Source organism: Arthrobacter sp. V1I7 (genome assembly GCF_030817015.1).
Classification (GTDB): Bacteria; Actinomycetota; Actinomycetes; order Actinomycetales; family Micrococcaceae; genus Arthrobacter.
On sequence record NZ_JAUSYS010000001.1, the window covers coordinates 4,560,781 to 4,675,479 of the forward strand.

At 65.7% G+C, this 114,699-nt stretch carries 102 protein-coding genes, 3 tRNA genes and 3 pseudogenes (2 of these 108 cut by a window edge); 54 read left to right on the plus strand and 54 right to left on the minus strand.

The window, feature by feature from the left end; translation table 11 throughout:
• The 8 genes and pseudogenes from QFZ69_RS21015 to QFZ69_RS21050 form a co-directional block, all read right to left on the minus strand.
• Positions 1 to 814 carry the 5' portion of an aldose 1-epimerase family protein gene (locus QFZ69_RS21015; RefSeq protein ID WP_306914214.1) on the minus strand. It extends 107 nt beyond the left edge of the window, so 814 of the gene's 921 nt are visible here — the first part of the coding sequence; it begins with the start codon at positions 812 to 814; its stop codon lies off the left edge, out of view.
• On the minus strand, positions 811 to 2,331 hold the full coding sequence (gene araA, locus QFZ69_RS21020; protein ID WP_306914216.1) for an L-arabinose isomerase: 1,521 nt from the start codon (positions 2,329 to 2,331) through the stop codon (positions 811 to 813). Before araA ends, QFZ69_RS21015 begins: the two co-directional genes overlap by 4 nt.
• Before the next feature lie 44 nt (positions 2,332 to 2,375).
• Positions 2,376 to 3,086 (minus strand): L-ribulose-5-phosphate 4-epimerase, encoded by a 711-nt coding sequence (locus QFZ69_RS21025; protein WP_306914218.1) that lies wholly within the window; start codon positions 3,084 to 3,086, stop codon positions 2,376 to 2,378.
• Positions 3,083 to 4,798: a ribulokinase gene (gene araB, locus QFZ69_RS21030; protein ID WP_306914219.1), complete on the minus strand. Its 1,716-nt coding sequence runs from the start codon at positions 4,796 to 4,798 to the stop codon at positions 3,083 to 3,085. Before araB ends, QFZ69_RS21025 begins: the two co-directional genes overlap by 4 nt.
• A 109-nt stretch (positions 4,799 to 4,907) precedes the next feature.
• On the minus strand, positions 4,908 to 5,930 hold the full coding sequence (locus QFZ69_RS21035; protein ID WP_306914221.1) for a LacI family DNA-binding transcriptional regulator: 1,023 nt from the start codon (positions 5,928 to 5,930) through the stop codon (positions 4,908 to 4,910).
• A gap of 255 nt (positions 5,931 to 6,185) precedes the next feature.
• On the minus strand, positions 6,186 to 6,419 hold the full coding sequence (locus QFZ69_RS21040; protein WP_306914223.1) for a zinc-ribbon domain-containing protein: 234 nt from the start codon (positions 6,417 to 6,419) through the stop codon (positions 6,186 to 6,188).
• 177 nt (positions 6,420 to 6,596) lie between these two features.
• A complete protein-coding gene (locus tag QFZ69_RS21045; protein ID WP_306919725.1) occupies positions 6,597 to 6,827 on the minus strand; it encodes a hypothetical protein in 231 nt (76 codons plus the stop codon).
• Positions 6,796 to 6,967 (minus strand): annotated as a pseudogene (locus tag QFZ69_RS21050) (SDR family oxidoreductase); the annotation flags it as partial. The pseudogene QFZ69_RS21050 and the gene QFZ69_RS21045, both read right to left, overlap by 32 nt.
• Positions 6,968 to 6,979: 12 nt before the next feature.
• Between QFZ69_RS21050 and QFZ69_RS21055 the strand changes: the two are divergent.
• Positions 6,980 to 7,405 (plus strand): annotated as a pseudogene (locus QFZ69_RS21055) (DUF4862 family protein); the annotation flags it as partial.
• Here the strand turns inward: QFZ69_RS21055 and QFZ69_RS21060 are convergent.
• The 8 genes from QFZ69_RS21060 to QFZ69_RS21095 form a co-directional block, all read right to left on the minus strand.
• Entirely contained in the window at positions 7,394 to 8,443 is a 1,050-nt protein-coding gene (locus QFZ69_RS21060; RefSeq protein ID WP_306914225.1) for a HoxN/HupN/NixA family nickel/cobalt transporter, read from the minus strand. The pseudogene QFZ69_RS21055 and the gene QFZ69_RS21060 overlap by 12 nt on opposite strands.
• Entirely contained in the window at positions 8,443 to 9,273 is an 831-nt protein-coding gene (locus QFZ69_RS21065; protein WP_306914227.1) for an urease accessory protein UreD, read from the minus strand. Before QFZ69_RS21065 ends, QFZ69_RS21060 begins: the two co-directional genes overlap by 1 nt.
• Positions 9,274 to 9,467: 194 nt before the next feature.
• Positions 9,468 to 10,085, minus strand: a complete 618-nt coding sequence (gene ureG, locus QFZ69_RS21070; RefSeq protein ID WP_306914229.1) for an urease accessory protein UreG — start codon at positions 10,083 to 10,085, stop codon at positions 9,468 to 9,470.
• Between the two features lie 34 nt (positions 10,086 to 10,119).
• Positions 10,120 to 10,809, minus strand: a complete 690-nt coding sequence (locus QFZ69_RS21075; protein ID WP_306914231.1) for an urease accessory protein UreF — start codon at positions 10,807 to 10,809, stop codon at positions 10,120 to 10,122.
• Complete coding sequence (gene ureE, locus QFZ69_RS21080; RefSeq protein WP_306914234.1) at positions 10,790 to 11,272, minus strand: urease accessory protein UreE; 483 nt, start codon at positions 11,270 to 11,272, stop codon at positions 10,790 to 10,792. The genes QFZ69_RS21075 and ureE overlap by 20 nt, the downstream gene beginning before the upstream one ends.
• A gap of 19 nt (positions 11,273 to 11,291) precedes the next feature.
• The gene (gene ureC / locus QFZ69_RS21085) at positions 11,292 to 13,037 is read right to left on the minus strand and encodes an urease subunit alpha (protein WP_306914236.1); all 1,746 of its coding nucleotides are present in this window, start codon (positions 13,035 to 13,037) and stop codon (positions 11,292 to 11,294) included.
• Positions 13,034 to 13,378 (minus strand): urease subunit beta, encoded by a 345-nt coding sequence (locus QFZ69_RS21090; RefSeq protein WP_306914237.1) that lies wholly within the window; start codon positions 13,376 to 13,378, stop codon positions 13,034 to 13,036. The genes ureC and QFZ69_RS21090 overlap by 4 nt, the downstream gene beginning before the upstream one ends.
• A 9-nt stretch (positions 13,379 to 13,387) precedes the next feature.
• On the minus strand, positions 13,388 to 13,690 hold the full coding sequence (locus QFZ69_RS21095; RefSeq protein WP_306914239.1) for an urease subunit gamma: 303 nt from the start codon (positions 13,688 to 13,690) through the stop codon (positions 13,388 to 13,390).
• A gap of 329 nt (positions 13,691 to 14,019) precedes the next feature.
• Between QFZ69_RS21095 and QFZ69_RS21100 the strand changes: the two genes are divergently transcribed.
• The gene (locus QFZ69_RS21100; protein ID WP_306914240.1) at positions 14,020 to 14,355 is read left to right on the plus strand and encodes a hypothetical protein; all 336 of its coding nucleotides are present in this window, start codon (positions 14,020 to 14,022) and stop codon (positions 14,353 to 14,355) included.
• A 27-nt stretch (positions 14,356 to 14,382) separates the two neighbouring features.
• Here the strand turns inward: QFZ69_RS21100 and QFZ69_RS21105 are convergent, their stop codons facing one another.
• Positions 14,383 to 15,060, minus strand: coding sequence for a LysR family substrate-binding domain-containing protein (locus QFZ69_RS21105; RefSeq protein ID WP_373461918.1), 678 nt, complete (start codon positions 15,058 to 15,060; stop codon positions 14,383 to 14,385).
• A 155-nt stretch (positions 15,061 to 15,215) separates the two neighbouring features.
• Between QFZ69_RS21105 and QFZ69_RS21110 the strand changes: the two genes are divergently transcribed.
• Positions 15,216 to 15,620, plus strand: a complete 405-nt coding sequence (locus QFZ69_RS21110) for a DUF5997 family protein (RefSeq protein WP_306914244.1) — start codon at positions 15,216 to 15,218, stop codon at positions 15,618 to 15,620.
• Between the two features lie 51 nt (positions 15,621 to 15,671).
• Here QFZ69_RS21110 and QFZ69_RS21115 read toward each other — a convergent pair whose 3' ends face one another.
• Positions 15,672 to 16,055 (minus strand): VOC family protein, encoded by a 384-nt coding sequence (locus QFZ69_RS21115; RefSeq protein ID WP_306914246.1) that lies wholly within the window; start codon positions 16,053 to 16,055, stop codon positions 15,672 to 15,674.
• A gap of 147 nt (positions 16,056 to 16,202) precedes the next feature.
• Between QFZ69_RS21115 and QFZ69_RS21120 the strand changes: the two genes are divergently transcribed.
• Complete coding sequence (locus QFZ69_RS21120) at positions 16,203 to 16,964, plus strand: hypothetical protein (protein WP_307000417.1); 762 nt, start codon at positions 16,203 to 16,205, stop codon at positions 16,962 to 16,964.
• The gene (locus tag QFZ69_RS21125; protein WP_307000418.1) at positions 16,870 to 17,475 is read left to right on the plus strand and encodes an NADPH-dependent F420 reductase; all 606 of its coding nucleotides are present in this window, start codon (positions 16,870 to 16,872) and stop codon (positions 17,473 to 17,475) included. The genes QFZ69_RS21120 and QFZ69_RS21125 overlap by 95 nt, the downstream gene beginning before the upstream one ends.
• A gap of 33 nt (positions 17,476 to 17,508) precedes the next feature.
• On the opposite strand, the gene QFZ69_RS21130 is transcribed toward QFZ69_RS21125, so the two are convergent.
• Both QFZ69_RS21130 and QFZ69_RS21135 read right to left on the minus strand, forming a co-directional pair.
• Positions 17,509 to 19,035: an APC family permease gene (locus QFZ69_RS21130; protein ID WP_306914251.1), complete on the minus strand. Its 1,527-nt coding sequence runs from the start codon at positions 19,033 to 19,035 to the stop codon at positions 17,509 to 17,511.
• A gap of 113 nt (positions 19,036 to 19,148) precedes the next feature.
• Positions 19,149 to 20,585, minus strand: a complete 1,437-nt coding sequence (locus QFZ69_RS21135; protein ID WP_306914252.1) for an NAD(P)/FAD-dependent oxidoreductase — start codon at positions 20,583 to 20,585, stop codon at positions 19,149 to 19,151.
• Positions 20,586 to 20,773: 188 nt separating this feature from the next.
• On the opposite strand from QFZ69_RS21135, the gene QFZ69_RS21140 reads away from it, so the two are divergent.
• The gene (locus QFZ69_RS21140; protein WP_306914254.1) at positions 20,774 to 21,466 is read left to right on the plus strand and encodes a TetR/AcrR family transcriptional regulator; all 693 of its coding nucleotides are present in this window, start codon (positions 20,774 to 20,776) and stop codon (positions 21,464 to 21,466) included.
• Positions 21,467 to 21,530: 64 nt separating this feature from the next.
• On the opposite strand, the gene QFZ69_RS21145 is transcribed toward QFZ69_RS21140, so the two are convergent.
• From QFZ69_RS21145 to QFZ69_RS21175, 7 genes are all read right to left on the minus strand, one after another.
• On the minus strand, positions 21,531 to 22,307 hold the full coding sequence (locus QFZ69_RS21145) for an SDR family NAD(P)-dependent oxidoreductase (RefSeq protein WP_306914255.1): 777 nt from the start codon (positions 22,305 to 22,307) through the stop codon (positions 21,531 to 21,533).
• Positions 22,308 to 22,334: 27 nt separating this feature from the next.
• On the minus strand, positions 22,335 to 23,714 hold the full coding sequence (locus QFZ69_RS21150; RefSeq protein ID WP_306914257.1) for an MFS transporter: 1,380 nt from the start codon (positions 23,712 to 23,714) through the stop codon (positions 22,335 to 22,337).
• 116 nt (positions 23,715 to 23,830) lie between these two features.
• A complete protein-coding gene (locus QFZ69_RS21155; RefSeq protein ID WP_306914259.1) occupies positions 23,831 to 24,799 on the minus strand; it encodes a 3-hydroxyacyl-CoA dehydrogenase family protein in 969 nt (322 codons plus the stop codon).
• Positions 24,800 to 24,816: 17 nt separating this feature from the next.
• On the minus strand, positions 24,817 to 25,284 hold the full coding sequence (locus QFZ69_RS21160) for a ribose-5-phosphate isomerase (protein WP_306914261.1): 468 nt from the start codon (positions 25,282 to 25,284) through the stop codon (positions 24,817 to 24,819).
• Positions 25,277 to 27,055, minus strand: coding sequence for a dihydroxyacetone kinase subunit DhaL (dhaL, locus tag QFZ69_RS21165; protein WP_306914263.1), 1,779 nt, complete (start codon positions 27,053 to 27,055; stop codon positions 25,277 to 25,279). The genes QFZ69_RS21160 and dhaL overlap by 8 nt, the downstream gene beginning before the upstream one ends.
• A gap of 74 nt (positions 27,056 to 27,129) precedes the next feature.
• Complete coding sequence (locus tag QFZ69_RS21170; RefSeq protein WP_306914265.1) at positions 27,130 to 28,134, minus strand: sugar phosphate isomerase/epimerase; 1,005 nt, start codon at positions 28,132 to 28,134, stop codon at positions 27,130 to 27,132.
• A gap of 394 nt (positions 28,135 to 28,528) precedes the next feature.
• Positions 28,529 to 28,611: transfer RNA gene (locus QFZ69_RS21175), tRNA-Leu, on the minus strand.
• 288 nt (positions 28,612 to 28,899) lie between these two features.
• Between QFZ69_RS21175 and QFZ69_RS21180 the strand changes: the two genes are divergently transcribed.
• Genes QFZ69_RS21180 through pknB form a run of 7 tightly spaced genes read left to right on the plus strand, consistent with a single transcriptional unit; the run spans position 28,900 to position 38,542 of the window.
• Positions 28,900 to 29,649, plus strand: a complete 750-nt coding sequence (locus QFZ69_RS21180) for a DUF3662 and FHA domain-containing protein (RefSeq protein WP_306914268.1) — start codon at positions 28,900 to 28,902, stop codon at positions 29,647 to 29,649.
• Positions 29,646 to 30,122, plus strand: a complete 477-nt coding sequence (locus QFZ69_RS21185) for an FHA domain-containing protein (RefSeq protein ID WP_306914270.1) — start codon at positions 29,646 to 29,648, stop codon at positions 30,120 to 30,122. The genes QFZ69_RS21180 and QFZ69_RS21185 overlap by 4 nt, the downstream gene beginning before the upstream one ends.
• Positions 30,123 to 30,124: 2 nt before the next feature.
• Complete coding sequence (locus tag QFZ69_RS21190) at positions 30,125 to 31,864, plus strand: PP2C family serine/threonine-protein phosphatase (protein ID WP_306914272.1); 1,740 nt, start codon at positions 30,125 to 30,127, stop codon at positions 31,862 to 31,864.
• Positions 31,861 to 33,312 (plus strand): FtsW/RodA/SpoVE family cell cycle protein, encoded by a 1,452-nt coding sequence (locus tag QFZ69_RS21195; RefSeq protein ID WP_306914274.1) that lies wholly within the window; start codon positions 31,861 to 31,863, stop codon positions 33,310 to 33,312. Before QFZ69_RS21190 ends, QFZ69_RS21195 begins: the two co-directional genes overlap by 4 nt.
• Entirely contained in the window at positions 33,309 to 34,763 is a 1,455-nt protein-coding gene (locus QFZ69_RS21200; protein WP_306914276.1) for a penicillin-binding protein 2, read from the plus strand. The genes QFZ69_RS21195 and QFZ69_RS21200 overlap by 4 nt, the downstream gene beginning before the upstream one ends.
• Positions 34,760 to 36,589, plus strand: coding sequence for a protein kinase (locus QFZ69_RS21205; RefSeq protein ID WP_306914277.1), 1,830 nt, complete (start codon positions 34,760 to 34,762; stop codon positions 36,587 to 36,589). Before QFZ69_RS21200 ends, QFZ69_RS21205 begins: the two co-directional genes overlap by 4 nt.
• Positions 36,590 to 36,595: 6 nt before the next feature.
• Positions 36,596 to 38,542, plus strand: a complete 1,947-nt coding sequence (gene pknB / locus QFZ69_RS21210) for a Stk1 family PASTA domain-containing Ser/Thr kinase (RefSeq protein WP_306914279.1) — start codon at positions 36,596 to 36,598, stop codon at positions 38,540 to 38,542.
• A gap of 82 nt (positions 38,543 to 38,624) precedes the next feature.
• Here the strand turns inward: pknB and QFZ69_RS21215 are convergent, their stop codons facing one another.
• The 3 genes from QFZ69_RS21215 to QFZ69_RS21225 are packed head-to-tail and all read right to left on the minus strand — an operon-like array spanning position 38,625 to position 40,235.
• Positions 38,625 to 39,266: an aminodeoxychorismate/anthranilate synthase component II gene (locus QFZ69_RS21215; RefSeq protein ID WP_306914281.1), complete on the minus strand. Its 642-nt coding sequence runs from the start codon at positions 39,264 to 39,266 to the stop codon at positions 38,625 to 38,627.
• Positions 39,263 to 39,433, minus strand: coding sequence for a hypothetical protein (locus tag QFZ69_RS21220; RefSeq protein ID WP_306914283.1), 171 nt, complete (start codon positions 39,431 to 39,433; stop codon positions 39,263 to 39,265). The genes QFZ69_RS21215 and QFZ69_RS21220 overlap by 4 nt, the downstream gene beginning before the upstream one ends.
• Before the next feature lie 4 nt (positions 39,434 to 39,437).
• Positions 39,438 to 40,235: a class E sortase gene (locus tag QFZ69_RS21225; protein ID WP_306919531.1), complete on the minus strand. Its 798-nt coding sequence runs from the start codon at positions 40,233 to 40,235 to the stop codon at positions 39,438 to 39,440.
• Positions 40,236 to 40,422: 187 nt separating this feature from the next.
• On the opposite strand from QFZ69_RS21225, the gene QFZ69_RS21230 reads away from it, so the two are divergent.
• A complete protein-coding gene (locus tag QFZ69_RS21230) occupies positions 40,423 to 40,674 on the plus strand; it encodes a cell division protein CrgA (RefSeq protein ID WP_306914284.1) in 252 nt (83 codons plus the stop codon).
• Between the two features lie 173 nt (positions 40,675 to 40,847).
• Positions 40,848 to 41,453 (plus strand): DNA-3-methyladenine glycosylase I, encoded by a 606-nt coding sequence (locus QFZ69_RS21235; protein WP_307000420.1) that lies wholly within the window; start codon positions 40,848 to 40,850, stop codon positions 41,451 to 41,453.
• A 979-nt stretch (positions 41,454 to 42,432) separates the two neighbouring features.
• Here the strand turns inward: QFZ69_RS21235 and QFZ69_RS21240 are convergent.
• Positions 42,433 to 43,314 (minus strand): rhomboid family intramembrane serine protease, encoded by an 882-nt coding sequence (locus QFZ69_RS21240; RefSeq protein ID WP_306914288.1) that lies wholly within the window; start codon positions 43,312 to 43,314, stop codon positions 42,433 to 42,435.
• Positions 43,315 to 43,323: 9 nt separating this feature from the next.
• Positions 43,324 to 43,869 (minus strand): peptidylprolyl isomerase, encoded by a 546-nt coding sequence (locus QFZ69_RS21245; RefSeq protein WP_306914290.1) that lies wholly within the window; start codon positions 43,867 to 43,869, stop codon positions 43,324 to 43,326.
• 154 nt (positions 43,870 to 44,023) lie between these two features.
• Here QFZ69_RS21245 and QFZ69_RS21250 point away from each other — a divergent pair, with 154 nt between their 5' ends.
• Positions 44,024 to 44,989 carry a hypothetical protein gene (locus QFZ69_RS21250; protein ID WP_307000422.1) on the plus strand — a complete coding sequence of 322 codons (966 nt, stop codon included), beginning with the start codon at positions 44,024 to 44,026 and terminating at the stop codon, positions 44,987 to 44,989.
• A gap of 181 nt (positions 44,990 to 45,170) precedes the next feature.
• Positions 45,171 to 46,046: a glycosyltransferase family 2 protein gene (locus tag QFZ69_RS21255; protein ID WP_306914292.1), complete on the plus strand. Its 876-nt coding sequence runs from the start codon at positions 45,171 to 45,173 to the stop codon at positions 46,044 to 46,046.
• Positions 46,047 to 46,067: 21 nt separating this feature from the next.
• Here the strand turns inward: QFZ69_RS21255 and QFZ69_RS21260 are convergent, their stop codons facing one another.
• Positions 46,068 to 46,982 (minus strand): DMT family transporter, encoded by a 915-nt coding sequence (locus tag QFZ69_RS21260; RefSeq protein WP_306914293.1) that lies wholly within the window; start codon positions 46,980 to 46,982, stop codon positions 46,068 to 46,070.
• Between the two features lie 116 nt (positions 46,983 to 47,098).
• Between QFZ69_RS21260 and QFZ69_RS21265 the strand changes: the two genes are divergently transcribed.
• A complete protein-coding gene (locus tag QFZ69_RS21265) occupies positions 47,099 to 47,467 on the plus strand; it encodes a cupin domain-containing protein (RefSeq protein WP_306914295.1) in 369 nt (122 codons plus the stop codon).
• A 76-nt stretch (positions 47,468 to 47,543) separates the two neighbouring features.
• Here the strand turns inward: QFZ69_RS21265 and QFZ69_RS21270 are convergent.
• From QFZ69_RS21270 to dnaA, 11 genes are all read right to left on the minus strand, one after another.
• Positions 47,544 to 47,619 (minus strand) — tRNA-Ala (locus QFZ69_RS21270).
• Between the two features lie 72 nt (positions 47,620 to 47,691).
• A complete protein-coding gene (locus QFZ69_RS21275; RefSeq protein WP_306914297.1) occupies positions 47,692 to 47,844 on the minus strand; it encodes a DLW-39 family protein in 153 nt (50 codons plus the stop codon).
• 35 nt (positions 47,845 to 47,879) lie between these two features.
• A tRNA-Ile gene (locus QFZ69_RS21280) sits at positions 47,880 to 47,953 on the minus strand.
• 112 nt (positions 47,954 to 48,065) lie between these two features.
• Positions 48,066 to 48,671, minus strand: coding sequence for a DUF3566 domain-containing protein (locus QFZ69_RS21285; protein WP_306914299.1), 606 nt, complete (start codon positions 48,669 to 48,671; stop codon positions 48,066 to 48,068).
• A complete protein-coding gene (gene gyrA, locus QFZ69_RS21290) occupies positions 48,668 to 51,358 on the minus strand; it encodes a DNA gyrase subunit A (protein WP_306914300.1) in 2,691 nt (896 codons plus the stop codon). Before gyrA ends, QFZ69_RS21285 begins: the two co-directional genes overlap by 4 nt.
• A gap of 61 nt (positions 51,359 to 51,419) precedes the next feature.
• Positions 51,420 to 53,501, minus strand: a complete 2,082-nt coding sequence (gene gyrB / locus QFZ69_RS21295) for a DNA topoisomerase (ATP-hydrolyzing) subunit B (protein WP_373461748.1) — start codon at positions 53,499 to 53,501, stop codon at positions 51,420 to 51,422.
• Between the two features lie 412 nt (positions 53,502 to 53,913).
• Positions 53,914 to 54,477 (minus strand): DUF721 domain-containing protein, encoded by a 564-nt coding sequence (locus QFZ69_RS21300; protein WP_306914301.1) that lies wholly within the window; start codon positions 54,475 to 54,477, stop codon positions 53,914 to 53,916.
• The gene (recF, locus tag QFZ69_RS21305; protein WP_306914304.1) at positions 54,474 to 55,694 is read right to left on the minus strand and encodes a DNA replication/repair protein RecF; all 1,221 of its coding nucleotides are present in this window, start codon (positions 55,692 to 55,694) and stop codon (positions 54,474 to 54,476) included. The genes QFZ69_RS21300 and recF overlap by 4 nt, the downstream gene beginning before the upstream one ends.
• Positions 55,695 to 55,720: 26 nt before the next feature.
• The gene (gene gnd / locus QFZ69_RS21310) at positions 55,721 to 56,605 is read right to left on the minus strand and encodes a phosphogluconate dehydrogenase (NAD(+)-dependent, decarboxylating) (protein ID WP_306914305.1); all 885 of its coding nucleotides are present in this window, start codon (positions 56,603 to 56,605) and stop codon (positions 55,721 to 55,723) included.
• Between the two features lie 110 nt (positions 56,606 to 56,715).
• On the minus strand, positions 56,716 to 57,840 hold the full coding sequence (gene dnaN / locus QFZ69_RS21315; protein ID WP_306914307.1) for a DNA polymerase III subunit beta: 1,125 nt from the start codon (positions 57,838 to 57,840) through the stop codon (positions 56,716 to 56,718).
• A gap of 586 nt (positions 57,841 to 58,426) precedes the next feature.
• A complete protein-coding gene (gene dnaA, locus QFZ69_RS21320) occupies positions 58,427 to 59,848 on the minus strand; it encodes a chromosomal replication initiator protein DnaA (protein ID WP_306914310.1) in 1,422 nt (473 codons plus the stop codon).
• Positions 59,849 to 60,311: 463 nt separating this feature from the next.
• On the opposite strand from dnaA, the gene rpmH reads away from it, so the two are divergent.
• The 9 genes from rpmH (at position 60,312) to QFZ69_RS21365 (ending at position 72,238) form a co-directional block, all read left to right on the plus strand.
• A complete protein-coding gene (gene rpmH / locus QFZ69_RS21325) occupies positions 60,312 to 60,449 on the plus strand; it encodes a 50S ribosomal protein L34 (protein ID WP_003800212.1) in 138 nt (45 codons plus the stop codon).
• A 41-nt stretch (positions 60,450 to 60,490) separates the two neighbouring features.
• A complete protein-coding gene (gene rnpA, locus QFZ69_RS21330; protein ID WP_306914313.1) occupies positions 60,491 to 60,901 on the plus strand; it encodes a ribonuclease P protein component in 411 nt (136 codons plus the stop codon).
• The gene (gene yidD, locus QFZ69_RS21335) at positions 60,894 to 61,301 is read left to right on the plus strand and encodes a membrane protein insertion efficiency factor YidD (RefSeq protein ID WP_373461749.1); all 408 of its coding nucleotides are present in this window, start codon (positions 60,894 to 60,896) and stop codon (positions 61,299 to 61,301) included. The genes rnpA and yidD overlap by 8 nt, the downstream gene beginning before the upstream one ends.
• 16 nt (positions 61,302 to 61,317) lie before the next feature.
• Complete coding sequence (gene yidC / locus QFZ69_RS21340; RefSeq protein ID WP_306914315.1) at positions 61,318 to 62,298, plus strand: membrane protein insertase YidC; 981 nt, start codon at positions 61,318 to 61,320, stop codon at positions 62,296 to 62,298.
• Positions 62,298 to 62,876, plus strand: a complete 579-nt coding sequence (locus QFZ69_RS21345; RefSeq protein ID WP_306914317.1) for a R3H domain-containing nucleic acid-binding protein — start codon at positions 62,298 to 62,300, stop codon at positions 62,874 to 62,876. The genes yidC and QFZ69_RS21345 overlap by 1 nt, the downstream gene beginning before the upstream one ends.
• 17 nt (positions 62,877 to 62,893) lie before the next feature.
• Positions 62,894 to 63,544 carry a 16S rRNA (guanine(527)-N(7))-methyltransferase RsmG gene (rsmG, locus tag QFZ69_RS21350; RefSeq protein ID WP_306914319.1) on the plus strand — a complete coding sequence of 217 codons (651 nt, stop codon included), beginning with the start codon at positions 62,894 to 62,896 and terminating at the stop codon, positions 63,542 to 63,544.
• An 86-nt stretch (positions 63,545 to 63,630) separates the two neighbouring features.
• Positions 63,631 to 64,698, plus strand: a complete 1,068-nt coding sequence (locus QFZ69_RS21355; RefSeq protein WP_306914320.1) for a ParA family protein — start codon at positions 63,631 to 63,633, stop codon at positions 64,696 to 64,698.
• A 69-nt stretch (positions 64,699 to 64,767) separates the two neighbouring features.
• Positions 64,768 to 66,033, plus strand: a complete 1,266-nt coding sequence (locus tag QFZ69_RS21360; protein ID WP_307000424.1) for a ParB/RepB/Spo0J family partition protein — start codon at positions 64,768 to 64,770, stop codon at positions 66,031 to 66,033.
• 5,509 nt (positions 66,034 to 71,542) lie between these two features.
• Positions 71,543 to 72,238, plus strand: a complete 696-nt coding sequence (locus QFZ69_RS21365) for a transposase (RefSeq protein ID WP_306914323.1) — start codon at positions 71,543 to 71,545, stop codon at positions 72,236 to 72,238.
• A gap of 524 nt (positions 72,239 to 72,762) precedes the next feature.
• Here QFZ69_RS21365 and trxA read toward each other — a convergent pair.
• The 5 genes from trxA to QFZ69_RS21390 form a co-directional block, all read right to left on the minus strand.
• Positions 72,763 to 73,089 carry a thioredoxin gene (gene trxA, locus QFZ69_RS21370; RefSeq protein WP_306914325.1) on the minus strand — a complete coding sequence of 109 codons (327 nt, stop codon included), beginning with the start codon at positions 73,087 to 73,089 and terminating at the stop codon, positions 72,763 to 72,765.
• A 37-nt stretch (positions 73,090 to 73,126) separates the two neighbouring features.
• Positions 73,127 to 74,083, minus strand: a complete 957-nt coding sequence (gene trxB / locus QFZ69_RS21375; protein ID WP_306914327.1) for a thioredoxin-disulfide reductase — start codon at positions 74,081 to 74,083, stop codon at positions 73,127 to 73,129.
• Between the two features lie 178 nt (positions 74,084 to 74,261).
• Complete coding sequence (locus QFZ69_RS21380; RefSeq protein ID WP_306914329.1) at positions 74,262 to 75,857, minus strand: ABC transporter substrate-binding protein; 1,596 nt, start codon at positions 75,855 to 75,857, stop codon at positions 74,262 to 74,264.
• A gap of 170 nt (positions 75,858 to 76,027) precedes the next feature.
• Positions 76,028 to 78,136: a murein biosynthesis integral membrane protein MurJ gene (gene murJ / locus QFZ69_RS21385; RefSeq protein ID WP_373461750.1), complete on the minus strand. Its 2,109-nt coding sequence runs from the start codon at positions 78,134 to 78,136 to the stop codon at positions 76,028 to 76,030.
• A 60-nt stretch (positions 78,137 to 78,196) separates the two neighbouring features.
• Complete coding sequence (locus QFZ69_RS21390) at positions 78,197 to 78,697, minus strand: NUDIX hydrolase (protein ID WP_306919534.1); 501 nt, start codon at positions 78,695 to 78,697, stop codon at positions 78,197 to 78,199.
• A 230-nt stretch (positions 78,698 to 78,927) separates the two neighbouring features.
• Between QFZ69_RS21390 and QFZ69_RS21395 the strand changes: the two genes are divergently transcribed.
• The 6 genes and pseudogenes from QFZ69_RS21395 (at position 78,928) to QFZ69_RS21420 (ending at position 86,641) form a co-directional block, all read left to right on the plus strand.
• On the plus strand, positions 78,928 to 80,427 hold the full coding sequence (locus QFZ69_RS21395; protein ID WP_307000426.1) for a CCA tRNA nucleotidyltransferase: 1,500 nt from the start codon (positions 78,928 to 78,930) through the stop codon (positions 80,425 to 80,427).
• Positions 80,428 to 81,012, plus strand: coding sequence for a histidine phosphatase family protein (locus QFZ69_RS21400; RefSeq protein WP_306914332.1), 585 nt, complete (start codon positions 80,428 to 80,430; stop codon positions 81,010 to 81,012).
• 102 nt (positions 81,013 to 81,114) lie between these two features.
• Positions 81,115 to 82,586 (plus strand): annotated as a pseudogene (locus QFZ69_RS21405) (glycosyltransferase family 87 protein).
• Positions 82,579 to 84,018: an NAD(P)/FAD-dependent oxidoreductase gene (locus QFZ69_RS21410; RefSeq protein ID WP_307000428.1), complete on the plus strand. Its 1,440-nt coding sequence runs from the start codon at positions 82,579 to 82,581 to the stop codon at positions 84,016 to 84,018. Before QFZ69_RS21405 ends, QFZ69_RS21410 begins: the two are co-directional and overlap by 8 nt.
• A gap of 67 nt (positions 84,019 to 84,085) precedes the next feature.
• The gene (locus tag QFZ69_RS21415) at positions 84,086 to 84,547 is read left to right on the plus strand and encodes a response regulator transcription factor (protein WP_306914335.1); all 462 of its coding nucleotides are present in this window, start codon (positions 84,086 to 84,088) and stop codon (positions 84,545 to 84,547) included.
• A 108-nt stretch (positions 84,548 to 84,655) separates the two neighbouring features.
• Entirely contained in the window at positions 84,656 to 86,641 is a 1,986-nt protein-coding gene (locus tag QFZ69_RS21420; protein ID WP_306914338.1) for a penicillin-binding transpeptidase domain-containing protein, read from the plus strand.
• Between the two features lie 100 nt (positions 86,642 to 86,741).
• Here QFZ69_RS21420 and QFZ69_RS21425 read toward each other — a convergent pair whose 3' ends face one another.
• Both QFZ69_RS21425 and QFZ69_RS21430 read right to left on the minus strand, forming a co-directional pair.
• Positions 86,742 to 88,115 (minus strand): aspartate aminotransferase family protein, encoded by a 1,374-nt coding sequence (locus QFZ69_RS21425; RefSeq protein ID WP_306914340.1) that lies wholly within the window; start codon positions 88,113 to 88,115, stop codon positions 86,742 to 86,744.
• Positions 88,116 to 88,141: 26 nt separating this feature from the next.
• Positions 88,142 to 89,629, minus strand: coding sequence for a CoA-acylating methylmalonate-semialdehyde dehydrogenase (locus QFZ69_RS21430; RefSeq protein ID WP_306914342.1), 1,488 nt, complete (start codon positions 89,627 to 89,629; stop codon positions 88,142 to 88,144).
• Between the two features lie 111 nt (positions 89,630 to 89,740).
• On the opposite strand from QFZ69_RS21430, the gene QFZ69_RS21435 reads away from it, so the two are divergent.
• From QFZ69_RS21435 to QFZ69_RS21505, 15 genes are all read left to right on the plus strand, one after another.
• Entirely contained in the window at positions 89,741 to 91,465 is a 1,725-nt protein-coding gene (locus tag QFZ69_RS21435) for a PucR family transcriptional regulator (protein ID WP_306914343.1), read from the plus strand.
• Positions 91,466 to 91,500: 35 nt separating this feature from the next.
• Complete coding sequence (locus QFZ69_RS21440; RefSeq protein ID WP_306914345.1) at positions 91,501 to 92,418, plus strand: LysR family transcriptional regulator; 918 nt, start codon at positions 91,501 to 91,503, stop codon at positions 92,416 to 92,418.
• 380 nt (positions 92,419 to 92,798) lie between these two features.
• Positions 92,799 to 94,169 carry an MFS transporter gene (locus QFZ69_RS21445; protein ID WP_306914347.1) on the plus strand — a complete coding sequence of 457 codons (1,371 nt, stop codon included), beginning with the start codon at positions 92,799 to 92,801 and terminating at the stop codon, positions 94,167 to 94,169.
• Positions 94,170 to 94,214: 45 nt separating this feature from the next.
• A complete protein-coding gene (locus QFZ69_RS21450) occupies positions 94,215 to 95,480 on the plus strand; it encodes a M20 family metallo-hydrolase (RefSeq protein WP_306914350.1) in 1,266 nt (421 codons plus the stop codon).
• Positions 95,477 to 96,916 carry an amidase gene (locus QFZ69_RS21455; RefSeq protein ID WP_306914352.1) on the plus strand — a complete coding sequence of 480 codons (1,440 nt, stop codon included), beginning with the start codon at positions 95,477 to 95,479 and terminating at the stop codon, positions 96,914 to 96,916. Before QFZ69_RS21450 ends, QFZ69_RS21455 begins: the two co-directional genes overlap by 4 nt.
• 48 nt (positions 96,917 to 96,964) lie before the next feature.
• Entirely contained in the window at positions 96,965 to 98,647 is a 1,683-nt protein-coding gene (locus QFZ69_RS21460; protein WP_306914354.1) for an ATP-binding cassette domain-containing protein, read from the plus strand.
• Positions 98,648 to 98,805: 158 nt separating this feature from the next.
• Positions 98,806 to 99,576, plus strand: coding sequence for a DeoR/GlpR family DNA-binding transcription regulator (locus tag QFZ69_RS21465; protein ID WP_306914355.1), 771 nt, complete (start codon positions 98,806 to 98,808; stop codon positions 99,574 to 99,576).
• Positions 99,573 to 100,760 (plus strand): MFS transporter, encoded by a 1,188-nt coding sequence (locus QFZ69_RS21470; RefSeq protein ID WP_306914357.1) that lies wholly within the window; start codon positions 99,573 to 99,575, stop codon positions 100,758 to 100,760. Before QFZ69_RS21465 ends, QFZ69_RS21470 begins: the two co-directional genes overlap by 4 nt.
• Before the next feature lie 105 nt (positions 100,761 to 100,865).
• Positions 100,866 to 102,362, plus strand: a complete 1,497-nt coding sequence (locus QFZ69_RS21475; protein ID WP_306914359.1) for a bifunctional phosphatase PAP2/diacylglycerol kinase family protein — start codon at positions 100,866 to 100,868, stop codon at positions 102,360 to 102,362.
• A gap of 126 nt (positions 102,363 to 102,488) precedes the next feature.
• A complete protein-coding gene (locus QFZ69_RS21480) occupies positions 102,489 to 103,439 on the plus strand; it encodes an ABC transporter ATP-binding protein (protein ID WP_306914361.1) in 951 nt (316 codons plus the stop codon).
• Positions 103,436 to 104,350 carry an ABC transporter permease gene (locus QFZ69_RS21485; protein ID WP_306914364.1) on the plus strand — a complete coding sequence of 305 codons (915 nt, stop codon included), beginning with the start codon at positions 103,436 to 103,438 and terminating at the stop codon, positions 104,348 to 104,350. Before QFZ69_RS21480 ends, QFZ69_RS21485 begins: the two co-directional genes overlap by 4 nt.
• Before the next feature lie 100 nt (positions 104,351 to 104,450).
• Complete coding sequence (locus tag QFZ69_RS21490; RefSeq protein ID WP_306914366.1) at positions 104,451 to 104,939, plus strand: hypothetical protein; 489 nt, start codon at positions 104,451 to 104,453, stop codon at positions 104,937 to 104,939.
• A gap of 11 nt (positions 104,940 to 104,950) precedes the next feature.
• Entirely contained in the window at positions 104,951 to 106,369 is a 1,419-nt protein-coding gene (locus tag QFZ69_RS21495) for an amino acid permease (protein ID WP_306914368.1), read from the plus strand.
• A 276-nt stretch (positions 106,370 to 106,645) separates the two neighbouring features.
• Positions 106,646 to 107,554: an intradiol ring-cleavage dioxygenase gene (locus QFZ69_RS21500; protein ID WP_306914370.1), complete on the plus strand. Its 909-nt coding sequence runs from the start codon at positions 106,646 to 106,648 to the stop codon at positions 107,552 to 107,554.
• An 85-nt stretch (positions 107,555 to 107,639) separates the two neighbouring features.
• The gene (locus tag QFZ69_RS21505) at positions 107,640 to 108,953 is read left to right on the plus strand and encodes a M18 family aminopeptidase (RefSeq protein WP_306914372.1); all 1,314 of its coding nucleotides are present in this window, start codon (positions 107,640 to 107,642) and stop codon (positions 108,951 to 108,953) included.
• 18 nt (positions 108,954 to 108,971) lie between these two features.
• On the opposite strand, the gene QFZ69_RS21510 is transcribed toward QFZ69_RS21505, so the two are convergent.
• Complete coding sequence (locus tag QFZ69_RS21510) at positions 108,972 to 109,931, minus strand: IS481 family transposase (RefSeq protein WP_306913683.1); 960 nt, start codon at positions 109,929 to 109,931, stop codon at positions 108,972 to 108,974.
• 111 nt (positions 109,932 to 110,042) lie between these two features.
• Complete coding sequence (locus QFZ69_RS21515) at positions 110,043 to 110,726, minus strand: DUF1345 domain-containing protein (protein WP_306914373.1); 684 nt, start codon at positions 110,724 to 110,726, stop codon at positions 110,043 to 110,045.
• Positions 110,727 to 110,988: 262 nt separating this feature from the next.
• On the opposite strand from QFZ69_RS21515, the gene rpsF reads away from it, so the two are divergent.
• The 4 genes from rpsF (at position 110,989) to rplI (ending at position 112,776) form a co-directional block, all read left to right on the plus strand.
• On the plus strand, positions 110,989 to 111,294 hold the full coding sequence (gene rpsF, locus QFZ69_RS21520; protein WP_306914374.1) for a 30S ribosomal protein S6: 306 nt from the start codon (positions 110,989 to 110,991) through the stop codon (positions 111,292 to 111,294).
• 56 nt (positions 111,295 to 111,350) lie between these two features.
• The gene (locus tag QFZ69_RS21525) at positions 111,351 to 111,941 is read left to right on the plus strand and encodes a single-stranded DNA-binding protein (RefSeq protein WP_224048018.1); all 591 of its coding nucleotides are present in this window, start codon (positions 111,351 to 111,353) and stop codon (positions 111,939 to 111,941) included.
• A 125-nt stretch (positions 111,942 to 112,066) separates the two neighbouring features.
• Complete coding sequence (gene rpsR / locus QFZ69_RS21530; protein WP_003800144.1) at positions 112,067 to 112,306, plus strand: 30S ribosomal protein S18; 240 nt, start codon at positions 112,067 to 112,069, stop codon at positions 112,304 to 112,306.
• A gap of 17 nt (positions 112,307 to 112,323) precedes the next feature.
• A complete protein-coding gene (rplI, locus tag QFZ69_RS21535) occupies positions 112,324 to 112,776 on the plus strand; it encodes a 50S ribosomal protein L9 (protein ID WP_306914377.1) in 453 nt (150 codons plus the stop codon).
• Between the two features lie 160 nt (positions 112,777 to 112,936).
• Here the strand turns inward: rplI and QFZ69_RS21540 are convergent, their stop codons facing one another.
• Positions 112,937 to 113,371, minus strand: coding sequence for a DUF1801 domain-containing protein (locus QFZ69_RS21540; protein ID WP_306914379.1), 435 nt, complete (start codon positions 113,369 to 113,371; stop codon positions 112,937 to 112,939).
• A gap of 66 nt (positions 113,372 to 113,437) precedes the next feature.
• On the opposite strand from QFZ69_RS21540, the gene QFZ69_RS21545 reads away from it, so the two are divergent.
• Positions 113,438 to 114,298: a PhzF family phenazine biosynthesis protein gene (locus QFZ69_RS21545; RefSeq protein WP_373461754.1), complete on the plus strand. Its 861-nt coding sequence runs from the start codon at positions 113,438 to 113,440 to the stop codon at positions 114,296 to 114,298.
• 201 nt (positions 114,299 to 114,499) lie between these two features.
• Positions 114,500 to 114,699, plus strand: partial view of an FMN reductase gene (locus QFZ69_RS21550; protein WP_306914381.1) — the 5' end (the start) only. The gene runs 427 nt beyond the window's last position; the window shows 200 of its 627 coding nt (coding positions 1-200); its start codon is at positions 114,500 to 114,502; its stop codon lies off the right edge, out of view.

Here is a 114,699-nt window from a genome sequence, read left to right on the forward strand (position 1 = left end):
CGGCCAGCCCCAGCCGGTTGGGCAGCGGGGGCTCCTTGTCGCCGGTATGGAGCTGCAGCCAGGGAAGGCTCCGGTCCCAGGCCATCCCGACGCCGGTCCCGCCCGGATCACGGGCCACGACGCGTGCGCGCCCGTCGCCGTCGCCGTCGAACGCAATGTCTGTGAAGGCATGGTCGATCTCGGTGGCACCGATCACGCGGGCGGCGCGGAAGTCGTATTCGTGTCCGTCAACGGGTCGGTTGGCGACCGGCAGCAGCCGGTCCGGGGTCACCTCAAGAAACGTCCGCGCGGGGACCTCGAGGCTCCACCGATCCAGCGGAGCGGGTCCCGCCAGCAGATAAGGGTGCGGGCAGACACCGTACGGAGCGGTCCTTTCACCCGTGTTGCGGGCTGTGACGCCGCTGTGCAGACCGTCCCCGTCCAGCGAGTACGCGGCGGTGAGCGCCAGCGCGAACGGGTACCCCGGCGTCGGCGCAATCGCGCAGGAGAGCACCACGGCCGATTCCGTCCGGGAGTCCAGCTGCCAGTCCAGCTCCGGGGTGAAGCCGTGCAGGGCGCACTGCCGGCCGGGCTCGTTGACCGGCACGCCGTAGTCAACCGAGTCGAAGGTGTACCTGCCGTCCGGAATCCGGTTGGGCCAGGGCGCCACGATGACGCCCCGGAAGTCCGGATTCGGCCCTCCGGCCGGGAACGGGACAACAAGGTCCCGTCCCCGGTGCTGCAGTTCGCGGACGGCGGCTCCCCGGGCCGTGATGACGGCGGTGTACTCCCCCGCCTCGATTTTGAATTCGATCGCAGCCCCGTATTCGGTCACAGGCCGCCGGCCAGCTTGTAGTAGGCGGCGTTCCACGCCAGTTCCTTTTTGAACTGTTTGATTGTGGTGTCTTGATCGATGGTCAGCAGCTCCGTGCGGGCGATCTCGGCGAAGTCCTCGAACACGTCCATGCCGACGGCAGTGGTCAGGACGGTGTGGTGGGCGGCGCCGGCGGTCAGCCAGGCGGCCGCCGAGGTGGCGAAGTCCGGCTTGGGCGACCAGAGCGCGCGTGCCACCGGCAGGTTGGGCAGCGGCTCGTCCAGATCCACGACGTCGACAGCGTTTGCCACCAGGCGGAAGCGGTCGCGCATGTCGGACAGTGCCACGACGACGCCGGGCCCGGCGTCGGTGTCAAAGACCATCCGGACCGGATCTTCCTTGCCGCCGATGCCCAACGGGTGGATTTCGACGCGGGGCTTGGTGGCGGTCAGGGAGGGGCAGACCTCGAGCATGTGCGCCCCCAGGATCTTTTCCTGGCCCGGCGCGAGGTGGTAGGTGTAATCCTCCATGAGCGAGGCGCCGCCGGGCAGTCCGGCGCCCATGACCTTGGCCGCGCGGACCAGGATGGCGGTCTTCCAGTCTCCCTCGGCGCCGAAGCCGTAGCCGTCGGCCATGAGCCGCTGGACGGCCATGCCCGGCAGCTGGCGGAGTTCGCCGAGGTCCTCGAAGGAGGTGGTGAAGGCGGCGGAGCGGTTGGCTTCCAGGAATCTGCGCAGGCCCAGTTCGATCCGTGCGCTGTAGCGCAGGGACTCGTGGCGGGGTCCGCCGGCCTTCAGCTCGGGGGCGACGTCGTAGAGCCGCTCGTACTCCGCGACGAGGGAGTCGACGTCGGCGTCCGCAGCACCGTGCACGGCGTCGGCGAGTTCGTTCACGGACCAGGTGTTCACGGAGACACCGAAACGCAGTTCGGCCTCGGTCTTGTCCCCTTCGGTGACGGCGACGTTGCGCATGTTGTCGCCGAACCGGGTGAGCTTGAGCGTGCGGACGGCGGCCCAGCCCGCGGAGGCGCGCTGCCACGATCCCACCTGGCGGGACACCTCGGGGTTGGACACATGGCCCACCACGGTCTTGCGCGGAATGCCCAGGCGCGACTGGATGTAGCCAAATTCGCGGTCGCCGTGCGCGGCCTGGTTCAGGTTCATGAAGTCGAAGTCGATGTCCGCCCACGGCAGTTCGACGTTGGCCTGGGTGTGCAGGTGCAGGAGCGGCTTGCGGAGCAGGTCGAGTCCCTGGATCCACATCTTGGCCGGCGAAAAGGTGTGCATCCAGGCGGTCACGCCGATCACCGAGTCGTCCGCGTTGGCCTCGAGCGCGGTGCGGCGGATGGCTTCCGAGTCCGTCAGCACTGGCTTCCAGACCAGCTTGACGGGCACCTCGGAGGAGGCGTTGAGGGCCGCGGCGATCTCCTGTGATTGCGCGGCCACCTGCTTGAGGACGTCCTCGCCGTAGAGGTGCTGGCTGCCGGTGAGGAACCAGACCTCGTACTGCTCAAGGGAGGTGTTATTGGCGTTCGTCATGTTTTCTCCTGCGGAAGGTAAGGGGCGACGGCGGGTGGCGCGGCCTAGCGGCCGTAGACGTTCTGGTAGCGGGCGTAGAGGGAGTCGATCTGGGCCGCGTCGATCGGCAGCGGTTCACCGAGCTGGCGGGAGACGTGGACCGTGCGGGCCACTTCCTCGCACATGACCGCGGCCTTGACGGCCGAGCGGGCGTCCTTCCCCACGGTGAAGGGGCCGTGGTTCTGCATGAGCACGGCCGGCGAGGTGGAGTTGGCCAGGGTCTCCACGATGCCACGGCCGATCGAATCGTCCCCGATCAGTGCGAAGGGGCCCACGGGGATGGGGCCACCGAATTCGTCACCCATCATGGTGAGCACGCACGGGATGGCTTCTCCGCGGGCGGCCCAGGCGGTTGCGTAGGTGGAGTGGGTGTGGACCACTCCCCCGATCTCGGGCATGTTCCGGTAGACGTAGGCATGCGCCGCGGTGTCCGAGGACGGCGTGAGGTCCGGGTTCCCCCATTCCGCCGCCCCACCGTCCGCAGCGGCGGAAAACCCGCTGACCGGAGTGCCGTACAGGTCGGTGACCACTATCAGCTCCGGGCTGAGATCGTCATAGGAGACGCCGGACGGCTTGATCACCATGAGGTCATGTCCGGGGACCCGCGCGGACACGTTTCCCGCCGTCCAGACGACCAGCTGGTAGCGCGTGAGTTCGGCGTGCAGGGCGCAGACCTCGCCGCGGAGCCGTGCGATGGATTCCAGCAGCGCGCTCATGCGGACACCCCGGCGGTGAAGAGCGGGCGGACGGCGTTGCGCTGGATCGTCTTGAGCCGGTGCATGACTTCGTTGGTTCCCCTGCCGAAGTAGTCGTGGAGCGTCCGGTACTCACGGAACAGCTCCTCGTAGGCGGCGACGTTCTCCAGGATAGGAGTGAAGACGGCTCCCGGCTCGGAGCCCATGGCGGCGGCCGCGGCCCTGATGTCCGGGTATTTACCGGCGGCCACCGCTGCGTGGATGGCGGAGCCCAGCGCCGGTCCCTGGCTGGAGCCGATAGTGGACAACTGCAGGCCGGTGACGTCGGCGTAGATCTGCATCAGGAGCTCGTTCTTCAGCAGCCCGCCGGCGACGATGAATTCCGTCACCGGAACGCCGGAGTCGCGGAAGGCGTCGACGATGGTCCGAGTGCCGAAGGCGGTGGCTTCCAGCAGGGCCCGGTAGGTGTCCTCGGGCCGGGTGGCCAGGGTCTGGCCCACCACGATGCCGGAGAGCTCGTGGTCCACCAGCACCGACCGGTTGCCGGAGTGCCAGTCGAGGGCGATCAGGCCGTGCTGGCCAATCGCCTGGTGGGATGCCAGTTCGGTGAGGTATTCGTGGATGCCCAGCCCTGCGGCTTCGGCAGCCCGGTGGTATTCCGGCGGAACGCCGTACTTGGTGAACCAGCCGAAGATGTCACCCACTCCGCTCTGTCCCGCCTCGTAGCCCCAGAGCCCGTCCACGATTCCGCCGTCCACCACGCCGCACATGCCGGGCACTTCGTGCAGTTCAGCCCCGTTCAGGACGTGGCAGGTGGAGGTACCCATGATGGCGACGAGCTGCCCGGGCTCCACGGCCCGGGCCGCAGGCGCGGTGACGTGGGCATCGACGTTACCGACCGCCACGGCGATGCCTTCGGGCAGTCCGGTCCACGCGGCCGCTTCGGCCGTGAGGTAACCGGCGGCGTCGCCCAGCCGGCCGATGGTGTGCTTCAGCTTGGTGCTCACAAAGTCCTTGAACTGCGGGTTCAGGGCGGCCAGGAACTCCTCCGAGGGGTAGCGGCCGTCCTGGTAGATCCCCTTGTAGCCGGCCGTGCAGGCGTTGCGGACGTAGTTGCCGCAGAGCTGCCAGACGATCCAGTCGGCTGCTTCCACCCAGCAGTCCATGGCGGCGTAGCATTCCGGGTCTTCCTCGAGCAGCTGAAGCCCCTTGGCGAATTCCCATTCCGAGGAAATCAGTCCCCCATAGCGCGGGAGCCAGTGTTCGCCCCTCTCGGCTGCCAGTGCATTGATCCGGTCCGCCTGCGCCTGCGCTGCATGGTGCCGCCACAGCTTGACGTAGGCGTGCGGACGGCGGGCGAATTCCGCCACTTCGTTCAGCGGGGTGCCGTCAGCCTTGACCGGAACCATCGTGCAGGCGGTGAAGTCGGTCGCGATTCCGACGACGGCGGCGGGGTCGATCCCGGCGTCGGCGATCGCGGCCGGAACGGCGTGCCGGAGTACGTCCCGGTAGTCGTTGGGCACCTGAAGGGCCCATTCCCCGGGAAGCCGGATGCCGGCGTCGCCCGCGGTGTCCTCGGGCAGTTCGTCGGTGACCACGGCGTGGGGGTAGGCGAAAACGCCGCTGCCGATTTCCTTGCCGTCCCGGACCCGCACGACGACGGCCCGTCCTGAGAGGGTGCCGTAGTCGACGCCAATGACAAAGTTTTCGGTTCCGTCCACTGAGACGTCCATCAAATCCTCCAATAGGTTCCGCAGCGTTGCGAACCACTCCATTGTTAGCGCTAACAAACATACTGTCAAGAAATTTCTCGCAAGGAGTTACTTGGCGGAGGGTCCGTCCCTAGCCGCGCGGGGTTCGGGGTGCCGTACTGGCGCGCACCACGAGCTCGGGTTCGACCACCCGGATGCCGCGGGCCGCGCCGTCCTCGATCTGTGCGCGCATCAGATCCATGCAGCGTCTGCCGAGTTCCTCAAAGTCCTGGCGGACCGTGGTAAGCGGCGGCATGAAGTAGGCGGATTCCGGCTGGTCATCGAAGCCGACCAGCGAGACATCCTCGGGCACACGGACACCCTTTTCTCCGAACGCGCGCAACAACCCCAGCGCCATCTGGTCGTTGCTGACGAAGACCGCCGTCGCCGCGCGCTGTTCTGCCAGCTGCTGCCCGATCCGGTAGCCGCTGCCCGCGCTCCAGTCACCCTCCACCAGGAGCTCGGCGGCGAGGCCGGCTTCCACCAGCTCTTCGCGCCATCCGTCGACGCGGGCCCGGCCGTCGATCCAGTCCAGCGGCCCGGAGACATGACCGATCCGTTGGTGGCCAAGGCTGATCAGGTGGGCGACGGCGAGCCGCGCCCCGAGCTTCTGGTCGACCATGGCTCCGCTCAGCCGCCCTTCCCCGGCTCCGCCCACGACCACCACGGGGACATCCAGGTTCAGTTCCTCCAGCGCCTGAAGCGTCCCGGCGTGCGGCACGATCACAATCATCCCGTCCGCGCCCTGGTCCGTCAGGTGGCGGACCGCATCGGCTATGGCGTCGGCTCCGGCGCCCTTGATGGCCGCGATGCTCACGAAATAGCCGGCCTCCCGGGCGGCCTGCTGGACTCCGAGCAGCGTATTCGCCGGGCCGTACTGGCCCAGTTCTGAGGCCAGCACCCCGATGGTCTGGGTACGCCGGGTCACCAGGCTCCGGGCGGCGGTGTTGCGCCGGTAGCCAAGTTCGGCGATCGCCGCCTCGACCCGCTCCCGCGTTGCCTTGCTGACATTCGGGTGGTTGTTGATCACCCGCGAGACCGTCTGGTGGGACACCTTGGCCCGGGCTGCGACATCTTCGAGGCGCGGCAGCCGCCGGTCATTGCTGTTCCCCATGCGGGGCACCTTCCCTCCGTATGCAGCCGCGCCGCCTGATCTCCGGACGACCCGAGGATTTCGACGCCCGCAACTCCGCGCCGCTACTGTTAGCGCTAACGCTAGTCTATTTCGTCTTCCATGGCGGAGGAATCCCTGCTTCTCGTTGTCCGTGACGGACGCTGCTCGCGTGGCTCGCGGCTCACGCGGGACTGCAGGTGCTGAACGCCTGGACAAGGTCGGGGCAGATCTGGAACCCGCGCGAACGGGGGCACCCTATCGGCGGACCAAGGCGTTCTTCTGACGGGCGCTGATGCTGGACATTCGCCCGCAGTTGGAGCACGTGATCCGGTAGGAACGGCTGGTGGTGAACACCGGGATGAAGAACACCGTGAACCTGGTCGACCGTTCCTCAAGGTGGTGGTGCGCGAAGGCGTGGCAGTACTGACAGCTCGCAGGCCGCCCCGGCAACTCCCTGGTAATGGTCTTGAGCCCGAAAAGTAACAGCATTGTTGGTGCCTTTCAGTGCCGGCCAGGAGCGGTAAGTAAGCCTGCTTGTCAATTTACCTTAGCCTGCAGTCTAAAACATCGTCAGGGACCAGGCGCGGTGCGGCCAGCCGGGCGCGTGACCGGCAGCCGCATTCCCGTCGGTGTAGTCCCGGAGTTGGGCCAGGGGGGCCTCCTGGTTCAGACAGTAGCCCACAGATCTTCCACGGTATGGCATTGCCAGGTTGCCCCGAAGGGGCGGGACATCATCCAGCCATCGCTTAGGGCCGTGACTTTGGGGGCTCCGCGCATGCCGCTGCACACGCTGTTGATCGTGCCCGCCACGATCAAGTGTTGGCGCACGGTCCGGACCGCCCCCAGGACCGGATCGACCAGGTCGTCCTTGGGTTTGCCCCAGGAAGAGGTTTCCACCCGGGACGCTTGCCAGCAGCAGCGCCACGGGGCGCCACCTCCGCGGGCGTTCCGAAGCGTCCCAGCGGAAGTTCCGCACGTTTGGCGGCCTTCCAGTCTTCAGAAATGCCCTCAACGAGCGGCGTTTCAAACGGGCCAGGGCAGCAGGGGCTACCACGGAGGCCCTGCGCGCATCATTAACCGACCTGGCCGGTTTTGAGTGGGACGGTGCACGGCCTGTGCTGGAACACTGTGACGCCGCCGGCAGCAGCCATCCCCCGGTCAAGGGATTCCTGTCCCTCGAGGCCGAAATCGACGCCGTCCTTGGCGCCGGGGCAGGGACCGGGATCACGGTGAACTGGGCCCGCTCGGTAATCGAACAGCGCGACGTCGCGGCACCGCTCCGGCATGTCAAGCTGGCGCTGGAGGCGGGCGTACTGGCCGGGGCCGTCCTCTCCGGGTGTGCCCCTGTTGCTACGGAATTCGGTGCCGCCTGGGATGACGTCCACCTCCCGCCCGGCTCCCAGTGGCAGGAACGCGTCGCCGTCGTGGCGTTATCGCTGGCCGCCGCCCAGACCGCCGGATGGCTATCCCGCTGATCGCCACCGCAGGGAGGCCGCTCCCCAGACGGCCAGCAATCCCGCGACCAGCAGCAGCCCGGCGTCGCCCAGATCCACGGCAGCCAGCCACGTGGTCAGCGGATCCCGGAGGCCAAAGGCCGAAGAGAGCACACCGCCCAGGGTGATGACCGCGATGAAGAGGGCGGACACGGCGGAAATGCCCGTGATGGCGGCATTGAAGACCAGCTTGCCGCGGGGATCGGCCAGGGCCGAACGGTACATCCGCATCATGGCCACGCCGTTGATGGTGTCGCACAGCGTCATGGCAGCGGCAAAGGCCAGCGGCAACGCCAGCAAGGCGAACGGGGAAACACCAGCCAGCGATGCCGCCGTGGCCATGATCAGCACTCCGATGGTGGTGGCGGTATCAAAACCCAGCCCGAACAGGAAGCCGATCAGGTAGATGTGCCGGGGACGACGGACCCGGGCCAACGGCTTCGTGAGGAGCCGGGCCACGAAGCCTCCCGCCGCCAGATCGGCGTGAACAACCGCCGCGCCGGTGCGGACGCTCCGGTAGGCCTTCACCGTCCGGGCGAAGGCCGAGCCGTTAAAAATGCCCATCGCCAGCAGGAAGAGCCCGGACACCCCGCTGCCGATCAGCCCCAGCAGCAGGTTCCCGGCGGTCCCCTCGGCCATGAAGCTGCCCACCAGGGACACTCCCGCCACGAGCAGCACCCCGGCCAGGACCACCACGGAGCTGTGGCCCAGGCTGAAGGCGAAGCCGATACTCACCGGATCCTTGTGCTCGGCGGCGAACTTCCGGCTCGCATTGTCGATGGCCGCGAGGTGGTCCCAGTCGTAGCTGTGCTTCACGCCCGCCAGGTAGGCGGTCAGCACGAGCCCCGCCGCCAGCGGCTGGCCGCCTCCGGCCGTGCCGGAGAACAAAAGCACGACGGCGGCGGCATGGAGCACTGCCACCGCACCGAAGGTGACCAACAGGCGCGTCCGGAACGGTAACTGCTCCCGGTCGCGGTACAGCGCCGCCATCTGGTCCGCGACCCGGATCGGGGCGGCCATCAGTACTTCCTCAGATTCAAGGGTTCCTGCCCGTACCAGCGCTTCCGCAGCAGGGCCGTGGCATCCCCCAGCATGCGCTTCAGTTCCTCGGTGCTGTTGGAGAGCGATCTCAGGACCAGGCCGGCGGTTCCCAGCAATGTGGCGGTGAGGGAAAGGCCTGTGTGGGCGTCGCGGCCGGCGGTAATCGCGTGCAGTTCGTCGGCGAGGGCCTGGTCCACGCGCGGGTCCACCACGATCAGCGACCCCAGATGGCTGAATCCCTCCATGAACGCCATTCCGGAGACGTCGGCCAGGGGCGGGCGGATCAGCACGTTATCGAGGGCCAGCAGTCCACTTTTTTCGCCGGTTTCGACCTGGATCTCGGTCCGGAGCCGCAGTTCCTCGTACCGGAACGGCGCCCCGTCCGGTGACCAGCCCGGCGTGATGACTTCCGCCATCACCAGGCTCGACGACGGCCGCAGCCTGATGTGGGTGTTCTGCCGGTAACTGGCCTCCCGGTAGGCGATCAGCTGCTCCGGGGCCAGCTCCAGCCGCGCCCCCTCCCCCAGCCGCACGCGCATCCGCTGCTCAGCAAAGGACCCGGGAGTCCGGTAGATCTTGGTGGCCGACTGGGTAGTGAGGAGCAGCTTCGCCCCGTCCCCCACCTCCACGTCGATCACATAGAGATCAGCCCCCAGATAAGCTCCGCCAGGATTCACCAGAACATAACAAACCTGCCCGCTCTCATCCAAGTAATGAGGCCGCAAAACCCGCAATGCGCCCCGATGGTACTGGTGCTCGGCCACCGATCTATCTCCACGGACGGCCACCCGCAACTCAAGTTCCCCCATCGGTGACTCGACAGCGCGAGCGGAGCCGGGGATAAGGGGCCGCGGCGTGGCGGGCACCGCGGGGGTCCCACTGCCGCGTGGGCCCCGACTCGAGCTTGCGAGAGTTGGGAGCGGCTGGGGACGGGCACTGCCCTCTATATCCGGCGAAGAGCCGGGAGCGGCGTCAGCCCGAGGGGAGATAGCCGCCGTCGAGCTCATGATGCGAGGTCGAGCATCAGGACGTCGCGCCGCACCCACTCGATGACGCGCTCCAGCCCTTCGTCCGTCTTCAGGTTCGTAAGGCAGAACGGCTTTTCGCCCCGGAATTCGCGCGAGTCCCGTTCCATGACGGACAGGTCCGCGCCGACGTGGGGTGCGAGGTCGGTTTTGTTGATGATGAACAGGTCGGACTTGATCATGCCCTGGCCTGCTTTGCGGGGGATCTTCTCGCCCTGGGCGACGTCGATGATGTAGATGGAGAAGTCCACCAGTTCCGGGCTGAACGTCGCCGAGAGGTTGTCGCCGCCGGATTCGACGAAGATCACCTGCAGGTCCGGGTGCCGCTTCTTGAGCTCCTCAATGGCCGCCATGTTCATGGAGGTGTCCTCGCGGATCGCGGTGTGCGGGCAGCCGCCGGTTTCAACGCCGATGATCCTGTCCTCGGGCAGGACGCCGTTCCGGGCCAGGATCTTGGCGTCCTCGATGGTGTAGATGTCGTTGGTGATGGCCGCCATGGAAATTTCCCGGCTCATGTGGCGGGTAAGCCGCTCCACGAGCTGGGTCTTCCCCGCGCCCACCGGGCCGCCGACGCCGATCTTGATGGGTTCAGACATATTCTTCTCCAGACATATTTCTCGTATAGCTCGGTCAGCTCATGAACATCCGCGCGCGTTGGCGCTCGTGCCGCATCTGTGAAATTTCCAGTCCGGGGCTGACGGCCCCGAAGTCGTCGGGCGTGAGGAGTCCAATCCGGTCGACGGCAGCAGCCACGTCGTGGGAGGCCTTGCGCAGCAGCCGCTGGCCGGCGTTCTGCCCCAGCGGGATGGCCCGCACCGCGTTCTGCGTCAGCGACGTGACCGTGGCGAACAGGTACGCGGCGAAGGCCTCGGGCAACGGAACGCCCAGCGAACGTGCGACGACGGCGAACGCCAGCGGCTGGTGGCCGGCGGCGCGGCCTGCGGCCACCAGCTCCCGGTAGTCCGCCAGCCCGGGTGAGGGAAAGACCTCGGCGCCGATCTCCAGAAGCCGGGTTCCCATCTTGATGCTGGCTTCGCGCAACTGCCGGGGCAGGAGCTGCGCCGTCAGCTGCGCATCCAGCTCGACAAGCGGGACACCTTCATAGAGGAACCGGATGGCCGCCCCGTCGGAGTACGTCAGCTGCTGCCCCACGAAGGCGGACAACCACACCCCGAAGGACTCCTCGTCGAGCACCAGCCCGCGATCGATATAGGTCTCAAATCCGAGCGAGTGCGCAAACGCCCCGGTCGGCAGGGCGGAGTCGGTCAGCTGCTGCAGGGCGAGCTGCCAGGACGCCAGGCTAGTGGCTGTGTTCGGCATGGCGGAACGGCACGGGCATTACGCGCTCCTGGCGGTCGTAGGGCACCCCGACGTGCTTGAGGTAGTCCTCCACGGTGTGGTCATACTGGCAGACCATGACGTCGGCGCCGTACTCGGAGGTGGCGTCAAAGAACTGGGCCTGCAGGTGCCGGTTGCCCAGGGAGTGTGCCACCACCCCCATCTCGTGGACGGACCGGGGCGCAATCACCAGCACGTCGGTGGGCAGCACGGACACCACAATCATGTTGGATCCGGCGACGTGCAGGATGTCCCCGTCGCGCAGGTCGCCTGAGCCGGCCGGCAGGCGGATTCCAAGTTCCTTGCCGTGGTCGGTGGTGACGCGCAGGATTCGTTTCACAAGCTGGGCGCTGGGCAGCACGACATTTTCCCGGTGCAGACCGGCGTACGGGTCCGGTCCAGGGGGTAGGTCGTGCGTGTTGGCGAGGACCTTTTCGATGATCATATTCGTCTCCTCTGGAGGCCTAGAAAAGGAAGTAGCGTTGCGCCATGGGCAGCACGTCTGAGGGCTCGCAGGTGACATCCTCGCCGTCCACGCTCACCTGGTACGTCTCCGGATCCACCTCGATGGCCGGCGTGGCGCCGTTGTATTTGAGGCCCGATTTGGTCAGGCTGCGGATGCCGGAGACAGGCCGGATGACCTTCTGAAGTCCGAGTTCCGCCGGGACGCCGGCCTCAATGGCGGCCTGTGACAGGAAGGTGATGGAGGACTGCTGCACCGCCTTGCCGTAGGCGGCGAACATCGGCCGCATCGTGCGCGGCTGCGGGGTCGGGATGGAGGCGTTGGCGTCCCCCATCAGCGCGTAGGCGATCTGGCCGCCCTTGAGCACGAGCTCAGGCTTCACCCCGAAGAAGGCCGGGTCCCAGAGCACCAGGTCCGCGAACTTTCCCGCTTCGACCGAGCCGATGGAGTCGGCCATGCCCTGCGCGATCGCCGGGTTGATGGTGTATTTCGCCACGTAGCGCTTCAGGCGGAAGTTGTCGCTCTCAGGTCCCAACCCGGACGCAGCGCCGTGGGCACCGCCGTCGGGGTCCTTCAGGACGCCGCGCTGTTTCTTCATCTTGTCCGCCACCTGCCAGGTGCGGGTGACCACTTCGCCCACCCGGCCCATGGCCTGCGAGTCCGAGGAGGTGATCGCGAAGATGCCCAGGTCTTGCAGGACGTCCTCGGCGGCGATGGTCTCGGCCCGGATGCGGGAGTCCGCGAACGCCACGTCCTCCGGAATATCCGGGTTTAGGTGGTGGCACACCATGAGCATGTCCAGGTGCTCTTCGATGGTGTTGCGCGTGTAGGGCAACGTGGGGTTTGTGGAGGCGGGCAGGACGTTGGACAGCCCGGCGATCTTGATGATGTCCGGGGCGTGGCCGCCGCCGGCGCCCTCGGTGTGGAAGGTGTGGATCACCCGGCCGTCAATGGCCCGGATCGTGTCCTCCACGAAGCCGCACTCGTTGAGGGTGTCCGTGTGGATGGCCACCTGGACGTCGTACTCGTCCGCCACCTTCAGGGAGGTGTCGATTGACGAGGCCGTCGAGCCCCAGTCCTCGTGGACTTTCAGTCCGATGGCACCGGCGCGGATCTGTTCGGCCAGGGGTTCGACGGCGGACGCATGCCCCTTGCCGAACAGGCCGATGTTGATCGGGAGCCCTTCGGCCGCCTGCAGCATCCGCTGGATATGCCACTTCCCGGGGGTCACGGTGGTGGCCTTGGTGCCTTCCGCCGGGCCCGTGCCGCCGCCCAGCATCGTGGTCACGCCGCTGCACAGGGCCGCCGGGACCTGGCCCGGGGAAATGAAATGGATGTGGGAGTCCACGCCGCCGGCCGTCAGGATCTTCCGTTCTCCCGCAATGATCTCGGTGCTGGCACCGATCACGATGTCCACGCCATCGGTGATCTGCGGGTTGCCGGCCTTGCCGATCCGGAAGATGTGGCCGTCCCGGAGCGCGACGTCGGCCTTGTAGATGCCGGAGTAGTCCAGCACCACAACGTTGGTGATCACGGTGTCCGGAACGTCCTCATCGCGGGTTACTTGCCCGTTCTGGCCCATGCCGTCACGGATCACCTTGCCGCCGCCGAACACCAGTTCCTCGCCGTAGACGGTGAGGTCCTTCTCGATCTCGAGGAAGAGCTCAGTGTCGGCGAGGCGGATGGCGTCGCCCGTCGTCGGGCCGTACAGGTCCGCGTATTGCCGACGGGACAATTCGGAACTCACTGCGCTTCCCCTGCCTGGCCGGCATGGCGGGCCTCGTTGAGTTTCCCGTTGACCGCGTTGCTGAGGCCGTAAACTTCCCGGCTGCCCGCGAGTTCGATCAGCCGGACGGTCCTGCTGTCACCCGGTTCAAACCGTGCCGCGGTGCCTGCCGGGATGTCCAGCCGCCGACCATGCGCGGCCTGCCGGTCGAACTTCAGGGCGGGATTGGCCTCGGCAAAGTGGTAATGCGAGCCCACCTGCACGGGGCGGTCACCGGTGTTGGTCACGGCGATATCGATCGCCTCGCGGCCGGCATTGATGACCACCGGCGCGGCACTGAGAACGTACTCTCCTGGAATCATCGAAGCTCCCTAGCGGATGGGGTCGTGGACGGTGACGAGCTTTGTGCCGTCCGGGAAAGTGGCTTCGACCTGGACGTCGTGGATCATTTCCGGCACGCCCTCCATCACGTCGTCGCGGCCCAGTAACGTGGAGCCGTAACTCATGAGCTCCGCCACGGTCCTGCCGTCCCGCGCGCCCTCGATCAGCTCATAGCTGATGACGGCGACCGACTCCGGGAAATTGAGTTTCAGGCCGCGCGCCTGGCGGCGGCGGGCGAGGTCCGCTGCGACGACGATCATGAGCTTTTCCTGCTCTCGGGGTAACAGGTGCATTACGGAATCCCTTCTGGAACGGCCAGCGCCGCGGCCTGCAGGCGCCGCGGTGCTGCCCAGCGTAGCCGGGGGACGTTTCCTGCAGGTTTCCGGCGTTACAACCCGACAACCCGCGGGCCGGCAGCCGTCCGTCGACTGAGCTGCACCCGGCCCGCGTGTGTCCTGAACACCCGCGAAACGTGGCGACGCCATCATCGTCGGCGAGACGGCCGCTGGCCTGCAGGACCAGCCGGCACCATCATCGGCCCCAGACGCAATCCTAGGAGAAGCGACCCGGGTTGGCCCATGCTGGGCGAACCCGGGTCGCTTCCGCTTGTTAGGCTGGACGAATGAAACCACGTCTCGCCGCCCTGTCCGCTGCTGCCCTCATGATCGTCCTGACCGGCTGCGGCCAGGTGCAGGAAGCCGCCGAAAAGGCCGTCAGCGACGGCGCCTCCCAGGTGGCCACGGCCGCCGGCAATGAAGTGAAGAAGCAGGCCTGTGCTCTCGTTGAGGACGGACTCGTGAGCATCCAGGACAAGGAACTCCTCGGCGGACTCGTCGCCGGGGCGGAGACCGCCGGCCTCCCCTCGGACATCACCACTCCACTGCGGCAGATCGCCGAATCCGGCGATCAAGTTCCGGCCGAGTCCGTCAAGGCCCTCCAGGATGCCTGCGCCAAGTAGCGGTTCCGCCCAAAAAAGCCCGGCAGCCTAGCGCTTGCCCTTTTTCCGTGATCCCTTGCCGCGGCCCTTGTCCGGGTTCGGCGCGTAACGTTGCGCCACCTTCGGTTTCTTGACTGCGGGTCCGCGCCGGTCCGGTTTCGGTTCCCGCTTGGGTTTCTCCTGCTGCGCGGAAGGCTGCCGGGAGCTCGCGGCCGTCCGGCCGCGCACGATCCCGATGAACTCCTCAATCACCTCATCCGTGGTGCCGCTGGGCCAGGCCAGGGCAATCTCCGTGCCGGGCGCGCCGGTAAGCTTCCGGGCCACGGTGTCCTTGACGTTGAAATGCCGCGCCACGGACATCGGCAGGATCACCAGCCCGGCACCGGAGGCCACCACCTGCAGGGCCGTCTCCGGTCCGCCGATTCCGGCCACATCCAGGAAGGTCTCCTGGGACAGGTCCGCCAGCGCCACTTCCTCGAACACCGAAATCTCGTGGCCCTTCGGCGCCACAACCACCGGCTGTTCCTCGTAAAGCGGGATGACGTTCAGGCCTTCGCGTTCCACCGGCAGCCGGACGAAGCTCAAATCCGCGGAACCGTCGTGGAGCACCGCGAGCTGGGCGCCGTCGTCGGACATAAAGGAGTGCAGCGGCACGTCGGGCATCCGCTCTTCCCAGCGCCGGATCCATTTGCCGGGGGTCACGCCGGGGACGTAGGCGAAGCGCAGCTCCCGTGCTGCTTTTTCAGCCGGGGCGTCGGCGGTTTCGTCACGGGTCTGGGGGGCTTCATCTTGTTGGGACACAAGTTCACAGTACCGCCAGAGCAGGCGTAGGGTTCCGCCGCTTGGTGCCACGCAACCGCCGCGCCGGATACCCTTGAAACATGACCTCTGCAAACTCCCAGTCCATGAAGCCGGCCACCGTTGCCAAGAAGCTTGGCATCTACCTGCCCGCAACACCCCAGGAGTTCCAGGATTCGGTTATCACCCGATCCGATTTCGCCGAGCTCCAGGCCAACCCGCCGGAGTGGCTGGCGGAACTGCGCCGCAACGGCCCCCACCCCCGCCCGGTGGTGGCGCAGAAGCTGAACGTGTCCATCGCCGGCCTGGCCCGCGGCGGCGTCGAGGAAGCGCTCACGACGGCGGAGATCACCGCGCTGCTGCAGGCTCCCCCGGCATGGCTCGTGGCCGAGCGCTCCACCCACGCTGCCGTCCGTGCCGAGGCCCAGCGGGTCAAGGACGAGGCCGCGAAGAAGGACGCCAAGAAGGCCCGCGCCAAGGCCGAGTAGCCTTCCCGCCACGCCACCCCGCCCGGGGACGGGTCGGCGTATCCGAACCCCTCAATCCTGGTGCAGCTGGACGAAGTTGCCGCAGCCGTCGTCCATCACAACGGACGTGCCGCCGGGACCCTCGCTCGGTTCGCCCTGGAAGATCACGCCCCTGGCGGTGAGCCGCTTGTGCTCGGCCCGGACATCGGGCACGCCGAAGACGATCGCGGGAATCCCGGCGTCGTGAAGACCGTTCATGTAGGCCGCGCCGATCGGGTTGTCGCTGGGCTCCAGCAGCAGCCCCACCGATCCGCCCCCGGTACCGGACGGATCCTTGACGATGTACAGGTTGTGCTCGGGCATGACCATGAGGCTCTCAAAACCGAGGATCCCGGTGTAGAACTCGTGGGCTGCCGCGGGATCCTTGACGTGGATGCTGCACATTTTCAGTCGCATGGGCCCAAGGCTACGCCGGAGACCGCCCGGCTGTGAACCTGCCCTGCGCCCGGCGCCACGGACCATTGACGCCCCGCCCGCCAGGGATTCCAATGGAATCAGCGGAACTGCGCCCGCCCCGGGCAGCTTCCCTGGAGGTGTTTGGAAATGCCGGCTCTCTTTGAATCCGCCGCCCTCGCGGTTTGGCAACTGCTTGTGCTGGCAACCATCGTGGTAGGGACGGTTGCAGGCTCCGTTTACCTGGCACGGAAGCACCTGGCGTCCGACGCCGGGCTGCCGGACGCCGTGTTCTGGGACAGCTTCGCCGGGCTCGCCGTCGTGGTGCCCGCCGTCATTGTGCCGTCCCTGGTCTCGCCGTGGGCCGGACTGATGCTCGGACTTCTCGCCGCGGGCACCGCCGGGGCAGCGTACCGATGGGCTCCACGCCTGTTCAGCTGGCAGCACGCCCGCCGCTCGTCCCGCGAAATTCAGGCATCCAATGCGGCGGCGGCCGTCCGGCACCAGAACGCCCTGGCCCGATGGCGGCGCTATGAGCTGGACCCCGCGTACTGCATCGACTACCCCGCCATGAGCGACCCCGCCCGGCCCGAGACGGCGGCCTTCCTCCGGGCGATGAAGGCCGCCGAGCAGCTGCGCGGCGGGACCGACGTCGGCTACGGCCCCGCGCCGTCGACCGGCTGGAGCGCGCCCTGGCCGAGGCGGAGCGCGCGGCCGGAGCTCCTGCTTTCTCCAGCCCCGGAGTTTCCCGGCGGGCTTCGCACCTTGCCGCTGAGGGTTCACGATGACAGACCTCACGATTATTGGCGGCGGCAACATGGCACGCGCTCTCGGGACCCGCGCCGTGGCCGCCGGGCGTTCGGTCCAGATCCTGGACCGCACGCCGGAGAACGCCGCCAACCTCGCTGCTGAACTTGGCGGCGGCGCTACCTCCGGCGGGCTGAATGAAATACCGGCCGGAGATCTTGTGGTTCTGGCCCTCTACTTCGGGCCAGCCAAGGAGGTGGCCACGCATTATGGCGACACTCTCAGCGGTAAAACCGTGATTGAGATCAGCAACCCGGTCAATTCGGAGACCTTCGACTCCCTCCAGGTCCCCGCCGGCTCGTCCGCCGCGGAGGAAATCGCCGCCCTGCTGCCCGGTGCCGTCGTGGTGAAGGCCTTCAACACCACCTTCGCCGGACCGTTGACGGCGGGCACCGCCGGCGGCCTGCCGCTGGATGTCTTCATTGCTTCCGACTCCGCACAGGCCCGGGCCGAGGTCGCTGCCTTCGCCGCGGCGGCGGGTCTGCGGCCGCTCCAGGTCGGCGGGCTCCACCATGCCCGGGAGCTCGAAGGCTTCCAGCTGCTCGTGGTGGGACTCCAGCTCAACCCGGACTACGAGGCCTTCAACTGGGCCACCGGGCTGAAGATCATCGACTGAGCCACCCCGAGGGTAGCCGTAAGCCTGCCGGGCTCAGTTTCCCTTCGCGATGACCTGTCCTTTGAAGAATTCCGGCCGGATCCTGGCCATCACCAGCATGAGGACAACGCCCAGCAGGATGACGCCCATGCCAAGGATGAAGACGAGCCCCAGGCCCCCGACCGACGATCCGGAGCCGTACTCCGGGTCCATCGAGTCGTAGGCGGTTTTGAAGAACATCACCAGCAGGATGATGCCGCCCAGCAGCGGTGAGAGGAACTTGAAGAAAAACGCCCGCGCCCCGCCGAACGCCTCGGCCCGGAAGAACCAGACACAGGCCAGGGCCGTGATGCCGTAGTAGAAGCAGATCATCATGCCCAGGGCGGTGATGGTGTCCCAGAGTGCATTCTCCGAGGTGGTCCTGGTGATCACGTAGAACCCTGCGGCGGCTGCGCCAGCCGCGATCGTGGCGTAGCTCGGGGATTTGTAGTTCGGGCTGACCTTGCCGAACCTCTGCGGCAGGGCCTGGTAGTGGCCCATGGCGAGCAGGGTCCGCGCCGGGGAAACAAAGGTGGACTGCAGGGAAGCGGCCGAGCTGCTGAGGATCGCCAGGGACATCAGGATGGCGAAGGGGCCCATCACCGGGCCTGCTAGGACGGCGAAGATGCTGCCCTGGTTCTCCGGGTTTCCGGCGCCCAGTCCCTCTTCACCGATGCCGGCGAAGGCCAGCGTGGAAAGAGCAACGGTCATGTAGATGACCACAATGGCCAGCACCGTGACGGTGGCGGCACGGCCCGGCGTCTTCTCCGGGTTCCGGGTCTCCTCGTTCATGGTAAGCGTGACGTCCCATCCCCAATAGATGAAAATGGAGAGCGAGACGCCGGCGGCGAAAGCCGAGAAGGAACCCACCGCGAACGGGTTGAACCAGTCCGGCGAGATGGCGGTGGCGTCGAAGGCCGTGCCGTTGGCGACGTGGCTGAAGGCCGCCACGGCGAACCACCCGAGCACCAGGAGCTGGAACGCCACCAGGACGTACTGCACGCCCTTGGTGGTCTCCATGCCACGGTAGGAAACCCAGCAGGCCAGCGCAATGAACACCAGGGTCGTGACGATATTCAGCGGCAGATTGGTGGACAATTCGGCCAGTTCCGGGTTTCCGAACAGCTGCGCCAGCATGAGGTAGAAGAAGTCCACCGCCACCGCCGCGAGGTTGGACAGCACGATGATGGTCGCCGCAATCAGTCCCCAGCCGCCCATCCAGCCGATCCACGGACCGAAGGCCCGGGAGGCCCAGGTGAAGGAGGTCCCGGCGTCGGGCATGGCGTTGTTCAGTTCGCGGTAGCCGAAGGCCACCAGCAGCATGGGGACGAAGCCGACGAGGAAGATTGCCGGGAGCTGGACCCCCACCTCGGCGACGGTTGGACCCAGGGCCGCGGTCAGCGTGTACGCGGGGGCGATGCAGGACACCCCGATCACGACGGCGCCGATCAGCCCCACCGATCCGGCCTTGAGTCCCTTGGCGCTCAGTCCTTTGTGCTCTTCGTGGTGCGAGGTCTGTGACGTCGCGTGGTCGGTGGTCATTTCTGTGCCTCTCCGCAGGTTTCATTCGAGCTGAATGGGTGGGTGCTTCAGTTCATGGCCGCTGGTCATAACGATCGTGGACATTGGCAGGGCGCGCAGGAAGCGGGCCGCTCCTAAGGGCTGACGGACGCACGGTCAGCCGCCTCGACGATCCGGGCCGCGGTCTGGCGACCCATCCGCACCGCACCGTCGACATGCTGGTAGCCCTCGGCGGCGAGGTCGGAGGAGGACCAATAGATCGGCCCGACGGGCGCGTGCTGGTCCTTGCCGTAGCGGTGCAGGCCGCCCAGGTCGTAGCTCGAGGCGTAGGCGCCGCGGGTCCATTCCTCCGATCCCCAGTCAGATTCGTAGTAGACCTCGGGATCGAGGGCCTTCGGGCCGAGGAAACCGGCGATCGATTCGAGGACGGCGCGGCGGCGGTCCTCCGCGCCGAGCTCGAACACGGCATCGGCCTTTTCGTCCGAGATGAAACCGACCAGGGTGCCCCGCGGGTCCTCGTGGTTGGTGTTGTCGTAAACCTCCTGGACCAGGGCACCGGCACCGAAACAGGTTCCGGACAGGCCCTCCTCCCGCCAGAACGGCGCACTGTAGACGGCGTGGACCTTGATGACCAGGCCCAGCGACTGGTGCTGGTGCATCTGGTGCTGGCGGCGCGGCAGCGGTGGATTGAACGAAACGCGGGAGTAGAGGTTCGGTGGCACCGCCATGATGACGAACCGGGCGCGCACGGTGGCGCGTTCGGAAACGGCGGTCACCCGGCATCCGGTGTCGTTCCCGTCGGCATCTCCGGCACCGTTTCCGGCACCGTTTCCGTCTGCGGAGGACATCTCCCAGTTGATCGTGCGTACCGGGCTGCCCAGGACGACGTCGTCGCCCAGTTCGGCGGCGATCAGCTGGGAAACCTGCTGCATTCCGCCGACAACGCGCTTGTCGAGGATGAAGTCCTCGTCGGTGAGGTGCGTGAATGACCCGGCGGACGCCGCCATCAGCACGGCTTGCAGTACCGAGAAGGCATGGGCGGGCTTGGTCAGCATGCCGCCGGCGATGAAGAGGCCGATGTTGTTACAGGCTTCCTCGTCGGAGGAGTTCTGCCGCAGCCAGTGGTGGAAGGAGATGGTGTCCAGTTCGCGCGCCTTGGGGTGTGCCCACGGCTCCGTGGCCCCGATTTCCGCTGCGAGCGAATCCAGCAGGGCGGTGAGCCTGTCCATTTCCGCGGCGGTGGTCTCGCTGACCGGGAAGGTGTCCCCCGCGTACAGCGTGCGTTTGCCGTCCGCGCCGATATAGACGGACCGGCCGTCGCGGTAGCGGGAGTAGGTCTGCAGCCCCAGCTCCCCGAGCAGCGCGAGCAATTCGGTCTGATCCGGGGAGACCCACTGGCCGCCGATTTCGAGCATGGCGCCCTCAACGGTATCCGTCCAGGTCCGGCCGCCGACGCGGTCCCGCGCCTCCAGCACGGCCACGCTCAGGCCGGCCCTTTTCAGTTCCCGGGCTGCAGTAAGCCCGGTGGGGCCGGCTCCGACGATGACGACGTCGCGGTCAATTTCCAGCATGATGTCCTCTCTGCGGCCGCTGCAGTGCTGCGGGCCACTAAATGAATTCCATTCATTTAGGTTCGACTATAGACCTTCCGCGCGCCGCGGGGAAGAGGGCGGCGGGAAGAAGTTTCCGTTGGGAGAAATGTGCCGGGAAGGAGGGCACAATGGAGTCACCCCTGCAACCGCCAGCAGAAAGGCCAGGAATGCCGGCAGCCACAAGCGCCACCGCGGACCCCCAACGCCCCGAGGCCAAACCACGCCGCCGGGTGGGCAGGCCGGCCGCCGCCGTGCTGGACCAGGACGGAATCACGTCGGCGGCCCTCCAGCTCATCCGAACGAGCGGCTACGACGGTTTCACCATGGCCGCCCTCGCCCGGACGCTGAACGTGGCACCCTCGGCGCTCTACAATCACGTCTCATCCAAACGGGACGTGCTGGTCCTCGTCCAGGACCACCTGACCTCGTTCGTGGATGTCTCCGCCTTCGAGGCCGAGCCCTGGGACCAGGCCGTGCGGGACTGGGCCTGGAGTTACCGGGAGGTGTTCTCCAAGCACACTCCCCTGATTCCCGTCATCGCCGTGCTGCCCGTGACCGATGCGCCGAAGACGCTTGCCATGTACGAAGCCGTCAGCGCCGGCTTCAGCCGCGCGGGCTTCCCGCCCGAGCGCATCGTCTCGGCGATTGTCGCGCTGGAATCCTTCATCTTCGGATCCGCCTATGACGTCACGGCACCGGCGGACATCTTCGATTCCGGCAGCATGGCAGCGTCGACGCCGCACTTCACGGCCGCCGTCGACCGCCTCGCGGAGCAGGGCTTTGAACGACCGGCCGACGTCGCCTTCAGCCTGGGACTCGAGGCACTGATCGCCGGCTTCGGCGCACTGCGGAGGACGTAGCGGTCGCTGCGGGCCGTCCGGGGCATACCGCAGATCCAGCTGTTCGACGAGCAACTTCCGAGGGTCAGGAAAGCTGCAGTCCCCCGTTGATGTCGTACGTGGCGCCGGTAATGTAGCCGGCATCCTCGCCCAGCAGGAACACCATCAGCGCGGCGATGTCCCGCACGGTTCCCACCCTCCCGACCAGGATGTCCGCCGACATGGCGGCCTTGCGCTCATCCGTCAGCGTTCCACCCATGATGTCCGTGTCCACGGGACCGGGAGCCACACAGTTGACGGTGATTCCGTGCTGGCCCATTTCCCGGGCCAGCGCCCTCGTGAAGCCGATGATGGCAGCCTTCGAGGCGCTGTAAGCCACCTTGGAATACGTGCCGCCTCCGCGCTGGGCGGAGATGGAGGAGACACTCACGATCCTTCCGAGCTTCCGTTCGATCATGCCCCTGAGCACGCGCTGGGTGACCAGGAACGTGCCGGTCATGTTGATTTTGAACACCCGCTCCCATGCCTCGAGCGTCTCGTCCATGAACTCCGTGGGTGAGCTGATGCCCGCCAGGTTGGCAAGGGCGACGATCGGCGGCAGCGCGGCTTCGACCTCGTCTATGGCGGCGTTGACGGTTGCCTGGTCGGAGACGTCGGCGCCTACCCCAATCGCCTGGACGCCGTAGACGTCGGTGATTTCCGCCGCGGCCTTCCGTGCCGCGTCGCCGTCGATATCCAAAATCGCCACCGCCCAGCCTTGGCTGGCGAGCATCTCCGCCGTCGCCCGTCCGATGCCGCGCGGAGAAGCGGCGCCGGTCAGCACCGCCGTTCGCTCAGCCGGGAACGTTTCATGAGGTGCCATGTCCGTTAGCCTCTCGTCGCCTGGTTATCAGCTCTTAATGTCAAACTCGTCGGCAGCTACAGCTTCCTCTCCGACCGCGGCCGGCGTACCCGGCTTCACATGTCCCTCCGGGCGCTTGCGCGCGTAGAGGTAGGTGGCAACGGCCGTGATGCCGAGGCAGGCGGCGAGGAACACGAGGCCGGAACGGTTGTCTCCTGTGGCGTCGTTGAGCAGCCCAACGGCGTAGGGAGCCACGAACCCGCCCAGATTACCGAGCGAATTCACCATGGCGAGCCCGGCTGCCGCGGCAGCGCCCACCAGGGCCGTCGAGGGCATGGCCAGGAACGGGGCGATGGCGGAGTAAATGCCCATGGCCGCCAGCGTCAGGGCAATCAGTGCCAGGATCGCGTTGACCTGTACCAGGTAGCCGGCCGCCAGGAGGCCGACGGCGGCCATGACCATGCTGATGCTCGCATGCATCACCCGGTTCCCGGTGCGGTCGGAGCGCCGGCCCCAGAAGTACACGAAGACGGCCGCAATCGTGTAGGGGATGGCCACGATGAAGCCGACCTCCGTGGTGGTGAATCTCCCGAGTGCGGCAACGATGGTCGGCATCCACAGGCCGAGGCCGTAGATGCCGCAGACCAGTCCGAAGTACAGCGCCGAGTAGGCGATGGTCCGCGAGTCCTTGAGGCCTGCGAGGAAGTGGTGCGGCTGGCCCTTCTGCTTGTGGGCAAGCTCCTCGTCCATGGTCCTGGTCAGCCACTCCCGCTCATCGTCCGCCAGCCAATGCGCATGGCCGGGACGGTCGGTCATCAGGAACGGGGTCAGCAGGCCAAGGAGAATGGCCGGGATGCCTTCAATGATGTAAAGCCACTGCCAGCCGTGCAGGCCCATGATGCCGTCCATCTGCAGCAGCAGGCCCGAGACCGGGGCGCCCAACGCGTTGGAGATGGGCTGGGCGAGGATGAAGATGCCCAGCACGGTGACGCGCTGAGCCGCCGGGAACCACAGCGTCAGGTAGAACAGGATGGCCGGGAAGAACCCTGCCTCCGCAGCACCGAGCAGGAACCGGATAACGTAGAACGTGGCCTCGCCGTTCACCAGCGCCATGGCCGTGGCGAAGATGCCCCACGAGATGAGGATGCGGGCGATCCATTTACGGGCACCGAACTTGTACATGCCGGCGTTACTCGGGATTTCCAGCAGAGCGTAGCCGAGGAAGAAGATGCCGGCGCCGAGGCCATAGGCCGAAGCACTCAGGCCGATGTCCTCGCTCATGGTCAGCTTTGCGAAGCCGACATTGTTCCGGTCCAGGTAAGCGATGAAGTACAGCAGGACGATCAGCGGCATGAGGCGGTTGCGCACCTTGCGCAGTGTCCGCTGGCCCAGCTCGTCGAGTTGATTGGCAGGATTCATTGAAGTCATCGTGCACCTCGCTGTGAGTAACGAGCCCGCCGGGTCCCGCAGCGGAACAGTTAAGGTTTACCACTCTGATATGCAATAGTCACCACGGTGGGTGCGCGCAGACGTGCCGAGGGTGCTCAGTTAATGGGCGCCGGACCGAGCTCTTCGAGGAGCTTCTGCATGGCCACGTAGGCCTTGTTCCGGTACGCGACCAGCTCGGGGGTGCGCTCCGCCGGGACGTTGAGGAAGCCGCCGCCGGTCTTGGTGCCCAGCTTGCCGGCCTCCACCAGGTCGGTGAGGATCTTCGGGGTGGCGAAGCGTTCCGGGAAGTCCGTCTGGAGGGATTTGTAGCAGAAGTTGTAGACGTCCAGGCCTGCCATGTCGGCGATCGCGAAGGGCCCGAAGAACGGCAGCCGGAAGCCGAACGTGGTGCGGACCAGGGTGTCCACGTCTTCCGCCGTCGCGATGCCCTGTTCCACCAGCTGTGCGGCCTCGTGGAAGAGTGCGTACTGCAGGCGGTTGAGCACGAAGCCGGTGACGTCCTTGACGACGGCGGTCTGCTTGTTGGCCGCATGCACGAGGTCGCGGGCTGCACGCACCGTCTCAGCCGAGGTCCCGGCGTGGGGGATGATCTCCACGCCCGGGATGAACGGTGACGGGTTGGAGAAGTGCACGCCCAGGAAGCGTTCCGGGTTACTGACCGGCTGCGCGAGTTCCGCGATGGAAATCGTCGAAGTGTTGGAACCGATGATGGCGTCGGGACGGGCGGCCGCGCTGATGCGGGCGAGCGTCTGGTGCTTGATCCCGATGACCTCGGGCACGGCTTCCTCGATGAAATCGGCGTCGGCCACGGCCTCCTCGATGTCCTGGGCGGCCCAGAGGTTTCGCTGCAAAATGCTGGTCGAGCCTTCGGGGAACAGACCGTCGGCCACGAACTGGTCGGATTCCGTGAGCAGACGCTCGTAGTTCGTCCGCGCCACGTCTGCGGAAACGTCGGCCAGGGCAACCCGCGCCCCGCCCAACGCCAGGACCTGGGCGATCCCGCCGCCCATGTATCCGGATCCGACGACGGCGATCCTGCCCGGGCTGTTGGGGTTTTCCGTCATGGTCAGTCAGCCTCCGTTCAGTCGGCTTCGTAGGAGTGGATGGCGTCCACCTTGGCAGCAGAGGACGAGTTCTCATCGAAGCGGTGGCTGAGCCATTCGCCCACCAGCTTCTTGGCCAGTTCCAGGCCGATCACGCGCTGGCCCATGGTGAGGACCTGGGCGTTGTTGCTCAGGACCGAGCGTTCGATCGAGTAGCTGTCGTGGGCGGTGACGGCCCGGATGCCAGGCACTTTGTTGGCCGCGATTGCCACGCCGAGGCCCGTTCCGCAGATCAGGAGCGCGCGGTCGGCTTCGCCTTCGGCCACCTTCCGGGCGGCGTTGACCGCAAGGTGCGGGTACGCTGTGGCGTCATTGGCGCCGACGCCGATGTCCACCACGGACGCGACCCGGCTATCCGCCTCGAGCAGGGATTTCAGGGCTTCCTTGTATTCGACGCCTGCCTCGTCGTTGCCGATGACAATGCGCAAACCTTCGGGGTTAGTCATTTTGTGCTCCCTTTCCGGCCGCTGCGGCCTTGTCGGATGTGGCCGGTTCTGGCCCGGCCGGCTCTGCCTGGATGTGGCGGGCGATCCGTTCGCTGATCAGTCCGAAGGAAACCGCTCCGGGATCGCGGTGACCCAGGCTCTTTTCAGCCAGCGGACGGGCGCGGCCCTTGAGCGGACGGAGATCAGCCGTCCGGCGCGCCGCCTGGGCCGCTGCGGAAGCAGCGGCGGCGAGGGCGCCAGCCAGGGAGGCCCCGCCGTCGAGCTCGTTGAGGAAAGTCTCCCGGAACGGCAGCAGGGCGTCCACCATGGTCTTGTCCCCGGGTTCGGCCTTGCCAAGTTCGGTGATGGCGTTGGTGAAGGCGTTGACCGCGGCGACCGCGTCATCGGCCCGGTAGGACTCGCGGTTTCCCAGCGCGAGGCCCGCCGCGATGACCGCCGATCCCCAGAGGGCACCGGAGGTTCCGCCCGCACGCTCGCTCCAGGCCTCGCCGGCCGCGGTGAGCACCCGTCCAACGGACGCTCCGGCCACCGCGTTCCGCTCGGCTGCCGCAGCGGCTGCCTCCACACCACGGCGCATGCCGATGCCGTGGTCGCCGTCGCCGGCGATGGCATCCAGGTTGCCCAGTTCCACTTCGTGCTCGACGACGACGTCCCGCACCTGCCCGAGGACGGAGGCGGCCAGCCTGCCTGCGGCAGCGGCCGCGAGGGTGGGGTTCTCGGTCTCCTCAGCCGCCGCCTCGTCGGTTTCGGCCAGTTCGCGGCGGACGCGCGGCGCCAGGTTGCCCTTGCGGTAGGCCGGGGTGTCAGCCGGGGCCGCCCAGTACTGCTCGATCTCGTCGTCAAGCCACAGCAGGGTGAGGGAGAGCCCGGACATATCCAGACTGGTGACCAGCTCGCCGCATTCGGGCTCCACCACGGTCAGACCGGCCTTGTTGAGCAGCTTTTCGATCTTGCCGAACAGCAGGAACAGTTCGTCGTACTTGACCGTGCCGAGACCGTTGACGATGGCCACCACACGGGTGCCGGCGTCCTCGGGTTTGTCCTCCAGAAGCTTGGAAACGAGCAGTTCGGCCAGCTCTGAAGCGGTTGGCAGGGGATGCTCAGAGATGCCCGGTTCGCCGTGGATGCCCAGACCCAGCGACATCTGACCGGCCGGCACGCGGAAGAGCGGTTCGCTGGCACCGGGCAAGGTACAGCCGTCGAAGGCTACGCCGAGGGAGCGGGTACGGTGGTTGGTCTTGATCGCCAGCCGCTCCACGTCAGCCAGGTTCGCGCCGGCTTCTGCCGCGGCGCCCGCAACTTTGAAGACTGTCAGGTCGCCGGCGATGCCGCGGCGCTTCCCGATCTGGTTCAGCGGTGCGCTGGCGATGTCGTCAGTGACCAAAACAGTGCGGGTTTCAATGCCCTCAGCATTAAGTCGGAGTTGGGCCTGGCCGAAGTGCAGGACGTCGCCCGCGTAGTTGCCGTAGCTAAGGAGCACTCCGCCGCCTGCGTTGGCCGCCTTGGCCACGCGGTAGACCTGCCCGGCGGCGGGCGAGGCGAACATGTTGCCGCAGGCGGAAGCCGCTGCCAGGCCCGGTCCCACGAGCCCGGCAAAGGCGGGGTAGTGTCCGGAGCCGCCGCCGATCACGAGTGCCACCTGGCCGGCTGTCATCTCGGTGGACCGGACCACGCCGCCGTCCACGCGGGCTACATAGCCGCGGTTGGCAGCGACGAAGCCGTCCAACGCCTCATCCGCGAAATCAGCGGGATTGTCGAAGATCTGGGTCATGGTTCCTCATTGAATCCGTGTTGGAATCAGTTTCTGGTGAGTACGGGCCCGCTTCATTGGGCGCGCCGGTCGGTTCAGGAGCCGGCCGGTCCGGTGCCGGCGGGCTGCTGCCGTCCCTGCGCAACCTTGCTCGTGCCCAGGGCGTAGCCATCCTCTTTAGGAAGGACATGGCGGCGCAGGTAGTCCTGGTTGCTTGCGGTGACGGACAAGCCGTCGCCGCCGTAGTGCTCGGTGCAGATGATGCCCTGAAAACCGGCTGCGATGGCTGCCTTGAATGCCTCACGGTAGTTGATGAGGCCGCTTTCCATCGGTGCGGGCATGGCAACGTAAGTATCGCGGGCCACGTCCTCGTCACGGATGTAGTTCTTCACGTGCCAGTAGTTGGAGTACGGCATGGTCTTGGAAACCATTTCGCGCCAGTCCTCGATGGGTCGGTGCAGGCGGACGAGGTTTCCGATGTCGGGGTTGAGGCCGACGTTTGCGAGGCCGATGTCCTCGACTAGCTGCACAGACGAGTCTGCCGTGCCAAGGTAGGTGTCTTCGTACATTTCCAGCGAGAGCAGGACCCCCACCTCGGCCGCGTGACGGCCGAGTTCGCGGAGGCGTGTGACGGCGTTGTCCCAGACGCCCTTGTCATCCACCGGGTCCCTGTGGCCTTCAACCGTCCAGAACCAGAGGTGCTTCTGCTGCTCCGGCGTGATCGCCTGGTGCAGGCCGAACGAGACAACTTCACAGCCGAGTTCAGCGGCGGCGTCGATGGTGCGGTGGCTGTACTCCAGGTTCTCTGCCCAGTTGCCTTGCTCGATCACGCTACGCCGGATGGCGGAGATGACGGGGATGCCGATGCCCACGTTCTCGGCGGTCTGTTTGAACTCGGCCAGGCGCTCTTTGCTGAGATCGCCCGGGCGGACCCAGCTGTCCGTGAGGTCGGCATTGGTGAAACCGGCGTCCCGGACCTCGGTGAGGACCCCGGCCCAGGCGGATGCGTCCGCGTCGTTGATCGGTGTGCCTTGGGCGTCCGTGCCCGGAAACTGCAACAGGGCCGCGGTGATCGGCCAATTCTCCGCTGTGTACGCCATTGGTTCTTCACTCCTTCGTGAATCCTGTTCCGATAGGAACTTCCCCCGCAGAAGGCCGTCAGGGCCACAAGGACTATCCTGCAACACTCAAAAACCTATCCGGCCTGTTCCCGCTTTGGAAGAGGTCACTGACTGGGTGCGACCCAGCCGCTCCGTCTCGGGACTGCGGAAAGAACAACGACGGCGCCCGGCTTCAGCTCCGAGGCAACGCCATTCTCGCCAAAAAGAGCGTCATCCTGCTGGTCAGACGCTCGACGACCTCAAGACCTACGTCCTTGGGCACCCACCGGGGGCGCTGAGCGAACGGGCTCACAGGTGTTACGAGCTATCGCCTGGGCCGAGACAAAAAAGAACCCCGGGAAATCAACGATTTCCCGGGGTTCCTTCGATTGCGTGCGCGAGGGGGGATTTGAACCCCCACGCCCTTTCGGACACTGGCACCTGAAGCCAGCGCGTCTGCCGTTCCGCCACTCGCGCGCAACTTCTCTTACCCGGAATGCGACCCGTGTTTGCGGACCGCCAACCTCGTAAAAGCAGCGAGATCAAGCATAACGGACAACCGCGGAAAAACACCAATCGAGCTGCCGAGGCGCCGCACCGCCGTGGTTCCACGGCATGGAGCTGCTGCGTCCATTAAGGCCATTCCCAGACTCGCCCAGTAGTATCTGATGTAGGAGTGCCCACCTACCGGGGGCTTCCGCAAATGTTGGAAACCGAGTTCCAGAACGAACACTGCCCCGCAGTCGTCAGGAAAGGAGAAGGACCATGGGATTGCTGGACAAAGTCGAGCGCGGCATCGAAAAGGCCGTCCGCGGAGTCTTCTCCACCGGTTCTCGCGCCCAGGTTGAACCTGTCGAGATCGCCAGCCGCCTCCGCCGCGAGGTCGACAACAAGGCCCTTACCGTCGCAGCGGGACGCACCCTCGCCCCCAACGTCTTCGACGTCCTTCTGAGCGACGACGATTTCCAACGGGCACAGGAATGGGGCACCCCGCTCGCAGAAGAGCTGTGTGACGTCGTCATCAATCACGTCCGCAGCCAGGGTTACACCTTGCAGGGGCCAGTCCGGATCAGCTTCCGCCGCGACGAAGAACGCCGCGCCGGGGATTTTGAGATCAAGTCCCGGACCGAGAAGGCCGCCGCCCCCTCAGCTCCGGCGCAGCCCGGAAGCTACGGCGCCATGCCCGCCGCGCCGACGCGCCAGCCCTCGCGGCTCCAGCCGGTGCTGGACATCGACGGTCAGCGGTACTCACTCAATGCACCCTCCGTCGTGCTCGGGCGTTCATCCGAAGCGGACATCCTCATCAATGACACAGGCGTTTCCCGCCGGCATCTGGAGGTCCGGACCGGGCCGGGCGCGGCGCAGGCGATCGACCTCGGTTCGACAAACGGCAGCTACGTCAACGGCCACAAGATCGTGGGGAGCTCGGAGCTCGCGGACGGCTCCACGATCATGATGGGACGGACAAAAATCACCTTCCGCCTTCTGCCCGCCAATCCAGGCGGCCGCCCGTGAGCGAATTGACAATCACCGCCCTGCGCTTCGGGTTCCTCTTGCTTCTGTGGGTTCTGATCTTCAGCATCGTGGCCGCCATGCGCCGTGACCTGATGATCGGACACAAGGCGGCGGCGGGCGCGCCCACCGCCCGGCAGGTCCGCAAGAACCCCGCCCTGGCGGAGCCGGCCCCCGTGAAGCGGCAGGCCCGCCAGCTGGTGGTGACCGAGGGTCCGCTCAAGGGAACCACTATCCCCCTGGCGGGGAGTCCCATCCTGCTCGGCCGCGCGCAGGAAGCCACGCTCGTCCTGGAGGACGACTACGCGTCGGGCCGGCATGCCCGTTTGTTCCCGCAGGGCAGCCGCTGGTTCATCGAGGACCTGGGTTCCACCAACGGCACGTATCTGGCAGACCAGCAGCTGACCCGGGCCCTTCCGGTGGAGCTCGGTGTCCCCGTGAGAATCGGCAAGACGGTCATCGAATTGAGGCCGTAGCCATGGCTGCCTCCGACCTTCCCGCCGACGCGGCCGAAGGCAAAACACCTGCCCCGAAGCGGCCGCTCTTCATGCGTTACGCCGCGCGTTCCGATGTCGGCCGCGTTCGGGCCAAGAATGACGACTCCGCCTATGTGGGGCGGCACCTCGCCGTCGTCGCCGACGGCATGGGCGGCCACGCCGGGGGTGACGTCGCGTCCGCAGCCACCGTGCTGGACATGATCCACCTCGATCACGACAATTACGCGGGCGACGCCGGAACGGTGCTCGCCGACGAGATCCAGACCGCCAACTCGCTGCTGTCCGAACTCGTCCACATCAATCCCAAGCTCGCGGGCATGGGCACCACGGTCACGGCCCTGCTCCTGGCCGAGGGCAAGCTTCATTTCGCCCACATTGGCGATTCCCGGGCCTACCGCTTGCGTAGCGGCGAATTCGAACAGGTCAGCGTGGACCACACTTTCGTCCAGCGCCTCATCGACGAAGGGCGCCTGCGTCCGGAAGAGGCGGAAACGCACCCGCACAAGAACGTCCTCATGCGTGTCCTGGGCGACGTCGACGCGAGCCCGGAGCTGGACCTCGCCACCCTCGACGTCGAACCGGGTGAGCGCTGGCTGCTGTGTTCTGACGGCCTGAACTACGTTGCCGGGCACGTCGTGGAACGCACCGTCCGGGAAACCAAGGATCTGCGCGAATGCGTCGAAGAACTCGTTGATCTCACGCTCGAAGCCGGATCGCCGGACAATGTCACCGTTGTGATGGTGGATATCGCGGAACGGACGCCCGACGACGTCCGGACCGCCGCCGTCGACATCGTATCGACGCCCGTGGCTGATGCGGTCGCTGCGAGCGTTGCCGCCGCACCGCAGGCCGCCAGCATCCATGGTGCAGCCGGTGTGCCCGGATTCCAGAAGGAGGACGGCGCGGGAGGGCCTGCTGAGTCCGCTGTCCCCCAGCATGAAGCGGACGCCAGCCCTGACGGAAAGACGTCAGGATCCCGCGACGCCGGCGGCGGCAAGACCGCGGACATGGCCGGTATCCAGGCAGCGGACGGCCAAGGGCCCGAGCCCGCCACCGACCCCCACCTCGGCGAGCACCTCTCTGCCGAAGTGCTGCGGGAGGAGCTCTCCACCCGTCCGCACCAGCTCGTAGGGGCAGCAGCCGCCGCCGCGGAATCAGGGTCCATTCCCACCATTGCCGGACGCACCGTGGCGCGCCGGGCGGCGACAGTCCTCACCCACAAGTCCGAACAGGCCCGCGAGGACGCCGAGGAGTACCGGACGGCCCCCCGTCCGCGGCGCTGGCTGACCATCTCCATCGCCGCCGCCATCGTGGCCGTCCTGACCGTGGGACTCTGGCTCGGCTACGCCTGGACCCAGACGCGGTACTACATCGGCGAACAAGACCAGCATGTCGCCATCTTCAACGGGGTCTCCCAACGCCTGGGACCCATCCAGCTTTCCACCCTCGAAGCGGTGACCGATATCCGGATGTCAGATCTGCCCGAATTCTCCCAGCAACGCGTGCGCCAGACCGTGCCCGCCCGCGACCTCTACGATGCGCAGCGGATCGTGAAGAACCTGGAGCTCACCGGCACCACGTCCCCGGCGGGCGAGTGCCTCACGCCCTCCCCGTCGGATCCCGCCAGCGCAGCAGCCCCCGGCCCAGAAGCCAGCACCGCCCCCGAGCCCGGCGCTGCACCCACGCCGACGACAGCACCGACCTGCGAGGCGGGCAAATGACTCAGATCGAATCGACGCCCCGGCCCCGGCGCAATGTGGAACTTGTCCTGCTTATCCTGGCTCTCGCGGTGGGGATCGGAGCCAACGCCCTCGTCGGCGTGGACCGGGCAAAGGCCTTCGACACGGACTTCTGGTTCCAGTCCGGGCTGCTGACGGCGGCCGCGCTGGCGTTCCACCTGGTGCTGCGGATCCGCGCAAAGTATGCCGATCCGGTAATACTTCCCCTGGTGGTGGCCCTCAACGGTCTGGGCCTGGCCATGATTCGCCGTCTGGACCGGGTCGGGGAAGACACCGGCAACAACCAGCTGCGCTGGACCCTTGTGGCCATGGCCGTGGCAATCGCCGTCATCTGGTTCCTCAAGGACCACCGGATCCTCCGCCGCTTCACGTTCATTTCCCTGGCTGTGAGCGCCGGACTGCTGATCCTGCCCCTGGTGCCCGGCATCAGCGCCGGTGAAATTCTGGGTGCACGCGTGTGGATCAGGATCGGTTCCATGACGTTCCAGCCCGGCGAGATCGCCAAGATCACGCTGGCAATATTCTTCGCGGGGTATCTTTCCTCGAACCGTGACCTCATCCTGCTGGCCGGCCGCAAGATCGGACCCCTGCAGTTCCCGCGCTTCAAGGACATGGGTCCCATGGTTGCCGCCTGGCTCGTTAGCATCGGCGTGCTGATCTTCCAGCGGGACCTCGGTTCCTCGATCCTGTTCTTCGGCCTGTTCCTCGTCATGATCTACGTGGCAACGAGCCGGATCAGCTGGGTGATCATCGGCGTGGTCCTCATCTCCGCCGGCGGCTTCGTGGCCTCGCGCGTTTTTTCCCACGTGGCCCTCCGGATTGACGGCTGGCTCAACGCCTTCACCGAGGAGGTCTACGGCCGGGAATTCGGTGGCAGCCTGCAGATCGTCGAGGGGCTGTTCGGCATGGCCAACGGCGGGCTTGTCGGCACCGGGCTCGGCCAGGGCCGGCCGAACCTCGTTCCCTTCGCGAACAGTGACATGATCATCGCCTCTTTCGGCGAGGAACTGGGACTGATCGGGCTCTTCGCCATCGTTATGATGTACCTGCTGCTGTTCACCCGAGGCTTCCGCGCCGCGCTCGGCACCCGGGACGCATTCGGGAAGCTGCTGGCCTGCGGCCTCTCCTTCGCGATCGCGCTGCAGTGCTTCGTGGTAATCGGCGGCGTCACCCGGCTGATCCCGCTCACCGGACTCACCACTCCGTTCCTCGCCGCCGGCGGCTCCTCGCTGCTGGCCAACTGGATCATCGTGGGCCTGCTGCTGATGATTTCACACACCGCGCGGGGCCCGGTGGACACCACACCGCTGCCGCCCGGCCAGGAACCGGGAGCCCGGAAGGACGCCCCCGCGATGCCCTTGAAGCCCACCGGGGTCCCCGGCTCCCGCACGAGTCCCGACGCACCTACCGAGGCGGTGAAACAGCTGTGAACCAGGCCATTCGCAATGCATGGATAGCCGCCATCGCGATGTTCGCCCTGATCTTCGGGGCGCTCAGCTTCGTGCAGGTGGTCGGTGCCGACGAGCTCAAAGCCAACGCCTGGAACAAGCGCACCCTCCTGCAGAACTACTGCAACGACCGGGGCGCCATCATCGTCGGCGGCACACCGATGGCCGAGTCCGTGCCCGCCACGGAGAGCTGCAAGTTCCAGCGCACCTACACCCAGCCGGAGCTGTACGCCGGAATCACCGGGTACTTCTCAAGGAGCTATGGCGTGACCGGCCTGGAGAAGACCCTGAATGAGGTGTTGGCCGGCAGCTCGGACCAGCAGTTCCTGGACCGGATCGGCCAGCTGTTCCTCGGCAACCAGCCCAAGGGCGCCTCGGTGGAGCTCACCCTTGATCCGGAGATCCAGAAGCTCGCCTACGACCTCATTCCCGATGGCCAGCGCGGCTCGATCGTGGTGACCAACCCGAAGACCGGCGCCATCCTCGCCATGGTTTCCAAGCCGTCCTACGACCCCAACCTGATCGCTACGCAGGATCCGGTCGCCGAACAGGCCAACTTCAACGAGCTCAACAAGATCCCCGGGATCAACCTCAACCAGAGCGTCAGTGGGCCCACCGGGGCTTTGCTGGCCCCGGGATCGGTCTTCAAGCTCGTGGACACTGCCGCCGCCCTGAGCTCAGGAAAGTACAACAACGACAGCGAGCTGCCCAACCCGGCGGAGATGCCCTTCCCCGGCATCCAGTACAAGCTCCCCAATTACGCCGGCGGCAACTGCTACACCCGCAATACGGCGAGTTTTGCCTTTGCCCTGCAGCAGTCCTGCAACACACCGTTCGCGAGCATTGCCCTGGACCTGGGCGAGAAGGCCATTGCCGACCAGGCGGAGAAGTTCGGCTTCGACCAGGATCTCGGCGACCAGCTGAAACTGGATTACGCCCCGAGCATCTTCCCGCGGAACCTCGACCAGGCCGGGCTGGCGCAGTCGGCAATCGGCCAGCGCGACGTTCGGGCTACGCCGTTGCAGATCAACCTGATGACGGCCGCGATCGCCAACGGTGGAGTGCAGATGCAGCCGAACCTGATCAGGGCGGTACGTTCCCCGGACCTGCGGGTGCTCGACGAGCCCAGGCCCGAGGCCCTGAGAACGTCCACCACGCCGGAGATCTCGCGGCAGATCACCGAGTGGATGACCAGCGTTGTCAGCGACGGTATCGGCCGCGGAGCGGCCGTCCGGGGCGTCCAGGTGGCCGGCAAGACCGGTACCGCGGAACTGGGCACCGGGCTGAACAACTCGTGGTTTACCGGGTTTGCCCCGGCCAATGACCCGCAAGTGGCTGTCACCATCGTCATGCAAGGCGTAGACATCACCACCGGCGCAAAGCTAACCAGTCCGAACGCGAAGAAGATCTTTGAGGCGGTGTTGAATAAGTGAGGCCTACATCGGGAATCACCCTCGGCGGCAGGTTCCAGCTGACCACGCGGATTGCGATCGGCGGCATGGGAGAAGTCTGGAAAGCCAAAGACCTGATCCTTGGCCGCATCGTCGCCATCAAGGTGCTCAAGGAGGAGTACACCGGTGATCCGGGCTTCCTCCAACGGTTCCGCGCCGAAGCACGCCACACCGCACTCCTGAACCACGTCGGTATCGCCAACGTCTTTGATTACGGCGAAGAGGAGGGCTCCGCCTACCTCGTGATGGAACTGGTGCCAGGCCAGCCGCTGAGCAGCATCATCGAACACGAGCAGGTGCTCTCCCCGGACCGGACGCTGTCAATGATCGCCCAGACCGCCCGAGCCCTCTCGGTCGCCCACGCGCAGGGACTCGTGCACCGCGACATCAAGCCGGGCAACCTGCTCATCATGCCGGATGGACGGGTCAAGGTCACCGATTTCGGTATTGCCCGCCTGGCCGACCAGGTTCCGCTGACGCAGACCGGACAGGTGATGGGCACCGCCCAGTACCTGGCTCCCGAGCAGGCCACCGGCCAGACGGCGACCGGCGCTTCGGACATCTACTCGCTCGGCGTGATCGGTTACGAATGCCTCACCGGGCACCGTCCGTTCTCCGGTGAATCGCAGATCGCCATCGCCCTCGCGCAGGTCAACGACGCACCTCCGCCGCTGCCGGAGACACTTTCCAAGCCGGTCCGGGCGCTGCTGATGTCGATGCTCGCCAAGGACCCGAAGAACCGGCCGGCCGACGCCATCAAGCTGTCCGAGGCCGCCGAAGCCATCCGCAACGGCGACATCGCCGCGGCCCACGCGGCAGTCCCGGGCATGCTCCTGTTCGAGGCAGCCACGGGACCCATCACGGCGCCCGTGGGCATCCCGACGGCGGCGACGAACGTCATCGGCGCCAGCGCCGCTGAGGACCGGACGACGTCGGCGACTTCAGCGCTGCCGGTGGTCGGCGCGGCAGGGGCGGGAGCCGCCGCCGGTCTGGCGGCCGGCGCCGCCGCCGCCAGCGCCTACGGTGCCCGCAACACCCTTTCCCGTGCCGACGCCCTCGCGGCCGAACGGCAGTGGGTCCAGGAGGACGACGACTATGACGAGCCCGGCGATGAGCCGGCCCGCCGCGGCCGGAGCCCGTGGACCTGGCCGCTGATTGCGCTGATCCTGCTGGTCCTCTTTGCCCTGGTAGGCGTGATCCTCACCCAGGCCGGCATCCTGTTCCCGACGCAGGCGCCCTCAAGCAGCAACGCCGTGGCAACGAGCTCAAGTCCCACCCGCTCGACCCCCACGACCTCGCCCACTTCGCAGAGCCCGAGCCCCACCACCAGCTCCGCGACGCCCACCGAGTCCACGCCGGCGGCCATCAACCTGATCCCGGACGCCTACCGTGGCCGGCAATACAACGAGGTGCGCAACGAACTCAACGGCCGGGGACTGCAGGTCACCGGCGTCGAGGTCTTCAACGCCGCAGCCCCCGGAACGGTCATCGACATCGATCCCTCCGGTCCGGTCGAACGCGGCTCCACCATCACCGTGAGCTACTCCAAGGGCCCGCAAATGGTCTCGGTGCCCGCTATCCCCTCGGGCGCTTCGGAAGCAGAAGTACAGCAGGCCATCGAGGGAGCCGGACTCCGCTGGGTCAAGGGCGCGGACGTCAGACCGAGCAACAGGAATGAGGATCCGGGCACGTTTGTCAGCTCGGAGCCTGCCCAAGGCCAGAGGGTGGAAGCCGGCTCCGTCGTGACCTATCACCTCGCGGCGGAAGAGGCTCCCACCTCGTCGCCAACCCGTTCGACGCGACCGTAGGACACCGTGTCTACTTCACCCCGCACCCCGTCACACAGGGAGGACCGCGGCCCCGTGAACACGCAGCGCGTCCTTAGCGGGCGCTACGAGCTGGGTGAACTGATCGGGCGCGGAGGCATGGCCGACGTGTTCCGCGGCACGGACACCAGGCTGGGCCGCACCGTCGCCGTCAAGCTGCTGCGCCCGGACCTGGCCAGGGATCCCCAATTCCAGGCCAGGTTCAAGCGCGAGGCGCAGGCCGTGGCCGCACTGAACCACCCTTCGATCGTCGCCGTGTACGACACCGGGGACCATGCGGTGCCTGGTGATCATGACGACAGCGTGCGGGTGCCGTATATCGTCATGGAGCTCGTGTCGGGAAAGACCATCCGGGACCTGGTCAGGGCCAAGGAAGTCAGCATCGACCAGGCCATCGACTTCACCCTGGGCGTCCTTTCGGCCCTCGATTACAGTCACAAGGCCGGAATCGTGCACCGGGACATCAAGCCGGCGAATGTGATGTTCTGCCCCGATTCCAACGGCATCAAAGTCATGGACTTCGGCATCGCCCGGGCCATGGCGGACTCGTCCGCAACCATGACGCAGACCCAGGCGGTGGTGGGCACGGCTCAGTACCTTTCGCCGGAGCAGGCCCGCGGCGAAACCGTCGATGCCCGCAGCGACCTGTACTCCGCCGGCTGCCTGCTGTACGAGATGCTGACCGGGCGGCCGCCCTTCGTGGGCGACAGCCCCGTTTCCGTTGCCTACCAGCACGTCCGCGAGATCCCGGAACTGGCCAGCAGCTTGAACCCGGAAATTTCCGATGCCCTGGACAGCGTGCTGATGAAGGCTCTTCAGAAGAACCGGGCGGACCGTTTCCAGGATGCCGCCGCGTTCCGCCGAGCCCTCCGGGCCGCGCGCAACGGGGTGGGAGTGGCCCCGCTCGCGGCCAGCGAAGCTCCGACCGATCCGAACGACACGGTACCTACTCCCGAGAGCACACCGACGGCGGTCTTCCCGATGACGGGCGCCAGATTCCTCGATGATGTGCCCGGCGGCAGGCTGCGCCCCGGCCAGGGCATCCCCGGTCAGCAGGACGCCCTGACAGGCCAGGCCGCCGACTCGTACGGCCCCTCCGACACGGACAGCCTTCCGCTGGTACTGCCGGTCGAACGCGCACGCGAACACAGCATCCGGCAGAAGTCCCGTCGTCGAACCTGGATCGCCACCCTGATGGTCCTCGCCGTACTGGTGCTGTCGGGCGGCGGGCTGTGGCTCTTCAACGTGATAAACCAGGCACCGCCCCCCGTGGTCAAGGTCGACGTGCCCTCCGTGGCGTCACTCACGGAGTCCGAGGCGCTGCAGAAGCTCTATGACGCGGGCCTCAAACCCCGGATCAGCCGGACCCAGCATGACACCGTTGCCAAGGGCACCGCCATCGGTACGGTACCGGCTGCGGGTACGTCCCTGGAACCCAATGCAGAGATCACCCTCAACATCTCCGATGGCCCGAGCGTCGTGGCCATCCCCGCGGACCTGCCCGGCCGTACCGAGGCGGCCGCCCGGGATGTCCTGCGGCAGAAGGGACTGGTCGGTGCGCCGACCACCATTATGAACAACAGTCCGACCGTACCCGGCGGCCTCGTCATCACCACAAAGCCCGCTCCCGGCCAGCCGGTGGCGGTGGGTAGCACCGTCGAACTAGTTGTATCCACCGGCAAGGTCGCCGTTCCACAGCTCATCGGGCTGCCGCTGGCCGAAGCTGACGGCGCCGCGAAAGCCCTCGGGCTGACGCTCAGCGTGACGGAAGTTGAGAACTCGCAGGTCGAACCGGGAAAGATCACAGCACAGAGTGACGCGCCGGAGGCGTTGGTCGAACAGGGCAAAGTCATCGCTGTCACTGTAGCCAAGGCTCCACCGCCCCCGGCACCTTCACCGACCCCCACGCCGACCGCCACGAAGGATTCCAAGTAGGGCGAACGGGCCGCTTTGGGAGCAGTCTCCCCGGAGCGCTGCACGGCCGGGCGGGTTCGGCCGTCCCGTGATCAGCGATGCATCAGTGCTTGATAAGCGGGCTCAGCGCCGCCGCGCGCTGGGCCGCGCCTGCCATGCCCAGTGACTCCAGCCAGTTGCCCAGCATCTGGTAGCCACCTTCGGTGAGCACCGACTCCGGATGGAACTGCACACCGCACAATGGGGCGTCACGATGTTGCAGCCCCATGACGACGCCGGTGCCGGTCTCCGCGGTGATCTCCAGAACCGCCGGGATGCTCTCACGAACGGCTGCCAGCGAGTGGTAGCGGGTCGCGGTGAACGGGGAAGGGACCCCGGCAAACACGCTGGACCCGTGATGTTCTACGAGCGAGGTCTTGCCGTGCATCAGTTCGGGCGCGTGCGTTACCGTTCCGCCGTAGGCCTCGGCCAGCGCCTGGTGGCCCAGGCACACGCCCAGCATGGGCTTGCTGCGGCCGCCGCACCACTTGATCAGCTCAATGCACACCCCGGCATCCGCAGGGGCTCCCGGCCCGGGAGAGACGAGGACGCCGTCGCGCGTTTCCGCCATCTCAATGGCCTCTGCGAGGGTGACGTCGTCATTGCGGACGACTGTCGTCTCCGCGCCGAGCTCCTGGAGGTACCCCACCAGGGTGTAGACAAAGCTGTCGTAGTTGTCGACGACGAGGATCTTCGTTGTGCTCATGGGTGACTTGCCGAACCAATCGTTGAATCAGTGAACTGGGTGAATTGTGCCATCCAGGGAAAAAGGAACTGAACCATCAATACCAGCCCGCCGGCGACCAGCACCAGCGCGGCGGCAATCCGGAGCCACAGGGGACCGGGAAGATGGCGGAAAATCCAAGCGTACATAAGCTCAGCCTTCCCGCATGGTGCGCTGGACCTGGGCTGCGATATCCGCCGGCGGCCCCGCCGAGCCCGGGTGCCACTGCTCCAGCCGGGCGTAGGCCACGAAGCGTTCCTGGGAGCCGAAGCGTGGATTGCAGCTGGTCATGGTGAGGTAGCCTTCCGTGGGCGTGGCCGCCGGCTGCGCCGGCACGGGCAACAACACGTCCGTGCGGTCGGGCAGGACGATCTCGCTGTTGCGGAACACATAGGCGTAGAAACCGTCCCGGGTCTGGACATAGATCCTGTCGCCGGGAACCAGGGCATCGATGTTGTCCAGCACCGCGCCATGGGTCTGCCGGTGTCCCGCAACCGCGAAATTTCCGGCAGCGCCGGGCATGGAGGTCCCTGCATAGTGCCCGATCCCCAGGGTGTCCAGCACTGCCGGATCCGTCCCCTGCACGATCGGCCGACTGTAGTCGGCGCCGAACCTCGGGACATACAGAATCCCGATCGTCGCACCGACGGCCGGTTCGCTCGAGGTGATGGCGGGCCCGTAGCCCGCCGCGGCGTCGGACGGCACCGCGGGGCTACCCTGCACACCCGGACCGTCCCCCTGGACCGGGGAGGCGTTGACCTGCCGGGCAAAGTCCTCTACGACCTCTCGCTGCGTCGCCGCGGACTCAACGTTGGTCCACCACAGCTGCCACCCTATGAAAAGAACGAGGACAACTCCCGCGGTGATGAGCAGCTCTCCCAGAAGCCTGATGCCGGTTGAGATACGCCCCCCGGCGCCGCGGGCGCGGCCGTCAGCGGCTCTGTCCTGCAGCTGCAGCACCGTGGCTTCCCCTCCCGAATGGTCGCGGCGGACGCGGACGCGGTGTGAAGTACAGCTAGAATTGGCTGCGACTAAGATTTTCAAACCTGACCAAGAGCGCGTAGACCGGTGGCATTTTCCTTCTTGCAGGATATCAAGCCGAGGTGCCGCTCCTGGTCCAGCCCGCCAAGGAGGACCCGTGCCCGAGTCGAAGCCGCGAAAAAGGATCGCCCGCGAGTCGCAGCAGTCTTCTGTCGATCGGAACAAGCCCAACGCTGTCTGGTTCAAGCCCGTCATGTTCGGCCTGATGATCATCGGGCTGCTCTGGATCATCACCTTCTACATCAGCGAAGCCGCCTTCCCGGTCGGCGCGTGGGGTTCCTGGAACATCGTGGCGGGCTTCGGCATCGCCATTGTGGGGTTCCTGATGACCACCCGCTGGCGCTCCTGATCCGGAACGGCCACGCCACAACCGCCTGAGGGCCGGTACACCCTGGGGTGTGCCGGTCCTTTCTGTTATCAGCCGCTCCAGCTGATGCACGGAGAGCGTCGGCTACTTAGCCGCCACCGGAGCGCGGGTGGCAGATAATGCTGGTAGCAGCCAGCCCCCAGAGAGGACCTCAGATGACCCCCGGTGCCACGAGTACGATCATGGGCGACGACGGACTCGCCCGTCCGCCCTGGGCGTCAGTCGACCCGATGCTGCGCGAGTACTATGACACGGAGTGGGGCCTGCCGGTCCGCGATGAGCAGGGCCTCTACGAGCGGATCAGCCTGGAGGCCTTCCAGGCGGGGCTGTCCTGGGCCACTATCCTCCGGAAGCGTCCGGCCTTCCGCGCCGCTTTCCGGAACTTCGACCCCGATGCTGTCGCCGCGTTCGGACCGGCGGACGTGGAACGCCTGATGTTGGACGCCGGCATCGTGCGGAACCGGCTGAAGATCCAAGCCGCGATCACCCACGCCCGGGCCACAATCGCCCTCCGGGACGACGGCGGCCTCGTCGATTTCGTCTGGCAGTTCCAGCCCGATTCGACGCCCTCGCCAACCTCGCACGAGCAGATCCCCACCACGTCCCTGGAGTCCATTGCACTATCCAAGGCGTTGCGGAAGAGGGGCTTCGCCTTCGTGGGACCCACCACCATGTATGCCCTGATGGAAGCCATTGGCATGGTGGACACCCATCTGGTCGACAGCCATCGGCGCGGCAGCTCCGGCGTCTGGCCGTCCTGAGGATTGTGCACAACTGCCACCAGGTTATCCACATTGTTGATAACTCGGCGTTGAACCCGGCCGAAATAGGTCATGATCCGCGGCCCGGCACCGTCCCACTACCCGCCAGCCCGGCCATTCGCAAGGAAACAGCAAACGAACAGGTTATTAACACTGTGGATTGCTTGTGGATAACTCCCCAGCGCGATGCCCTTTCGTCGGGACCCCGGCCGACATCCGTGAACCAAGGCTCGTTGTGGGCGAAAATCCGCGGAAGCTGCCTCTCCCGAGACGTTATCCACTTACCAACAATCGTGTACCCACAACTTATCCACAGTTGGGGATAAACCTGGGGGCTGCGAAGCCGAAGCTCGATCTGAAGGCCCGACCGGGTATCTCGGGGCCGCGAGGAGTCCCGCCCGCGGTTATTAACAGTGTGCATAAAGCTGTTGAAATCCGGGGCTACCGAGCCGGGTGCCACAAAAACCCTTCAAGCCAATGCCCGCCCTATGCACGGATTAGAGCGGTTCTGGTCCGGCCCTCTCGGCTACAGCCGGAGTTGTCCACTTAACCACAGGCCTGTTCCCTAAAGTTATCCACAGCTGTGGAGACTGTCGTTGCTCCGGAGTCGGAAACGCCAGCTGGGGCTGTCAGACCGGGCATCGCAGTCTGAACTACAGCCATGTAAGTTACCAACAGTGTGGATAACCCCTGTGGACAACTTGGGAGACTGACACGGACGGCCGTTGAGGCTTGGTTCGAGCGCGTAGGGCAGCTTGGGGAAACATCGCCAGAAACAGCGCAGGCGATCGGCGGACGGGGTGTCGGCCGGCGGGGTGTCGGCGGCCTGGCGCCCCGTCAGCGCGCCTGGAGTGGCTGCCGCCTGGGCGGCTTGGCGCCCCGTCCGCGGGACGCCAGGGCGGCGGGGCAGGCAAGTGGCGGGGCAGTCACACCACTGCAGTTGGGCCCGGGAAGGGGAGCCGGACAGTGCCGGTTCCGGTCAGGTGCTGGCGACCCGGAGGGCGCTGACTGCGATCAGCAGCGCGAGAACCAGCACCAGGCCGGCTGCCTGCAGGAGCCCTTGCCGCGGCCCGCGCGGGGTATAGGCGATAACGGCTGCGCACAGCGCGCCGGTGACCAGGCCGCCCAGGTGGGCCTGCCACGCGATCTGCGGAACCAGGAATCCGATGACGCCATTGATGGCAATCAACACCCAGAGTTGCCTGGTATCGCCGCCGCGGTGGCGCTGGACCACGAGCATGGCGCCGAAGAGGCCGAATATCGCGCCGGAGGCACCGACCACGCCGCTCACGGGCTGGCCGGGGATGTAGTCGGGCGTCAGCAGGAGGTATCCGACGGATCCGCCGAAGGCGGAGAGCAGATACACCGCCAGGAAGCGGATCCGGCCCAGGAGAGGTTCCAGGGCCTGCCCGAACATCCACAGCATGTACATGTTGAGCGCGATGTGGAGGATGAAACTCTGGGAATGGAGGAAGGCTGACGTCAGCATCCGCCAGGGTTCGAACACTCCGAACTCGGGGCCGGCATAGACGGTGGCGAACGCCAGATTCTGATAGATCCCGCCATTAGGGACCAGCCACTGGAGCACAAAGACCAGGGCGCACAGCCCGATGATGAGGAAGGTAACCATCGGACGGCCGGTGGCTACGGCGCCGCCATAGACAGTCTTGACGCTCGGCGTCGTACGTCTTGTTTCGTTGACACAGTCAACGCATTGGAACCCGACGGCGGCCGCCCGCTGGCAGTCGGGGCACGCAGGGCGCCCGCATCGCTGGCAGCGCACATAGGCTGGCCGGTCCGGGTGCCGGGGGCACACCGGGATCTGCGCGGACGGCTCTGCCGCCGGAATTCCGTAGCTCATGGCCTGGGCTTAAAGCTTTTCAACGTCAATGCTGTTGATGGTGACGTCCTCGACGGGGCGGTCGCCCATGCCGGTACGGACACCCTCGATGGCGTCAACAACCTTTTTGGATTCCTCGTCGGCCACCTCGCCGAAGATGCTGTGCTTGCCCTGCAGCCAGCCGGTGGGGATGGTGGTGATGAAGAACTGCGAACCGTTGGTGCCCTTGCCCATCTGGATGCCGGCGTTGGCCATGGCCAGCTTGTACGGCGCGTTGAAGGTGAGTTCCGGGTGGATCTCATCGTCGAACTTGTACCCCGGTCCGCCGACCCCGCGGCCCAGGGGGTCGCCGGCCTGGATCATGAAGTCCTTGATGATGCGGTGGAAGATGGTGCCGTCGTACAGCGGTGTGCCCGTCTTGTCCTCGCCCGTCTCGGGGTGGGTCCAGGGCTTCTCACCGGTGGCCAGCCCGACGAAGTTTTCAACGGTCTTGGGGGCATGGTTACCGAAGAGGTTTACGACGATGTCGCCCAGGCTCGTGTGGATGGTTGCTTTTGCAGTTGCGATGGCAGTCATGGGCCTATTCTTCCATGGCAGGCCAATACACACAGGGCCGGTCCGCCAGTTCCGCGCTGGGTGAAATCGGGCCGGAATCAGGCCGAAGAATAGCCGGTGAGGGCTGGGACACGTAGGCTAACTTGAGAACCGTCACATTAATCGGGAGGTAGTTGTGAAGAAAACGGAACGTATTGCCCGTGAGCTGGAGCAGTCGGTCAGCACCGGCGTAGAGAACGCCAAGGACTGGGCAGCCCCGCGGGTTGAAGCCGCAGTCAGCTGGGCCGTTCCGCGCCTGCAGCAGGGCCTGGACACCGCTTCTCCCAAGATCCAGGAGGGGCTCAAGTCGGCGGCCCTCAATCTAGCTGACGGCGTTGCCACGGTAACCCCGCGCCTCCAGGGCGGACTGGCGCAGCTCGCACCCAGGATCCACGACGCCGTTGAAGGCGCCACCCCGCGGCTCCACGAGGCGCTGGACAAGGCGACGCCGGTGATCGCGAACGCACGGGACCGGGTCGTCGTCGAATACCTGCCCAGGCTCTCGGACCAGATCGGCTACGCTTCCGAAGCGGTGCACCGGACGCTCGAGGGCGCCCCGGCCCATGTCGACGCCGTCGCCCAGAAACTCGGCGATGTGGGAATCATCCACGCCGTCCAGGAACAGGCAAAAACGGCCGGCAGCCACCTCAAGGTGGCTACGAACGGGGCCGGCAAGGTCGTGGGCGGCGAACTTGCCAAGCCGCAGAAGCCCAGGCGCCGCGGACTGCTCATCTTCGGTGTGATCGCCGCTGCCGTCGCCGCAGGGGTCGCCGCTTGGAAGGCGTCTCAGCCGGTCGAGGATCCGTGGAAGACCCCGGCGCCCGTTACGCCTGCTCCGGTTCCTGCCACCACTGTTAATGAGGCCAAGGACACCGCCGACATGGCAGCAGCTGCCGCAGCGGAAAAGTCAGCGGATGCCTCGAGTGGTGGCGCGCCGGCGGTTGCCGTTGGCGATGCCACGGATACAGCCCAGCGGGCGGCGGTGGACGCGGCCGAGGACAACACGGACGCCGACGCCAAAGTTGCCACGGATGCCAAGACCGCGGTCCGGAACATTGCCGCGAGCCGCAACAATGACGGAGACAAGAACACCGGTAAGTAAAGCGGGCCGCCTTTCGGCTGCACGGAAAGGGAGGGATACCGCCAGTGGCGGCGTCCCTCCCTTTTGTTTGTGTGCCATGTGCATTCCTGCGGACCTGGTTTACCCTCCGCCGTTTGATTACCTGCCCGGAGCACTCCCGCTCCCGGGAGGAAAAATCGGTATCGGTGCTAAATTTGAGGTGATGTCAGCCGATAGATCCTCAGAGGATGCTTTACACGATGCCGTGCCGCCACCGGCCATATCCATTGTTATTCCCGCCTACAACGAGGAAAGCGTCATCCGGCAGTGCCTGATCGCTGCGGTTTACCAGTCCGTGCCCGCCCACGAAATCATCGTGGTGGATAACATGTCCAAGGACCGCACGGCCGGGATCGTCCGCCAGATGCAGCTGGAGTACCCGGAGAGCCCCATTATCCTGCTGAGCCAGGACCGGGACCAGGGCCTGATTCCCACCCGCAACTTCGGCCTGGACCATGCCACGGGTGACATCCTTGGCCGGATCGATGCCGATTCCGTTCTCGAGCCGGACTGGGTGGAGCAGGTCCAGCAGGCGTTCGCGGACCAGTCGGTGCACGCGGCCACGGGTCCGGTGGTCTACTACGACATGCCGATGCGGCGCTTTGGCCTCAAGGCGGACGACAAGATGCGCCAGCTGATGCTCAAGCTGGCCAAGCACCAGTACCACTTCCTGTTCGGATCGAACATGGCCCTTCGGCGCTCCGCTTGGGAACTGATCCGCGACGAGACCTGTCGGGATGAAAAGGACGAGATGCATGAGGACATCGATCTCTCCTTGCATCTCGCCGACCATGAGCTCCGGATTCAGTACTGGCCCCAGATGGTCTCCGGGATGTCCGCGCGCCGGCTCGAGGATTCGCCCCGGGACTACCGCTACTACGTGACGCGCTTCGACCGTACGTACAAGGCTCACAACGTCAAGAAGATGGCCCTCAAGGCGCCCATGGTGGTGTTCTTCTCGGTCTACTTCCCAGCGAAGCTGCTGCGTGCCATCCACACCGTTAACACCGCCCAGCCGGCACGCCGCGGCGGCCAGTAGCACCGCGCGAGGGGCTGCCGCTTAGTCGGCCCCGAGCTCCGCGAGCCGTTCGGTATCGCGGCGCTCCGCCCCCGATCTGCGTTGCCCCAGAACGACGACGGCGAGTCCTACCAGGATCATGCCCAGTCCGGCGTATGTCCCGGTGGGCAGCGTCTCGGACAGGAATGCCGCAGCGAGCAGGGCGGCCCCCGGTATCTCCAGCAGGATGATCATGGACACGAGCAGGGGGCTCATCGTGGCCAGCAGGTGGTTGAACGCCGTGTGCCCGATCAGCTGGGCACAGACGGTGATGGCCAGGATGCCGAGCCAGCCGGCGGCATCGAATCCGGTCAGCGGCTGCCGGGACACGAGCGCCAGCACGGCCACGACGGCGGCGCACATGCCGTAGCAGAGCGTCGTGTAAACGCCGGTCCCCATCGTTTGGCGTGCCTTGCCGCCGGCCAGGGTGTAGATCCCGGCGAGGGCGCCGCCGGCGATGGCCAGGAGATCGCCCAGGAGCGCGTCCGGGGAGGTGCCCATGTCGAACCCGGTGATTGCCACGACGCCGCCAAAGGCGATGCCCAGGCCCGCGAGGACCGGCCAGCGGTGCCGCACACCCCTGAACAGCTGGAACACGGCGATCCAGCCCGACTGTAGGCAGACCAAGGCGGTGGCCGCTGCCACCGAGGTCAGCTGCAGGGCGGTGATGAAGCAGGCAAAGTGAAGTGCAAGGGCGACGGCGGCGGCGAGGGACCAGCGGAACTCGCTGCCGGTGACACGGGAAAACTGCCGTGGCTGCCGGATCAGCACGGGTCCGGCCATCACGGCCGCTCCGATGGCATTGCGCCAGAAGGCGATGGCAAGAGCGCTCACGGTCGTGGCACCCAGGGTAGCGGCTATGAGGGGCCCGGAGGATGCCACGCCCAGCACTCCGAGGGTGGCAAGGAAGAAGTTCACGGTCCAACAGTAGTAGGGCGCGGGCGGGTGACAGCGGACGCCGCGTGCATCCTTGACCGCCGCACGGCGCGGTGCCACTCTTGAATAGGTCTCACCCACCGACAAAGGAGACCATAATGGCGTCAATCATCCGAAAAAGCTTCGATTCCCCGGAGGAGACCCGCCCCGTCAGGGACGGAATGGGCCAGGTTGAACTCGTCAATCTCGACGCGGGCGCCGTAGGGCGTGCGACGTTTCTGCCGGGATGGAAATGGTCCCAGCACGTCAAGCCAATCGCCCAGACGGACAGCTGCATGGCCTCCCACGTCGGTTACACCGTGTCCGGGCGGCTGAAGGTAGTCATGGACGACGGTGAGGAGATCGAGTTCGGCCCGGGCGACTTCGGCGTCATTCCGCCGGGGCACGACGCATGGGTCATCGGGGACGAACCGTACGTCTTCATCGACTGGCAGGGCATGGACGACTACGCCAAACCCAAGCAGTGAGGCATAGGCCGCTCAGCTGAGGGCTTTCGGACATGCAAAAGCCCCGGACCGCTTCCGCGGTCCGGGGCTTTCCTTATGGTGGAGGCACGGGGACTCGAACCCCGAACCCCCTGCTTGCAAAGCAGGTGCGCTACCAATTGCGCCATGCCCCCATAAGAAGCAACCCGTCAATCATACCCTAGTTCCGGAGAGCAGCTTTCCCTCTTCCGTACCGGGAATCCGGGCTAGTCAACCGTGTCGGTTGATTCACTCCAGACATTCTTCCGGGTTTCGGACTCCTGCACTTTCCTGTAGAGCAAGACGCCTGCGATCGTAGCTGCAACAACGAGCAACTTCTTCACACCCACCCCGTTCCGGCCCCGGCTGACCCGGACCATCACCTATGCTTCTACGGAAATCTGTACAGATTCCGTGGGCGTACCAGGACTTGAACCTGGGACCTCTTCGTTATCAGCGAAGCGCTCTAACCGCCTGAGCTATACGCCCCGATGCCTCATCGGGTTGCCCCGTCGGGCCGAGATATGACTTTACAGCACATCCCGGCCCGATCTCAAATCGAGGCATTTCCCGCGAAAATATCCGGGAAACGAGCGGGAAATCAGTCGTCCGTCAGGGTGACGCCGATGCCGCCGACCAGCGTGGCGGAGATGTTGTACAGCACGGCTGAGAGCATGGAGAGTGCGGTCAGCAGCACAACGTTGATCACGGCGATGATGACCGCGAAGGATGCCACCTGACCCAGCGAGGCCACCTTCTTCAGTTCGAAGCCGCCGCCCTCTGACCCCGCCAGGGTGCCCAGGAGGCTGTCGACCTGGTTGAAGATGCCGGTCAGGTCCAGAACAGTCCACAGCACGATAGCGGCCACGACGGTCACGATGCCCAGGGCCACCGAGAGCAGGAAGGCCATCTTCAGGACGGACCAGGGTTCGACCTTGCTGACCAGCAGCCTGGCACGGCGCACCTTGGCCTTGGGGGCTGGCTTGATCAGGCCGGCCGGGTTCTGGCCGGGGCGCTGAGCGGGTGCCGCCGGGGCGCCCTGCCCGGGGCGCTGCCCGGGTGCCGGGGGATGCTGCGCCGTGTCGGCGGCGCCCGCGGAAACGCCCGGGCGCTGCTGGGGACGTGACGGCGCGCTCACGCGCGGCGCGGATACAGGTTGCCGCGTTCCGCCGCTGTTCGGCGTGGAATATGAGTCGGGATTACTCACTCGTTACCTCCGGTGTTGTCTTCGTCCAGCTCGGCATTGCCTGATGACTCATCTGACTCCGGGGCCGGTACTGATTCTGCCTCTACGGACCCGTCGTGCGGTCCGGTTTCTTCAGCCAACGTTACGTCATCCGGCTCAGATGCCGGACTTTCGTCTTCGCTGTCCAGGCCGCGTTCGCTGTTGCGCGCGACCTCAATGATGCGGTCATTCTTGTCCGGCTTGGCAAAAATCACACCCATCGTGTCGCGTCCCTTGGCAGGAACTCCGGCGACGGAGGACCGAACGACCTTTCCGCCTTCCATGACGACCAGGACCTCGTCCTCTTCGTGGACGATCAAGGCGCCGACGAGATGTCCGCGCTCCTCCTGGTACTTGCCCACCTTGATACCGAGGCCGCCGCGACCCTGGAGCCGGTATTCCTCAACAGCGGTGCGCTTGGCGTAGCCGCCCTCCGTGACGACGAACACGAACGAGCCGTCCTGGACGACGTCGGCGGCCAGCAGTTCGTCATCCTCCCGGAACTTCATGCCCGTTACGCCGGACGTTGCCCGGCCCATCGGGCGCAGGGCCTCGTCCGTCGCGGTGAAGCGGATCGACTGCCCCATCCGGGACACCAGCATGAGGTCATCGCTTTCGGATACCAGCTGGGCGGAAACCAGCTCGTCGCCGTCGCGCAGGTTAATTGCGATAACACCGGCGGAACGGTTCGTGTCGTAGTCCTCCAGCCTGGTTTTCTTGACCAAGCCGCGCTTGGTGGCGAGTACCAGGTACGGCGACTGCTCGTAATCGCGCAGGTCCAGCACCTGGGCGATGTGCTCGTCAGGCTGGAAGGCGAGGAGATTGGCCACGTGCTGGCCCTTCGCGTCGCGTCCCGCCTCCACGAGTTCATAGGCCTTCGCCCGGTAGACGCGGCCCAGGTTCGTGAAGAACAGCAGCCAGTGGTGCGTCGTGGTGACAAAGAAGTGCTCGACGACGTCGTCGCCGCGCAGCTGCGCGCCCTTAATACCTTTGCCGCCGCGCTGCTGCGAGCGGTAGTTGTCGCTGCGGGTGCGCTTTACGTAACCGCCTCGGGTGATGGTGACGACCATTTCCTCTTCCGGAATCAGGTCTTCCATCGACATGTCACCGTCGAAGCCCAGCAGGACCTTGGTGCGGCGGTCATCGCCGTGCTTGGCGACGATTTCGCCCAGCTCGGTACTGATGATCTCGCGTTGCCGTTCCTCAGAGGCCAGGATCGAGTTGTACTCGGCAATGAGGGCTTCCAGTTCGGAGTGGCGGTCCTGGATCTTCTGGCGTTCCAGGGCTGCGAGCCGGCGAAGCTGCATGTCCAGGATGGCGCGGGCCTGGAGTTCGTCGATATCGAGCAGCTGCATCAGTCCGTCGCGGGCCGCCTCGGTGGTGTTGGAGGCCCGGATCAAGGCGATGACCTCGTCCAGGGCGTCCAGCGCCTTGAGCAGGGCACGCAGGATGTGCGCCTCTTCTTCGGCCTTGCGGAGGCGGTAGCGCGTCCGGCGGGCAATGACGTCCATCTGGTGCGTGACCCAGTGGCGGATGAAGGCGTCAAGACTCAGGGTACGGGGCACCCCGTCAACGATCGCCAGCATGTTGGCGGCGAAGTTGTCCTGCAGCTGGGTGTGCTTGTAGAGGTTGTTCAGCACCACCTTGGCGACGGCGTCGCGCTTGAGCACGATCACGAGGCGCTGGCCGGTGCGGCCGGACGTTTCGTCCCGCAGGTCGGCGATGCCGGAGATCTTGCCGTCCTTGACAAGCTCGGCGATCTTGATCGCCAGGTTGTCCGGATTGGCCTGGTAGGGCAGCTCGGTGACCACCAGGCAGGTGCGGCCCTGGAGCTCCTCGACGTTGACGACCGCCCGCATGGTGATCGAGCCGCGGCCGGTGCGGTAGGCGTCCTCGATGCCCTTGTGGCCAAGGATGGTGGCGCCGGTCGGGAAGTCCGGGCCCTTGATCCGGAGGATCAGCTCTTCGAGCAGCTCCTCGCGGCTGGCGGCCGGGTTGGCCAGGTACCACTGGACGCCGTCGGCAACCTCGCGGAGGTTGTGTGGCGGAATGTTGGTGGCCATGCCGACGGCGATGCCCGAGGAGCCGTTGACGAGCAAGTTCGGGAACCGCGCCGGCAGGATGGTGGGCTCCTGGTTCTTGCCGTCGTAGTTGTCCTGGAAGTCGACGGTTTCCTCGTCGATGTCGCGGACCATTTCCATGGCCAGGGGGGCCATCTTGGTTTCGGTGTACCGCGGAGCGGCTGCGCCGTCGTTGCCCGGGGAGCCGAAGTTGCCCTGTCCGAGCGCCAGCGGGTAGCGCATGGTCCAGTCCTGGATGAGCCGCACCAGCGCATCATAGATGGCCGTGTCGCCGTGCGGGTGGTATTGGCCCATGACCTCGCCGACCACGCGGGCGCACTTGTTGAAGGAACGCTCCGGCCGATAGCCGCCGTCGAACATTGCATAGAGCACGCGGCGGTGAACCGGCTTGAGGCCGTCGCGGACATCGGGGAGGGCGCGGCCGACGATGACGGCCATCGCGTAGTCGAGGTAGGAGCGCTGCATCTCCGTCTGCAGGTCCACCTGTTCGACGCGGTCGGTCAGCACGTCGGTGTCCAGGACGGTGCCTTCGAGTACAGGCTCGCTGCCGGCGGAACCGGCCGGAACCTCGGGTGTTTCGTCACTCATAGTCTATATTTTCCGTTTCAGGTATATATCAATCCGAGAATATCCAGGCCCGCACAGGCCGCTAGATATCGAGGAACCGGACGTCCTTGGCGTTCTGCTGAATGAAGTTCCGGCGCGATTCGACGTCCTCGCCCATCAGGGTGGAGAAGATCTGGTCGGCCGCCAGGGCGTCGTCCATGGTGACCTGCAGCAGGGTACGGTGGTCCGGATCCATGGTGGTGTCCCAGAGTTCGGTGTAGTCCATCTCGCCGAGGCCCTTGTAGCGCTGGATCCCGTTGTCCTTCGGGATCCGGCGGCCCGAGGCCTGGCCGGAAAGCAGCTTGGCGTCGCGCTCACGGTCGCTGTAGACGTAGTCGTGCGGGGCGTTGGACCACTTGATCCGGTACAGCGGCGGCTGGGCCAGGTAGACGTAGCCGTTTTCGATCAGCGGACGCATGTAGCGGAACAACAGCGTCATCAGCAGGGTCGTGATGTGCTGGCCGTCGACGTCGGCATCGGCCATCAGGACGATCTTGTGATACCGCAGCTTGGCAAGGTCGAAGTCCTCACCGATGCCTGTGCCGAACGCCGTGATCATGGACTGGACTTCGGCATTGCCGAGGGCCTTGTCCAGCCGTGCCCGTTCCACGTTCAGGATCTTTCCGCGCAACGGCAGGATGGCTTGGGTTTCCGGGTTGCGGCCGCGCTTGGCGGAACCGCCGGCGGAGTCGCCCTCCACAATGTAGACCTCACACCTGGCCGGGTCCTTGGAGGAGCAGTCCGAGAGCTTGCCGGGCATGCCGAAGGATTCCAGCGGGCTCTTGCGGCGTGCGTTGTCGCGGGCCTTGCGGGCGGCCATGCGGGCCTGGGCGGCCGAAATGGCCTTGCGGATGACATCGCGCGCGGGTCCGGGGTTGCGTTCCAGCCAGTCACCGAGTCCGTCGGTGACGACGCGCTGGACGAAGCCCTTGACCTCGGAGTTGCCGAGCTTGGTCTTCGTCTGGCCCTCGAACTGCGGATCGGCAAGTTTGACCGAAATGACGGCGGTCAGGCCTTCGCGGATGTCATCGCCGGTGAGGTTGTCGTCCTTTTCCTTGATGATGCTCTTCTCCCGCGCGTAGCGGTTGATCAGGGAGGTCATCGCGGCACGGAAACCCTCTTCGTGGGTGCCGCCTTCGTGCGTGTTGATCGTGTTGGCGTAGGTGTGCACGCTCTCGGAGTAGGCGTTGGTCCACTGCATCGCCATTTCCAGGGCAATGTGGCGTTCCGTGTCCTCGGTCTCGAAGGCGATCACGTCCTCGTGGACCACATCGACTTTTTTGCCGGAGTTCAGGTGCTTCACGTAATCCAGCAGTCCGTCGTCGTACTGGTAGACGACGGTGTGGAATTCCGCGGGGACTTCGCCCTCAATCGGAATGACGTCGAGGTCAAGATCGTCGTCGGAAGCGTCCTTCGCCGCCTGGCGTTCGTCGGTCAGCGTGATGCGCAGCCCCTTGTTGAGGAAGGCCATCTGCTGAAAGCGGGCGCGCAGGGTCTCGAAATCGAATTCCGTGCTTTCGAAGATGCTGGCGTCCGGGTAGAACGTCTGCGTGGTGCCGGTCTCGTCGGTTTCCTCACCCTTGACCAGCCCGCCCTGGGGCTTGCCACCGTCGGCGAAAGACATCCGCCAGACGTGGCCCTGGCGGCGGACCTCGGTGTCGACCCGGCTGGAAAGCGCGTTGACCACGGAAATACCGACGCCGTGCAGGCCGCCGGAAACGGCGTAGCCGCCCCCGCCGAATTTGCCACCAGCGTGCAGGATGGTCATCACAACTTCGACTGTGGGCTTGTGTTCGGTGGGATGCATGTCGACGGGGATGCCTCGACCGTCGTCGACAACCTTCACGCCGCCGTCGGCCTGCAGGACAATCTCGATGTGGGTGGCGTAACCGGCCAGCGCCTCATCGACCGAGTTGTCCACGACCTCATAGACCAGGTGATGCAGGCCGCGCGGCCCGGTTGAACCGATGTACATACCCGGGCGCTTCCGGACCGCTTCGAGGCCCTCAAGCACCGTGATGTCGCTGGCACCGTAGCCGTGGCGGGTATCGGCTTCAGCCGGGGTGTCCGCTGCTCCCCGCGCTACTTCTTCCACTTCGGCAATTTCTACATTGTCGTTAGCCACAGGCGCTGTCGACTCCTCTATGTTCGTTGAAGGCCGGCCGTAGCCGATCCGGAAGGACGGCTTCTGCCAACGGGAACGTCACTGATCACACCGTCGAAATCTGATGAGCCGAGGAGCCGTCTGCCGCACGCAGACATTGCGTCGGAAACGGACTCAGTCAACGTTTCACCGGCGCCCAGTTATCTACCATGATTCTACCGTGTGGAGGTGCACAAACCCGCATTCTGGGGCACCCGGCGGGAAGGAAAGTGCCGCTGGGAGGCCGTAGGCTCCGCCTGCAAGCGCCCCGGTGTCCCAGTCAAGGGTGCCTATACGGTCCCCGGCCGCCGACGCGCCCTACATGCCGTCTGCGGATTATTCAATAGTTTTGCAAGGAGTGCTTCAGATCCGGGCGGCTGTCCCGGATACGGAACTATCCGTAGGTGTCCCGCGGCCCGCGCCCGTTGACTGACCGGCCGCCTTTCCGCCAACTTGGCGCCGCCGGTCCGAGCACGTGGATCTTCGTCACGACGCCGTCGCCAAGTTCTGCCCGGAACTTCTCCAGCAGGCTGAAGCTCAACAAGCGAAGCTGCGTGGCCCAGGCGGTGGAATCGCAGCGGACGTGCAGCGTAGTGTCCTCGAAACTCTCAGGGGTGCAGTGCGCGGAAATTTCCGGGCCCACGAGGGTCGCCCATTCCGCCATCACCGACCCCACGGCCACCGGGGAGGACCAGCCGCGTTCGGCTACAAGGCGACCCACGACCTTTCCCAGTCCGAGGGGGTCCCGGCCGGTGCCGTGGAATTGCCCGAATCCCCGGGTTCCTCCGGCACTGCGGCCGGGCTTGGGCTGCGAGGCGCCGGCGCGCGGCGGAGCTTTCCGCCGGATTTCACCGCGCGCAGCGGCGGCCTCGCGCATTCTGTTGAGCGCGGACTGGGCAGCGTCAATGTCGTCGGGATCGCGGCCTGGTTGCAGCCCGCCGTCGGTATCCTTATTCATCGATCTGCCGGCTCATCGATTCCTCCAGGGATAACCTTTACCCGCCGTCCGGCCAGCTCCACGGGAATGTCATCCTCGACGGCGGCCGTCACGAGCACCTGCTCGGCGCCGGATACTATTGCCGCCAGTTTACGCCGTCGCTGAACGTCCAGCTCGGCGAAAACGTCGTCCAGGATCAGAATGGGAGCCGAGCCGCCGGTGCGCGCATCATCCAGCATCACGTAATACGAGGCGAGGCGCAGGGAGAGACACATGGACCAGGTTTCGCCGTGCGAGGCATATCCCTTCGCCGGGGCCTGTCCCAGCACGAGTTCGAGCTCATCGCGATGCGGGCCGACGAGGGAAATGCCGCGTTCCAGCTCCTTGCGGCGTGACGCGGCGAAGGCCTGGACGTAGCGTTCGGTGAGTTCCGCGACGGACAAACTGCGCAGATCCTCCGCGGCCGCGGCGTCCGGTGCCGCGGTGGCGGGCGCGCTAACCGGTGCCGCTATCGCGGCGCCGTCGTCCTCCAATACACCCTGCAGCGTCGAACGGTAGACGGCGCCGGCTTCCTTGGAGCCGTCGGTGAGTTGTGCATAGGCGCTCTTGAGGTGCGGCCGGAGTCGTTCCACCAGTTCAAGCCTGGCGTGCAGCAGTTCGGCGCCGGCCCTCGCCATGTGCTGGTCCCACACATCCAATGTTGCTTCATGGCTGGCGGTGAACTTACCGGCCCGGGCGGACTTGAGCAGCGCGTTGCGCTGCTTGAGCACCCGGTCATAGTCACTGCGGGTCGCGGCATGGCGTGGAACAAGGCTGACCAGCAGCTCATCCAGGAAACGACGGCGGCTGGACGGATCACCCTTCACCAGGGCCAGGTCTTCCGGTGCAAAGAGCACCGTCTGGCAGATACCCAGGATGTCGCGGGCGCGGACCGGGTTGCTGCGGTTTATCCGGGCACGGTTGGCCCGGCTCGCATTGATTTCCAGTTCCAGCACCGTCGCCTGCTCACCGCGGACCAGCCTGGCCCGGATCAGGGCCCGTTCCGTGTCGAAGCGCAGCAGTGGGGCGTCCGAACTGACCCGGTGCGAACTGAGCGTGGCAAGGTAGCCGATGGCTTCCATCAGGTTGGTTTTTCCGATGCCGTTGGATCCCACCAGAACGGTGACGCCGGGCTCCAGGCTGAGGTCCACCTGGGCGTAACTGCGGAAATCAGTGAGCGAGAGTTGTTCTAGGTACACGCCGGGTTCAGGGTTTCAGGGCAGGACTATTTCGCCGGACGGGTGGCATGCCCGCCGAACTGGTGGCGTAAAGCTGAAACCATCTTCATGGCCGGCGAATTGTCCTCACGGGATGAGAACCGGGCAAACAGAGCTGCCGTAATGGCCGGGGCGGGAACCGCGTTGGCGATGGCTTCTTCCACGGTCCAGCGTCCTTCGCCGGAATCCTCGACGTAGTCGTCGATCGACACCAGTCCGGGATCCTCCTCCAGCGCTTTGACCATTAGGTCCAGCAGCCAGGACCGTACCACCGTGCCCTTTTGCCAGGCCCGGAACGTTCCCGGAAGGTCGGTGACGATGTCCTTGGCCGCGAGGAGTTCGTAGCCTTCTGCGTAGGCCTGCATCAGGCCGTACTCGATCCCGTTGTGGACCATTTTGGCGTAGTGCCCGGCGCCGACGCCGCCGACGTGCACAAAGCTGTCGGCACGGTCGCCTCCGGGACGCAGCGCGTCGAAAACCGGGAGGGCCCGTTCGATGTCGGCCGGATCGCCTCCGGCCATCAGGCCGTAACCGTTCTGGAGGCCCCAGACGCCGCCGGAAACTCCGCAATCCACAAAGCGGACGCCCTTTTCGGCCAAGGCTGAGCCGTGCTTCTGGTCCTCGGTGTAGCGGGAATTGCCGCCGTCGATCACGAGGTCGCCGGCGTCAAGTTTGGTGCCGAGCTCGGTGATCACGGCATCCGTGATCTCGCCGGACGGGACCATCACCCAGATCAGACGGGGCGCCGGAACGGTGGCGATGAGCTCGTCCACGCTGGCGACGTCCGTTACGTCCGGGTTCCGATCAAAGCCGGTCACGTCAATTCCACCCGCGCGCAGCCGTTCGCGCATGTTGAAACCCATTTTGCCAAGGCCGATAAGTCCGATGTGCACGGTGTGAACTCTTTTCTGCGCTGGGGTGTGGAAGCTTGGACCCGGGCCGCCGGGCGGCTCAACTGGACCGTTCTGCCGCGGTTTCTACTACCGCGACCGGCGTCTGCCCGCTAGTTGGGCAGGCGGACCGGCATGACGAGGTAGCGGTAATCGCCCTGATCCTCGCCGTCGGCGTCGTGTTGGGCGGTGATCATGGCGGGCTTGGGTGCCGAGGTAAACGAGAACCGGACGTACTTGGTTTCGATCACGCTCAGGCCTTCCACCAGATAGTGCGGATTGAAGGCCACGGTGATGTCTTCCCCGTTGAGCTGGGCCTCAAGTTCCTCCGAGGCCTGGGCGTCCTCACCGGTGCCGGCGTCGAGGTGCAGCTGGCCGGGGGTGAAGGCAAGACGGACCGGAGTATTGCGTTCAGCCACGAGTGAGACGCGCCGTACGGCGTCGACGAGCTCCTGCGTCTGCACGGTCGCGTGGATTGGCGTGGAATCGGGGAAGAGAGAGCGGATCTTGGGGTAGTCGCCGTCGACCAGAAGCGAAGTTGTCGTTCGGCCGCCGCTCTCGAAACCGATCAGTCTGCTGTCATCGTCGGCGAGGGCGAGGTTGATCTCTCCGCTGCCACCGAGCGTCTTGGCCACTTCATTGAGCGTCTTGGCCTTCACCAGGGCACTCGTGGAAATCCCGGGGGTGACCGGCTTCCAGGGCACTTCGCGCATCGCGAGTCGATAGCGGTCCGTCGCGAGCAGGGTGATGAGATCGTCTTCGATTTCCATCCGCACACCGGTGAGGATCGGCAGGGTGTCGTCCTTGCTGGCGGCGATAATCACCTGGGCGACTGCCTGCGCGAAGGAATCACCCGCGACCGTGCCGCTGATCCGGGGCAGTGCCGGCAACGGCGGGTATTCAGCTTCCGGCATCGTGGCGAGGTGGAAGCTGCTACGGCGGCAGGTCAACGTGACTTTGTTGCCATCAGTCTCGATATCCACGGGGGCGGAGGGCAGGCTGCGGCAAATGTCTGCAAGGAGCCGTCCCGACACGAGGATGGTGCCTTCGGTGGTGATATCAGCGCCGATTTCCAGCCTGGCCGATGTTTCGTAATCGAAGCTCGAGAGGCTCACGGTACCGGCTTCGGCCTTCAGGAGCAGCCCGGAAAGTACCGGTACTGGCGGCCGCGGAGACAACGACCGGGCGGTCCAGGTCACGGCTTCTGCCAGGACGTCCCGTTCGACTCTGAACTTCACGGAAGGGTGCCGCCTTTCATTACTGCTGTCATCGCTAAATCGCCGGGTTGCCGCGGCGTTCAGCGGGGTAGCCGAACTCCGTCAACAAGAGACGTGCCTGCTGCCCGGGTCCATGGCCCAGCTGGGAAACCACAAATGAAGTCCGGGACGGACGCACTGCAGACAGCTTAGCCCCACGGAACGGGTTTCTCCCATCCCCGGGTTACAGCCGTGTGGTTCAGCCCGGTGGCCCGCAGCCCGGTTTCCGTTCCCGGTCCGGGACGGGCCTGGGCACATCGAGAGGGTCGGACAAGAAACTGTTGTTTGAGGGAATTTCATTTTCTTGGGATTAGTAGTGTTAATAACTGCTGTGGAAACTGTGGATAACCCCGTCTCGCGGTGCCGTTCCGCGGATCTGCCCTGTTCATGGACTGTGGGTGGAGCAGGTTTTAAACAGGCTGTGGATGGGGATAACATTTTTGGCCGGTCGGCTGATCCACAGCTACCTTAAGGGTTTTAAGCCCATTAACCGCGGTTGTCCCCTTAACTTTCCACAGGGTTGTCCACAGGCCCCTGTTAATAAGGTAGGAGTGCGTGGCAGGACGGCTCAGGAATTGCGCTGCTGCTGCTTGATCCTGTTGGTCAGCTCGGTCACCTGGTTGTAGATCACACGCCGTTCGGCCATCAGTTCCCGGATCTTGCGGTCGGCGTGGATCACCGTGGTGTGGTCCCGGCCTCCGAGCTCCTGTCCGATCTTGGGAAGTGACATGTCCGTGAGCTCGCGGCAGAGGTACATGGCGATCTGGCGTGCGGTTACCAGTGTCCTGGTGCGCGATTTGCTGCACAGCTCCTCCATGCTCAGCTTGAAGTAGTCGGCGGTCTGCGTGAGGATCTGCGCCGACGTGATCTCCTGGGCTCCGTCGTCGGTGATGAGGTCCTTGAGCACCATCTCGGCCAGTGCCACATCCACCGGCTGGCGGTTTAGGCTCGCGAACGCGGTCACCCGGATCAGTGCACCTTCAAGTTCCCGGATGTTGCTGGAAATCTTGGACGCGATGTACTCCAGGGCATCGTCCGGGGCGGAGAGTCCCTCGCTGAGGGCCTTCTTCCGGAGGATGGCGATACGGGTTTCGAGCTCTGGCGGCTGGATATCGGTCAGCAGGCCCCACTCGAAGCGGGATTTCATCCGGTCCTCGAACCCCGCGAGCAGCTTGGGCGGCTGGTCCGAGGTGATGACCACCTGCTTGTTGTTGTTGTGCAGGGCGTTGAACGTGTGGAAGAACTCCTCCAGCGTCCGGTCCTTGCCGGCCAGGAACTGGATGTCATCGATGAGCAGCACGTCAACGTTGCGGTACGTGGTCTTGAAGCTCGTGCCCTCATCGTCGCGGATGGAGTTGATGAAGTCGTTGGTGAATTCCTCGGAGTTCACGTACCGGACCCGAATGCCGCTGTAGAGCCGGCGGGCATAGTGGCCGATCGCGTGCAGGAGGTGGGTCTTGCCCAGCCCGGAGTCGCCGTAGATGAACAGGGGGTTGTAAGCCTTGGCCGGCGCTTCGGCTACCGCGACGGCAGCGGCGTGGGCGAACCGGTTGGAAGAACCGATGACGAAGGTGTCGAAGACATACTTCGGGTTGAGGCGGCCGAATTCGTGGGAAGTGCTCGGCAGCATCGGCTGCGGCTTCAGCTCCACGGTCGGATCGGCTGTCAGCGCCAGCTCGACGGCGGGTTCCGGCTCGGTGTGCAGCGGCACCAGATCCGTGTCGACGTCGATGGCACAACGGATCTCATCTGAGAAGACGCTGCGGAGGGCGTCGTCGAGGGCTTCCTTCACCTGCGTCTGCAGCACCTCGCGGGTGAGCTCGTTGGGCACCGCCACAAGGAGGGTGGAGCCGATGAGGCCCTGTGCCTGGGCGAGGATGACGAAGCCGCGCTGCCGGGGTGTTACACGGTGGTCGTTTTCGAGAAGGCTCACTACCCTCCGCCAGGAACTTCCGACAGTGTTGGCTTGGTTGGCTTCGTCTACTGTCATCAATCAGTTCCTCAAACTTGCTGGCCTGCATTAGCTGCAGCCACAAGGCCCGAACCAGTGCGCTGGCGCCGGCTCAATCCACAGGGTTATGCACAGTCCGTGGATAATTGGCTACTGGGACACTCTAGGGGATCAAAAACCCAGAAGATAGCTAGGGTCTGTCCTGTGGATAATCACACGGTTGTAGTTCGAAATCGCGGGCCGTGACGCACTTCATCCACAGGCCGCGGCAGGAGTTAGCCACAGCTGGGGAAAGACGGCGAAGGGTTCCTCGGTTTGACTCTGGAGGCGGTTTAGCCCTAACGTTGTGAAGTCCTTTGTGCACGCTTTTCGCCCTCTAAATTTATCTCCCCGACGCCCCGCGTCTTGCGAGTCGAGGGAAGCGGCACATACAAAACTTAGCGTCGGCCAGTTCTTCCCCTTGATCGGGTGGGCGCACCTTTGATCCACTGGAGTAACTAACGTGAGCAAGCGGACTTTTCAGCCGAATAACCGCCGTCGAGCCAAGAAGCACGGCTTCCGCCTTCGTATGCGTACCCGTGCCGGCCGCGCCATCCTGGCCGCCCGTCGTGGCAAGGGTCGCACCGAGCTGTCGGCCTAAATAACTGACTCGTCGGTCCACCTCCCTATGCGAGTTCAACGGTGCTAGCCACCCGAAACCGTCTAAGGACATCAACCGATTTTTCAACAACTGTACGTTCCGGTGTCCGCAATGGACGCCGGAACGTAGTGTTATATGCGGCAGCCCTCGCTGCCGACGAACCAAGCCGGATCGGATTCATCGTTTCCAAGAGTGTCGGGAACGCTGTCGTCAGGAACCTCGTTAAGAGGAGACTGAGAGAGGCCGGTGCCTTGTCGTTGCAGAAATACGGTAGCGGGTTCGCGATCGTGGTCAGGGCCTTGCCCGCTTCGGCCGGTGCCAGCTGGGACCAACTGCGGAACGACTATGACGCCGCTCTGGAGACGACAATGAAACGGCTGGGCAGCCGCCTTCCACAGGCTGCTTCTTCAGTTTCTGACGAGAAAACACAGGAAGGGACACCGCGTGCGTAAGTCAACTGCCGCCGTCGTCCCCCTTCCTATCTCGGGGCTAAAGTCCGCCGTAGCCTGGCTTGGCCGGGCGGTATGGAACCTGCCCCGCAATATCCTCATTCTGCTCCTGATGGCGTACCGCAAGGTGATCTCACCGCTGTACGGCCAGGTCTGCCGCTTTTTTCCCAGCTGTTCGGCCTATGCCCTCGAGGCGATTACGGTCCACGGCGCGGTTAGGGGAAGCTGGCTGGCGGGGCGGCGCCTATTGCGCTGCCATCCTTGGAATGCCGGTGGTGTGGACCACGTCCCCGCCGGCGATCGTGTTTGGCCCGAAGGCCGCACCCCCACAATTGTTGTACTGAACAATCCGGACAAGTACCTGGCTGCTCAGTCTGATGGAGCAGGCCGCCTTGCGGCCTAACGAATAGGGATATCGTATGGACTTCTTTGAAACAATCATGTTTCCGTTCAAGTGGCTGGTCTCTTTCATCATGGTGGCTTTCCATGATGGGCTGAGCGCTATTGGCATGCCAGCGGCCAACGGCTGGACATGGACCCTGTCCATCATTGGGCTGGTGCTGGTGATCCGCGCCGCCCTGATTCCCGTGTTCGTGAAGCAGATCAAGGCCCAGCGCGGGATGCAGCTGCTGCAGCCAGATCTGAAGAAGCTGCAGGATAAGTACAAGGGCAAGACCGACCAGCTGTCCCGCCAGGCTATGGCGCAGGAACAGATGGCAATGTACAAGAAGCACGGCACCAACCCGTTCTCGGCCTGCCTGCCCATGCTCATCCAGATGCCGTTCTTCTTTGCCCTCTTCACCGTGCTGTCGGGCATTACGTCGGCCGTCCAAAAGGGCCAAGGCATCGGGGCGATGAGCCATCAGCAGGTGGTGCAGTTCGACCAGTCGAGCATATTCGGCGCCCCGCTGTCCGCCACCCTGCTCCATGGCACTCCTCCGGGCGGCAATGTGATGGCGGTGTGGATCCTCTCGATCGTGATGATCCTCGCCATGACGGCCTCGCAGTTCATCACGCAGAAGCAGATCATGGCCAAGAACATGTCCGAAGAGGCCATGGCCAGCCCGTTCATGCGCCAGCAGAAGATGATGCTCTACATCCTGCCGATTGTCTTTGGCGTGGGCGGCATCAACTTCCCCATCGGCGTCCTGATTTACTGGACCACCACCAACCTGTGGACCATGGCACAGCAGTTCTTTGTGATCCGCCGCATGCCGACGCCGGGTTCCCCCGCCGCCAAGGCCCTCGCTGAGCGCCGCGCCGCCAGGGGCCTTCCGGCACTGCCGTTGACCGGTGCCAGGAAGGCCGACGCCGAAGCCGCTGAAGCCGCTGCGGTCGCCGCGATGCAGGCCAAGGCCCAGCGCGTCCAGCCACAACGTAAGAACAGGAAGAGGAAGTAATGTCCGCCGAGAGCACCGAACACGCTATTTCCGCCGAGGTCAGCGAAGACCAGGATGAGTCCCAGCAGGATGCCCTGGACTCCGAGGGCAACCCGGACAAGGGTGCATCCGCCAGCCGCCTGGAAGAAGAAGGCGACGTCGCTGCGGACTACCTCGAGGAACTGCTGGACATTGCCGACATCGACGGCGACATCGACATTGAGGTCCGCAGCGGCCGCACCTACATTTCGATCGTTACCGAGGAAGAATCGGCCGGCCTGGAGAACCTGGTGGGGCATGACGGTGAGGTCCTCGAGGCACTTCAGGAACTGACCCGGTTGGCCGTCCTTTCGGCGACGGAGAACCGGTCCCGTCTGGTGCTGGATATCAACGGTTACCGTTCGCAGCGTTCCGGCGAGCTGCAGAAGATCGCCGAGGACGCCGTCGCGTCCGTCAAGGAGTCCGGCGAAACCGTGGCCCTGGCCCCGATGAGTGCCTATGAACGCAAGATTGTGCATGACGCCGTTGCTGACCTGGGCCTCGTGAGCGAGTCCGAAGGCGAAGGTGCCGACCGGCACATTGTCGTCTCCGCAGACTGAGTGCGCCGGATAGCTTGATGGTTGAGATTACCCCGGCCGAGCTGAAGGCCGCCGAGTCCATCTTTGGTGGCCGTCTGGACCTGGCGAAGCGTTACGTTGAGCACCTGGCTACTTCCGGTACCGAACGGGGACTGATCGGGCCACGCGAGGTGCCGCGGCTATGGAGCCGGCATGTGCTGAACTGCGCCGTCATCGAAAGCCAGATTGCCCATGGCAGCCATGTGGCGGACGTCGGCAGCGGAGCCGGACTGCCGGGCCTCTGCCTTGCGATCGCCCGCCCGGACCTTGAACTGACCCTGATCGAGCCGCTCGAGCGGCGCGTCATTTGGCTCCAGGAAGTGGTCGATGACCTGGGCCTCGAAAATGTCACGATCATGCGTACCCGAGCGGAGCTCGCCGTCGGAATGGTGGACGCCGATGTGGTCACCGCGCGGGCCGTTTCGGCGCTGACCAATCTCGCGGGACTCACCATTCCGCTGCTGGCCGGCAGGGGCGAGGTCGTTGCCATCAAGGGACGCAGCGCCGGCGAGGAAATAGAGAAAGCCGCCAAGGTGATCCGTAAACTTGGTGGCACCGAGACGTCAGTGGTGCTGGTGGGCGGGGACGTCCTCGAGGAACCCACAACCGTAGTCCGGATCGTTGTGAATAAGCCTCAAAAGATTGCCTAGCATCCGCCCCGTCTCCAAGGAGTTCAAGGCGAAGAGGTTAGGCTAGTACCCGGCAGCAGACGCCGAATGAGAGTGAGTGTGTCACAGTGACAAGCAGCGAAACCTCCACACAGCGGATCCCCCCGTTTGTGTCCCTGGGGTCAGCACGGTCCTTTGTTGCGCCCGCCATCACCCACAACTTATCCGGGAATCACACGGCATCGGTTGCTAGGAATGCCGAGAAGGCCAGTGTTTCACGTGAAACGGCCGTCTCTGCCAGCGACAACGTGCTGGACTCCATCGATGATTCCAGCCCCATCGCCCGGGAACTGGCGCACGAAAACAAACGGCGCGAACGCCTTCTGGGCCGTGAACTGCCGAAGCCGGAGAAGACCAGAATCTTCACCGTGTCTAACCAGAAGGGCGGCGTGGGCAAGACGACCACTACGGTCAACATTGCTGCCGCACTGGCTGCCGCTGGGCTCAATGTGCTTGTGATTGATATCGATCCGCAGGGAAACGCCTCCACTGCCCTCGGGATCGAACACCATGCCGACGTCGACAGCATCTACGACGTGCTGATCAACGACCTCCCACTGCAGAAGGTAGTGGCGCCTTGCCCGGACATCGAAAAGCTGATCTGCGCTCCGGCCACCATTCACCTGGCCGGCGCGGAAATCGAACTAGTCAGCCTCGTGGCCCGCGAGCAGCGGCTTCGCCGCGCCATTGATGTTTACGCCAAGGAGCGGGCCAAGAACGGTGAGGAACGCCTTGACTACATCTTCATCGACTGCCCGCCGAGCCTGGGGCTGCTGACTGTCAATGCGTTCTGCGCGGCCAACGAGGTTCTGATCCCAATCCAGTGCGAGTACTACGCACTGGAGGGGCTGAGCCAGCTCCTGAAGAACATCGAAATGATCCAAAAGCACTTGAATGCGGACCTGGTCGTTTCCACCATTTTGCTGACCATGTACGACGGCCGCACGAACCTGGCCGCCCAGGTGGCCGCTGAAGTGCGTGAGCATTTCCCGGACCAGGTCCTCGGAGCCGTGGTTCCTCGCTCCGTCCGCATCTCCGAAGCACCCAGCTACCAGCAGACCGTCATGACGTACGATCCGTCGTCGAGCGGCGCGCTGTCCTACCTGGAAGCCGCAGCGGAAATCGCTGAACGTTAGAATCACTTTCAAGAATTGCAATAACGAGAGCCCGGCGACGCCCGGCTCTTCCAATGGAGGGATGTAGCCATGAGCGATAAGCGACGCGGCCTTGGCCGTGGACTTGGGGCACTCATTCCAAGTTCCGCCTCGATGAGCGGTTCCGGAAACGGTTCGGCGCCGTCCCGTCCCGTGGATCTGTTCTTCCCCGAACCCCGGAAGCGGAACGCTGCGCCCGAGGTTCCTTCGGCAGACGAGCTCGACGCCGACCTGGCGGAGGACGCCGCAGAGCCGCGGACGCAACCCACCAGCACTCAGACCGCGGCCGAGAATGAGTCGGCTACCCCTGCCGGCGCGCCGGCCCGTAAAGCACCCGAACACCAGTTCGCCGCAGGCAAGGGTGAGTCCCCCGCCGCCGAGGACGTGACTGATGCTCAGGAAGCCGAGCCGAAAGCCAGTCCCAGGGAACGAAAAGCAGTGCCAGACGTTGGCCGGGAAGTTGAGGCTGACAGGGACTCGGGCGTCGACTTGGTCGAGGTACCCGGGGTTCGTTTCGCGGAAATACCCGTCACCGACATCCATCCCAACCGCAAGCAGCCGCGATCCGTCTTCGACGAGGACGACATGGCGGAGCTCGTGCACTCCGTGCGGGAAATCGGCGTCCTCCAGCCAATTGTCGTACGCACATCCACCGAAGAGGGTGGCGAACCATACGAGCTCGTCATGGGTGAGCGCCGCTGGCGGGCAGTGCAGGCGGCGGGACTGGAAACCATTCCGGCAATCGTCCGTGACACCACGGATGATGATCTGCTTCGCGACGCCTTGCTGGAGAACCTGCACCGCAGCCAACTGAACCCCCTCGAAGAGGCTGCCGCGTACCAGCAGCTCCTGGAGGACTTCGGCACCACCCATGAGCAGCTGGCAGACCGCATCGGCCGTTCGCGCCCCCAGGTCTCCAACACGCTGCGTCTGCTCAAGTTGCCTCCGCTGGTCCAGCGCCGCGTAGCAGCCAGTGTCATCTCGGCCGGCCACGCCCGTGCCCTCCTGGCGCTTCCGGACGCGGCGGCGATGGAACGCATGGCGCAGAAAATCGTTTCCGAGGGCATGTCCGTCCGTGCCACCGAAGAAGCCGTCACTCTATACCAGAACCCCGCCTCGAATTCGAAGAACAACATCCCTCGTCCCGGTGCCCGGCACGAGCGTCTGGACTACCTTGCATCCTCCTTGTCCGATCGACTGGACACCAACGTCAAGATCTCCCTGGGTGCACGAAAAGGACGCGTCAGCATTGAGTTTGCGAGCGTTGAAGATCTGAACCGCATTATGGATGTCCTCGCGCCCGGGCCTTCCAGCTAGACCGCATTCCGCTGTCGCATTCGAGGGATCCTGTTTCACGTGAAACAGGGTCCTTTGCTGTAGTCGCCCTGTCGTGAGGTTGGCCTCTCCTGGAGTTTCGGTGGACCCTGGTTGTAGTGCACGCATGGGACAGTTCTGGTTTTTACTCCTTCCGGCAACGGTCCGCGTGGCAACTGTCTTTACGAGCACGCTCTCACACCTGGCAGGCCGGATTCTGTCTGGCTTTCCTCGGCCCAGAGATGCAGGATTGCCCCCTTGTGGGCTGCTGCGTTCGCTGCCCTTCTGATGAGTGGTTTGGGATTCTTCGTTAGCGTGGCGGTCTCGGCCATGGCTGGACTTCTGGCATAAGTACCAGCTGTGGATCATGGAGCAGCTGCATGTTTGTTCACTAGTGTCTGATGCTTCGGGTTCAGCGGTAGCGTGTTGTTGTGTTTCACGTGAACCCGCAGGATGATTTATGGGTAACCGGCAGACCGGTATCTGTCTGGCTTACCTTGGCCCAGAGATGCGGGATTTACCCTTATGGGCTGCTGCCTTCGAGGCCCTTCTGATGAGTGGTTTGGGATTCTTCTTTGGCGTGGCGATCTCGGCCATGACTGGACTTCTGGCATTAGTACCAGCTGTGGATCATGGAGCAGCTGCATGTTTGTTCACTAGTGTCTGATGCTTCGGGTTCGGGGGTAGCGTGCCGCGTGATTCACGTGAAACGTTCGGACCGCAGCATGATTCATGAGCGTCCGGGCCGACCGGCATCTGTCTGGCTTTCCTTGGCCCAGAGATGCGGGATTTACTTTGTGGGCTGCTGCCTTCGAAGCCCTTCTGATGAGTGGTTTGGGATTCTTCTTTGGTGCGGCGATCTCGGCCGTTGCTGGACTTCTGGCATGACTACCGGCTGTGGATTATGGAGCAGCTGTATGTGTTCGTGCACTAGTGTCTGATGCTTCGGGTTCGGGGGTAGCGTGCCGCGTGTTTCACGTGAAACCTTCGGACCGCAGCATGATTCATGAGCGTCCGGGCCGACCGGCATCTGTCTGGCTTTCCTTGGCCCAGAGATGTGAGATTGACCCTGGGGGCTGCTGCGTTCGAGGCCCCTCTGATGAGTGGTTTGGGATTCTTCTTTGGTGCGGCGATCTCGGCCGTTGCTGGACTTCTGGCATGACTACCGGCTGTGGATTATGGAGCAGCTGTATGTGTTCGTGCACTAGTGTCTGATGCTTCGGGTTCGGGGGTAGCGTGCCGCGTGTTTCACGTGAAACGTTCGGACCGCAGCATGATTCATGAGCGTCCTTTTGTTGCAGAAACCACCGAAGACCGAACACAGAGTCAGACGGTGGATATCCGCCGTTCCGGACCGGCAGCCTTCTTCGCCATTGGCCTGCGGACCTCGCCGGATTCGTAGGCCCGCCCAGCCGTTTCACGTGAAACGCGATGCCCCGCTGAGCACGCCGGTTTTCGCTGCCGGTGCTTCTACTCGTGGAGGGGCCGACGAGGCCGTCAAGGGGTGTGGCCACCAAAAATCCCTGACGAATGCGCCCGGTCCTCCTGTCGACTTTATCGGAACGCCAAAACATCACTTGGGGGTTGATTTGTTCGTTTTGTTGATGCCGCCCTAACTGACTGCACACGTCTAGACCGGGGCCATCTAAGAGGACCTGGACGTACACGTTGAGTGGATTTCGGAACCCATGATGTCGGTTTCCACCGATTTGCCGGCTCGAGTAACGCCGCCGGCAGTCGGTACTATGGCTGCATCTCACGGCGTCGCTGAAAGCCCGCCTAGACACCGCGCTCCCGATCCGTAGCTGCGTACGGAGAGTGTCCTCCCTCCAAGAGGCAGCATGTCGCGATCTTGAGCGCCCACCAGAGACCCGGGCTGGCCGGGTGGGCGTGATAACCCAGCTTCGCCTGGAATCGCGAGTTTTGGCCGGGGCGGGGGGGCCACATGCTCGGCACCACTCCCCTGCGATGCAACGGTTAGTTGACACGCGGGGGTACTGCGCTGGTGTCGGCCGCGGTCCCGTCCTCTGCGGCCTGGTGCTCGTAGAGGGTTGGCTGTCGTGTGGGATCATGATTTCCGCTTGGACGGTTGCGACGATGTAGACAGGCTTCGCGACGCCCTGAACAGAGATCTGTTCTTGCCGCAGCTTCAGGTCGGAACTGCGGCGGCGAAGGCTTGGACTGGCAGGGGCAGACCGCGTTGCCACGCAGCGAATTTGGCGAACTACACGCGGCCATGCGTGGCGACAAATGAAGCATCGCCGTAAAGTGCCCGGCCGGCGCCACGCGTGATTCACAGCTCGTTGCGACTAACCGGCCGTCATGTTGGGACTCTGCGTGTCAGCTGCGGGGCGGCAGAAGCGAGATGTTTCAAGACAACAGCCCCGCGGCCACTCCGCCGGATGTTGCCGCTACGTCTTCTGAACAAGAGGTCGTAGATTCTGGGCGGCGTGCTGGGATTGCTACAGTCCTGGCGGGTTGGACGTGGGCAGGGGCGAGTATGGCCTGGCTGGGCAGGGCCCCTGCCCACGTTGCATCGTCGTCCGTCCTTGAAATAGGCGCCCACTACTGGACGGGACCGGGAGCGGTCCGGGGCTACATAGGGAGGCGAGCAAGGCGGGGCCGTGGAACAGCCCAGGCATGATCGGGTCCAATGGCGCAGGCGAATGTGGTTATGGTGGCGCTGCCTGACGCGTGCTGGGTGATCCCGTGCCTTCACCGATCCGGACTGCAGCATCCCTATCCACACCAGCCGCCCTGTGCATGAGGCGGTGGATAACTTTGTGGATAACTCTGTGGACTACTGGTCCGAAGGTCTCCGGGGGCGCGTGCTGGGCAGGACCTGCAGAAGGCATGGTAGCCCAGTCGCCTAGCCGAACGATCCCCGATGGCGATCTCGTTTCACGTGAAACATGGGCGGCCCGATTCCGTCCACGCACAACACGACGTGAGTACTAGAAATATCGCAAGATTCCGGTTAATTTCGGCCTAATACGGGGCTCGTTCCGGTTGCCCTGGGCTGTATCCAGCTCCCGACGCCAGCGTCGGTCAAGTAACTCCAGGGCTCCCGACTTCACCGGCGCTGTACTCCGAGCCAGGTACCAGGGGCGTAGCCTCCCCTTCTGCTCCGACGGTGGCTGTGAGAAATCACTCACCCCCTGTGGATAACTGTGTGTATAACTTCTGTGGACAACTTCAAGGCTCGTGAGATGCCAGCGCCGGGAAATGGAGAACAGGATCTCGGCCAGCGTCGTTTGTTCAACGTTTGATTCCTCACCCACCTGATTTAGGGCCTCATTCCTGACCCCAGGAAGTGGAGTCGCACGACATTCCTGAGCACCAGGGAGTGGAGTCGCACGACTTCAAGCAGCTAGGTCACAACGACCAGGACCAGGATCACTCACCCTCCCCCAGATCCGCGAACGTGTACGCGATCCAGATTGCCAGAACGTTGCAGCGCATATCTTTAGTCCCCTGAGGTGCTATGCCGGTCACGAGATACCAGGAGCTTGGTGTCCCCTTCTGCTCTGACGGAGGTTGTGAGAAATCACTCGTACCCTGTGGATAACCGTGTGAATAACTTCTGTGGACAACTCAGAAGCGCGTGAGATGCTAACGCCGGGAGATGAAGAATAGGCTCTCGGCCAGCCTCGTCTGTTCAACGTTGATTCCCCGCCCATTCTGATCCAAGGCATTATTCCTGAGTACCAGGGAGTGGAGTTGCAAGACATTCATGAGCACCAGGGAGTGGAGCCGCAGGACATTCCTGAGCATCAGGGAGTGGAGCCGCAAGACCTCGAGCAGCTAGCTCTCAACGACCCGGACCAGGATGACTGACCCTCCTCCAGATCCGCGAACCTGTACGCGACCGAGAGTGCCAGAACGTTGCACCGCCCATCATTAGTTCCTGAGGTGCTATGCCGTTCACGATGGCACCAGGACCAAAGTCAGCCGCCGACTCTGGTCCTGCCCTCCGCAATGCTCCGGTCCACGATCTCCGTTCACGGTCCGCTCAGGCACAGGGACGGATCCGAGACAAATGGACGGACTCAGGCCGGGGCCGCACCGGGGGTCCCCTAGATCCCCTAACCTGGAAAGACTCACCCTGCGGCCTGTGTCCGACTCAGTCTGAGCACCAAGCACTCAGCGGCCCGACCACCGGATTCCCTATAGCTCGGGCATGCGCCGGCGCAGGGTGCTTGGGCACGCCATGACGGACCGTCTTGGTCTACGGTCGGCGCAGCCAAGTCTTCTGGTGCACCGCCCTTGTGCAGCATGCTGCCTGTGCGCCGGGGCACGAGGCGCAGCTCCTGCAGGAGTCGGAGCCAGGGTCATGTCAGTCCCTAACCGGAGCCGGCTGGAGTCAAGGACGGCTGGGTGGGACTCCGGTGGGTGCCTTGCGGCCCGCGTGTATGGCAGCAATAGCAGACCTCAGCGCCACATGTCCGCTACAGGTCCTCAACGCCAAAGGACCGCCGCTGTGTGTGAATCATGAGACAACAATCGCAGTTTGCAACGACCCTCCGAAGAGCTTCCAGCAATGAATGGCTTCGGGTCCAGGCTTAGCAACGACGTCTCCCGTGAGTTCGCACCAATCCCCCAGAAGCGTGGCACCATGTTTCACGTGAAACTGCCCGGAACGTGTTACTCCGAAACCTATTACCTTTTACCTCGTTGGCACAGACCAGCAGCGATGAGGCTGAACTCGGCGAGCACGCGGCGGGCTGTCTTCGCTTGCGAGGACAGGAACGGACACAGATGCCGTTTTACAGAACCCGTACCCCGAGCATGCAAAGTTGCAGGGCCTTGCTGGTGGCTGCAGATCGGTGGGGGTCCGATTGCGCCGGCGACCCGGGGACCCGCTCGCGCTGTTCGGCCGGCACTCGTGGCACGCCCGAAGCCTTTTGCCGTCCACGACTTAAGTGATAGGCAAATATTAATTCCTTGAATCGCTGATGATCGTAGCGGCGCTTTAGGCAGCGACTCTTGACCTAAGGATTGACCTTGACCTCCAAACGATTCCCCACAATCTCAGAGTGGGCCCAGATGACGCAAGCGACGGAATTCGGTCTTGTTTCACGTGAAACAATCCAGTGCGGACGATCTGCGAATATCCAGATTGAGAGATTGAGAGATGGACCGGGTTCTCTGGCCCAAAGGTCGTGAAATGGCGCAAGCGGCACCTCCTCGATGGTGTCCAGGGGCTGCGTGACGCGCCGTTTCCAGGGCCGCGAACCGGAGATCGATCCGCTGACGCTCATTGCCGAAATCCTGGTCAACGATAGGAACCGCCTGCAGAGCCGGGGATACTGCATTGGTCCGCGCGGAGCACGGCCGAGCGGTTCGGGATCTCCTATTCGTCCGTGGCCCGGACCCGGCGCAGATGGAAAATCCAGCCGCACCGCGTTGAGACCTTCAAGTTCTCCACCCATCCGCAGTTGGAGGCCTAACTGCACGACGGGGTCGGGCCTGTATATGTCACCTCCCAAGAACGCCGTGGTGGGCAGCGTCGATGAGACGAGCCCAGATCCAGATCCTGGCCCTGGACCGCACGCGTGCGAACCAGTTGCTGTCCACTGGTCATGCGTTCCAGCAGACGCACGATTACAAGCGCAACGGGACCGAGACGCTCTTCGCGGCCCCGGACGTGCTCACTGGCAGCTCAGTCAGTGCCCACACCTTCTGCCAACGGCACACCAATACCGGGTCCGTGGACTTCCCGGGCCAGGTTGCGGCCGCTCCGCCAGTCGTTGAACTGCACGTCATCTGCAACAACTACGCCACCCACAAGCATCAAAACGCCAGGTACTGGCTGGCAGCCAACCCGCAGACGACGCTGCACTTCACCCCGACGAGCTGCTTCTGGCTGAACATGGTCGAGATCCTCTTCGGGCTGTCGTCTGCCAACCGATCAGCCGCGGATCATTCCACTGGGTCCACGACCTCGAACAGACCATCGGGACCTACATCGCCGACTACAACGAAGGCGCCCAACCAGTCCGCTGGATCAAAACCGCAGAATACCTACTGGACAAGATTAAGCGGAAGCAAACAACCAACACGCGCCACCAGCTGCTTGCTGCTATTGCCGGTGGAGAACCCATATTGCTTCTTCCCACCCTCGCACGATCTCGCGGGTCCGGCGCCGCTGTTTCACGTGAAACGGGAGCGAGCCCGAACTGGACGCAGCGGGTTAGAAACCACGTAGCGAATCGCCAGCAGGGTTTCCCGTTACACAAATTCGGGCTGTTCCGCGGCTTCCGGAATTCACTGACCCTGGTGATGCAAAGCCCGGGGTATCGCTCGTGCCACAGCACTGGGTCCCCGATCGGCCCCTGCCGCGGTGTTTCACGTGAAACACCGCGCGAAAGACAGCAAGCAGCTCCCGCAGCGGACACTGTTGCCTCTCGTAAAATGCGGGGTCCTCCCCACGTTTCACGTGAAACATACTTGATTGGAAGCTGTCCGCGCAAAGGGGTGACCCTCCTTCGAGTGGGTCCGGAGGAGTCTGTTACAGAGCCGAGCCTTGTCTGCAAAAACCCGCGTGAACTCAACCCCCAACCGGTGAAGGACAGGACCGGCGCATCTACTTCCAAGTTCACTTTACCGGTGGCGTCGGCCCCATTCAGGCGCAAGCTTAACCGAGAGGAACTGGACCATAAAAAGAGGTCCCACTTCCAGGAAGTGGGACCTCAATGGCCTGCCGCAACTGATCACGGCGAAACCATCGAACTAGGACAGTACGTCCGCGAACTCCTTCTCGAAGAACTGCTTGGGCCTGGCACCGATTACCGTGCTCTTGACCTCGCCGTTCTGGAAGAGGTAGACGGCCGGGATGGACGTGATGCCGTACTCGGCGGCGATGGCCGGGTTGTCGTCAACGTTGACCTTCACGACGTTCACCTTTTCGCTGTACTCCACGGAGATCTCGTCAAGGATCGGCCCCAGTTTGCGGCACGGTCCGCACCATTCGGCCCAGAAATCCACGATGACGGGCTTGTCCGCTGCCAGCACATCTGCACTGAAACTGGCGTCGGTTACATCTTTAGCGTTGCTCATAACCTTGTCTCTCTCTTCGGTTGGTCGTGGTGCGCCGTTAGGCGTCGAAGTCGGCGAGGTAGTGTTCGACGTCGAGGGCGGCCACACACCCGGACCCCGAAGCCGTGATGGCCTGGCGGTAGGTGGGGTCGATGACGTCGCCGGCGGCGAAAACACCCTTGAGGCTTGTCTTGGAAGTACGCCCCTCCACCGCAATGGTTCCCTCGGGGGTGAGATCCAGCTTTCCCTTGACGAGGTCGGTGCGCGGATCGTTGCCGATGGCCACGAAAACGCCAGTGACCGCCAGTTCAGTTTCGGTACCGTTCAGAACGTTCTTCAACCGCAATCCGGTGACTTTGTCCTGGCCAATGACGTCGTCCACGCCGGTGTTCCAGATGAAGTTGATCTTGTCGTGGGCCAGGGCGCGGTCGGCCATAATCTTGGAGGCCCGCAGGGTGCCGCGGCGGTGCACCACGGTGACGGACTTTGCGAACTTGGTGAGGAACAGTGCCTCTTCCATGGCGGAGTCGCCGCCGCCAATGACCGCGATATCCTGATCCTTGAAAAAGAAACCGTCGCAGGTTGCGCACCAGCTGACACCGTGGCCTGAGAGGCGCTTTTCATTCGGCAAGCCGAGCTCCCGGTAGGCCGAACCAGTCGAAAGAATGATGGAGCGTGCCCGGAAGGTCTCCCCCGTGCCGATGGTTACAGTCTTAATGTCGCCGTCGAGGTCCAGTTCGGTTACGTCCTCGAACTGAATTTCAGTGCCGAAGCGGGCGGCCTGCTTCTCGAAGTTTTCCATCAGGTCCGGGCCCATGATGCCATCAGGGAATCCGGGGTAATTCTCGACGTCAGTAGTGTTCATCAGTTCGCCGCCGGCGGTCACTGATCCGGCCAGGAGCAGCGGATTCAGGTTGGCGCGTGCCGTGTACACCGCGGCGGTGTAGCCCGCGGGGCCGGAGCCGACGATGATGACATCACGTACTACGGACGCGGTGTTTTCTGCGTTGCTCACTGAACGGTGAACCTCTTCCTTTGTCGATGCGCCCGCCTGGGGTGGCCGGCCACATGGCACAACTACTACGTCGTGCCGAATATTCCGATGGAACCGGGCATCACAAAAGGACGCCACGGTTCAGGGTACCGCCCCGACGAGGAAGTCGCGGTGCCGCGGGAACGGTGTGACGGGCGGGCTACTGGACTTTGATCTCGGCGAGGCGCAGGCCAAATCCGTAGCGTGTCTTGGGGGCTGCGAGCTTGGGAAGCGTCTTGATGGACACGATGACGTACTGCGCGGTGACTGGCTCCTGCAAGGAGATGGTGAGATCCGGAGACGTGAAACTGTTGCTTCCGACCTGCTTTGCTCCCTCCAGGGACGGGCGGTCGTTGGTGAGGACGCTGATATTTCCACCGGAGGCGCCCAGCTGGCTCAACGTCACCGAAGAGACCTGGGAGGGGCCCTCGAGTTTGACCACCAGCGGCACCTCAGTGGCGAGGCCGCCCCAGTTGTCGGTGGCGAATTCCATGTCGGACCAGTAGCTGGCGCCGTTTCCGTCAAAGGTTTTGGCCAGATCGGCATCATACGTCCCAGCGAAGTCGAAGTCGCCGCTACGGGTGACTCCCTCGATAGCTGGAGGTCCGGCGACAGGCGCGGACCCGGCGGTCGACGACGGATTCCCGGAGCCGGCGGCCGGGGTGCTGGCCGAGGAAGTGCCGGCGGCAGGCTGCGGGCCGCTCTTGAAGAGGCTGCCGAGGTTGGTCACGGCAAAAATCAGGCCCACGACCAGGACGGCTGCCAGCAATCCGCCGACGAGCCAGCGCATGGAGCGGGGTTCGCGGCCGGGCCCTTCGTCCTCTTCGTAGTCATCCTCATCCGTCTCGGCCTTCCGCGCAGCAGCGGGAAAATTGCGCGGCGTGCGGTCCTGTTCCGCGGGAAGCAGGACTTCACCGGCGGCGTTCCCAGCTGCGGGCTGAGCCTGTTGGGTCCGGCGATCCTCTTCAGCGGACCCGTCATAGTGGTAGTCGTCATCGGACCACAAGGAAACCTTCGGTTCGTCCGCGGATGCTTCCGGACCGGGTTGCGCCGGGGCGGAAGGCACACCCGGCTGCATTGTGGTCGGCTGAGAAGCGCCCGCTTTCTGAACCGGCTGGGGAGCCGTCGTGTGCGGCGACGCCGTCCGGGGTGCGGTCATCGGGGGCCTCTTAGGCCCACTCGCAGCAGCCATCCCGGCTGCGGCGGCTGCCGCAGCTCCGGCGGGCGGTGACAGGGGCGACGTCGGGCGAGAGGGTTCGCGGGACGGCTGGACCGGCGGAGACTGTGGCTCGGCGGCCGCCCGAGGCTGCTGTCCGTAGTCGATGTAACCGGCGTCGACTTCCTCATCGTCATAGAGGCCGTCGTAGGTTTCGGGTTCTTTGGAGCGGGCCTGTCCGAAGATCTCGCTGCCCAGCGTGTCCGTGAAGAACGGTTCGACGTACGGAGGGTTGGAGGAGACCACAAGATCCAGCAAGTCGGCCGCGGGGGTGTGGTTGGTGATGAGGTACGTGGTGAGGTCGCTGACGCCCAGATCGAGGATCTGCACGTGTCCCGGCCGTTCTCCCGTCGCCACCTCGCGGGCACTCCTGGCCACCTGGTCGGCGTTGTCCGGGCCGGCCACCAGGATGCTCACGGAACGGTTGAGCACCTGGTCGACGCCGTCCAGCACCAGATCCTGGTCATGCGAAGTCAGTACGGTGGCAGTGACCTTATAACGGCCACCTAGTACTGATCCGACATCGATCGGGTGGGACACGGGCTCCTCCTAGACTGTCCGGGAACTGCCGGCCTGACCACTTCATCAGTGACCGCAAGCCCCCGGTAAAGCCGGTTGACCCCTGGTCTGCAACTCCCCTTGTTAGTCTTCGATCCTAGCGGATCCAGTGTCCCCGCCGCGGAAGCACGGCGCCGGTACAGGTCCAGGCCTTATTTTTTCTTCTTACGGCCGAATGGGAAATACGGATTGTGACCTGCCGGGCCCTGGTACGTCCGACGGCCCGGCAGTGGGACGTTGCCCCGGCCGAGACCGCCCTCGGCCGAACTGGGCAGGTCTTCGGCCGGCAGGTACCCGCCCTCGGGCCCGCCTGGCCAGCCGGCGCGTTCCTCGTGCCCCCGGATGTCCGGGCCGGCCCGGAAGGACGCGGCGTCGAACTCACCGGAAATTCTGGGGATCAGCCCCGTGTCCACCGAGACGGTGGCCCGTTCCGGCCGGGCCGGGACCGTTCCGGCGCCCTCAGAGGCCGGGCCACCGGCGCTGCCGCCGGCGACGCCTCCCTCGGCACCTCCCTCGGCGGCCGGGCCGGATTCGGTCTTTGAATCGCGCCGGAACCGGCCCAGCAGGGGCTGCAGCAGGTCCCGCAGTTCGGTGACGCGGAAGAGTTTCAATAGGACAAGGTAGGCGGCAAGCATGAGGGGGCCGACGACGACGATCGCCACCAGTGCCGCAAGAGGGCTGCTCCAGGCGAACCCGTCCGGGCTGTAACTGCCCAGCAGCCACAAGGCCAGGGCGCCGACGAGGGCGGAGCCAAGGGCAGCGTAGCCCATCCTGATGTAGGAATTGATGATCCGAGGGCCGTCCAGGTGGCCCAGGAGCCGGCGCAGGAAGATGGCGCTCACGATCACGGACAGGATGTTCCCGCCGGTATAGAGGATGGCGATGGCGAAGATGATCTGATCAAACGGCAGGAACTGGATCAGGAAGGCCGCCACCACGTTGACGAGCGCCAGCACCAGCTGGATGAAGAACGGCGTCCGTGCATCCTCGTTGGCGTAGAACACCCGGGACATCATGAAATTTGCGCTCATGAACGGGGTGCTGAGGGCAAGGATCGTCAGCGTCTGGGCCAGCATGACACCGTCCTGACGTTCCCCTCCGGAGAAGAACATGCCCAGCGGTCCGGCGAGGGCGAACAGCGCCAGTGCCCCGAAGACCGTCGCTACGGCCATGGTCCTCAATCCGTGCGACAGCGCATTGCGCAGTTCGTTGTGGTTCCCGTCCTGGGACGCCCGGGTCATGCGGTTGAAGAGCACCGTGGCAAGGGACAGCGCGATGATCGAGTGCGGCAGCAGGTAAAGCTGGCTGGCCACTTCCAGCACGGCGTTTCCCGGCAGGGTGTCCGCCGCGGGGTCACCGGTTTGTTCCAGGCGGAGGCGTTCGGCACCCGGGATAGTGGCGATGCGCATGACATAGAGGAAGGCCAACTGCCCGACGGCGGCCGTCGCCAGGGTCCAGACACTCAATCTGGCGGCCTGCCCCAGTCCCACCCCGCGCCAGCCAAAGCGCGGCCGCAGCCCGAGCCGGAGCCGGAACACCGGGACCAGCAGAATGGCGGTCTGGGCCACCACTCCGATAGTGGAGAACCCGGCCACCAGGAAGGTCTGGAACGAGTCCCAGGTGTCAATCGTGTGGGGGTTGGCGGCGTTGGCACCCATGATGCCAATGAACATGCCCAGTCCTGCAATCGCCACGATATTGTTCAGGATCGGAGCCCACATCGCGGGCCCGAAGGCGCCGTTGGCATTGAGGATCTGGGTGAGCAGGGCGTACAGGCCGTAGAAGAAGATCTGCGGGAGGCACCAGAACGCGAAGGTGACAGCAAGGGCCTTTTGCTGCGGCGAATAGTCCTGGGTGGTCAGTTCGATGACCCAGGGCGCCAGCAGAGTGACGAGCAGCGTGAGGGAGAGCAGGACCAGCACGGCCAGGGTCAGGAGCCGGCTGACGTAATCCGCACCCCGGTCCGGAGCCCTGCTGGCCTTGATGATCTGGGGCACCAGGACGGCATTGAAGACGCCGCCTGCCACCAGCAGGAAAATCAGGTTCGGCAGGTTGTTCGCGTTGATGAACGTGTCGTTGACCGTGGAGCCAAGACCCAGGGCGGCTGCCAGCAGCCAGGTCTTGCCGAACCCCAGGAAGCGCGAGACGAGGGTGCCCGCGGCCATGATCGCGCTGGAACGGGCTTCTCCGGTGTGGACAGCTTTGGGATCGGCGGGACCGGAGGGCGAGGGAGTGGGTTCGGCTGATGACATCGTCTTCATCGTCTCACCCGGTCATGGCTTTGTGGCTATCCGTGGCCTGTCCCAGCCGCTTCGGCGCCTCTAGCGTTGTTCCGGAAGGACTTCCTTGGCGAGATCCGCGATGCGGCGCTCGTTCGAAAAGGAGAGTTTTCGTGCCAGTTCCTGGATGGGAACCCAGGCGACGTCCACGGCTTCCTTGTCCGGATCGTTTTCGATCGTGAGTTCCCCGCCGGTGGCCTGCAGCAGGTAATGGTGGACGGTCTTGTGGACGCGGTGCCCGCTGACGGTAAACCAGTAATCGATACTGCCCAGCGGCGCGAGAATCTTGCCCTCTATCCCGGTTTCCTCGGCGATCTCACGCACCGCGGCTTCCTCGTTGCTTTCCTGGCCTTCCGGATGGCCTTTCGGCAGGCACCATTCCAGCCGGCCGCCCCGGTTGAGGCGGGCGATGATGGCAACGCGCAAAGCGGCGTCGGATGTGTCCACAACGACGCCGCCGGCGGAGATCTCCTCCACGGTCGGCAGGGATGCCTGTCCCGAGTGCTGGACAGGCGCGACGTTGGCACCGATTGCCGATGGCAACGGTGCGGTTGTCCTCCTGCCGGGAGCGCTGGGTACGGGATGAGCCATGAAGTCCACTCTAACGACTCTTGTCCGCTGTTGATGACCTCAACATGACAGGAAAGTGGACGGCCGGAAAAGTGGTCGCCGGCAGCGCTCTGTGAGCATGGGGCCGTTGCTAAGCTGCGTACGGTGCCGGGTAATGCCGGTTCGGTTTTCTGCAGGGTCCGAGAAACTATGCTTAAGAAACTATGGCGCACGCACATCACAAGACTGACTCGCACACTGTTGACTTCCAGGTGGACCCGGTGGTTCTGGAGCTCGGGCAGCGGTTCGTGGACGCCGGCCATGAACTCTCCCTCGTCGGCGGGCCCGTGCGTGACCTGTTCCTGGGCCGCGTCTCCCCCGACCTGGATTTCACCACGGATGCCACCCCGGACCAGACGGTGGCCCTGATCAAGAAGTGGGCGGATAACTACTGGGAGATCGGCCGGGCCTTCGGCACGATCGGGATGCGCAAGTCCGGTTTCCAGATCGAAATCACCACGTACCGCGCCGAAGCCTACGATCCCGACTCGCGCAAACCGGTGGTGGCCTTCGGACATTCCCTGACCGATGACCTGCTCCGCCGGGACTTCACGATCAATGCGATGGCCCTGCGCCTGCCGGACCTGGAGCTGGTGGACCCCTTCGGCGGCGTCCGCGACCTGCACGGCTCCATCCTTGCCACGCCGGGAACCCCGGAGACCTCCTTCTCCGACGACCCGCTGCGCATGATGCGCGCGGCCCGGTTTGCCGCCCAGCTGGGCGTGGCGGTCCATGAAGACGTCCGCGCAGCCATGACCCGGATGGCGGAACGGATCACTATGATCTCCGCCGAACGCGTGCGGGAGGAGCTGGTCAAGCTCATCTGCGCTGCCCATCCCCGGGCCGGCGTGGACCTGCTGGTCGACACCGGACTGGCCGAGTTCGTGCTGCCTGAGGTCGCCGCACTCCGCCTGGAGGCCGATGAGCACCACCGCCACAAGGATGTGTACCAGCATTCCCTCCAGGTCCTGGAGCAGGCCGCCACCCTGGAGACCGATGCCGACGGCGCCGTTCCCGGCCCCGACTTCGCGCTGCGGTTCGCTGCCCTGATGCACGACGTCGGAAAGCCGGCCACGCGCCGCTTCGAACCGGGCGGCGCGGTGAGCTTCCGGCACCACGACATGGTGGGCTCCAAACTGACGGCAAAACGTATGAAGGCGCTCCGCTTCGACAACGACACGATCAAGGCGGTGGCCCGTCTTGTCGAGTTGCACATGCGGTTCTACGGGTACGGCGACGCCGGCTGGAGCGACTCCGCCGTCCGCCGCTACGTCACCGACGCGGGACCCCTCCTGGAGCGGTTGCACCGGCTCACCCGCTCGGACGTGACCACGCGCAACCAGCGCAAGGCGGAGCGGCTGTCCTTCGCCTATGACGACCTGGAATCCAGGATTGCGAGCCTGCGCGAGCAGGAATCCCTCGAGGCCGTCCGTCCCGACCTGGACGGCGGACAGATCATGGCGCTGCTGGGCCTCAAGCCCGGTCCCGTCGTCGGCCGGGCCTACAAGTTCCTGCTGGAAGAGCGGATGGAACACGGCCCGCTGGACCCGGACGTAGCCGTGGCCAAACTGCGCGAGTGGTGGGCTGCCCAACCGGAGTCTGCTCCCGATGAAAAAACCGGAGCCAACCCCGCCGTCGAACCGTCCACAACTGAGGAGTCCTAAGTGATTGCACCGACGTACGCCCCACGCCCGCAGTTGTGGATCCTGCGGCACGGCGAAACCGAGTGGTCAAAGAGCGGGCAGTACACCGGTCTGACCGACCTTCCCCTGACCGTGGAAGGGGAGCAGCAGGCTGTCGAGGCGCGCAAGGTGCTCGACGCCGTCGACTTTGACCTCGTGCTGACCTCGCCCCTCCGGCGGGCGCGCCGGACGGCGGAACTGGCCGGCTACCCGGGCGCCCAGCTGGAGCCGCTGGCCGTCGAGTGGGATTACGGCGACTACGAGGGCATCAGCTCGGACCTCATCCGCAAGGACAACCCGGACTATCTGATCTGGACGCACGGTGTGCCGAACGGTGAATCGCTCGACGACGTCGCCGCGCGGGCCGACAAGATCGTGGCACGTGTGCTCGAGTCCGGCCTGGACAATGTCCTGATGGTGGCGCACGGCCACTTTTCCCGGATCCTCACCGCCCGTTGGCTGGGCCTGGATCCGAGCGAGGGCCGGCACTTCATCCTGGGAACCGCAAAAGTCTGCACCTTGGGCTGGGATAAGAAGACGCCGGCCGTGGTCCGCTGGGGCCTGTAACTGCGGTTCAAGCTGATGCCCGGGGTTCCCTCGAGGACGCCGGGCCGGCGGGCGGCCGGGGGGCCGGTCTGAACCAGCAGCTCCCCCGGTAGGCTCTAGGGCATGCAGGAGACAAAGCCGCCGGAGCACCGCAAGCGCGTCCGACTGGTCATCCCGAGCCGCAGCGACCGGTTCCTGCGGAACTTCACGGAACTGATCGGGGGGCCCATGGGCCACCACGCGGCGCCCGGCGTCGTCTCCCCCGGATTCTTTACCGTGGAACGCGTCCTGATCATGCTTACCGTGCTGGCCGCCCTGCTCGGGATCCTCCTCAAGTCCTACTGCCGGACCAAGGGCTGGGAATCGCCGGGGCAGTTCTATTCGACGTGTTACTCGGACTTCCCCGCACTGTTCCGGAACCGTGGGCTCGGTGACGGTGCTTTCCCGTTCGTGTCCAGGGAAACGTTCTTCGAGGATCCCGTGCTGATGGGCCTCGTCGCTGGCGCGACGGCGCTCCTGGTGCCGGGCGAAGGGGCCACCAGCGGCCGCCTCCTGACGTACTTCGATGTCAACGCCGCCCTGATCGCCGCCGTCTGGATCGTCACGGTGCTGGCCACGGCGCGCATGGCCCATCGGCGGACGTGGGATGCGGCCATGGTGGCAGTCGCGCCCGGCATTGTGCTAGCAGGAACCATCAACTGGGACATGTGGGCAGTCGGACTGCTGGCGCCCTGGGCATGTACTTCCTCTCGCGGAACAAAGTCGTGTTGGCGGGGATCTTCATCGGCCTCGGCACGGCCACCAAGCCCTACCCGATGCTGATCCTGGGTGCTGTTCTCCTGCTGGCCCTCCGGACGGGCCGCTTTCGCCCGCTGCTGGTCACGGTGGCGTCCGCCGCCGCCGCCTGGCTCGCCGTCAACCTGCCGGTGGCCGCCCTCAATGCGGAGGGCTGGAAGTATTTCTACGAATTCACCCGGGACCGGCCCGCCGGATACAGCTCGCCATGGTTTGCCTACAACCTCGTCGCCGGACGCCTTGGCTGGCCGCCCCTGCAGGCCGAAGCCATCAACACCCTGGCCCTGAACCTCTTTGTCCTGGCCTGCGTCCTGATCGCCGTACTGGCGCTGACAGCACCGCGGCGGCCCCGGCTCGCCCAGTTGGTCTTCCTGATCGTGGCGGCGTTCATCCTGACCAATAAGGTCTACTCACCCCAGTTCGTGCTCTGGCTCATTCCGCTGCTCGCCCTCGCCCGGCCCCGCTGGCGCGACTTCCTGATCTGGCAAACGATTGAGGGCCTGCACTGGGCCGCCATCTGGATGTATCTTGGGCAGGTGACGAGCGGTGGGGTGTCCCAGCACAATATCGACATGCCGTACTACGTCCTGGCCGTGGTGTTCCATATGCTGGCCACGGGGTACCTGATGGCGCGCGTGGCCTGGGATGTCTGGGACCCCGGCTACGACATTATCCGGCGCCACGACATGGATGACCCCCAGGGCGGACCCTTCGACCGGGCCCCGGACTGGCTCCGGATTGACCCCGCCCGGCCGTCGGCATCAGTGCTCCCGTGGCGGAAAGCCACAGCCGATGCCTGACGTCGCCGTCGTCGGCTCCGGCCCCAATGGACTCGCCGCAGCGGTGACGCTCGCCCGTGCCGGGCTCAGGGTGCATGTCTATGAGGCGGCCGCGGCGCCAGGCGGCGGGGTGCGTACCTCGGAGCTGATGGAACCCGGCCACCTCCATGACGTCTGCTCGGCGGTGCACCCGATGGTCCTGGCTTCCCCGTTCTTCCGGGAGTTCGGGCTGGCGCGGCGGATCCGGCTGGAGGTGCCCGAGGTTTCGTACGGTTCACCGCTCGACGGCGGCCGTGCAGCCCTGGCATACCGCTCCCTGGAACGGACCGCCGCCGGGCTGGGCCGGGACGGCGCCGCGTTCCGCAAGCTCATGGCCCCGCTCGTGGACCGGGTGGACGGCATAGCGGACCTGACCCTCAACCAGCTGCTCCGGGTGCCACGGGACCCCGTGGCGGCCGGACTGTTCGGTCTGCGCACCCTGGAACTGGGATCCCGGCTCTGGGGGCTCAGATTTCGTGAAGACCTGGCGCCGGCCCTCCTGGCCGGGGTCGCGGCACATGCCGTGTCACCGCTGCCGGCGCTGGCCGCCGCGGGCACAGGACTCATGCTGGGAGCACTGGCGCATGCCGACGGCTGGCCGGTGCCGCGCGGCGGCTCAGCAGCCATCGCCGAGGCCATGATCGCGGACCTCGAGGCCCACGGCGGCGTGGTGGAAACGGAGGCGCGGATCGACTCCCTGGCAGAGCTTCCCCCGGTCCGGGCCACCCTGCTGGACGTCGCACCGCCCGGACTGCTCCGGCTGGCGGCCGGAAGACTCCCCGACCGGTACCGGCGGGCCCTCGAGTCGTTCCGCTTCGGAAATGGCGCCTGCAAGGTCGACTTCATCCTCTCCGGCCCGGTGCCCTGGGCTGCCCCGGGGCTTGCCGACGCCGGCACCATTCACGTGGGCGGCACCCGCGACGAAATGGCCGAGGCGGAGAACCTGGTCGCCGCAGGCCGGCATCCGGAGCGGCCCTACGTGCTGGTTTCCCAGCCGTCACGCTTCGACGCCTCTCGCGCGCCCGCGGGACGGCACATCCTCTGGAGCTACTGCCACGTTCCCGCCGGTTCCACCGTAGACATGGGCGAGGCCGTGATTGCCCAACTGGAGCGCTTCGCGCCGGGGTTCCGTGACGTCGTCGTGCGGTACCAGGTAACGACGGCGGCCGCGCTGGCGGACTACAACGAGAACTATGTCGGCGGTGATTTCATTGCGGGCCTGATGGACCTCCGCGGCCTGGTCCAACGCCCGGTTCTCGGCCCGGTCCCGTGGCGGACCCCGCTCACGGGCGTGTACCTCTGCTCCTCGTCGACGCCCCCGGGTCCCGGGGTGACCGGAATGCCGGGATTCCACGCCGCAAGATATGCCTTGAAGGACATATTTGGGCTTGGGGTGCCGACCCTCGGGATTTAGGGCTTCGAGGCCGGCTTGCCGTCGAGCATGCTGGCGCCCGTATCCCGCAGCGGGACCAAGCCGGTGTGTGGGTGACCGTCACCACCCCGGACTCGTCAGACCCGGCGCAGCAGCCTCACGATTGCCTCGCTGCGCTCCCGGCCAAGGGCGGACGTGGGTCGGCGAGCCGGTCGACGTCGTACTCATGGATCTGCAGATGGGCACCGGCATGGACGGCGTCACCGCGACCGGCAGGATCAAGGCCGGCGGGGCCGGACAGCCCGCCCCGCCGGTGCTCATCCTCACGACCTATGACTCCGACGCCGATATCCTCGCCGCGGTCGAAGCCGGTGCCAGCGGCTACATGCTTAAGGACCCCCGCCGGAACAGATCTGCAAGGCGGTGGAACGGGGCCATCGCCAAGCAGCTGTTCATCTCCGAGGCAACGGTCAAGACCCACCTCGTGCACATTTACGGCAAGCTCGACGTGGACAACCGCACGGCCGCCATCTCCGTGGCCGCGCAGCACAGGATCATCCGGCGCTTCTGAGTCCGCCGGTCACCGCTGCACTCCCTCCCGGTCCCCCGGAGCCTGCCGTGTCGCCGGCGAGCCCCGTGTGACTCGGGAAATGTCGGTGGCTCGGGGCATAATGGCGCGGTGGGGAACTCATCGAAACTGTCACTTGTCCTTGTTGGTCTGATGCTCAGCGCCGCCCTGGTGGGCTGCGACGACGGCCGCGCCGGCGCGCAGGACGCCGCGAAACAACTCGCCTCCGCCGTTGCGGCGCTCGACGTCGGCTCCGTCGCCTTCGACGGCAAGGACTCCGGCGCCGCTAACGAGCAGCTCCAGGAGGTGTTCAAGGCCCTGGCACCGGACAAGCCTTCGGTGGAGGCCGGCGAGCTGAAGCTGGACTCGGGTACGGCCACCGCGCCACTGAACTACCGCTGGAACGTCGGCCCCGAGGAATGGACGTACACGGTCGACGCCCAGTTCAAGAAGTCGGGCGACAAGTGGCTGACCGTCTGGAACCCTGCGATGCTGGTGCCTGAGCTGGCCGAGGGGGAAGTGCTGAGCATGTCGGCCGAATCGCCACAGCGTGCCGCCATCCTCGGCGCCGGTGACGTCCCGCTGGTGGCCTACCGGCCGGTGGTGAACGTCGGTATCGACAAGCCCCTGCTCGGCGGGGCCGACGCCGCGGATGCGGCCACCAGGCTGGCCCAGCTCGTGGGGGTCGACCCGGCTGCCTATGCGCAGCAGGTGGCGGCATCCGGACCCCAGGCGTTCGTTGCCGCCATCACCCTGCGCGCGGACGGACGCACCATCACCGATGAGCAGATTGCGGCGATTCCCGGCGGCCGGGCCATTCCGGACTCGCTCCCGCTGGCACCCACCCGCACCTTTGCGCGTGCCCTGCTGGGCACGGCCGCCGCTGCCAGCGCGGAGCAGATCGAAGCATCCAATGGGGCGCTGAAGCCCGGAGACACCACCGGCGCTGGCGGTCTCCAGCAGCAGTACGATGCCCAGTTGCGGGGCACGGATTCGACCGTGATCCGGGCCCAGAAAGCAGGGCTCACAGCCGAAGAACTCAAGGCATCCCCCGATCCGCGACGGATCCTGTTCCAGGTCCAGGGGAAACCGGGAACCCCGTTGCAGACCACCCTGGATGTGAACCTCCAGCAGCTTGCCGAGGACGTCCTGGCCAAGGTGGGTCCGGCATCGGCGATTGTGGCACTCCGCCCGTCCACCGGCGCCGTCCTCGCCGCCGCGTCCGGTCCGGGCAGCAACGGCTACGACACGGCCATGCTGGGCCAGTACGCCCCCGGCTCGATCTTCAAAATGGTGGACGCGCTGGCCATGATCCGCAACGGCATGACCCCCGATTCCCAGATCGAATGCCCCGAGACCCTCACCGTGGACGGCCGGACCTTCAAAAACGCCGAAGGCTACCCGGCGTCCTCGCTGGGTTCGGTAAGCCTCCGGGACGCCTTCGCGCACTCCTGCAACACGGCCTTCATCAATGCCCGGGACGGCGTGAGCCAGGCGCAGCTCGAAAGTGCCGCCACGTCGCTGGGCGTCGCCGTCGAAGCCCCCGCCCTGGGCACCGCAGCGTTCCTCGGCTCCGTCCCCGGCGAGGCCACAGGCACCGAACATGCCGCCTCGATGATCGGCCAGGGCAAGGTGCTGTTGTCCCCGCTGTCGGCCGCGGTCATGGCCGGCTCGGTCGCCAAGGGCGCCCCCGTCTCACCACAGCTCGTGGTGAACCCGAACGCCGGCGGCGCCGACCCGGCAGCCACGCCCGCACCGTCCCCGCCGACGGCAGGGAGCACGCCGACGGTGTCCGCCGAGCCCCCCGCGAAGACCACCGGCACACCGGTGACCGCAGCGGAGGCGGCCTCGCTCGCGGACATGATGCGCGCCGTCGTGACCTCCGGCCATGCCGGCTTCCTTGCCGAAGTGCCCGGCGCCCCGGTCGGCGCGAAGACCGGGACTGCCGAATTCGGCAGGGACGACCCGCCCAAGACCCATGCCTGGATCGTGGCCGTGCAGGGCGACCTTGCTGTTGCTGTGTTTGTCGAGGACGGCGGGCTCGGCGCCACCACATCCGGACCGCTGCTGAAGGAGTTCCTCACCGCCGCGGGCTGATCCCTGATCCTCCCTCACGTTCGGGGCAGAAACGGCGGATCCTCCCTCACGTGATGTGAGGGAGGATCCGTTTGATTGGCGCGATAGGTGAGGGAGGGTCTCAGGCCGCGAAGCCGTCCGCGATGGTGAGTACTTCGTCCAGGATGGCAAGCCCGGTCCGGGCATCCTCCACCCGGGTGTTGCAGGGCGGGACCACGTGGATGCGGTTGAAGTTGGCGAACGGCAGCAGGCCGCGCGACTTGCAGGCCGCCACCAGCTGGTTCATTTCCGGACTGGAGCTTCCATAGGGAGCCAGCGGTTCGCGCGTTGTGCGGTCCTTGACGAGTTCGATGGCCCAAAAGACGCCCGTGCCGCGCACTTCACCCACCGAGACGTGGTTTTCGGCGAAGCCGGCCAGGGCCGGGCCGATCACGTGCTCGCCGAGGAACGCAGCGTGTTCCACGATCTGCTCATCCGCCATGGCGTTGATGGTGGCCACGGCCGCCGCCGTCGCGAGCGGATGGCCGGAGTAGGTCAGTCCACCCGGGTAGACCCGTTGTCCGAATGTAGCCGCGATCTCGGGGTTGATGGCCACGCCGCCCAGCGGGACGTACCCGGAGTTCACTCCTTTGGCGAAGGTCAGCAGGTCCGGGACGACATCGAAGTGCTCGACGGCGAACCACTTGCCGGTCCTGCCGAAGCCCGCCATCACCTCGTCGGCGATCAGCACGATGCCGTGGCGCGTGCACAGTTCACGCACGCCCTGCAGATAACCCGGCGGTGGCATGTAGATGCCGGCGGTCCCGGGGATCGATTCCAGGATCAGTGCCGCGATCGTGGACGGACCCTCGAAACTGATCAGCTGCTCCAGGTGCTCGAGCGCCCGCTGGCTTTCCTCTTCCTGCGTCGTGGAGTGGAAAGCCGTGCGGTACAGGTACGGCGGGAAAAAATGGACCGTGCCGGTGCTGCCGTTGTCGCTGGCCCAGCGGCGTGGGTCGCCCGTGAGGTTGACGGCGAGCTGCGTTCCGCCATGGTAGGAGCGGTAGGCCGAGAGGACCTTAGGCCGGCCGGTGTGCAGCCGCGCCATCCGCACCGCGTGCTCATTGGCGTCGGCGCCCCCGTTGGTGAAGAAGATCTTGTCCAGTTCGCCGGGTGTCCGTTCGGCAATCAGACGCGCTGCCTCCGAGCGGGCGTCGTTGACGTAGCTCGGCGCGATGGTGCACAACTTGGTGGCCTGGGCTGCGATGGCGGAGACGACGGCGGGGTGCTGGTGGCCGATGTTGGTGTTGACCAACTGGGAGGAGAAGTCCAGATACTTGTTTCCTTCTCCGTCCCAGACGTGCGATCCCTCGGCGGCGGTGATCACCATGGGGTCCAGGAGGTCCTGGGCGGACCAGGAGTGGAAGACGTGCTTGCGGTCCAGTTCGTAGGCGCGCCGGGCGCCGTCGGCGGCCTCCTGCTGCGGGAGGGTTCCGTTTTCAAGGGTGGAGGTCATGTCAGCTGCCTTTCGGATACGGTGGCTCAGGCGTTCTGCGGGAAGCCGAGGTTGATGCCGCCGTGGCTTGGATCCAGCCAGCGGGAGGTGACCGCCTTGCCGCGGGTGAAGAAGCCGACGCCCTCGGTGCCGTGGGCGTGGGTATCCCCGAACAGCGAGTTCTTCCAGCCGCCGAAGGAGTAGTAGGCCATGGGGACCGGAACGGGGACGTTGATGCCCACCATGCCCACCTCCACTTCGTTCTCGAAGCGCCGCGCCGCGCCGCCGTCGTTGGTGAAAATGGCGGTGCCGTTGCCGTAGGGGTTGCCGTTGATCATCTCGAGCGCTTCGTCGTAGCTGTCAACGCGGAGTACGGACAGGACGGGGCCGAAGATCTCATCCTGGTAGATGGACATGTCCGGAGTGACCTGGTCGAACAGCGTGGGTCCGACGAAGAAGCCGTCACCTTCGGCGTCGGCGGCGATCCCGCGCCCGTCCACGACGAGGGTGGCACCTGAGGCTTCGCCCGCATCAATGTAGCCGGCGACTTTGTCCCGGTGCTGGGCCGTGACCAGCGGGCCCATGTCGCAGCCGCGCAGGCCGTCGCCTGTGCGCAGGGAAGCCGCACGCTGGGCAATCTTGGCCACCAATTCATCAGCGATCTCGCCCACCGCGAGCAGGGCCGAGATGGCCATGCAGCGTTCGCCCGCCGATCCGAATCCGGCATTGATGGCGGCGTCGGCGGCGAGGTCCAGATCGGCGTCGGGCAGGACGATCATGTGGTTCTTGGCTCCGCCGAGGGCCTGGACGCGCTTCCCGTTGGCCGTCGCGGTCTGATAGACGTACTTGGCGATCGGGGTGGAGCCGACGAAGGAGACGGCCTTGATGTCCGGGTGGTTGAGCAGGGCGTCGACGGCCACCTTGTCGCCATGCAGGACGTTGAAGACGCCGTCCGGCAGGCCGGCTTCCTTCCAGAGTTCGGCCATCCAGTTCGCGGCCGTGGGGTCCTTTTCGCTGGGCTTGACGACGACCGTGTTGCCGGCGGCGATGGCCAGCGGGAAGAACCACATCGGGACCATGGCCGGGAAGTTGAACGGGCTGATGACGGCGACCGGGCCAAGGGCCTGGCGGACGGAGTGGACGTCCACGTTGGTGGACGCGTTCTCGGTGTAGCTGCCCTTGAGCAGATGGGGGATGCCGCAGGCGAACTCGACGACTTCCTGGCCCCGGGTGACTTCTCCGAGGGCATCGTCCAGGACCTTTCCGTGCTCCGAGGTGATGATGGCGGCGAGTTCGCCCTTGCGGGAGTTGAGCAGTTCGCGGAAGGCGAAGAGGATCTGGGTGCGGCGGGCAATGGAGGTGTCGCGCCAGGCGGGGAACGCGGCCTTGGCGGCCGCAATGGCGGCATGGCTCTCGTCCTCGCTTGCCAGCGAAACCTGGCCGGTGACCTTGCCCGTGGCCGGGTTCGTCACCGGGGCCGTGCGCGTGCCGGCAGGGACGTAGCTGCCGTTGATCCAGTGCTCGATGATGTTCAAGGTTTCTCCTCATGCGGTATTCGGGGGCGTTGCGTCCAGTGTCCCTGCCGGGAGACGGCGCCATAAGTGCCGATATGTAAGGCGAATCACATAATGGCTTACACTGTGTAAATGTTGCCGACCGTCGGCTCGATCCTTGACCTTCCCGTTCTCCGCGATGCCGGTCCGCTCCTGCTCGGCGGCGCCGGGGCCCTCGGCAACCCGGTGCGCTGGGTCCACGTGAGCGAATTGCTCGACCTTTCCGGGCTCCTGTCGGGCGGAGAGCTGGTGCTTACCACCGGACTGGAGCTGGAAAAGGAACCCGGGCTCACGGCGTCGTTCATCAGGTCCCTGGAACAGGCGACGGCGTCGGGCCTGATTGTTGAACTCGTGGGCGACCGGAAGCGCAGCCTGGATGCACTGCGGGCGGCCGCGCTGGGCACGGCCATGCCCGTGATCGTGGTGGAACGCCGGGTGCGGTTCGTGCAGGTCACCGAAATTGTGCACCGGATCATCGTCGCCGAACAGCTGGAGCGGGTCGAACGCGCCCGCGACGTCCACGAAGCCTTCACCGTGTTGAGCCTGGAAAGCGCGGGGACCGGGCAGGTGGTGGAGCAGGCGGCCGCCATGATCGGCGCCCCGGTGGTCCTGGAGGACCTCTCGCACCTCGTCCTCGCGTACTCGGCCCGCCAGCTCCGGACCACCGAACTGCTGGAGGACTGGGAGCGGCGGTCGCGGACCACGCCGGCGCCGCCCGAGACGAGCCGCACGGGGCCCGAGGCTTGGCTGCAGACGCCGGTCGGGGTGCGCCGGAACGTCTGGGGGCGGCTGGTGGTGCCGGTCCCCCTCGACGACGACGACGCGGCGGCCATGGTGCTCGAACGCGCGGCACAGACACTGGCGATCAACCGGCTCGCCGAACGGGACCGGCGGGAGCTGAGCCACCAGGCCCAGGCGGGGCTTCTCAACGCCCTGCGTCAGCCCCGCGGCCTGGGCGAGGACGAGGCGCAGGCCCGCGCCGCGGCGCTGGGACTCAGACGGTCGCCGTACTACCTGCCGATTGTGTTCAGGAGCGGCGGAGCAGCTTCTGGTGCCTCGCCGGAAGACGCGGATCCGGGCGGTGACCCGCTCGCCGGGCAACAGGAGGAGCGTGCACTGCTGGAGCAGCTCGCCCGGGTCCTCAAATCCGTGTCAGGCAGTGCCCTGACCGCGAGCATCCGGTCCGGATCGGTCGGCATGATCCTGGCCATTCCCGCGAAGCAATTGGAGGATCCGACCCTGCAGCGTCTCGCCGATGCCCTCGCCGGCAGCGACATGCCAGCCGGCCTTCCCTCCGGCGGAGGCCTGCCCGGCGGAGGCCCGCCCGGCGGAGGCGAGCCCCGCCGAGGCCTGCCCGGCGTTCCGACGGAGCCGTCATGGAGCGTCGGCGTCGGACATCTGAGGGGTTCCTTGCTCGAAGCGGCGGCGGGCATTGACGAGGCCTCCCACGTCGCCGAAACCGCGGCGACGCTGCGGGGTGACCGGAAGCCGTTCTACCGGGCGACGGACGTCCGGCTTCGGGGGCTGCTGGCCCTGCTCCGCAAGGATCCGCGCGTGCAGCAGTTCGCGGAGTCAGAACTGGAGGGTGTCCTGCAAACCGAGGCTCGCGACGGCGGCGGGCACCTGGAGCTGCTGGGCCAGTACCTCGAGTCCGGCGGCAACAAGGCGGCGCTGGCCCGCACCGGCTATCTCAGCCGGCCGACGCTGTACGCGCGGCTGGCCCGCCTTGAAGAGCTCCTCGGCGTGGACCTCGACGACGCGGAATCACGGACCTCGCTGCACGTCGCCCTCCTCCTGCATCGGCTCCGGGGCCTGTGACCGCGCGAATCCGCGCAGAATGCGAGCATTGACGAATGGCGAAGCCCTTTACCTTGACCCAGCTGCGGTATTTCGCGGTGGTGGCCGAGCTCGAAAACATGACAGCGGCAGCCGAAAGACTGCTCGTGACACAGTCCACCCTGTCCACCGCAATGGCCCAGCTCGAAGCAAGCTTGTCGACCCAGCTGTTTGTCCGGCTCCGGACCCGCGGCCTGCGGCTGACACCGTCCGGCCGGCAGCTTGCCCACGACATCAAGGTGCTGCTGGAGCATGCGGATTCGCTGTACGAGTCGGCCCGGGGGCTCGCGACAAGCCTGGTCGGAGAGCTCAAGGTGGGCGTGTTTGCGCCCCTGGCGCCCTTCAGGCTGCCCGCAATCCTGCAGACCTTCGAAGTGCAGCATCCGGGGGTCGAGGTCTCCTTTTTGGAGGCCGATCTGGCGAGTTTGCAGACCGCTCTCCTCGAAGGGCAGTGCGATGTCGCGTTGATGTACGGTCTCGGCCTGGGCCGGGGCTTCACCCACACGGTGCTCGAGCGGGTGCCCCCTCATGTGCTGGTCCATGCTGAACACCCAGCGGCGTCCCGGCCCGAGCGGAGCATCGCGCTGAAGGATCTCGACGGCGAACCGGCGGTGGTGCTGGATCTCCCGCACAGCAGGGAATACTACGAGCAGCTGTACGCGATCGCGGGGGTGGTTCCCAACGTCCGGCACCGCTTTGCGGGGTATGAAACGGTGCGCTCGTTTGTGGCGAAGGGGCACGGCTACGCCATGCTGAACCAGCGGCTCCACAGCGACCTGACGTATTCCGGCGGCAGGGTGGTGGCCCTGACCCTGACGGATGATTTCCCGCCGATCGAGGTGATGCTGGTCCGGCCCGAGGGGGTGCAACCCACCCGCCGGGCACTCGCCTTTGAGGAGACCTGCATTCGTCTCTACGGCGCCGTCCGGCAGTAATCGTGGGCGACTCCCCCGGCGCATACGCGACTGTAACAGGGCAAGTCCGAAAAAATCAGCATCGACAAAATCTATCGGTTCGGCCAAAACAATCAATTGGACAGATGTGAACCGAATCACACACAGTTGGTGCAGTGCGGTGGTGCCGGAGGGAGCCCATCGGCAAATCCCGCGCAAATGACGGCCCTTGGCCGAGTCCGACGCGCGACAACCATATTGATCAAAGGAGATTCAATGGTTCCGATTCACGCCCCAGGTGTCCGACATATGTCCGGACCGCCGCTTCCCGGCAACACCGCGGCAACATCAGCAGATTTCAATTCCCGGGCCCGTAACGCGACAGCGAACTTCGGAAACACCGCACCTCTAGCGTGGCTGTCATGACGATCAACGACATCACGGACCCCCCGGTGTCCGCTTCCCAGACCACTCCATCCGCCCCGGCCCTGGACAAGGACGCCCCGCGGTCCGGACCCCTCGGCATCACCAGGATGCAGAAGCGGGTCCTCGCCGGCGGCAGCATCGGGCAGTTCATCGAGTTCTACGATTTCACGCTCTACGGCCTCACCGCCGTCATCTTCTCGCAACTGTTCTTCCCGGGCAGCAACCCCGTCACGGCCATGCTTGCCACTTTCGCCACCTTCGGCGTCGCCTTCGTGGTCCGCCCCATCGGCGGCCTGTTCTTCGGCGCGCTCGGCGACCGGATCGGCCGTCGCCGGGTCCTGACCATCACGCTCGTCGCCATCGGCGGGGCCACCGCCCTGATGGGGCTGCTGCCGACCTACGGCCAGATCGGCGCCTGGGCACCGGTGTTGCTGGTCCTCTGCCGGCTGGTCCAGGGCTTCTCGGCCGGCGGCGAATCGGTGGGAGCGCCGTCGTTTGTCTTCGAGCATGCCCCGGTCAGCCGCCGCGGGTTCTGGCTCAACATCACCATCGCCGCCACGGCGCTGCCCTCCGTCGTGGCCGGTTCGATGATCCTCATCCTGAGCCAGTCAATGCCCAACGAAGCCTTCATGGCGTGGGGCTGGCGCCTGCCGTTCCTGCTGGCCCTGCCGCTCGCCCTGTTCGGCGTCTGGATCCGCAGCCGGACGGTGGAAAGCGATGCGTTCAATGAGGCCAAGGCTGCCCGGACCAAGGAATTCAGCCCGGTCCGCGAAGCCTTCCGCGAAAACCGGCTCCGTATGGTCCAGGTCATCTTCGTCATGGGCCTCACCGCAATGGGCTTCTACTTCCTCTCGGCCTATTTCGTCTCCTACGTCCAGACCACCGGCCACCTGAGCCGTGAGCAGTCTCTCCTGGTCAACGCCGCCGCCCTCGCCCTCTACGCCGTCCTGCTTCCTCTCGGCGGCCGGCTCGGCGACCGCTTCGGCCGCAAACCAATGCTCATTGCCGGTTCGGCCGCGCTGGCCCTGCTTTCCGTGCCGAGCTTCATGCTGGTGACCAGCGGCAGCCTCCCTCTCGCCCTCCTGGGCCAGTCCCTCTTCGTGGTGGCGCTCTGCATCTACGGCGGAGGCTGCTACACCTTCTTCGTTGAAATCTTCACGACCCGCACCCGCTTCACCTCGGCGGCCATCAGCTACAACGGCGCCTACGCGCTCTTCGGCGGCACCGCACCGTTCATCGGTACCGCCCTCGTCGGCGGCACCGGAGTGCCCCACGCGCCCGGCTTCTACATGGCCGCGGCGGCCGCCGTCGTGCTCCTCCTGGTGCTGTTCACCAAGGTTCCCGAGACGCGCGGCCGCATGGGCTGAGCCCGCCGCCCCACCCGCTCCACCGCAACAGACAAAGGACTTCCCATGAACTCAGCAGCTTTCCTCGAAGACTTCCACCAGGTCGCCACCATCGGCGCCACGCCCGATAACGGCGTCGACCGCCAGGCCGCAACGCCGGAGGATGCGCAGACACGCCACTGGTTCGCCGGGTGGGTGCGCGACGCCGGATGGGAACTCCGGGTGGACGGAATCGGCAACATGTTCGGGCTGCTGGAGTGGACGCCGGGGGCACCCTATGTGCTGGTCGGGTCCCACCTGGACAGCCAGCCGCTCGGCGGCCGGTTCGACGGCGCGTACGGCGTCGTTGCCGCCCTGCACGCGGCCCGGCGGCTGGACACCGAGGTTGCCGAGGGCGGGGCCGCGCCGCGGTTCAACCTGGCGGTGGTGAACTGGTTCAACGAGGAGGGCGGCCGGTTCGCCCCGAGCATCATGGGAAGTTCGGTGTTTGCGGGACTCCTGCAGCGGGAACAGATGCTCGATGTTGCGGACCTGCAGGGCATCACGGTCCGTGCGGCGCTGGACGGCATCGGGTACCTCGGCACGGATGAGGGGCCCAAGGCCGCCGGCTACGCCGAGATCCACATCGAGCAGGGCCGGATCCTGGAACGCGAGGGCACCGCCGTCGGCCTGGTGGACAGCAGCTGGTACACGCAGAAACTGGACATCGAGGTGCTCGGCGAACAGTCGCATACCGGAGCGACGGCCATGGCGGACCGGCATGACGCCCTGGTGGCGGCCGCCAAGATCATTCTTATGGTGCACGACGTCACGAGGGACTTCGCCGAGGAGGCCCTCGTCTCATCGGTGGGGCAGCTGACACTGGAGCCGAACTCGCCCATTGTGGTGGCCCGAAGGGTCCATCTCGTCGCGGACCTCCGCTCCGGCGATCCGGACATCGTCAGGGCGGCCCGCGCCAAACTCATCGCCGACATCGACGTGCTGGCGCGCGAGCACGACATCAAAGTCAATGTGAAGGACTTCGACATCCGGCCGATCCGCCGCTTCCCCGAAGGCGGACTCGAGCTCGCGGACAAGGTGGCTGCAGACCTGGGCCTTTCCGCACGGCGGATCCAGACCATGGCCGGCCACGATTCCGTGGCCATGAACACGATGGCGCCGTCGGTCATGCTCTTCATCCCCAGCGTCGACGGCGTCTCGCACTGCGAACGGGAATTCAGCACCGACGAGGACATGGTTGCCGGCGTGGACATGCTCACCGGTGTGGCCCGGGAGCTGGTAGCCGGCGCGCTGGCCGGTGCCGCCTCCGAGCCGACGGCGGCCCTGGCATGACCGAACTGCACTACCTCGACGCCGGCACGGCGCTGCGGCTCTTCCGCTCCCGGGAGCTCTCGCCGGTGGAGCTCATGGAAGCGGTGATCACCCGGACGGAGGCCGTCAACGGAGGAATCAACGCCCTGACGGAAACCCTGTTCGACGAGGCGATGCCGGCGGCACGGCAGGCCGCTGCCAGGTATGCGCGGGGCCGGGACCTCACACCGCTGCTGGGGCTGCCGGTAGCGGCAAAGGAAAAGCACGGGCTCAGGGGACGCACCCTTTCGCAGGGGCTCGTGGCCCGCAAGGGGGAGCTGGCGCAGGCGGACCATCCCGTCGTCGACCGGATCCAGCGCGCCGGCGGAATCATCCATGCCCGCACCACCACGCCCGAATACAGCTGTGCCACCGTCACCCACAGTCCTCTGTGGGGAGTCACGCGCAACCCCTGGAACCGGCAGTATTCCCCGGGTGGCTCCTCCGGCGGTTCCGGGGCGGCACTGGCCGCCGGGCTGGCGCCGCTCGCCACCGCCTCCGACATCGCGGGTTCAACCCGCCTGCCGGCGTCCTTCACCGGGACCGTCGGCTATAAGGCACCCTACGGACGGATTCCCGGCCTGGCCCCGCTCTCCGCGGACCACTACCGCGGCGACGGCCCGATGGCACGGACCGTGGCGGACGCGGCCTTGCTGGCGAACGTCATGGCGGGCCGTCATCCGGGCGACCATACCTCCCTCGCCGGAGGCCCGGCGTTGTCCTGCCCGCCGGGCGCCGACGCCGCCTCGGCAGTGGCCGGCATGCGCATCGCACTGTGCATCCGGCTGGGGAACTATCCCGTCGCCGCCGACATCGAGGCCAATACGCGTGACGTGGCAGCAGCCTTGCGTGCCGCCGGGGCCGTGGTGGAAGAGATCGAGCTGCCCTGGACCACGGCGGACATCAGCCGGACCATGTTCACCCACTTCGGCTACCTCCTCGGTCCGGCCATGGAGGACGAGACCGCGGAGTCTCCAGAGCTGCTGGCCCCGTACACACGGCGGTTCATGGCGGACGCGCGGAAAGCCGCCGCGGAAAACCGGTTCATCGATGGTATCCGGGCGGAAACGAGTATGCAGGCCGAGCTTGCCGCGGCGATGTCCGGCTTCGACGCCCTGGTCTGCCCGGCCTCGGCCGTGGCCGCCCTGGATGCGGACGGCATGTACCTCGAGGGCATCGACGCCGGCGGCGTGCGGCTCGAGCACTACTGGCAGGGGCACATGACGGCACCCTTCAACATCACCAACCGTTGCCCCGTCCTTGCCGTGCCGAGCGGCATGGCCGACTGCGGCATCCCGACGGGAGTGCAGATCGTCGGCCATCCATTCGATGACGCCACAGTCTTCAGCGTGGGCGCCGCCGTGGAGGCGGTGCGGCCCTGGGCCGGGCGCCGTCCGGACCTCCTGGTGAACCACTAGCAGCCGGCCCCCTCGGCCGGCACGTCCGTCCGTGGGAAGATTGACGGCGTGGCTCATATTGACGTTTCCAACATCGATTACTTCCTTTCCGACGGCACGCAGCTGCTCAACGGCGTGACCTTCAAGGTCCCGGACGGCACCAAAACGGCACTCATCGGGCCCAACGGAACGGGAAAGACGACGTTGTTCCGGATCATCTCCGGCGACCTCGTTCCGGACGAAGGCGTGATCGGACGCTCCGGAAACATGGGCATCATGCGCCAGTTCGTGGGCCAGGTCCGGGACGATTCCACCGTCCGCGACCTGCTGGTCTCGGCCGCGCCGCCGGCGCTGGCCACCGCTGCCCGCACGGTCGATGAGGCCGAGCTGGCGATGCTGGAGCACGACGACGAACCCACCCAGATGAACTACGCACAGGCGATCGTGGACTGGGGAGACGCCGGCGGCTACGACGTCGAGACCGTCTGGGACGAGGTCTGCATGGCCGCGCTGGGCCTGCCGTTCGACCGCGCGCAGCACCGACCGGCGTCGAGCCTCTCCGGCGGCGAGCAGAAGCGGCTGGTGCTGGAGGCGCTCTTCGCCGGTCCCGACGACCTGCTGCTGCTCGACGAACCGGACAACTACCTCGACGTGCCGGGCAAGCGCTGGCTGGAGGCAAAGCTGAACGAGTCGAAAAAGACCGTGTTCTTCATCAGCCACGACCGCGAGCTGCTTAACAACGCGGCCAGCCGCATCGTCACCCTCGAACCGGGCATCAACGGCGCCGGCGCCTGGGTGCACGGCGGCGGCTTCGGCTCCTATGTGGGGGCGCGCGCAGACCGGAATGCCCGCTTCGAGGAGCTGCGCAAGCGCTGGGACGAGGAGCACGTCAAGCTCAAGGAACTCGTCAACATGTACAAGAACAAGGCCGCGTTCCGTTCCGACATGGCCAACCGGTACCACGCCGCGCAGACCCGGCTGGCGAAGTTCCTGGAAGTGGGCCCGCCCGAGGCCCTGCCGATCGAGCAGAAGGTGCAGATGCGGCTCAGGGGCGGCCGGACTGCCAAGCGGGCCATTGTGGCCGAAAAGCTGGAACTGACCGGGCTCATGAAGGCGTTCTCCACCGAGGTGTGGTTCGGCGACCGGGTCGGCGTCCTGGGCTCCAACGGATCCGGCAAGAGCCACTTCCTGCGTCTGCTCGCCACCGGCGGCACCGATCCGGAACGCGAGCACCTGCCGGTGTCCGACGTCGAGATCGCCGAAGTCCCGCACGAGGGCACCGTCAAACTCGGCGCCCGGATCCGGCCCGGGTTCTTCGCACAGACCCACATCCGGCCGGACCTGCTGGGCAAGACGCTGCTGGAGATCCTGCACCGGGGCGATGAACACCGCTCCGGGCTGGGCCGCGAGGCCGCGGCCGGGGCACTGGACGGCTACGGCCTGGCCGCGCAGTCGGAGCAGAAGTACGAATCCCTCTCCGGCGGCCAGCAGGCCCGGTTCCAGATCCTGCTGCTGCAGCTCTCCGGCGCCACGCTGCTGCTGCTCGACGAGCCGACGGACAACCTGGACCTGCACTCCGCCGAGGCCCTGGAACGGGCGATTGACCACTTCGAGGGCACCGTCCTGGCCGTCACCCACGACCGCTGGTTCGCCCGGACCTTTGACCGTTTCCTGATCTTCGGCTCCGACGGCAAGGTCTACGAGTCGGCCGAGCCGGTCTGGGACGAAAAGCGCGTCGAGCGGGCCCGCTAGAGAGCCGGACCCTCCCGCACTTCCTGCACGTTTTTCGCCAACGCTTCCCCATCTGGTGAGAGAGCGTTCGGGCTTTGCCTGCAGGAAGTGAGGGAGCGTCGGACAGGCTACAGCTGCGCAACCATGATCAAATAATCACAAAATGCTAGTATTTGGGCATGAACACTGGTGAACGGCACCGCCGGATCGGAGAACTGCTGCGCAGCCGGGAGCATGTGACCGTGGACGAACTCATGGCCGCCTGCGGCGCCTCCGGGGCCACCATCCGGCGCGACCTCGATGTCCTGGCCCTGCACGGCGTGCTGCGCAGGGTCCATGGCGGAGCCAGGAGCCTGCTGGTGGGCGGCGAGAACCCTGAGTACGGGCAACGCGAGCTGGAAGACCACGCCGTCAAGGTGCGGATTGCTGCCGGAGTTGCGGCCCTGCTCAAGGACCGGGGACACCTCTGGCTGGACAGCGGCACCACGGCCACGGAAATCGCCCGTCAGGTGCAACAGCGCGAGATGACCATCATGCCGATGTCCTTGCGTGCCGTCAATGCGCTAACCGCAGAGTCCCCCGCCGGCCGCCGCCCCGAATTATTGCTCCCGGGCGGAAGCCTGGTCCCCGGAGAACTGTCGTTCCGCGGACCCATGGCAGAAGCCAATATCCGCTCGCTGCGCTTCGACACCGCCGTGGTCACACCCTGCGCGCTAAATCTCCAGGACGGACTGCTGGCCCACGACCTCGACGACGCCGCCGTGAAGCGCGCCGGACTTGAATCCGCAGGGCGGGTGATCGTCGCGTGCTCCGGGAAAAAATGGAACGCCAGCGCCGTCGCACTCGTCGCGCCCCTCGACGCCGTGGACACCATTGTCACGGACAAGGCCCTCAGCCCCGGAGAACTCGCCCAACTCGCCCAACACTCGGTGGAAGCAGTGATCGTATGACCGAAACAGCAACCCGCCCGCAGCTGAAGGCCGCAGCCGCCGCCACTTTCCTGATCTTCGGCGTCAACGGGCTCGTGTTCGCCAGCTGGGCCGCCCGCATCCCGGCGGTGACCGACACCCTGCAGATCACCTCGGGACAGATGGGGACACTGCTGCTGTGTTTGGCGGCCGGTTCGCTTGTCGCCCTGCCGACCGCAGGGCATGTCGTGGGCAGAATCGGCACGGCCAACACCGTTCGCGCCGCCGGTCTCCTGGCCGCGGCAGCCGGCGTGGGGATCGCGCTGTCGCTGGCCGCCGAGACCGTTCCGGGGACCGCAATCTCGCTGTTCGTCTTCGGCATCGGCATCGGGCTGTGGGACGTGTCCCAAAACATTGAAGGGGCCGACGTCGAGCACAAGCTCGGCCGCACCATCATGCCGCAGTTCCACGCCGCCTTCAGCGGCGGAGCCTTCGTCGGTGCGCTGATCGGCGCCGGGCTGTCCAGGCTCGGCGTCGGACTTCCGGCGCACCTGCTCGTAATCGCCGCGGTGGTCGCGGGGGCCGCCCTGTGGGCCCCACGGTACTTCCTTGCGCATGTGCCGGTGGCTGCCCAGCTCGACGGGGAGGCAGCACAGCCCCGGCCCGCGCGGGCCTGGCGGGACGCCCGGACCCTGCTGATCGGCGTCGTGGTTCTTGGTGCCACGCTCACCGAAGGCGCCGGAAACGACTGGATTGCCAAAGCCGCCGTGGACGGACTCGGCGCCACGGAGGCCACCGGGGCCCTGCTGTTTGCCGCCTTTGTCCTGGCCATGACCGCCATGCGCTTTTTCGGCGGACGGGCGATCGATGCGTACGGCCGGGCGGCGGTGCTCCGGGCGAGCATGGCAGCGGCCGCGCTCGGGCTGGTGCTCTTCGTTTTTGCCGGCGACATCTGGCTGGCGACGGCAGGCGCCGCACTGTGGGGTGTGGGGGCTGCCCTGCCGTTCCCGGTAGGGATGTCCGCGGCGGCGGACGATCCCAAGCACGCCGCCGCCCGGGTCTCCGTCGTGTCGACGGTGGGCTACATCGCCTTCCTCGCCGGCCCCCCGTTGCTGGGCTACCTGGGCGACGTGACCGGGATCAGGATGGCCCTGCTGGCGATCGCGGTTCCGATTCTGGGCGCCCTTCTGCTCGCCGGCGCCGCAAAGCCCTTGCACGGCAGGTGAACAGCCGCCGGGCATTAGCTTTCTCCCGGATGCCGCGGTCCCAGGCCCGGCCCGGGCGGCTGATGCCGACCCGCCTGCCTGGCGCCGCCGCAGTAAGGTGGTCCAATGCGAAGCGTGCTGAGGAAAGCGCCGGGACGGCTGGCGGGGCTCGACCGGAGACTGGTGCGGGCCGTCTCGGGGTTTCCGGGTGGGGGCCATGACGATTTTTTCCGGCGGTTGTCCGCAGCGGCAACGAAGGGAAAGCTCTGGTTCGGCATCGCCGCTCTGATGGCCCTGGTGCCTGGCAGGACCCGCCGTGCGGCTCTCCATGGGCTGCTGGCGCAAGGCGTGGCCTCCGCCATCACCAACCTTGGCTTCAAGACCCTCCTGCCGCGGGCACGCCCCCTGCCGGAACACCTCCCGGCCTTCCGCTTCGTCCACCCCCAGCCCACCAGCTCCTCCATGCCCTCCGGCCACTCGGCCTCGGCCGTTGCCTTCACTCTTGGCGTGGGACTGATCCGCCCGGCCGTCGGTGCCGCGCTGGCCCCCATCGCAGCGGGCGTGGCCTACTCCCGGGTTCATACCGGAGCCCACTGGCCCTCGGATGTCCTCTTCGGTTCGGCAATCGGGGCCGGCGCCGCCCTCGTCACGCGCAAATGGTGGCCCGTCCGGCCGCCCTTCCCCGAGGTCCGGCGCACCGCCGTCACGGCCGCCGGGCTTCCCGACGGCGAGGGACTCGGCATCGCGGTGAACACGCTGGGTGGGTCCTACGCGGCGGAGACGGCCGCGGCCCTGCAAAAAATATTCCCGAAGGCGTATGTAACAGAAATGGCGCCGCAGGAGAACGTGGCGGAGGCAATCTCTGCTGTGGCCGGGCGCCCCGGAGTCCGCGCTCTGGGCGTCTGGGGCGGGGACGGAACGGTGGGCACCGCGGCGGCGATCGCCGTCGAGCATTCCCTGCCGCTCCTGGTCCTGCCCGGCGGAACGCTCAACCACTTCGCGCGCGACGCCGGAATCCCCAACCTGGAGGCAGCCGTCAAGGCGGCGTCCTTGGGCGAGGCCGCCCGCGCGGACCTCGGTCTCGTGGCCGTGGAGCGCGGGCTTCCCGACAGCCCCGAAGTGCTCCACCTGACCATGCTCAACACCGCGAGCATTGGCCTATACCCGAACCTCGTCCGGCGCCGGGAACTGCTCCAGCCGGCGCTGGGTAAACCCCTGGCCGGCGTAGTGGCGATGTTCCGGACCTTCGCCACAGGAACGCCGACCGGCGTGATCGTCGACGGCGTGCGGCACAGGCTGTGGATCCTCTACATCGGACGCGGACGGTACTACCCCCGCGACCATGCGCCGCTGGTCCGCCCCGTCCTGGACGACGGGGTCTTCGACCTCAGGATGATTACGGCGGACGAGTCCTTTGCCCGGCTCCGGCTTCTCTGGTCCGTGCTGACCGGGACGGTCTCAACCTCGCGGATCACCCATCTGAGCGAAAGCAGGAGCATCCGGGTGGAGCCGGGAGACAGCACCATGGTCCTGGCGGTGGACGGGGAAGTGATGTCAGGGGTGCGCGGCGTCGAATTCTCCGTCCTGCCCGGCGCCCTCACCTATTACTCGCCCGCGTCCTGAGACTGCGGCCGTCTCCCGGACTACCCTGATTCGACCCTGAATCATCCCTGAGACCGGCGAAAACGGCCCATCGCCTCGGTAGCGTGGGGTCTGCACCAAACCCACCGCTAGCAAAGGAACGCTTCCATGATCGAAGCACGAGGCCTGACGAAGGTTTACGGCGACAAGACTGCCGTCGCCGGTGTCAATTTCACTGTCGAAGCCGGCCGGGTCACCGGCTTCCTGGGCCCGAACGGGGCCGGTAAATCCACCACCATGCGGATGATCATGGGACTGGACCGGCCGACGTCGGGCACCGTGACCGTCAACGGCGCCCCGTTCGCGCGGCACGCCGCACCGTTGCGCGACGTCGGCGCGCTCCTGGACGCCAAGGCCGTCCACACCAGCCGCTCCGCCTACAACCACCTCCTGGCGATGGCCGCCACGCACAGCATCGCCAGGAAGCGCGTGCACGAGGTCATCGAAATGACCGGACTGACCGACGTGGCCAAGAAAAAGGTCAAGGGCTTCTCGCTGGGCATGGGCCAGCGGCTGGGCATCGCCGCGGCGCTCCTCGGCGATCCCCAGACGGTCATCCTGGACGAGCCCGTCAACGGCCTCGATCCGGAAGGTGTCCTCTGGGTCCGCAACCTGGTGAAGTACCTGGCCTCCGAGGGCCGCACCGTCTTCCTCTCCAGCCACCTGATGAGTGAGATGGCAGTAACAGCCGACCATCTGATCGTGATCGGCCGGGGCCGGATCATCGCCGACGCCCCGATCCAGGAGATCATCAACGGGAAAGGCCAGAGCCGTACCCGCGTCCGCAGCGACCAGCCGGACCAGCTCATGCACCTGCTCGCCGGAGCCGGTGTCTCCGTGGAGCTGCAGGAGAACGAACTGCTCGAGGTCAAAGGCCTCGACCCGCGGCACATTGCCCGGACCGCGCTTGACGGCCGCGTCCTGATTTACGAGCTCACCCCGCTGCAGGCAAGCCTCGAGGAGGCTTACATGGAGCTGACCAAGGATGAGGTCGAATACCACTCGCTGATCACCACGGGCGCCGGCGCCCCCGTCCAATCCGGAGGCAACCAGCCATGAGCTCAACCACCCTCGACCCCACCCCCTCACCCCGCAGCGCCCACGCCGGAAACGCCGCTGGCGACGCCTCTGCCGCCAAGCTGTCGGGCAACGGCACCAGTCCCGGCCCGGGACCGTCCTTCCTCCGCGTCCTGAACTCCGAATTCATCAAATTCCGCACCCTGCTGTCCACCCTGATCCTGCTCGGCTCCACGGTCCTGGTGGTGGTGGGCTTCGGTGCCCTCTCCGCGTGGGGCACCGGACAGTTCGCCGAGGCCGCCTCGACGGACCCCCAGGCGGCCGCCGCGTTCGCCGCCCAGGGCGGGGATCTCGCCGTCGGCGTCCCCACGTCCGGCATCGCCTTCGCCCAGCTGATCCTTGGGTCGCTTGGCGTGCTGCTGATGAGCTCGGAGTTCACCACCGGCATGGCCCGCTCCACCTTCGCCGCCGTGCCCAGGCGGATCCCGGCCTTTGCCGCCAAACTCCTTGTCGTCATGGTGACTGCCTTTGTCCTTACCGCCGTTTCCGTGCTCCTGGCCGGCCTGGTGTCGCTGCCGATCCTGGACAACTACGACCTCAAACTCGACCTCGCCAGTTCCCAGTCGGTCAAACTGCTGCTGGTCAACAGCCTCTACGTGGCAGCCGTGGCCGCGATCGGCATGTCCCTCGGTGCACTGATTCGCAACTCCGCCGGCGGCATCATGAGCCTGGTGGGCGTGTTCTTCGTGGCACCGATCGCGTTCCAGCTGATCCCCGGCGACTTCTTCGTCGAGGCCCGGAAGTACCTGCCCGGCAACACCGTGGAACCGCTGACCGCGGTGGAGCACCTCCCGGACACGCTCGAAGCCTGGCAGGCGGCCCTGGTCCTGGGCGCCTGGGTGCTCATCCCGCTGCTCCTCGCCGCGTTCCTGCTGAAAAGGCGGGATGTCTAGGCCGGGCGTCCCGGCCACTGCCTAGGCTCGTGGATCGATCGAAATCACCGCCCGCGGGCGCGGCCGGCTCCGGCGCTACCTGTTCCAGCACCCCCGCGTCATGGACGCCGTCGTGGTGCTGTGCTACCTGATCCTCGTCACGCCCACCGCGATGGAGTCGGAGCTCGACGGCGCGTGGCCGGCCGCCGTGCTGCCCGCGGCGGCCCTGCTCTTCCGGCGCGCCTACCCGCTGCCCGCGGTGGCGGCGGTGGCGGCGATCGAAGTGGCGGTCACCCTGATGCACCCCTGGGGATCCAACGTCTCCGCCGGGCTATCTACGCCTGCGAAACCGGCCTCGTGGTGCCGAGCGACCCGGATTATTGAGGAAATCTTCCGGAGACAGTGGTTTCAGGCACACTACCAAATTGCCCGTAAGGCAACTTTAGTTGCCCTGCAGGGCCTCCTGTTGGAGTTCCGCCCGGGTGGACGGTGCGCCGTTTGTGGCACTGCACAGGACAGCGGGCGGACGGCCCGGTCTAGGGTGAAACGACACTGTGGCCCGCCGCACTTCTTGCCCGGCATCAGTAACGTACCAACATCCCCCACTTAGGACGGCGCTTAATGCAGGCTGACCAGCAGCTTTCGAAATCCCTTAAACCCAGGCATCTTTCCATGATCGCGATCGCGGGCGTGATCGGCGCCGGACTCTTTGTCGGTTCCGGCGCCGCAATCCAGCAGGCCGGTCCCGGCATCCTCCTTGCCTACATGGCGGCGGGCCTTGTGGTCATCCTGGTCATGCGCATGCTTGGCGAAATGGCCGCCGCCAACCCGGAAACCGGTTCCTTCTCCACCTACGCGGACAAGGCGCTCGGCCGCTGGGCCGGCTTCAGCATCGGCTGGCTCTATGCTTGGTTCTGGATCATCGTGCTCGGTATCGAGGCCACGGCGGGGGCCGCGATCATGCACCGCTGGGTGCCCGGCATCGACCAGTGGGTCTGGGCCCTGATCCTCATGGTGCTGCTCACCCTGACCAACCTGGGCTCCGTGAAGTCCTTCGGTGAGTTCGAATTCTGGTTCGCCTCCATCAAGGTGACGGCGATCGTGCTGTTCCTGCTCTTCGGTGTGGCCGCCATCCTCGGCCTGGTTCCCGGCGTCCCTGCCCCCGGCCTGAGCAACCTGGTCGACAACGGCGGCTTCCTGCCCAACGGCCCCGGCGCGGTGCTCGCGGGCATCCTGGTGGTTGTCTTCTCCTTCTTCGGCGCCGAAATCGCCACCATTGCCGCCGGCGAATCGGAGAACCCGGTCGACGCCGTGAAGAAGGCCGTAAAGTCCACTGTCTGGCGCATCCTGGTCTTCTACATCGGCTCCATCGCGGTCGTAGTGACCTTGCTGCCGTGGAACTCCGCTTCGGTGGCCAAGAGCCCCTACGTTGCCGTGATCGAACTCTTCGGCATCCCCGGCGCCGGCACCATCATGGACATCGTCGTGCTGACCTCCGTGCTGTCCTGCCTGAACTCCGGCCTCTACACGGCCAGCCGGATGCTCTTCTCGCTCTCCCGCAGGGGCGACGCCCCCAAGTCCTGGACGAAGATCTCCAAGCGCGGCGTCCCGGCCGCGGCAGTCCTGGCCTCCACGATCGTCGGTTTCATCACCGTGGGCCTGAACTACATCGCCCCGGACACGGTGTTCCTGTTCCTGGTCAACACCTCCGGCGCCATCGCCTTGTTCGTGTGGCTGGTCATTGCCGGATCGCAGCTGATCCTGCGCCGCCAAATGGGCGCGGCAGCAAAGGATCTGCAGCTGAAGATGTGGCTCTTCCCGTACCTGACCTGGGTGGCCATCATCAGCATCGTGGCCCTGCTGATCGGCATGGTGATCCTGGAATCCACCCGGGAATCGCTGCTGCTCTCGCTTGCCCTCGCGGCCGTCGTCGTGGGCATCGGCCTGTGGCGCTACCGAAAGCAGGGCGGGACCTCCACCGGCGTGCCGACAGAAGTTCCGGCCGAGAAAGTTTCCCTCGGCGCGGGAACGGCCTCCTAAGTTCGAAGCCTCCCGGCCCTTGCCCCGCCGCACCACCCCGGACCTCCGGACATGCCCCACCCTCGTGCCCAGGAGTGGACATAATGCCATTATGCCCATCCGCGGGCTCCAGGGGAGGGCATGTCCGGGGCAAGCGAGGGGGCATGTCCATTCCCAGACATGACGGGAGAGCATGTCCGCCCCGGGCTGCAGTGGGCGGGCTTCCCCGCGACCGGGCACAGTGTCCTCACAGGATAGGCCTAGTGCTGGCATAGCGGCCTGGGGTTACATGGACGCATGACGACGCCAATCCAGCCAGAACCGCACCCCGACCACGACCGCGGCCTGGAATTCGACCTCTCGACCCTGCTGAGCCGCCGGCGCTCGCTAGGCATGTTCCTCGGGGCCGGCGCGGCGGCGGCGCTAGCCGCCTGCACCCCGGGCGGATCGACGGGCTCCGCCGGCTCAGCGACGGCTAGCTCGACGCCGACCGGCTCCGCAAGCAGCCCAGGCAGCGCGGCGGCCGCGACGCCGTCGGCCTCCGCGTCGCCCACGCTGACCCGTGCAATCGCCGAGTGCGGCGTCGAAATTCCCGAGGAAACCGCCGGACCGTTTCCGGGGGACGGGTCCAACGGTCCCAATGCGCTGTCGGCCTCCGGCGTCGTCCGGCAGGACATCACCGCCAGCTTCGGAACCTCGACCTCCACGGCCGCGGGCGTGCCCCTGACCGTCACGCTGACCCTGCTCGACAACGCCAACGGCTGCACGCCGCTGGCCGGCGCGGCGATCTATGCCTGGCATTGCGACCGCGACGGCAGGTACTCCATGTACGATTCCGGCCTCAAGAACGAGAACTACCTCCGCGGCGTCCAGGAGGCCGACGCGAACGGCCAGGTCACCTTCACGACCATCTACCCCGGCGCGTACAGCGGCCGCTGGCCGCACATCCACTTTGAGGTGTTTGAATCCATGAACAACGCCACGACGGCGGGACAGGTCCTCGCCGTCTCGCAGATCGCGCTGACGGACGCGGCATGCAGGGAGGTTTACGCCTCGGCCGGGTACGAGTCCAGCGCGCGGAACTTCCCGCGCACTACGCTCAAATCCGACAATGTCTTCGGCGACGACGGCGGCATCTACCAGCTCGCCACGATGGGAGGCTCGGTGTCCGCGGGCTACACGGCCGCGCTCAACGTCACGATATAGCTCACCGACCGCGGAACCGCCGCGGAACCGCGGTACCCGCCGGGGCGGGCGTCCCGGCCCAAACCGCGGCACTAGACTCGGTGCCATGCCCTCCCACGCCAGTGCCGCAGCGCACATCGAGGACCTCGGCGCGTACGTCACCGCGTCGCCGTCCAGCTTCCACGCCGTCCACGAGGCCGCCCGCCGGCTGGACGCGGCGGGGTTCATCGCCCTGGACGAGCTGCAGCCCTGGGACGTATCCGCAGGCAGGACCGGCAAGCACTACGTGATCCGCGACGGCGCCCTGATCGCCTGGGTCACGCCCGGGAGCGCCGGTCCCACCACCGGCTTCAACATCCTGGGCGCGCACACCGATTCGCCGTCGTTCAAACTCAAGCCCAAACCCACTACCGGAAAGTTCGGCTGGCTGCAGGCCGGCGTCGAAATCTACGGCGGACCGCTGCTCAACTCCTGGCTGGACCGCGAACTGCAGCTCGCCGGGCGCCTCGTGATGCTCGACGGCACCCAGCACCTGACCGCCACCGGGCCGCTGCTCCGCTTCCCCCAGCTGGCCATCCACCTTGACCGCGCCGTGAACGACGGGTTGGCCCTGGACAAGCAGCAGCACATGAACCCGGTCTTCGGTCTCGGTGATCCCGCGGGTGAGGACCTGCTGGCGTTGCTCGCAGGACGTGTGCGCACCGAAAACGTGGATCCGGCGAAGATAGGCGGCTACGACGTCGTGATCGCGGATACCCAGGCGCCCGCCGTTTTCGGAGCGAAGCATGAGTTCTTCGCCTCCGGCCGGCTGGACAACCTCTCCGCCACACATGCCGGGCTCGAGGCGCTGATCGCCCACGCCCGGACTCAGCTGCCGGCGGGCGCGCCGATCGCCGTACTGGCCGCCTTTGACCATGAGGAAATCGGCTCCGCGTCGCGCTCGGGTGCCTGCGGGCCCGTCCTGGAGGACGTCCTGGTGCGCATCTCAGAAGGGCTGGGCGCCTCGGCGGGCCAGCGGCGGCAGGCGTTCGCCGCGTCGTTCTGCGTCTCGGCCGATGCCGGCCATGCAGTGCACCCCAACTACCCCGAGCGGCACGACCCGGCCAACCGGCCGGCGCTCAACGGCGGCCCACTGCTGAAGATCAACGCGAACCAGCGCTACGCCACGGATGCCCCCGGCGCCGCCCTCTGGGCGCGGCTGTGCACCGACGCCGGCATCCCGTACCAGGAGTTCGTCTCCAACAACGTGATGCCCTGCGGTTCCACGATCGGCCCGCTCACCGCCACCCGCCTGGGGATCAGAACGGTCGACGTCGGCGTTCCCCTGCTGTCGATGCACTCGGCGCGGGAGCTCTGCGGGGTCGAGGACCCGTACCGGCTGGCGCGGGTAACTGAGCGTTTCTTCCGCACGGTGGCATAGGTCTCCGGACTAGGTGTATTACCCACGGAGGTTGGTGACACGGCTGGCGGGTGGTTGACCCTTGAGTGAGGTGTGGCCTCGGTTGTGATTGTAGTGGTGCAACCAGGCGGGGAAAGCGGCAACACGCTCGGCCTCTGATGCGTAGGGCTTCGCGTAGGCCCATTCGTCGAGCATGGTGCGGTTGAACCGCTCAACCTTTCCGTTGGTCTGGGGGCGATAGGGGCGCGTGCGTTTGTGCTTGATGTCCGCACCGAGAGCCTGGGCGAAGACGCGGGAGCGGTAGCAGGAGCCGTTATCTGTCAAGACCCGGCTCACCGTGATCCCGGCGGCGTTGAAGGCAGCGTTTGCCCGTTCCCAGAAGCCGGCGGCGGTTTTTTTCTTCTCGTCAGAGAGGATCTCGGTGTAGGCAAAGCGGGAGTGGTCATCGACTGCGTTATGCAGGTAAGCGTAGCCGGGCCTGCGGTTGGCGTTTGTGCCGGTCTTGTTCCGGTTCCCCGCGGCCCGGCCGGTCACGCGGTGTCCGCCGCCGTCAGGAATCCGGCCGAGTTTCTTGATGTCCACGTGGACCATGTCCCCGGGGTTCTGGTGCTCGTAGCGGCGGATCACCCTGCCCGTGGCCCGGTCCAGCCACGACAGCCTGGCAAGCCGGTACCGGGAGAGGACCTTGTGCACGGTGGACGGGTGGATACCGAGCAGGTAACCGATCCTCGCCGGCCCCCAGCGGCGGTTGACCCGCAGCGCGATGATTCGTCGTTCCCGCCGGGCAGGAGTGCGGCGCGGGGACCGGGACGGCCGGCTGGAGAGGTCCTCCATGCCGTCTTCGCCCAGCTCCCGGTAGCGGCTGGCCCAGCGCGCCGCGGTCGGGACGGAGACCTGAAAACGTTCTGCAGCCCGACGTAACGGCCAGCCGTCCTCGACAATGCACTTTGCCAGCTCGATCCGTCCCCTGCGGGCGAGAAAAGCATTAGGGTGGGACATTGAAGACCTCCGTTTGTGGAATTGGACTCTAGACAAGCCCCACTCCACTCGGAGGTCTTCTTCATGTCACCACACCACGCCGACCGTCACTAACGTCTGTGGTTAATACAACTAGGCGGCGAGCCCGATCACCAGGTTGATGGTGGCCGCCAGGATGACGGTACCGAAGAGGTAGGACAGCAGGCTGTGCTTGAGGGCCTCGGTGCGGATGCGATGATTCCGCAAAGCCGTGTCCGATACCTGATAGGTCATGCCGAGGCTCGTGGCCAGGTAGGCGAAGTCCGTGTACTGCGGGGGCTCCTTCTGGTTGAAGTCGATCCCGCCTACGTCGGCGCCGGCTTTCGGGCCGGTGCTGTAGAACAGCTGGGCGTAGCGCAGGGTGAAGAGGGTCTGGACCAGCATCCAGGACAGCGCGACCGAGGCCAGGGCCAGCAGTCCGCCGCCCAGCCGGGCCGCGGCCGCGGTGTTGTTGTGCGAGTCGACGACGACGGCTGCCACCGCCGCCAGGCTGGCCACGTTGGCGGCCAGGATCAGCAGGTCGGTGGTGCCCCGGGACGGATCCTCTGCCGTGGCATGGGACTGTGTCTCCGCCGGATCGAGACGCCCGATCACGACCCAAACCCAGATCAGGTAAGTCAGTGCAGCGGCGCCCCAGCCGATCGTGGGAGCCTGCACCCAGTGCCCGGCCAGGCCGGCTGCCGTCGCCGCGAACAACCCGGCCAGCAGCATCACGGCGAATCGCAGGCGGCTCCTCCGGCTGTGCACGGTGCGCCGGGACGCGGATCCGGTGTTCATTCCCTGATCATGGCATGCCGCCCGCCTCCGCCCGCCCGCACCGGTTGTCCACACGGCGGCCGGGCGCTCTTCCGGGCCGGCCGGGCAGCCCATACGGTGGGGGCACGGAATCGCGGAAACCGGCCCGGATGCACTAAGCTATTGAAGTCTGTGCTGCGCCCTGCCTCCGTTCCGGGGGTGATGCGAGGCCCATGGCACCGCAAATGAACCTCCTGTTACGGAAATGCCGTAACCGCTTAGCCCAAAGGAGGTGGGTTCACATATGCGTCCTTATGAATTGATGGTAATCATCGACCCCGAGGTCGAAGAGCGTACCGTTGAGCCAACGCTTCAGAAGTTCCTGAGTGTCATCACCAACGATGGTGGAACCATCGAAAAGGTTGACATCTGGGGCCGCCGTCGCCTGGCCTACGAAATCCAGAAGAAGACTGAAGGTATCTACGCCGTGGTGAACTTCACCGCTGAGCCGGGTACCGCCAAGGAACTTGACCGCCAGCTGAGTCTCAATGAGACCATCATGCGCACCAAGATCACCCGCCCCGAAGTACAGAAAGTCGTTGCTGAGTAATTTCAGTTCCCGATTTTCACTCTTCATCCCCGCAGGAACGAACAAGGAGGCAGTAGATGGCAGGCGAAACCACTATTACGGTCATCGGTAATCTCACCAATGACCCCGAACTGAGGTTCACACCGTCAGGTTCGGCAGTAGCGAATTTCACCATCGCTTCTACTCCCCGCACCTTCGACCGCCAGTCCAATGAGTGGAAGGACGGGGAAACCCTGTTCCTCCGCGCGTCGGTATGGCGTGAGGCAGCCGAGAATGTCGCCGAATCCCTGACCAAGGGCATGCGCGTGATCGTCTCCGGCCGCCTGAAGAGCCGTTCCTACGAAACCAAGGAAGGCGAGAAGCGCACCGTTATCGAGCTTGAGGTCGACGAGATCGGCCCCAGCCTGCGCTACGCCAACGCCAAGGTCAACCGCACCCAGCGCTCCGGCGGTGGGGGTGCCGGAAACGGCGCCCAGGGCGGCTTCGGCGGCGGCAACAGCGGCGGTGGCTTCGGTGGCGGCTCTGGTGGAAACCAGGGCGGCAACTCCGGCGGAACCTGGGGCGGCAACCAGCCCGCACAGCAGCAGGATGACCCCTGGGCCACGCCCGGTGTCAGCAATGCAGGCGGCGGCTGGGGCAACGGCCCGGATTCCGAACCTCCCTTCTAAACAACATTTAAGGTTCGACGCCGAACCTGACGGGCCGCCGAGAGACGGACCGCTGCAGACCGACGTCGGATCACCACCATCCCGTGGATCAATATCCACGGGCTCCATCGAATAGGAGCTCCACGATGGCTAAGGCTGAACTCCGTAAGCCCAAACCAAAGTCCAACCCCTTGAAGGCCGCTGACATCACTGTCATCGACTACAAGGACGTAGCATTGCTGCGCAAGTTCATCTCCGACCGCGGAAAGATCCGCGCCCGTCGCGTCACTGGCGTCACGGTGCAGGAACAGCGCAAGATCGCCCAGGCAATCAAAAACGCCCGCGAAGTTGCTCTGCTGCCTTACTCCGGCGCTGGCCGCGGCTAAGGAAGGGATTAACTAACATGGCAAAGCTCATTCTGACCCACGAAGTAACCGGTCTCGGCGCTGCTGGCGATGTTGTCGAGGTCAAGGACGGTTACGCACGTAACTTCCTGCTGCCCCGCGGCTTCGCTCTGACCTGGTCCAAGGGTGGCGAGAAGCAGGTTGAGTCCATCAAGGCTGCCCGCGTTGCCCGCGAGCACGCTTCCCTGGAAGACGCTCAGAAGCAGGCAGCTGCACTCTCCTCCAAGCCGGTCAAGCTCGTCGTCAAGGCTGGCGAGACCGGACGCCTGTTCGGCACCGTCAAGCAGGCCGACGTAGCCGACGCTGTTGAGGCCGCTGGCCTTGGCAGCATCGACAAGCGCAAGGTGGAACTGCCGGCACACATCAAGTCGGTTGGTTCCTACCAGGCCAACGTCCGGCTGCACGCCGACGTTGCCGCTGTGATCGAACTCGACGTAGTCGCCAGCAAGTAGCGCAGGGTTCCCTGAAACCGAGCTTGCGAGGTTTTAGGGGCGCTACGCAGCGCAAGTAGCCCTTAACGGCTAGGCAGTCGCGAACTGCCGGAAGGCCCCCGCCTTCGATTCCCCTGAGGAACCGGACGCGGGGGCCTTCTGTCGTTTAATCGCGGAACCGCTAGTCCCGGTGCAGCACCGTGGTCACGTGCCGGTAGCCGATGCGGATCAGTTCGGCCAGCACCGCTTCGTCGACGTCCTCGAGTTTGTTGACATAGAGGCAGCCCGCCCCTGTTTTGTGCTTGCCCAGCCGGCCCAGCAAGGCGGCGGACTCCGGACCATAGGTCAGCCCATAGAGCGAAAGGCTTCCCTTCCGGGGTGAGAATCCGATCGCCGCGGCGTCGCCCTCGCGGCCGCTGTCGTATTTGTAGTGGTACCGACCGAAGCCCACAATCGTCGGGCCCCACATCTGCGCCTGCTCCCCGCTGATGCCGGACATCAGCTCGAGCAGGCGGTAACCGTCGGCGCGGCGGACCGGATACTCGACGTGGGCCAGGAACTCCTGCACGGACGCCGCCGTCGCCCGGGTCTTGTTCTGGGTCCTGTTTTCCGTCACGGGGGTAGTCTGCCAGAGTGCGGGCGCCTTGTCAGCCGTGGCGGCCGCTGGTGATAGCCTGCAGCCGTGAACCCGATTACCGCCCAAAGCCAGCGCCTCCGCCCGTTCGCCCAGGTGGACGTCTTCTCCGCCGAGCCGTACCGGGGCAACCCGCTGGCCGTCGTGCTCGACGCGGAGGGCCTCCCGGCGGACCGCATGCAGCAGTTCGCCAACTGGACCAACCTGTCGGAGACGACGTTCCTGTTGCCACCCACCCGCCCTGAGGCCGACTACCGGGTGCGGATCTTCACCGGCAGCGAAGAGTTCCCCTTTGCCGGCCACCCGACCCTGGGCTCGGCGCACGCCTGGCTTGAAGCCGGCGGCCTCCCCCGGCAAGACGGGGTGCTGGTGCAGGAGTGCGCGGCCGGACTGGTCCGGGTGAAGCGCGACGGCGACCGCCTGGCTTTCGCGGCTCCGCCGCTGACCCGCTCGGGCCCGGTTGCGGAGGAGGACCTGGGACGCATCGCGGCGGGCCTGGGACTGCCCCGGGAGGCCCTGCTGGACTCCTCCTGGCTGGTCAACGGTCCGGACTGGATCGGCGTGCTGCTCGAGTCGGCGACGCAGGTACTCGCCGTCAGGCCCGACTACGCGGCCATGGAGGGACTCAAGGTCGGCGTGATCGGCCCGCACGCACCGGGTTCGGCGGTTGATTACGAGGTGCGCACCTTCATCCCCGGCGACGCCGCGGCGGAAGACCCCGTCACCGGAAGCTTCAACGCCGGAGCGGCCCAGTGGCTGATCCGCAGCGGGCGGGCGGCGGAGTCCTACCTGGCGGCGCAGGGAACGGTACTGGGCCGCGCCGGTCGCGTGCACATCGAGGCGATGGGGGACGACATCTGGGTGGGCGGACAGTCGGTGAGCTGCATCCGCGGGACCGTGAACCTCTGAGTGACAGAACGGGGTGGCCAATTGACGGCATGGCCCGCACTCCGTTGCGATATCAGGTGTGGTCGCTTTGCCGTCCACACCGGGTCCAAAGTGACAGAGCAACGGAGGGCGGGAATAAACGGCGCGGGCCGCCGCTTCTACAGGTAAATGCAAATGCATGTAGTATGGCCGGACCGGCCAGACCTGACCCAAGGAGCACCTGTGGAAACCCGCCGCATCACCGTTCTCTCCGCCGGACTCGGCGTTCCGTCATCGAGCCGCCTCCTGGCGGACCAACTGGCAGCCTCGGCAGAACGGCAGCTGACGGCATCGGGCTATGCCGTCACTGTTGACGTCGTCGAACTCCGGGACCTCGCGGTGGACATCGCGAACAATTTCGTGACCGGATATGCGGCGCCCCG

What these genes read in the sequence shown, in the direction of transcription:
- araA (WP_306914216.1), bottom strand. Translation starts at nt 2,331, where the DNA reads ATGACGAACGCCAATAACACCTCCCTTGAGCAGTACGAGGTCTGGTTC.
- QFZ69_RS21025 (WP_306914218.1), bottom strand. Translation starts at nt 3,086, where the DNA reads ATGAGCGCGCTGCTGGAATCCATCGCACGGCTCCGCGGCGAGGTCTGC.
- araB (WP_306914219.1), bottom strand. Translation starts at nt 4,798, where the DNA reads ATGGACGTCTCAGTGGACGGAACCGAAAACTTTGTCATTGGCGTCGAC.
- QFZ69_RS21035 (WP_306914221.1), bottom strand. Translation starts at nt 5,930, where the DNA reads ATGGGGAACAGCAATGACCGGCGGCTGCCGCGCCTCGAAGATGTCGCA.
- QFZ69_RS21040 (WP_306914223.1), bottom strand. Translation starts at nt 6,419, where the DNA reads ATGCTGTTACTTTTCGGGCTCAAGACCATTACCAGGGAGTTGCCGGGG.
- QFZ69_RS21060 (WP_306914225.1), bottom strand. Translation starts at nt 8,443, where the DNA reads ATGGCCGCCCCGATCCGGGTCGCGGACCAGATGGCGGCGCTGTACCGC.
- QFZ69_RS21065 (WP_306914227.1), bottom strand. Translation starts at nt 9,273, where the DNA reads ATGGGGGAACTTGAGTTGCGGGTGGCCGTCCGTGGAGATAGATCGGTG.
- ureG (WP_306914229.1), bottom strand. Translation starts at nt 10,085, where the DNA reads ATGTCTGAACCCATCAAGATCGGCGTCGGCGGCCCGGTGGGCGCGGGG.
- QFZ69_RS21075 (WP_306914231.1), bottom strand. Translation starts at nt 10,809, where the DNA reads ATGCCGAACACAGCCACTAGCCTGGCGTCCTGGCAGCTCGCCCTGCAG.
- ureE (WP_306914234.1), bottom strand. Translation starts at nt 11,272, where the DNA reads ATGATCATCGAAAAGGTCCTCGCCAACACGCACGACCTACCCCCTGGA.
- QFZ69_RS21090 (WP_306914237.1), bottom strand. Translation starts at nt 13,378, where the DNA reads ATGATTCCAGGAGAGTACGTTCTCAGTGCCGCGCCGGTGGTCATCAAT.
- QFZ69_RS21095 (WP_306914239.1), bottom strand. Translation starts at nt 13,690, where the DNA reads ATGCACCTGTTACCCCGAGAGCAGGAAAAGCTCATGATCGTCGTCGCA.
- QFZ69_RS21100 (WP_306914240.1), top strand. Translation starts at nt 14,020, where the DNA reads ATGAAACCACGTCTCGCCGCCCTGTCCGCTGCTGCCCTCATGATCGTC.
- QFZ69_RS21110 (WP_306914244.1), top strand. Translation starts at nt 15,216, where the DNA reads ATGACCTCTGCAAACTCCCAGTCCATGAAGCCGGCCACCGTTGCCAAG.
- QFZ69_RS21115 (WP_306914246.1), bottom strand. Translation starts at nt 16,055, where the DNA reads ATGCGACTGAAAATGTGCAGCATCCACGTCAAGGATCCCGCGGCAGCC.
- QFZ69_RS21120 (WP_307000417.1), top strand. Translation starts at nt 16,203, where the DNA reads ATGCCGGCTCTCTTTGAATCCGCCGCCCTCGCGGTTTGGCAACTGCTT.
- QFZ69_RS21125 (WP_307000418.1), top strand. Translation starts at nt 16,870, where the DNA reads ATGGCACGCGCTCTCGGGACCCGCGCCGTGGCCGCCGGGCGTTCGGTC.
- QFZ69_RS21130 (WP_306914251.1), bottom strand. Translation starts at nt 19,035, where the DNA reads ATGACCACCGACCACGCGACGTCACAGACCTCGCACCACGAAGAGCAC.
- QFZ69_RS21135 (WP_306914252.1), bottom strand. Translation starts at nt 20,585, where the DNA reads ATGCTGGAAATTGACCGCGACGTCGTCATCGTCGGAGCCGGCCCCACC.
- QFZ69_RS21140 (WP_306914254.1), top strand. Translation starts at nt 20,774, where the DNA reads ATGCCGGCAGCCACAAGCGCCACCGCGGACCCCCAACGCCCCGAGGCC.
- QFZ69_RS21145 (WP_306914255.1), bottom strand. Translation starts at nt 22,307, where the DNA reads ATGGCACCTCATGAAACGTTCCCGGCTGAGCGAACGGCGGTGCTGACC.
- QFZ69_RS21150 (WP_306914257.1), bottom strand. Translation starts at nt 23,714, where the DNA reads ATGACTTCAATGAATCCTGCCAATCAACTCGACGAGCTGGGCCAGCGG.
- QFZ69_RS21155 (WP_306914259.1), bottom strand. Translation starts at nt 24,799, where the DNA reads ATGACGGAAAACCCCAACAGCCCGGGCAGGATCGCCGTCGTCGGATCC.
- QFZ69_RS21160 (WP_306914261.1), bottom strand. Translation starts at nt 25,284, where the DNA reads ATGACTAACCCCGAAGGTTTGCGCATTGTCATCGGCAACGACGAGGCA.
- dhaL (WP_306914263.1), bottom strand. Translation starts at nt 27,055, where the DNA reads ATGACCCAGATCTTCGACAATCCCGCTGATTTCGCGGATGAGGCGTTG.
- QFZ69_RS21170 (WP_306914265.1), bottom strand. Translation starts at nt 28,134, where the DNA reads ATGGCGTACACAGCGGAGAATTGGCCGATCACCGCGGCCCTGTTGCAG.
- QFZ69_RS21180 (WP_306914268.1), top strand. Translation starts at nt 28,900, where the DNA reads ATGGGATTGCTGGACAAAGTCGAGCGCGGCATCGAAAAGGCCGTCCGC.
- QFZ69_RS21190 (WP_306914272.1), top strand. Translation starts at nt 30,125, where the DNA reads ATGGCTGCCTCCGACCTTCCCGCCGACGCGGCCGAAGGCAAAACACCT.
- QFZ69_RS21195 (WP_306914274.1), top strand. Translation starts at nt 31,861, where the DNA reads ATGACTCAGATCGAATCGACGCCCCGGCCCCGGCGCAATGTGGAACTT.
- QFZ69_RS21215 (WP_306914281.1), bottom strand. Translation starts at nt 39,266, where the DNA reads ATGAGCACAACGAAGATCCTCGTCGTCGACAACTACGACAGCTTTGTC.
- QFZ69_RS21220 (WP_306914283.1), bottom strand. Translation starts at nt 39,433, where the DNA reads ATGTACGCTTGGATTTTCCGCCATCTTCCCGGTCCCCTGTGGCTCCGG.
- QFZ69_RS21235 (WP_307000420.1), top strand. Translation starts at nt 40,848, where the DNA reads ATGACCCCCGGTGCCACGAGTACGATCATGGGCGACGACGGACTCGCC.
- QFZ69_RS21240 (WP_306914288.1), bottom strand. Translation starts at nt 43,314, where the DNA reads ATGAGCTACGGAATTCCGGCGGCAGAGCCGTCCGCGCAGATCCCGGTG.
- QFZ69_RS21245 (WP_306914290.1), bottom strand. Translation starts at nt 43,869, where the DNA reads ATGACTGCCATCGCAACTGCAAAAGCAACCATCCACACGAGCCTGGGC.
- QFZ69_RS21255 (WP_306914292.1), top strand. Translation starts at nt 45,171, where the DNA reads ATGTCAGCCGATAGATCCTCAGAGGATGCTTTACACGATGCCGTGCCG.
- QFZ69_RS21265 (WP_306914295.1), top strand. Translation starts at nt 47,099, where the DNA reads ATGGCGTCAATCATCCGAAAAAGCTTCGATTCCCCGGAGGAGACCCGC.
- QFZ69_RS21275 (WP_306914297.1), bottom strand. Translation starts at nt 47,844, where the DNA reads ATGGTCCGGGTCAGCCGGGGCCGGAACGGGGTGGGTGTGAAGAAGTTG.
- gyrA (WP_306914300.1), bottom strand. Translation starts at nt 51,358, where the DNA reads ATGAGTGACGAAACACCCGAGGTTCCGGCCGGTTCCGCCGGCAGCGAG.
- QFZ69_RS21300 (WP_306914301.1), bottom strand. Translation starts at nt 54,477, where the DNA reads ATGAATAAGGATACCGACGGCGGGCTGCAACCAGGCCGCGATCCCGAC.
- dnaA (WP_306914310.1), bottom strand. Translation starts at nt 59,848, where the DNA reads ATGACAGTAGACGAAGCCAACCAAGCCAACACTGTCGGAAGTTCCTGG.
- yidC (WP_306914315.1), top strand. Translation starts at nt 61,318, where the DNA reads ATGGACTTCTTTGAAACAATCATGTTTCCGTTCAAGTGGCTGGTCTCT.
- QFZ69_RS21345 (WP_306914317.1), top strand. Translation starts at nt 62,298, where the DNA reads ATGTCCGCCGAGAGCACCGAACACGCTATTTCCGCCGAGGTCAGCGAA.
- rsmG (WP_306914319.1), top strand. Translation starts at nt 62,894, where the DNA reads ATGGTTGAGATTACCCCGGCCGAGCTGAAGGCCGCCGAGTCCATCTTT.
- QFZ69_RS21360 (WP_307000424.1), top strand. Translation starts at nt 64,768, where the DNA reads ATGAGCGATAAGCGACGCGGCCTTGGCCGTGGACTTGGGGCACTCATT.
- QFZ69_RS21365 (WP_306914323.1), top strand. Translation starts at nt 71,543, where the DNA reads ATGAGACGAGCCCAGATCCAGATCCTGGCCCTGGACCGCACGCGTGCG.
- trxA (WP_306914325.1), bottom strand. Translation starts at nt 73,089, where the DNA reads ATGAGCAACGCTAAAGATGTAACCGACGCCAGTTTCAGTGCAGATGTG.
- murJ (WP_373461750.1), bottom strand. Translation starts at nt 78,136, where the DNA reads ATGAAGACGATGTCATCAGCCGAACCCACTCCCTCGCCCTCCGGTCCC.
- QFZ69_RS21395 (WP_307000426.1), top strand. Translation starts at nt 78,928, where the DNA reads ATGGCGCACGCACATCACAAGACTGACTCGCACACTGTTGACTTCCAG.
- QFZ69_RS21410 (WP_307000428.1), top strand. Translation starts at nt 82,579, where the DNA reads ATGCCTGACGTCGCCGTCGTCGGCTCCGGCCCCAATGGACTCGCCGCA.
- QFZ69_RS21425 (WP_306914340.1), bottom strand. Translation starts at nt 88,115, where the DNA reads ATGACCTCCACCCTTGAAAACGGAACCCTCCCGCAGCAGGAGGCCGCC.
- QFZ69_RS21435 (WP_306914343.1), top strand. Translation starts at nt 89,741, where the DNA reads ATGTTGCCGACCGTCGGCTCGATCCTTGACCTTCCCGTTCTCCGCGAT.
- QFZ69_RS21440 (WP_306914345.1), top strand. Translation starts at nt 91,501, where the DNA reads ATGGCGAAGCCCTTTACCTTGACCCAGCTGCGGTATTTCGCGGTGGTG.
- QFZ69_RS21445 (WP_306914347.1), top strand. Translation starts at nt 92,799, where the DNA reads ATGACGATCAACGACATCACGGACCCCCCGGTGTCCGCTTCCCAGACC.
- QFZ69_RS21450 (WP_306914350.1), top strand. Translation starts at nt 94,215, where the DNA reads ATGAACTCAGCAGCTTTCCTCGAAGACTTCCACCAGGTCGCCACCATC.
- QFZ69_RS21455 (WP_306914352.1), top strand. Translation starts at nt 95,477, where the DNA reads ATGACCGAACTGCACTACCTCGACGCCGGCACGGCGCTGCGGCTCTTC.
- QFZ69_RS21465 (WP_306914355.1), top strand. Translation starts at nt 98,806, where the DNA reads ATGAACACTGGTGAACGGCACCGCCGGATCGGAGAACTGCTGCGCAGC.
- QFZ69_RS21470 (WP_306914357.1), top strand. Translation starts at nt 99,573, where the DNA reads ATGACCGAAACAGCAACCCGCCCGCAGCTGAAGGCCGCAGCCGCCGCC.
- QFZ69_RS21475 (WP_306914359.1), top strand. Translation starts at nt 100,866, where the DNA reads ATGCGAAGCGTGCTGAGGAAAGCGCCGGGACGGCTGGCGGGGCTCGAC.
- QFZ69_RS21480 (WP_306914361.1), top strand. Translation starts at nt 102,489, where the DNA reads ATGATCGAAGCACGAGGCCTGACGAAGGTTTACGGCGACAAGACTGCC.
- QFZ69_RS21485 (WP_306914364.1), top strand. Translation starts at nt 103,436, where the DNA reads ATGAGCTCAACCACCCTCGACCCCACCCCCTCACCCCGCAGCGCCCAC.
- QFZ69_RS21490 (WP_306914366.1), top strand. Translation starts at nt 104,451, where the DNA reads ATGGACGCCGTCGTGGTGCTGTGCTACCTGATCCTCGTCACGCCCACC.
- QFZ69_RS21495 (WP_306914368.1), top strand. Translation starts at nt 104,951, where the DNA reads ATGCAGGCTGACCAGCAGCTTTCGAAATCCCTTAAACCCAGGCATCTT.
- QFZ69_RS21500 (WP_306914370.1), top strand. Translation starts at nt 106,646, where the DNA reads ATGACGACGCCAATCCAGCCAGAACCGCACCCCGACCACGACCGCGGC.
- QFZ69_RS21505 (WP_306914372.1), top strand. Translation starts at nt 107,640, where the DNA reads ATGCCCTCCCACGCCAGTGCCGCAGCGCACATCGAGGACCTCGGCGCG.
- QFZ69_RS21510 (WP_306913683.1), bottom strand. Translation starts at nt 109,931, where the DNA reads ATGTCCCACCCTAATGCTTTTCTCGCCCGCAGGGGACGGATCGAGCTG.
- QFZ69_RS21515 (WP_306914373.1), bottom strand. Translation starts at nt 110,726, where the DNA reads ATGAACACCGGATCCGCGTCCCGGCGCACCGTGCACAGCCGGAGGAGC.
- rpsF (WP_306914374.1), top strand. Translation starts at nt 110,989, where the DNA reads ATGCGTCCTTATGAATTGATGGTAATCATCGACCCCGAGGTCGAAGAG.
- QFZ69_RS21525 (WP_224048018.1), top strand. Translation starts at nt 111,351, where the DNA reads ATGGCAGGCGAAACCACTATTACGGTCATCGGTAATCTCACCAATGAC.
- rpsR (WP_003800144.1), top strand. Translation starts at nt 112,067, where the DNA reads ATGGCTAAGGCTGAACTCCGTAAGCCCAAACCAAAGTCCAACCCCTTG.
- rplI (WP_306914377.1), top strand. Translation starts at nt 112,324, where the DNA reads ATGGCAAAGCTCATTCTGACCCACGAAGTAACCGGTCTCGGCGCTGCT.